Origin of the sequence: Streptomyces sp. NPDC048290, assembly GCF_040652095.1 — a bacterium.
In the GTDB taxonomy this organism is placed as follows: Bacteria; Actinomycetota; Actinomycetes; order Streptomycetales; family Streptomycetaceae; genus Streptomyces.
In genome coordinates, this window is sequence record NZ_JBEZLM010000006.1 from 267,309 (window position 1) to 379,496 (window position 112,188).

The 112,188-nt window shown below is 72.1% G+C and carries 105 protein-coding genes and 3 pseudogenes (1 of these 108 cut by a window edge); 58 read left to right on the top strand and 50 right to left on the bottom strand.

The window, feature by feature from the left end; genetic code table 11:
- The 3 genes from AB0D49_RS12695 to AB0D49_RS12705 all read left to right on the top strand — a co-directional run.
- On the top strand, positions 1 to 233 hold a 233-nt coding region (locus tag AB0D49_RS12695; RefSeq protein ID WP_362755287.1), incomplete at its 5' end, for a hypothetical protein.
- 539 nt (positions 234 to 772) lie between these two features.
- Positions 773 to 1,222, top strand: coding sequence for a DoxX family protein (locus AB0D49_RS12700; RefSeq protein ID WP_362755290.1), 450 nt, complete (start codon positions 773 to 775; stop codon positions 1,220 to 1,222).
- Positions 1,223 to 1,336: 114 nt separating this feature from the next.
- On the top strand, positions 1,337 to 1,735 hold the full coding sequence (locus tag AB0D49_RS12705) for a Zn-ribbon domain-containing OB-fold protein (protein WP_362755293.1): 399 nt from the start codon (positions 1,337 to 1,339) through the stop codon (positions 1,733 to 1,735).
- Between the two features lie 109 nt (positions 1,736 to 1,844).
- On the opposite strand, the gene AB0D49_RS12710 is transcribed toward AB0D49_RS12705, so the two are convergent.
- Positions 1,845 to 3,098, bottom strand: a complete 1,254-nt coding sequence (locus tag AB0D49_RS12710) for an MFS transporter (protein ID WP_362755296.1) — start codon at positions 3,096 to 3,098, stop codon at positions 1,845 to 1,847.
- A 66-nt stretch (positions 3,099 to 3,164) separates the two neighbouring features.
- Here AB0D49_RS12710 and AB0D49_RS12715 point away from each other — a divergent pair, with 66 nt between their 5' ends.
- Positions 3,165 to 3,524, top strand: coding sequence for a MerR family transcriptional regulator (locus AB0D49_RS12715; protein ID WP_362755299.1), 360 nt, complete (start codon positions 3,165 to 3,167; stop codon positions 3,522 to 3,524).
- A 151-nt stretch (positions 3,525 to 3,675) separates the two neighbouring features.
- A complete protein-coding gene (locus AB0D49_RS12720) occupies positions 3,676 to 4,947 on the top strand; it encodes a hypothetical protein (RefSeq protein ID WP_362755302.1) in 1,272 nt (423 codons plus the stop codon).
- A 16-nt stretch (positions 4,948 to 4,963) separates the two neighbouring features.
- On the opposite strand, the gene AB0D49_RS12725 is transcribed toward AB0D49_RS12720, so the two are convergent.
- Positions 4,964 to 5,650, bottom strand: coding sequence for a pyridoxal 5'-phosphate synthase (locus tag AB0D49_RS12725; RefSeq protein WP_362755304.1), 687 nt, complete (start codon positions 5,648 to 5,650; stop codon positions 4,964 to 4,966).
- A gap of 87 nt (positions 5,651 to 5,737) precedes the next feature.
- A complete protein-coding gene (locus AB0D49_RS12730) occupies positions 5,738 to 6,163 on the bottom strand; it encodes a pyridoxamine 5'-phosphate oxidase family protein (protein WP_362755307.1) in 426 nt (141 codons plus the stop codon).
- A 266-nt stretch (positions 6,164 to 6,429) separates the two neighbouring features.
- Here AB0D49_RS12730 and AB0D49_RS12735 point away from each other — a divergent pair.
- A pseudogene (locus AB0D49_RS12735) lies at positions 6,430 to 7,636 on the top strand (helix-turn-helix domain-containing protein).
- A 10-nt stretch (positions 7,637 to 7,646) separates the two neighbouring features.
- Here the strand turns inward: AB0D49_RS12735 and AB0D49_RS12740 are convergent.
- Both AB0D49_RS12740 and AB0D49_RS12745 read right to left on the bottom strand, forming a co-directional pair.
- Positions 7,647 to 8,141, bottom strand: coding sequence for a GNAT family N-acetyltransferase (locus AB0D49_RS12740; RefSeq protein WP_362755309.1), 495 nt, complete (start codon positions 8,139 to 8,141; stop codon positions 7,647 to 7,649).
- Entirely contained in the window at positions 8,138 to 9,418 is a 1,281-nt protein-coding gene (locus AB0D49_RS12745; RefSeq protein ID WP_362755312.1) for a hypothetical protein, read from the bottom strand. The genes AB0D49_RS12740 and AB0D49_RS12745 overlap by 4 nt, the downstream gene beginning before the upstream one ends.
- 200 nt (positions 9,419 to 9,618) lie before the next feature.
- Here AB0D49_RS12745 and AB0D49_RS12750 point away from each other — a divergent pair, with 200 nt between their 5' ends.
- Positions 9,619 to 10,329, top strand: coding sequence for a DUF6415 family natural product biosynthesis protein (locus AB0D49_RS12750; RefSeq protein ID WP_362755314.1), 711 nt, complete (start codon positions 9,619 to 9,621; stop codon positions 10,327 to 10,329).
- On the opposite strand, the gene AB0D49_RS12755 is transcribed toward AB0D49_RS12750, so the two are convergent.
- The 6 genes from AB0D49_RS12755 to AB0D49_RS12780 form a co-directional block, all read right to left on the bottom strand.
- Complete coding sequence (locus AB0D49_RS12755; protein WP_362755316.1) at positions 10,244 to 11,689, bottom strand: aldehyde dehydrogenase family protein; 1,446 nt, start codon at positions 11,687 to 11,689, stop codon at positions 10,244 to 10,246. The genes AB0D49_RS12750 and AB0D49_RS12755 overlap by 86 nt on opposite strands.
- Positions 11,686 to 13,416: a D-aminoacylase gene (locus AB0D49_RS12760; protein WP_362755319.1), complete on the bottom strand. Its 1,731-nt coding sequence runs from the start codon at positions 13,414 to 13,416 to the stop codon at positions 11,686 to 11,688. The genes AB0D49_RS12755 and AB0D49_RS12760 overlap by 4 nt, the downstream gene beginning before the upstream one ends.
- 42 nt (positions 13,417 to 13,458) lie before the next feature.
- Positions 13,459 to 14,577, bottom strand: coding sequence for an LLM class flavin-dependent oxidoreductase (locus AB0D49_RS12765; protein ID WP_362755322.1), 1,119 nt, complete (start codon positions 14,575 to 14,577; stop codon positions 13,459 to 13,461).
- 163 nt (positions 14,578 to 14,740) lie between these two features.
- Positions 14,741 to 15,517: a glucose 1-dehydrogenase gene (locus AB0D49_RS12770; protein WP_362755325.1), complete on the bottom strand. Its 777-nt coding sequence runs from the start codon at positions 15,515 to 15,517 to the stop codon at positions 14,741 to 14,743.
- Positions 15,518 to 15,533: 16 nt separating this feature from the next.
- Positions 15,534 to 16,457: a TIGR03619 family F420-dependent LLM class oxidoreductase gene (locus AB0D49_RS12775; protein ID WP_362755328.1), complete on the bottom strand. Its 924-nt coding sequence runs from the start codon at positions 16,455 to 16,457 to the stop codon at positions 15,534 to 15,536.
- A complete protein-coding gene (locus tag AB0D49_RS12780; protein WP_362755331.1) occupies positions 16,454 to 17,683 on the bottom strand; it encodes an amidohydrolase family protein in 1,230 nt (409 codons plus the stop codon). Before AB0D49_RS12780 ends, AB0D49_RS12775 begins: the two co-directional genes overlap by 4 nt.
- A gap of 344 nt (positions 17,684 to 18,027) precedes the next feature.
- On the opposite strand from AB0D49_RS12780, the gene AB0D49_RS12785 reads away from it, so the two are divergent.
- The 3 genes from AB0D49_RS12785 (at position 18,028) to AB0D49_RS12795 (ending at position 21,817) form a co-directional block, all read left to right on the top strand.
- Positions 18,028 to 21,057: a BTAD domain-containing putative transcriptional regulator gene (locus AB0D49_RS12785; RefSeq protein WP_362755333.1), complete on the top strand. Its 3,030-nt coding sequence runs from the start codon at positions 18,028 to 18,030 to the stop codon at positions 21,055 to 21,057.
- 215 nt (positions 21,058 to 21,272) lie between these two features.
- The gene (locus AB0D49_RS12790; RefSeq protein WP_362755336.1) at positions 21,273 to 21,464 is read left to right on the top strand and encodes a hypothetical protein; all 192 of its coding nucleotides are present in this window, start codon (positions 21,273 to 21,275) and stop codon (positions 21,462 to 21,464) included.
- A gap of 224 nt (positions 21,465 to 21,688) precedes the next feature.
- Complete coding sequence (locus AB0D49_RS12795) at positions 21,689 to 21,817, top strand: hypothetical protein (protein WP_362755338.1); 129 nt, start codon at positions 21,689 to 21,691, stop codon at positions 21,815 to 21,817.
- 332 nt (positions 21,818 to 22,149) lie between these two features.
- Here AB0D49_RS12795 and AB0D49_RS12800 read toward each other — a convergent pair whose 3' ends face one another.
- Positions 22,150 to 23,715: a FadD3 family acyl-CoA ligase gene (locus AB0D49_RS12800; protein WP_362755340.1), complete on the bottom strand. Its 1,566-nt coding sequence runs from the start codon at positions 23,713 to 23,715 to the stop codon at positions 22,150 to 22,152.
- Between the two features lie 93 nt (positions 23,716 to 23,808).
- Here AB0D49_RS12800 and AB0D49_RS12805 point away from each other — a divergent pair, with 93 nt between their 5' ends.
- Genes AB0D49_RS12805 through AB0D49_RS12815 form a run of 3 tightly spaced genes read left to right on the top strand, consistent with a single transcriptional unit; the run spans position 23,809 to position 26,148 of the window.
- A complete protein-coding gene (locus tag AB0D49_RS12805) occupies positions 23,809 to 24,957 on the top strand; it encodes a lipid-transfer protein (protein WP_362755343.1) in 1,149 nt (382 codons plus the stop codon).
- Positions 24,958 to 24,964: 7 nt separating this feature from the next.
- Positions 24,965 to 25,375 (top strand): OB-fold domain-containing protein, encoded by a 411-nt coding sequence (locus AB0D49_RS12810; RefSeq protein WP_362755345.1) that lies wholly within the window; start codon positions 24,965 to 24,967, stop codon positions 25,373 to 25,375.
- Positions 25,372 to 26,148 carry an enoyl-CoA hydratase/isomerase family protein gene (locus AB0D49_RS12815; protein WP_362755348.1) on the top strand — a complete coding sequence of 259 codons (777 nt, stop codon included), beginning with the start codon at positions 25,372 to 25,374 and terminating at the stop codon, positions 26,146 to 26,148. Before AB0D49_RS12810 ends, AB0D49_RS12815 begins: the two co-directional genes overlap by 4 nt.
- A gap of 225 nt (positions 26,149 to 26,373) precedes the next feature.
- On the opposite strand, the gene AB0D49_RS12820 is transcribed toward AB0D49_RS12815, so the two are convergent.
- Positions 26,374 to 28,734 (bottom strand): serine/threonine-protein kinase, encoded by a 2,361-nt coding sequence (locus AB0D49_RS12820; RefSeq protein ID WP_362755351.1) that lies wholly within the window; start codon positions 28,732 to 28,734, stop codon positions 26,374 to 26,376.
- A gap of 234 nt (positions 28,735 to 28,968) precedes the next feature.
- On the bottom strand, positions 28,969 to 29,730 hold the full coding sequence (locus AB0D49_RS12825) for a VOC family protein (protein ID WP_362755354.1): 762 nt from the start codon (positions 29,728 to 29,730) through the stop codon (positions 28,969 to 28,971).
- Positions 29,731 to 29,864: 134 nt separating this feature from the next.
- Between AB0D49_RS12825 and AB0D49_RS12830 the strand changes: the two genes are divergently transcribed.
- The gene (locus AB0D49_RS12830; RefSeq protein ID WP_362755809.1) at positions 29,865 to 30,500 is read left to right on the top strand and encodes a TetR family transcriptional regulator; all 636 of its coding nucleotides are present in this window, start codon (positions 29,865 to 29,867) and stop codon (positions 30,498 to 30,500) included.
- A gap of 145 nt (positions 30,501 to 30,645) precedes the next feature.
- Here AB0D49_RS12830 and AB0D49_RS12835 read toward each other — a convergent pair whose 3' ends face one another.
- Positions 30,646 to 31,158, bottom strand: coding sequence for a nitroreductase/quinone reductase family protein (locus tag AB0D49_RS12835; protein ID WP_362755357.1), 513 nt, complete (start codon positions 31,156 to 31,158; stop codon positions 30,646 to 30,648).
- Positions 31,155 to 32,351, bottom strand: coding sequence for an acyl-CoA dehydrogenase family protein (locus AB0D49_RS12840; protein ID WP_362755812.1), 1,197 nt, complete (start codon positions 32,349 to 32,351; stop codon positions 31,155 to 31,157). Before AB0D49_RS12840 ends, AB0D49_RS12835 begins: the two co-directional genes overlap by 4 nt.
- 150 nt (positions 32,352 to 32,501) lie before the next feature.
- Between AB0D49_RS12840 and AB0D49_RS12845 the strand changes: the two genes are divergently transcribed.
- The 4 genes and pseudogenes from AB0D49_RS12845 to AB0D49_RS12860 form a co-directional block, all read left to right on the top strand.
- On the top strand, positions 32,502 to 33,689 hold the full coding sequence (locus AB0D49_RS12845) for an acetyl-CoA acetyltransferase (protein WP_362755360.1): 1,188 nt from the start codon (positions 32,502 to 32,504) through the stop codon (positions 33,687 to 33,689).
- A 128-nt stretch (positions 33,690 to 33,817) separates the two neighbouring features.
- On the top strand, positions 33,818 to 34,282 hold the full coding sequence (locus AB0D49_RS12850) for a hypothetical protein (RefSeq protein ID WP_362755363.1): 465 nt from the start codon (positions 33,818 to 33,820) through the stop codon (positions 34,280 to 34,282).
- Between the two features lie 37 nt (positions 34,283 to 34,319).
- Positions 34,320 to 34,514: pseudogene (locus tag AB0D49_RS12855) on the top strand (hypothetical protein); the annotation flags it as partial.
- Positions 34,445 to 34,651: pseudogene (locus AB0D49_RS12860) on the top strand (hypothetical protein); the annotation flags it as partial. The pseudogenes AB0D49_RS12855 and AB0D49_RS12860, both read left to right, overlap by 70 nt.
- A gap of 23 nt (positions 34,652 to 34,674) precedes the next feature.
- On the opposite strand, the gene AB0D49_RS12865 reads toward AB0D49_RS12860, so the two are convergent.
- On the bottom strand, positions 34,675 to 35,946 hold the full coding sequence (locus AB0D49_RS12865; RefSeq protein ID WP_362755366.1) for a tetratricopeptide repeat protein: 1,272 nt from the start codon (positions 35,944 to 35,946) through the stop codon (positions 34,675 to 34,677).
- Positions 35,947 to 36,619: 673 nt separating this feature from the next.
- Between AB0D49_RS12865 and AB0D49_RS12870 the strand changes: the two genes are divergently transcribed.
- Together AB0D49_RS12870 and AB0D49_RS12875 are read left to right on the top strand one after the other, a co-directional pair.
- Positions 36,620 to 36,925, top strand: coding sequence for a hypothetical protein (locus AB0D49_RS12870; protein WP_362755369.1), 306 nt, complete (start codon positions 36,620 to 36,622; stop codon positions 36,923 to 36,925).
- Positions 36,913 to 37,410, top strand: coding sequence for a hypothetical protein (locus tag AB0D49_RS12875; RefSeq protein WP_362755372.1), 498 nt, complete (start codon positions 36,913 to 36,915; stop codon positions 37,408 to 37,410). The genes AB0D49_RS12870 and AB0D49_RS12875 overlap by 13 nt, the downstream gene beginning before the upstream one ends.
- Positions 37,411 to 37,771: 361 nt before the next feature.
- On the opposite strand, the gene AB0D49_RS12880 is transcribed toward AB0D49_RS12875, so the two are convergent.
- Entirely contained in the window at positions 37,772 to 38,185 is a 414-nt protein-coding gene (locus AB0D49_RS12880) for a nitroreductase/quinone reductase family protein (protein WP_362755375.1), read from the bottom strand.
- A 147-nt stretch (positions 38,186 to 38,332) separates the two neighbouring features.
- Here AB0D49_RS12880 and AB0D49_RS12885 point away from each other — a divergent pair, with 147 nt between their 5' ends.
- Positions 38,333 to 39,172 carry an endonuclease/exonuclease/phosphatase family protein gene (locus AB0D49_RS12885; RefSeq protein ID WP_362755378.1) on the top strand — a complete coding sequence of 280 codons (840 nt, stop codon included), beginning with the start codon at positions 38,333 to 38,335 and terminating at the stop codon, positions 39,170 to 39,172.
- A gap of 9 nt (positions 39,173 to 39,181) precedes the next feature.
- Here the strand turns inward: AB0D49_RS12885 and AB0D49_RS12890 are convergent, their stop codons facing one another.
- Both AB0D49_RS12890 and AB0D49_RS12895 read right to left on the bottom strand, forming a co-directional pair.
- The gene (locus AB0D49_RS12890) at positions 39,182 to 40,111 is read right to left on the bottom strand and encodes a VOC family protein (protein ID WP_362755381.1); all 930 of its coding nucleotides are present in this window, start codon (positions 40,109 to 40,111) and stop codon (positions 39,182 to 39,184) included.
- 146 nt (positions 40,112 to 40,257) lie between these two features.
- Positions 40,258 to 41,121 carry a fumarylacetoacetate hydrolase family protein gene (locus AB0D49_RS12895; protein ID WP_362755389.1) on the bottom strand — a complete coding sequence of 288 codons (864 nt, stop codon included), beginning with the start codon at positions 41,119 to 41,121 and terminating at the stop codon, positions 40,258 to 40,260.
- Between the two features lie 221 nt (positions 41,122 to 41,342).
- Here AB0D49_RS12895 and AB0D49_RS12900 point away from each other — a divergent pair, with 221 nt between their 5' ends.
- Positions 41,343 to 42,059, top strand: a complete 717-nt coding sequence (locus AB0D49_RS12900; protein WP_362755392.1) for an FCD domain-containing protein — start codon at positions 41,343 to 41,345, stop codon at positions 42,057 to 42,059.
- A gap of 15 nt (positions 42,060 to 42,074) precedes the next feature.
- Here the strand turns inward: AB0D49_RS12900 and AB0D49_RS12905 are convergent, their stop codons facing one another.
- Positions 42,075 to 43,493, bottom strand: coding sequence for a CehA/McbA family metallohydrolase (locus tag AB0D49_RS12905; protein ID WP_362755394.1), 1,419 nt, complete (start codon positions 43,491 to 43,493; stop codon positions 42,075 to 42,077).
- Positions 43,494 to 43,608: 115 nt separating this feature from the next.
- On the opposite strand from AB0D49_RS12905, the gene AB0D49_RS12910 reads away from it, so the two are divergent.
- The 14 genes from AB0D49_RS12910 to AB0D49_RS12975 all read left to right on the top strand — a co-directional run bounded on the left by AB0D49_RS12910 (position 43,609) and on the right by AB0D49_RS12975 (position 60,445).
- Positions 43,609 to 44,454: an LLM class F420-dependent oxidoreductase gene (locus AB0D49_RS12910; protein WP_362755397.1), complete on the top strand. Its 846-nt coding sequence runs from the start codon at positions 43,609 to 43,611 to the stop codon at positions 44,452 to 44,454.
- Between the two features lie 245 nt (positions 44,455 to 44,699).
- Entirely contained in the window at positions 44,700 to 47,288 is a 2,589-nt protein-coding gene (locus tag AB0D49_RS12915; protein WP_362755400.1) for a bifunctional FO biosynthesis protein CofGH, read from the top strand.
- A 165-nt stretch (positions 47,289 to 47,453) separates the two neighbouring features.
- The gene (locus tag AB0D49_RS12920; RefSeq protein ID WP_362755403.1) at positions 47,454 to 48,269 is read left to right on the top strand and encodes an IclR family transcriptional regulator; all 816 of its coding nucleotides are present in this window, start codon (positions 47,454 to 47,456) and stop codon (positions 48,267 to 48,269) included.
- A gap of 274 nt (positions 48,270 to 48,543) precedes the next feature.
- Complete coding sequence (locus AB0D49_RS12925) at positions 48,544 to 49,272, top strand: aspartate/glutamate racemase family protein (RefSeq protein ID WP_362755406.1); 729 nt, start codon at positions 48,544 to 48,546, stop codon at positions 49,270 to 49,272.
- Positions 49,273 to 49,322: 50 nt separating this feature from the next.
- Entirely contained in the window at positions 49,323 to 50,306 is a 984-nt protein-coding gene (locus AB0D49_RS12930) for a membrane dipeptidase (protein ID WP_362755815.1), read from the top strand.
- Between the two features lies 1 nt (position 50,307).
- Positions 50,308 to 51,951: an NAD(P)/FAD-dependent oxidoreductase gene (locus tag AB0D49_RS12935; RefSeq protein ID WP_362755409.1), complete on the top strand. Its 1,644-nt coding sequence runs from the start codon at positions 50,308 to 50,310 to the stop codon at positions 51,949 to 51,951.
- A 91-nt stretch (positions 51,952 to 52,042) separates the two neighbouring features.
- On the top strand, positions 52,043 to 53,686 hold the full coding sequence (locus AB0D49_RS12940) for an ABC transporter substrate-binding protein (protein ID WP_362755412.1): 1,644 nt from the start codon (positions 52,043 to 52,045) through the stop codon (positions 53,684 to 53,686).
- 13 nt (positions 53,687 to 53,699) lie between these two features.
- A complete protein-coding gene (locus AB0D49_RS12945) occupies positions 53,700 to 54,599 on the top strand; it encodes an ABC transporter permease (RefSeq protein WP_362755416.1) in 900 nt (299 codons plus the stop codon).
- 19 nt (positions 54,600 to 54,618) lie between these two features.
- Positions 54,619 to 55,566, top strand: a complete 948-nt coding sequence (locus AB0D49_RS12950; protein WP_362755419.1) for an ABC transporter permease — start codon at positions 54,619 to 54,621, stop codon at positions 55,564 to 55,566.
- 15 nt (positions 55,567 to 55,581) lie between these two features.
- A complete protein-coding gene (locus tag AB0D49_RS12955; protein ID WP_362755422.1) occupies positions 55,582 to 56,808 on the top strand; it encodes an oligopeptide/dipeptide ABC transporter ATP-binding protein in 1,227 nt (408 codons plus the stop codon).
- Entirely contained in the window at positions 56,805 to 57,878 is a 1,074-nt protein-coding gene (locus AB0D49_RS12960) for an oligopeptide/dipeptide ABC transporter ATP-binding protein (RefSeq protein ID WP_362755425.1), read from the top strand. Before AB0D49_RS12955 ends, AB0D49_RS12960 begins: the two co-directional genes overlap by 4 nt.
- The gene (locus tag AB0D49_RS12965) at positions 57,875 to 59,350 is read left to right on the top strand and encodes an aldehyde dehydrogenase family protein (protein WP_362755428.1); all 1,476 of its coding nucleotides are present in this window, start codon (positions 57,875 to 57,877) and stop codon (positions 59,348 to 59,350) included. The genes AB0D49_RS12960 and AB0D49_RS12965 overlap by 4 nt, the downstream gene beginning before the upstream one ends.
- 34 nt (positions 59,351 to 59,384) lie before the next feature.
- Positions 59,385 to 59,690, top strand: a complete 306-nt coding sequence (locus AB0D49_RS12970; RefSeq protein ID WP_362755431.1) for a muconolactone Delta-isomerase family protein — start codon at positions 59,385 to 59,387, stop codon at positions 59,688 to 59,690.
- A 191-nt stretch (positions 59,691 to 59,881) separates the two neighbouring features.
- Positions 59,882 to 60,445, top strand: coding sequence for a hypothetical protein (locus tag AB0D49_RS12975; RefSeq protein WP_362755434.1), 564 nt, complete (start codon positions 59,882 to 59,884; stop codon positions 60,443 to 60,445).
- Positions 60,446 to 60,451: 6 nt separating this feature from the next.
- Here the strand turns inward: AB0D49_RS12975 and AB0D49_RS12980 are convergent, their stop codons facing one another.
- Positions 60,452 to 60,988, bottom strand: coding sequence for a DUF2165 domain-containing protein (locus AB0D49_RS12980; protein ID WP_362755437.1), 537 nt, complete (start codon positions 60,986 to 60,988; stop codon positions 60,452 to 60,454).
- A gap of 157 nt (positions 60,989 to 61,145) precedes the next feature.
- Between AB0D49_RS12980 and AB0D49_RS12985 the strand changes: the two genes are divergently transcribed.
- Positions 61,146 to 62,258 carry an ADP-ribosylglycohydrolase family protein gene (locus tag AB0D49_RS12985; RefSeq protein WP_362755440.1) on the top strand — a complete coding sequence of 371 codons (1,113 nt, stop codon included), beginning with the start codon at positions 61,146 to 61,148 and terminating at the stop codon, positions 62,256 to 62,258.
- 100 nt (positions 62,259 to 62,358) lie between these two features.
- Here AB0D49_RS12985 and tgmC (AB0D49_RS12990) read toward each other — a convergent pair whose 3' ends face one another.
- Both tgmC (AB0D49_RS12990) and AB0D49_RS12995 read right to left on the bottom strand, forming a co-directional pair.
- On the bottom strand, positions 62,359 to 63,495 hold the full coding sequence (gene tgmC, locus AB0D49_RS12990; RefSeq protein WP_362755443.1) for an ATP-grasp peptide maturase system methyltransferase: 1,137 nt from the start codon (positions 63,493 to 63,495) through the stop codon (positions 62,359 to 62,361).
- Positions 63,492 to 64,112 (bottom strand): hypothetical protein, encoded by a 621-nt coding sequence (locus AB0D49_RS12995; protein WP_362755446.1) that lies wholly within the window; start codon positions 64,110 to 64,112, stop codon positions 63,492 to 63,494. The genes tgmC (AB0D49_RS12990) and AB0D49_RS12995 overlap by 4 nt, the downstream gene beginning before the upstream one ends.
- Between AB0D49_RS12995 and AB0D49_RS13000 the strand changes: the two genes are divergently transcribed.
- On the top strand, positions 64,104 to 64,508 hold the full coding sequence (locus tag AB0D49_RS13000; protein WP_362755449.1) for a hypothetical protein: 405 nt from the start codon (positions 64,104 to 64,106) through the stop codon (positions 64,506 to 64,508). The two genes, AB0D49_RS12995 and AB0D49_RS13000, sit on opposite strands and share 9 nt — an antisense overlap.
- Before the next feature lie 86 nt (positions 64,509 to 64,594).
- Here the strand turns inward: AB0D49_RS13000 and AB0D49_RS13005 are convergent, their stop codons facing one another.
- Together AB0D49_RS13005 and AB0D49_RS13010 are read right to left on the bottom strand one after the other, a co-directional pair.
- Positions 64,595 to 64,768: a hypothetical protein gene (locus AB0D49_RS13005; RefSeq protein ID WP_362755452.1), complete on the bottom strand. Its 174-nt coding sequence runs from the start codon at positions 64,766 to 64,768 to the stop codon at positions 64,595 to 64,597.
- The gene (locus tag AB0D49_RS13010; RefSeq protein WP_362755455.1) at positions 64,765 to 65,151 is read right to left on the bottom strand and encodes a hypothetical protein; all 387 of its coding nucleotides are present in this window, start codon (positions 65,149 to 65,151) and stop codon (positions 64,765 to 64,767) included. The genes AB0D49_RS13005 and AB0D49_RS13010 overlap by 4 nt, the downstream gene beginning before the upstream one ends.
- 168 nt (positions 65,152 to 65,319) lie before the next feature.
- Between AB0D49_RS13010 and AB0D49_RS13015 the strand changes: the two genes are divergently transcribed.
- Positions 65,320 to 65,610, top strand: a complete 291-nt coding sequence (locus tag AB0D49_RS13015; protein ID WP_362755458.1) for a GntR family transcriptional regulator — start codon at positions 65,320 to 65,322, stop codon at positions 65,608 to 65,610.
- 70 nt (positions 65,611 to 65,680) lie between these two features.
- Here the strand turns inward: AB0D49_RS13015 and tgmC (AB0D49_RS13020) are convergent, their stop codons facing one another.
- The 6 genes from tgmC (AB0D49_RS13020) to AB0D49_RS13045 all read right to left on the bottom strand — a co-directional run bounded on the left by tgmC (AB0D49_RS13020) (position 65,681) and on the right by AB0D49_RS13045 (position 69,225).
- Entirely contained in the window at positions 65,681 to 66,802 is a 1,122-nt protein-coding gene (gene tgmC / locus AB0D49_RS13020; RefSeq protein WP_362755461.1) for an ATP-grasp peptide maturase system methyltransferase, read from the bottom strand.
- A complete protein-coding gene (gene tgmB, locus AB0D49_RS13025) occupies positions 66,795 to 67,754 on the bottom strand; it encodes an ATP-grasp ribosomal peptide maturase (protein WP_362755464.1) in 960 nt (319 codons plus the stop codon). Before tgmB ends, tgmC (AB0D49_RS13020) begins: the two co-directional genes overlap by 8 nt.
- 11 nt (positions 67,755 to 67,765) lie before the next feature.
- A complete protein-coding gene (gene tgmA, locus AB0D49_RS13030) occupies positions 67,766 to 68,038 on the bottom strand; it encodes a putative ATP-grasp-modified RiPP (protein ID WP_362755466.1) in 273 nt (90 codons plus the stop codon).
- A 271-nt stretch (positions 68,039 to 68,309) separates the two neighbouring features.
- A complete protein-coding gene (locus AB0D49_RS13035; RefSeq protein ID WP_362755469.1) occupies positions 68,310 to 68,627 on the bottom strand; it encodes a hypothetical protein in 318 nt (105 codons plus the stop codon).
- Positions 68,628 to 68,704: 77 nt separating this feature from the next.
- On the bottom strand, positions 68,705 to 68,980 hold the full coding sequence (locus AB0D49_RS13040; RefSeq protein ID WP_362755472.1) for a hypothetical protein: 276 nt from the start codon (positions 68,978 to 68,980) through the stop codon (positions 68,705 to 68,707).
- Complete coding sequence (locus AB0D49_RS13045; protein ID WP_362755475.1) at positions 68,977 to 69,225, bottom strand: hypothetical protein; 249 nt, start codon at positions 69,223 to 69,225, stop codon at positions 68,977 to 68,979. Before AB0D49_RS13045 ends, AB0D49_RS13040 begins: the two co-directional genes overlap by 4 nt.
- 145 nt (positions 69,226 to 69,370) lie before the next feature.
- Here AB0D49_RS13045 and AB0D49_RS13050 point away from each other — a divergent pair, with 145 nt between their 5' ends.
- Positions 69,371 to 70,201, top strand: coding sequence for a helix-turn-helix transcriptional regulator (locus AB0D49_RS13050; protein ID WP_362755478.1), 831 nt, complete (start codon positions 69,371 to 69,373; stop codon positions 70,199 to 70,201).
- On the top strand, positions 70,198 to 70,410 hold the full coding sequence (locus AB0D49_RS13055) for a DUF397 domain-containing protein (RefSeq protein ID WP_362755481.1): 213 nt from the start codon (positions 70,198 to 70,200) through the stop codon (positions 70,408 to 70,410). Before AB0D49_RS13050 ends, AB0D49_RS13055 begins: the two co-directional genes overlap by 4 nt.
- Before the next feature lie 121 nt (positions 70,411 to 70,531).
- Here AB0D49_RS13055 and tgmA (AB0D49_RS13060) read toward each other — a convergent pair whose 3' ends face one another.
- The 5 genes from tgmA (AB0D49_RS13060) to AB0D49_RS13080 all read right to left on the bottom strand — a co-directional run bounded on the left by tgmA (AB0D49_RS13060) (position 70,532) and on the right by AB0D49_RS13080 (position 73,622).
- Positions 70,532 to 70,888 carry a putative ATP-grasp-modified RiPP gene (gene tgmA, locus AB0D49_RS13060; RefSeq protein WP_362755485.1) on the bottom strand — a complete coding sequence of 119 codons (357 nt, stop codon included), beginning with the start codon at positions 70,886 to 70,888 and terminating at the stop codon, positions 70,532 to 70,534.
- 17 nt (positions 70,889 to 70,905) lie between these two features.
- Positions 70,906 to 71,172, bottom strand: coding sequence for a hypothetical protein (locus AB0D49_RS13065; RefSeq protein WP_362755487.1), 267 nt, complete (start codon positions 71,170 to 71,172; stop codon positions 70,906 to 70,908).
- Positions 71,172 to 71,609, bottom strand: coding sequence for an ATP-binding protein (locus AB0D49_RS13070; RefSeq protein WP_362755490.1), 438 nt, complete (start codon positions 71,607 to 71,609; stop codon positions 71,172 to 71,174). Before AB0D49_RS13070 ends, AB0D49_RS13065 begins: the two co-directional genes overlap by 1 nt.
- Before the next feature lie 64 nt (positions 71,610 to 71,673).
- On the bottom strand, positions 71,674 to 72,030 hold the full coding sequence (locus AB0D49_RS13075) for a hypothetical protein (protein WP_362755493.1): 357 nt from the start codon (positions 72,028 to 72,030) through the stop codon (positions 71,674 to 71,676).
- Between the two features lie 347 nt (positions 72,031 to 72,377).
- A complete protein-coding gene (locus AB0D49_RS13080; protein ID WP_362755496.1) occupies positions 72,378 to 73,622 on the bottom strand; it encodes a helix-turn-helix domain-containing protein in 1,245 nt (414 codons plus the stop codon).
- A 340-nt stretch (positions 73,623 to 73,962) separates the two neighbouring features.
- Here AB0D49_RS13080 and AB0D49_RS13085 point away from each other — a divergent pair, with 340 nt between their 5' ends.
- On the top strand, positions 73,963 to 75,327 hold the full coding sequence (locus AB0D49_RS13085) for a transcriptional regulator (protein WP_362755499.1): 1,365 nt from the start codon (positions 73,963 to 73,965) through the stop codon (positions 75,325 to 75,327).
- A 209-nt stretch (positions 75,328 to 75,536) separates the two neighbouring features.
- Here the strand turns inward: AB0D49_RS13085 and AB0D49_RS13090 are convergent, their stop codons facing one another.
- The gene (locus tag AB0D49_RS13090) at positions 75,537 to 76,715 is read right to left on the bottom strand and encodes a helix-turn-helix transcriptional regulator (RefSeq protein WP_362755502.1); all 1,179 of its coding nucleotides are present in this window, start codon (positions 76,713 to 76,715) and stop codon (positions 75,537 to 75,539) included.
- A gap of 109 nt (positions 76,716 to 76,824) precedes the next feature.
- Between AB0D49_RS13090 and AB0D49_RS13095 the strand changes: the two genes are divergently transcribed.
- Complete coding sequence (locus tag AB0D49_RS13095) at positions 76,825 to 77,850, top strand: transcriptional regulator (protein WP_362755505.1); 1,026 nt, start codon at positions 76,825 to 76,827, stop codon at positions 77,848 to 77,850.
- 130 nt (positions 77,851 to 77,980) lie between these two features.
- Here the strand turns inward: AB0D49_RS13095 and AB0D49_RS13100 are convergent, their stop codons facing one another.
- The 3 genes from AB0D49_RS13100 to AB0D49_RS13110 all read right to left on the bottom strand — a co-directional run bounded on the left by AB0D49_RS13100 (position 77,981) and on the right by AB0D49_RS13110 (position 83,806).
- Positions 77,981 to 80,773: a hypothetical protein gene (locus AB0D49_RS13100; RefSeq protein ID WP_362755508.1), complete on the bottom strand. Its 2,793-nt coding sequence runs from the start codon at positions 80,771 to 80,773 to the stop codon at positions 77,981 to 77,983.
- A gap of 472 nt (positions 80,774 to 81,245) precedes the next feature.
- On the bottom strand, positions 81,246 to 82,802 hold the full coding sequence (locus AB0D49_RS13105; protein ID WP_362755511.1) for a sodium:solute symporter family protein: 1,557 nt from the start codon (positions 82,800 to 82,802) through the stop codon (positions 81,246 to 81,248).
- A gap of 215 nt (positions 82,803 to 83,017) precedes the next feature.
- The gene (locus tag AB0D49_RS13110; protein WP_362755514.1) at positions 83,018 to 83,806 is read right to left on the bottom strand and encodes an SDR family oxidoreductase; all 789 of its coding nucleotides are present in this window, start codon (positions 83,804 to 83,806) and stop codon (positions 83,018 to 83,020) included.
- Positions 83,807 to 83,882: 76 nt separating this feature from the next.
- On the opposite strand from AB0D49_RS13110, the gene AB0D49_RS13115 reads away from it, so the two are divergent.
- On the top strand, positions 83,883 to 84,743 hold the full coding sequence (locus AB0D49_RS13115) for a hypothetical protein (protein ID WP_362755517.1): 861 nt from the start codon (positions 83,883 to 83,885) through the stop codon (positions 84,741 to 84,743).
- A gap of 9 nt (positions 84,744 to 84,752) precedes the next feature.
- Here AB0D49_RS13115 and AB0D49_RS13120 read toward each other — a convergent pair whose 3' ends face one another.
- Complete coding sequence (locus AB0D49_RS13120) at positions 84,753 to 86,519, bottom strand: MFS transporter (RefSeq protein WP_362755818.1); 1,767 nt, start codon at positions 86,517 to 86,519, stop codon at positions 84,753 to 84,755.
- A 260-nt stretch (positions 86,520 to 86,779) separates the two neighbouring features.
- Entirely contained in the window at positions 86,780 to 89,275 is a 2,496-nt protein-coding gene (locus AB0D49_RS13125) for a D-alanyl-D-alanine carboxypeptidase (RefSeq protein WP_362755520.1), read from the bottom strand.
- A 191-nt stretch (positions 89,276 to 89,466) separates the two neighbouring features.
- On the opposite strand from AB0D49_RS13125, the gene AB0D49_RS13130 reads away from it, so the two are divergent.
- The 3 genes from AB0D49_RS13130 (at position 89,467) to AB0D49_RS13140 (ending at position 91,874) form a co-directional block, all read left to right on the top strand.
- On the top strand, positions 89,467 to 90,219 hold the full coding sequence (locus tag AB0D49_RS13130) for a GPP34 family phosphoprotein (protein WP_362755522.1): 753 nt from the start codon (positions 89,467 to 89,469) through the stop codon (positions 90,217 to 90,219).
- Between the two features lie 319 nt (positions 90,220 to 90,538).
- Positions 90,539 to 91,399 (top strand): helix-turn-helix transcriptional regulator, encoded by an 861-nt coding sequence (locus AB0D49_RS13135; RefSeq protein WP_362755525.1) that lies wholly within the window; start codon positions 90,539 to 90,541, stop codon positions 91,397 to 91,399.
- 283 nt (positions 91,400 to 91,682) lie between these two features.
- Positions 91,683 to 91,874 carry a DUF397 domain-containing protein gene (locus AB0D49_RS13140; RefSeq protein WP_362755528.1) on the top strand — a complete coding sequence of 64 codons (192 nt, stop codon included), beginning with the start codon at positions 91,683 to 91,685 and terminating at the stop codon, positions 91,872 to 91,874.
- A 154-nt stretch (positions 91,875 to 92,028) separates the two neighbouring features.
- Here the strand turns inward: AB0D49_RS13140 and AB0D49_RS13145 are convergent, their stop codons facing one another.
- The 3 genes from AB0D49_RS13145 to AB0D49_RS13155 form a co-directional block, all read right to left on the bottom strand.
- Positions 92,029 to 92,913 (bottom strand): MerR family transcriptional regulator, encoded by an 885-nt coding sequence (locus tag AB0D49_RS13145; RefSeq protein ID WP_362755531.1) that lies wholly within the window; start codon positions 92,911 to 92,913, stop codon positions 92,029 to 92,031.
- Between the two features lie 112 nt (positions 92,914 to 93,025).
- A complete protein-coding gene (locus AB0D49_RS13150; protein ID WP_362755534.1) occupies positions 93,026 to 93,520 on the bottom strand; it encodes a glutathione peroxidase in 495 nt (164 codons plus the stop codon).
- Entirely contained in the window at positions 93,517 to 94,512 is a 996-nt protein-coding gene (locus tag AB0D49_RS13155) for a winged helix-turn-helix domain-containing protein (RefSeq protein ID WP_362755537.1), read from the bottom strand. Before AB0D49_RS13155 ends, AB0D49_RS13150 begins: the two co-directional genes overlap by 4 nt.
- A gap of 68 nt (positions 94,513 to 94,580) precedes the next feature.
- Here AB0D49_RS13155 and AB0D49_RS13160 point away from each other — a divergent pair, with 68 nt between their 5' ends.
- The 5 genes from AB0D49_RS13160 (at position 94,581) to AB0D49_RS13180 (ending at position 101,996) form a co-directional block, all read left to right on the top strand.
- Entirely contained in the window at positions 94,581 to 95,822 is a 1,242-nt protein-coding gene (locus AB0D49_RS13160) for an MFS transporter (protein WP_362755540.1), read from the top strand.
- A 236-nt stretch (positions 95,823 to 96,058) separates the two neighbouring features.
- On the top strand, positions 96,059 to 98,317 hold the full coding sequence (locus AB0D49_RS13165; protein ID WP_362755542.1) for a hypothetical protein: 2,259 nt from the start codon (positions 96,059 to 96,061) through the stop codon (positions 98,315 to 98,317).
- 61 nt (positions 98,318 to 98,378) lie between these two features.
- Positions 98,379 to 98,780 carry a DUF5955 family protein gene (locus AB0D49_RS13170; protein ID WP_362755545.1) on the top strand — a complete coding sequence of 134 codons (402 nt, stop codon included), beginning with the start codon at positions 98,379 to 98,381 and terminating at the stop codon, positions 98,778 to 98,780.
- Positions 98,781 to 98,960: 180 nt separating this feature from the next.
- The gene (locus AB0D49_RS13175) at positions 98,961 to 100,049 is read left to right on the top strand and encodes a PQQ-dependent sugar dehydrogenase (RefSeq protein ID WP_362755547.1); all 1,089 of its coding nucleotides are present in this window, start codon (positions 98,961 to 98,963) and stop codon (positions 100,047 to 100,049) included.
- A gap of 195 nt (positions 100,050 to 100,244) precedes the next feature.
- Entirely contained in the window at positions 100,245 to 101,996 is a 1,752-nt protein-coding gene (locus AB0D49_RS13180; protein WP_362755821.1) for a SpoIIE family protein phosphatase, read from the top strand.
- Here AB0D49_RS13180 and AB0D49_RS13185 read toward each other — a convergent pair.
- A complete protein-coding gene (locus AB0D49_RS13185; protein ID WP_362755550.1) occupies positions 101,993 to 102,499 on the bottom strand; it encodes an N-acetyltransferase in 507 nt (168 codons plus the stop codon). The two genes, AB0D49_RS13180 and AB0D49_RS13185, sit on opposite strands and share 4 nt — an antisense overlap.
- A 197-nt stretch (positions 102,500 to 102,696) precedes the next feature.
- Here AB0D49_RS13185 and AB0D49_RS13190 point away from each other — a divergent pair, with 197 nt between their 5' ends.
- Together AB0D49_RS13190 and AB0D49_RS13195 are read left to right on the top strand one after the other, a co-directional pair.
- On the top strand, positions 102,697 to 103,815 hold the full coding sequence (locus AB0D49_RS13190; protein WP_362755553.1) for a hypothetical protein: 1,119 nt from the start codon (positions 102,697 to 102,699) through the stop codon (positions 103,813 to 103,815).
- Positions 103,816 to 103,854: 39 nt separating this feature from the next.
- Complete coding sequence (locus tag AB0D49_RS13195; protein WP_362755556.1) at positions 103,855 to 104,766, top strand: DUF3592 domain-containing protein; 912 nt, start codon at positions 103,855 to 103,857, stop codon at positions 104,764 to 104,766.
- A 68-nt stretch (positions 104,767 to 104,834) separates the two neighbouring features.
- Here AB0D49_RS13195 and AB0D49_RS13200 read toward each other — a convergent pair whose 3' ends face one another.
- From AB0D49_RS13200 to AB0D49_RS13210, 3 genes are all read right to left on the bottom strand, one after another.
- Positions 104,835 to 106,421, bottom strand: coding sequence for a DEAD/DEAH box helicase (locus AB0D49_RS13200; protein ID WP_362755559.1), 1,587 nt, complete (start codon positions 106,419 to 106,421; stop codon positions 104,835 to 104,837).
- Between the two features lie 84 nt (positions 106,422 to 106,505).
- On the bottom strand, positions 106,506 to 106,709 hold the full coding sequence (locus AB0D49_RS13205) for a cold-shock protein (RefSeq protein WP_355746708.1): 204 nt from the start codon (positions 106,707 to 106,709) through the stop codon (positions 106,506 to 106,508).
- A gap of 321 nt (positions 106,710 to 107,030) precedes the next feature.
- Positions 107,031 to 107,594 carry an Lrp/AsnC family transcriptional regulator gene (locus AB0D49_RS13210; RefSeq protein WP_362755563.1) on the bottom strand — a complete coding sequence of 188 codons (564 nt, stop codon included), beginning with the start codon at positions 107,592 to 107,594 and terminating at the stop codon, positions 107,031 to 107,033.
- Between the two features lie 323 nt (positions 107,595 to 107,917).
- Between AB0D49_RS13210 and AB0D49_RS13215 the strand changes: the two genes are divergently transcribed.
- The 4 genes in view from AB0D49_RS13215 to AB0D49_RS13230 are tightly spaced (each overlapping or abutting the next) and all read left to right on the top strand, a layout consistent with a single transcriptional unit that may run on beyond the window.
- Positions 107,918 to 108,793, top strand: a complete 876-nt coding sequence (locus AB0D49_RS13215) for a transketolase (protein WP_362755566.1) — start codon at positions 107,918 to 107,920, stop codon at positions 108,791 to 108,793.
- On the top strand, positions 108,790 to 109,806 hold the full coding sequence (locus AB0D49_RS13220; RefSeq protein ID WP_362755570.1) for a transketolase C-terminal domain-containing protein: 1,017 nt from the start codon (positions 108,790 to 108,792) through the stop codon (positions 109,804 to 109,806). Before AB0D49_RS13215 ends, AB0D49_RS13220 begins: the two co-directional genes overlap by 4 nt.
- Positions 109,803 to 111,128, top strand: coding sequence for an aminotransferase class III-fold pyridoxal phosphate-dependent enzyme (locus AB0D49_RS13225; RefSeq protein WP_362755573.1), 1,326 nt, complete (start codon positions 109,803 to 109,805; stop codon positions 111,126 to 111,128). The genes AB0D49_RS13220 and AB0D49_RS13225 overlap by 4 nt, the downstream gene beginning before the upstream one ends.
- Positions 111,125 to 112,188, top strand: the 5' portion of a protein-coding gene (locus AB0D49_RS13230) for an alcohol dehydrogenase catalytic domain-containing protein (RefSeq protein WP_362755576.1). The gene runs 133 nt beyond the window's last position; the window shows 1,064 of its 1,197 coding nt (coding positions 1–1,064); its start codon is at positions 111,125 to 111,127; the stop codon falls past the right edge of the window. Before AB0D49_RS13225 ends, AB0D49_RS13230 begins: the two co-directional genes overlap by 4 nt.

Sequence of the window (112,188 nt, forward strand, 5' to 3'; positions counted from 1 at the left end):
GCGGGGTCTCTGGGCTCGTCCTGGCTTCCGGTCTCACCGTCCGGCCCGGCTGGCGTATCGGCGGGGTCTCTGGGCTCGTCCTGGCTTCCGGTCTCACCGTCCGGCCCGGCTGGCGTATCGGCGGGGTCTCTGGGCTCGTCCTGGCTTCCGGTCTCACCGTCCGGCCCGGCTGGCGTATCGGCGGGGTCTCTGGGCTCGTCCTGGCTTCCGGTCTCACCGCCCGCCCCGACTGACGCACCGGCGGGCCCCCCAAGCTCACCCTCGCTCCCGGCCTCACCGCCGCCCCCGTCCCCGGCAGCGTCACCCCGGTGCCCATCCCCGGCGCTCCCGCCAGGCGCCTCCCCGGCGCCTCCGCCAGGCGCCTCCCCCGCGCTCCCGCCAGACGTCTCCCCCGCGCCCGAAGACGCCTCCCCGGCGCTCCCGCCAGACGCCTCCCGGACCGGCGTTCGGGGCTGGTCCGGAGCCGGGTCCGCCGTCGGGTCCGTCGGGTCGGTGGGCGGGGTAGGGAGAGGCGCGGCGGAGGTCGGCGGCGCTGTGGGGTCGGCCATGGTCGGAGCGTAATCACCCCCGGGGTTGATTGGTCTCGGTCAAGACCGGAATTGGTTGCGGGTTGGTCACGCATGGAGTGGTTTGGGAGGGAGTGAGGCTGGTTTGTTGTCCGGAATTGCCGGTGAACGGAGCGCGGGTCGATGCTGACGCCTTGCGGATGGCCTGCGGATCCGCTGAACTGACGTACCGTCAGATTCATGGGCGGCGGCAGGGGAGTGGGCGTATGGACACGATCTGGCTCAGCGGGGCGGAGTGGCTGGCCGTGCTGCGGATCGGGCTCGGGCTGTGGTGGCTGGAGAGCTGGCGGCACAAGGACCGCAAGACCTGGTGCGAGGGCTCGGGGATCGCCTGGGCGGCCGGGATCGCCGCCAAGCACCGCTGGCAGCCGGTGCGTTCGGGGTTCACGGCGGTGGTGGCGCCCCGGCCGAAGACGATGGCGTACGTCGTGCTGTACGCGGAGCTGGCGCTCGGGCTCGGGCTGATCCTTGGCTTTCTGACGCCGGTCGCCCTGGTCGGTGGACTGCTGCTGAGCGCCCTCTACTTCGTCCTCATGGTGCACGACTGGGCGGAGCAGGGGCAGAACTCGATGATGGCGTTGATCTCGGTGGTGGCGCTGTTCGGGATGTCCTGGCAGACCTGGTCGGTGGACGGGGCGCTGGGGTGGTTCGGGTGACACCGGGACACCGGGTGACGGGGGGATGGTTCGGTGCCCCCCGCATGGATCAGGTGACGCGGGGACGGACCCGATGAGGCCGGGACGGACCGGGTGACGGGGGCGGTGGGCGGGATGGACGTGCGGTACGACCTTCCGGAGCCGGACGGCTTCACGCGGACGTACTGGGACGCGGCGGCCGAGGGGCGGTTGCTGATCCGGCGCTGTGGGGCGTGCGGGCGGGCTCATCACTACCCGCGGGAGTTCTGCCCGTACTGCTGGAGCGAGACGGTCGACTGGTGTCCCGCGTCCGGTCGGGCCGTGCTCTACACCTGGTCGGTCGTGCACCGCAACGATCTGCCTCCGTTCGGCGGGCGGACGCCGTATGTGGCGGCCGTGGTCGATCTCGCCGAGGGGCCCCGGATGATGACGGAGGTCGTGGGGTGCGGGGCGGGGGAGTTGCGGGCGGGGATGGAGCTGGAGGTGGTGTTCCGGGACGGGGTGCCGGTGTTCGGGCCGGTCGCGGGGGAGTGAGGCCACCGGTTCACGGGGCTGACCTCGCTGACGCCGCTCACCTTGCTGACCCCGCCGACCCTGCTGACGCCGCTCACCTCGCTGACCCCGCCGACCCCGCTGACCCCGCTCACCTCGCCGACGGCGATGACGGCTCGGTCGCCCCAGGGCGGCTCGGCGGGAAGCCATGGCGGCGGGCGGCGGTCACGATCGCGAGGACCGGGGCGAGCAGGGCGAGGACGGACCACGGGAACGCGCCGGGCCCGAGGGCGTCCAGGAGGACGCCGCCGACGATGCCGCCCCCGGCGATGGCGGCGTTCCACAGGGTGACCAGGAGGGACTGCGCGGTGTCGGCGGCGTCCCCGGCGGCGTCGGCGACGGCGGTCTGGAACAGGGACGCGGCGCCGCCGAAGCCGAGCCCCCACAGCGCGGCGGCGGCATGGACGGTGAGGGCGTTGCCGGAGGGCAGGGCGAGGACGGTGGCGGAGACGGCGAACAGGACCGTACCGGCGAGGGTGAGCAGCCGTAGCCGCCGGTCGATCCGGGCGCCGACGACCACGATCCCGGCGACGGACGCGACCCCGAAGGCGAACAGCACGGTGTCGACGGAGCCGCCGAGCCCGAGCCGGTCGAGGAAGGTCGCGATGTACGTGTAGAGGATGTTGTGGGCCAGCACGAAGGCCAGGGTGACGCACAGGACGGGCAGGACGCCGGGCACGCGCAGGGTCCGGGCGACACCGGCCCGGTGGCCGCGCGGCTGTCCGGGGAAGTCCGGGACGGCGACGGCGATCCACAGGGCGAGCGCGGCGGCGAGCGCGGTCATCGTCCAGAAGGCGACCCGCCAGCCGAGCGACTGGCCCAGCAGGGTGCCCGCGGGCACGCCGAGCGAGAGCGCGAGCGGGGCGCCCGCCATGGCGATGGTCAGTGCCCTGCCCTGGAGCGGGCCGGGGACCAGGCGGCGGGCGTATCCGGCCAGCATCGCCCAGACGAGTCCGGCCGCGACCCCGGCGACGAACCGGGCGGCCAGGGTGAGCGGGTAGTGGGCGGACACGGCGGTGACCGCGTTGGCGACGGCGAATCCGGCCATGGTGATCAGCAGCAGCCGTCTGCGGCGCCAGGTGGAGGTGGCGGCGGACAGCGGGATCGCGGCGGCGGCGGAACCGATCGCGTAGACGGTCACGGTCTGTCCCGCGGCGGACTCGCCGACCCCGAGGTCCGTGCTCAGGGCGGGCAGCACACCGGCCGGGAGCGCCTCGGTCAGGAGGGTGATGAAGGCGGCGGCGGCCAGCGCGGTGAGGGCCGCCAGGGTGGGGGCGGAGAGGCGGTCGGGGACGGAGGGAGCGAGGGGCGGCGTCACGCCGGTCCCGCTGGTGTCGGAGCGCATACGCGTATGCTCGAACCTTGACATCGATGTGAAGGTCAAGCGCGTGGGAACGGACGGTGGGCCCGGATGCGGATCGGTGAACTGGCGGCGCGTACGGACACGTCCCCGCGGCTGCTGCGCTACTACGAGGAGCAGGGCCTGATCGTCCCGGACCGGGCGGCGAACGGCTACCGGGAGTACGACGACCGGCTGGTCGACCGGGTGATGCAGATCCGGGGCCTGCTGGACGCGGGCCTGCCGACCCGGATCATCCGGCAGATCCTGCCCTGTCTCGACCAGCCGCGGGCGATCCATTTCTCCGACGCGACCCCCGAGATGATCAGCACGCTGGAACACGAGCTGGACCGGATGACGGCCCGTATCCGCTGTCTCACCCGCAACCGCGACGCGATCTCGGGCTATCTGGCGGCGGTACGGGGCCGCTGAGCCGGATGGCCGGAATGGGCCCCTGTCGCCGATTTCCCTCCGACTTCCCTCCGTCTTTCCTCCATCTTTCCTCCATTTCGCCTGAACTGACCGCGTGCCCGGAGACGTTGTGCCGCATGTCCTGACGCGTGCATCGGAAGGCGGACGACCTGTGAGTGACACCAGCTACAACTCCGACCTGGCCTACAAATCGCCGTCGTCCGACTCCTCGGACGACACCTTTCGCCACCAGGTCGGCCCGATCGTCTTCGAGGCCACCTCGGACACCCGGAAGATGAAGAAGATCGCCGAAGCCGTCGAGGCGTTGGCCGCGGAGAGTTCCGCCTTCCAGGCCGCTCTCTCCGCGGCGGGTGAACACGGCCTCCTCACCGTACGGTTCGGGACTCCGCATACGAGGACGGGTGCCGCGGAGTGGAAGCCGGAGGACCGGGTGATCCTGCTCGATCCGAATTTCCGGGCGGGACTGGAGGGCCGGGACAACACCAGCCGGCTGATCGGGGCCTGTGCGTTCGAGACCCTCAATGCCGCCTCCGAGTCGGAGCGGCTCGGCTGGGAGGAGTGGGCGGGCCAGGGATGGGTCGACTACTGGGCTGAGCAGCAGGGATGGACGGGAGGCCAGTACTTCGGCCTCCAGATGGAGCACATCGAGTTCAACAACACCCTGACCCACCGGCAGATCATGGAGGAGGTCGGAAAGTCGAATTCGAGTGCGAACCTCTTCAAGAATCAGCCGCGGGATTTCAACTCCCACTACCTACTCCAGAGCCAGCCGGGCCCCAGGGGCGAGGCGCCGCACGTGGAGACCAGTGAGGCCCGCTACAACGTCGTCATGAGCGACTACCGCCGGGCGCATGGCATCACGATCCCGCCCACGCCCCTGCCGGTAGGGCCGCAGTACGGGCCCGTGCGATGGAATCCGGATGTGCCGAGTTCGCACACGGCACCGTCCGTGGCGGTGTCGAGCTGGAGGGAGTCTCCCGTGGGCCCGACCTGGGGCCAGCCCGAGGAGACGGAGGCGCAGCAGTGGGACCAGTCCGCGGAGCAGCCGCAATGGGACCCGTCCATGGCGGCGTCGTACCAGGACCAGTACGCGACGGGGCAGGAATGGCCGTCGAACGTGGCCGTGTCGCAGTGGCAGCGGACCCCGCAGTACTCGCAGTACGGCACGCAGCCGTCGCAGTACTCCGACCCTGGACCTTCCGGGGATCAGAACGCCGCGCTCGCGAGTGCGATCGGGAACCTCTCTCTCGGGAGCGGTGGCGGCCACTCACACCACTCCGGCCACAAGGCCGACCGTTCCGCCAAGTCCCACACATCGGGCAAGCCTTCGAAGTCGTCGTCCAAGTCGTCGTCCGCCAAGCCGCCCAAGTCGTCGTCCTCCTCCAAGAAGGACAGCAAGGGCAAGGGCAAGGGCAAGGGCTAGTGACGGCGCGGGGCGGTTACGGCCACAGCAGTTCCGTGCGCCAGCCGCCCGCCCCCGCCTCCTCCCCCTGGTCCCTCCGATACCGCAGCCGTACATGTCGGCGCGCCGCGTCGCCCTGGAAGAACTCCACCTCGTCGGGCTGGAGCCGGTAGAGGGTCCAGGTCGGCGCGGGCGTGTCCGGCGCGGACCGCGCCCGTTCCCACGACCGCGCCGAGCGCCGGGCCAGTTCGTCCAGCGACCCGAGGACCTCGCTCTGCCCGCCGGTCAGCGCCGCGGCGAGGGCGCCGGTCGAGCGGGCGTGCAGATCGGCCTGGCTCTCGTCGGCCGGAGCGGCGTGCACCGCGCCCCGCACCCGCACCTGGCGGCCCAGCGCCGACCAGTAGAAACCGAGGGCGGCGTACGGGGTCGCGGCGAGCTGCCGTCCCTTGCGGCTGGTGGCGTGCGTGGCGAACGACCAGCCGTCCGCGTCCGCGCCGTGCAGCATCACCGTACGGACGTCGGGGTGGCCGTCGTCGTCCGCCGTGGCCAGCGACATGGTGTGCGGCTCCGGCTGCCCCGCCGCCACCGCCTCCGCGAACCAGTCCGCGAAGAGGGGGAGCGGGGACGCCGGTGCCGTGTCCGGGGCGAGCGGGGGGAGCGTGGTGCGCTCGGGGTCCCATACCCGCAGGGACGTCAGCAGTGCGGGGAGGTCGTCGGGGTGCATGGGGGGAGTATGACCCGGGGGCCCGAGGCGGCCCCGACGACCCGGTGACGACTCATGACATACGACGGCCCGGTCGCGAGCCCCCTGCTACAGCGACCCGAGGTCGGACGACACCCACCGCTCGGGACGCATGGTCAGGACGACCATGTCCCCGTTGTTCTTCCAGGAGAAGTCGACGTACGCCTCCAGCTTCCCGGCCGGGAGGTAGCGGGCGGACACCTCCCGGAGCTGCTCGATGGTGGCCGGGGTCTCGTCCACGACCGGGCCCTCCACGGAGACATAGCGGACGGTGGGCTCGACCCGGTCGACCAGCAGGGTGAAGCGTCCGGCGGCCTTGATCAGCCGGTGCTTGCGGGAGTTCAGGCCGGTCATGACCCAGGCGTCGCCGCCGGGCGTGTAGCTGTACCAGATGGGCACGGCGAGCGGGGCGCGACCCGCGCCCCCGTCGACGGCCAGCGCTGCAATGTGGGGCTCTGCGAGGAACTGCTCACGCTGTTCGTGGCTCAGGGCCATGTACGGATCGCCTCCAACGGCTCATCGCTCGTCACCGGTCATGGTGCTGAAGGCGACAACAGCGATTCACGTCCGTGTGTTTCGTCCTGGCGCCCCGGATGTGGTCCAGCCGGGTGAGCCGGACGGCGGGCGAGGGCGAGCAGATGGGAACGGGCGGCTCCGCCGGTCGGGCGGCGGTGAGCGCGGATTCGAAGAGGGGTGTGTCGGAGATCGCCGGATAGTTCCACCCGCGCCCGCCCGCAGTGCCACCCGCGTACCGTGGCCCCGTGGCGACCGAAGACCTGGGGCGGGCCCTGCGGCGGCTGCGCCGACTCGCCTCCTTGACGCAGGAGGAGCTGGCCGGGCGGTCCGGTGTGTCCGTGGAGGTGATCCGGCAGCTCGAACAGCACCGGAAGCACTCCGCGCGGCTGCCCACCCTGCATGCGCTGGCGAACGGGCTCGGCGTGGAGCTGACGACCTTGCTGGGCGACCCGCCCGCGCTCGCCTCGACCGGCGAGAACGACGGACCCCGGTTCGTGGCCGTACGGCGGGCCGTCATGCCGGTGCTCTGGGGACCGGCGCCGGAGCAGCCGGGTCCCGGCTTCTCGCTCACCGCGCTGCGCGAGCGGATCGCGGACGGCTGGACGCGGTACCACTCCGCCGAGTTCGACACGGTGATGCAGGCGCTGCCCGACCTGATCGCGGACGCGCGCACGGCTGCGGCCTCGGCGGACGGCGACGACCGGACCGCCGGGTTCGTGGCGCTCGGCAAGGCGCTCCAGCTCGCCGGTCATGTCGCCGTACGGATGGGGAAGACGGACCTCGCGCTGATCGGCCTGGAGCGGGCCCATAGAGGCGGCCGGACATGCCGCCGACCCGCTGCTGGCGCCGATGATCGTCAACTCGGTGGCCTGGACGTACCAACGGCAGGGACGGCTGGACGACGCCCTGAGTATCGCCCTGCACAGCGCGGACGGCCTCCGGGACGGCGGGCACACGGCCACCGCCGACGGTCTGAAGGTCTGGGGCGCGCTGACCATGTCCGCCGCCACGTCGGCCGCGCGCGGGGGCGACTACGACCGGGCCGCCGCGCTGATGACGCACGCCGAGACCGAGGCGGGCCGGGTGGCCAAGCTGCCGGATGCGGGGGACAAACGCATGGTCAGCGTGTTCAGCCCGGCGTCCGTTCGGATCGAGCGGGTCCGGCTGGCCGTGCAGTACGGCCGTCCACAGGACGCCCTCGCCCTCGCGCAGGGCATACGGCTGGGCAAGGATGTGCCCCCGTCCTGGCGGACCTGGTTCCTGCTCGACATGGCCCGCGCCCACACGGACCTCGGTGACGCGGTGAAGGCCCTCGAATCGCTGCGCAAGGTGGCGCCTGCGTGGCTGCGGCACCACACCCTGGCCGTGGCGATCGTCCGCGATCTGCGGGCGCTGCCCGATCACCCGCCGGGGCTGGACGCGTTGGCGGAGTTCCTGGGCATCGACCTCTGACGCCTTGCGGCTACTCCGGGCGCAGGTCCAGGACCATCACGTCGTACAGCGGGGAGTCGGGGAACGGCAGCTTCTCACCGGCCCGCTGGTAGTCCCAGCGCTCGTACAGGGCGCGGAGCCGCGGGCGTTCGCGGCGGACCAGGAGTTCGGCGCGGTCCTCGCGGCGGTGGCTCATCAGTTCGTCGTGCATCACACGCGAGATGCCGCGCTTGCGCCACCTCGCGCGCAGCATGTTCTCGCAGAGTTTGAACGTGGTGGCGTCCTGGCGGGAGGTGAAACCGTAGGTGAAGCCCACCACCTCCGCGCCGACCTCGGCGACGACACAGCCCCAGCCTCCGGCGCCGACATGGCCGTCCAACCGCTCCTCGAAGCGCTCCAGGGAGAAGAACGGGTTGGTGGCGATCTCGTCCGCGTACACATCGGAGTACACGTCGAGGATCGTGCTGCGGATCTCTGCGAGTCGGGGGCTGGTGTAGTAGCTGGTCGTCAGGAGATCCACGGTCATGGGGTCACCGCCTTGTATCGTTCCGAGAATGCCGTGGCGCCGGGCGCACCACGGTTCAGCAGTATGTCGCGCAGTTGATCCAGGCGGGCGGCGATCCGTGCACTGCGCACGCCGGGCAGGAGTTTGAGGGCGTCGTCGGCGGCTGAAACTGCCTCCTCCAGTTCCCCGGCGTCGCCCAAGGCACGGGCGAGCCGTACCCGTGCGGCGAACTTGTTGCGCTGGAAGGGAGTCGCCTCTACGGAGTGCAGGGCGGCGCGGGCCGAGTCGACCGCCCGCGCACCGTCGCGCAGATCGAGGAAGCAGAGGGTCGTCGTCGCCGCGATTTCCCCGGCGTTGAAGAAGCCAAGCCACTGCTGCGGCACGTCGGCCTCTTTGTCGAACTCGATCTCGGCGTGCAGCAGAGAGCGGGCGCACCAGCCCGCCTCACGCTGGATGGCGTGCCCCTGGGCGACACGGGTGTGCAGCAGTGCGGACAACTGGCCGTCCCGGCGACCGCGTGTCCGGTCCAGCGCGGCGCGCGCGATGGCGACCGCCTCGCCTCCGTACCCCAACTGCCAGGCTTGGTGCGACATAGACGACCACACCCGGGCCTGGAGGAGGGCATTGCCCGCGAGCAGGGCGTAGCGCAGCGCCGTGTCCCAGTGACGGCGTGCGTCCTCCTGGCGGCGTGCGTCGAACGCGAACCAGCCCGCGCTCGTGGCCATCTCGCCCAGCGCTGTGTAGAGCTGCTCCTGAGCTCGGCCGCTGATGGTGCAGCGCCGGGCAGCAGCCTCCACGTACTCGATGTACTGAGCCGCGACGTCTGCGACTCTCACGCCGCCGTGGAGATCGTCGATCCGATGCAGCCCCGCCGCCGCGGCCTTGATCCGTCCGATGTCGGACATTCCGAGGCGGCCCGAATCGGGCAGCGGCGGCAGAGTGAGCAGACTGCCGGTGATGCCGAGGACGAAAGTGCGGCGAATCACGGGCGCTTCCTGTGGGCGGGGCTGTTCTGACGCCCGCACGGTAACCCCGTCGGCACCGGCGGCGGGAGACCTGAATCCCAGTTCGTCCACCGGACATCCGAATACGGCTTCGAGTGACTCCCGCCCCCGCGTGCGCGGCCAGTCGACCTCCCCGTTCAGCCAACGGCCCACGAGTCGGGCGGTGCAGTTGCCAAGGGCACCGGTGCGCCGTTCGGTCGCCTGGTTGACCGCCGTCGCGAGTCCTTCCCGGGTGAAGCCGTACTCGGCCATCAGCCGACGAAGCGTCTGGTTTCCCTGGGGTTCGTCGCGCATCACCTCTCCTCACCACGGGCGGCTCAACCGTAACCGAGCGATGACGCTGCGTGCAGGGAAACGATGGGCGCGGGAGAACTGTCCCTGTGGCGTGAAGCAGGTCCGGGGCGAAGTTTCCTTTCCGGCCCAGCAGCCGGGGCCCGAGGGTGGTCTCCCATCGCAGTACGACCCTGACCGTCGACGCCAGGAGCCCCCCCCACATGCCGAACCCCACCCCCCACCCACCCGCCGCCAAAATGACCATCGAGGTCTACACCGTCACCCGCGACGGCGCGGTCACCTCCCCCCGCACCACCGTCGTCGTCCCCCACACCTACGAACCACCACCCGACCAGCGCGGCCCTCAGCTACCACCCTGCGCCTGTCCCCTTCACCACCCCGCGCCCACGGCCCCCGCGCCCCTTCCGTCCTCCACCGGCATCATGCGGGCCTACGCCTCCTGGCTCCTCGATCAGACGGCCGTTCCCCGGGTCGCCACCACCCAGCGGTTCGGGCGGGACTTCCATGCCTACGTCACCGCACTCGTCCCGGCCACCGAGCATCTCGCCCGCGCCCTGGCCCCGGACGACATTCCCGCCGCCCTCGCCCTCGTCAGTGCCGACACCGCCCGGCGGCGGCTCGCCGAGCGCCCGGATGCCGTCGCCGCCCGCGACCTCGCCCGTGTCCGGCGGCTCGCCCAGTCCGTCGTCGCTCTCTGCGATCACCACGACGCCCTCACCGGGGTCCTCATGTGTCTGATCTGCGACCGGCCCATCGAGCCCGGTGACTGTCATGTCGCCTATGACACGCCCAGTCGGCGCATCCACCGCCGGTGCGCCCCGGCCCTCACCCCGGCCACACGATCGCCTGTACCTCGCTGTACGCGTGCAGTGCGTAACTCCCCACATCCCGCCCCACCCCGCTCGACTTGAACCCCCCGAACGGCGCCTCCATGTTGCGGCCGACCGTGTTCACGCCCACCCCGCCCGCGCGTAGCCGCCGGGCCACGCGGAACGCGCGGGCCGTGTCCGCCGACCAGACGTAGTCGATCAGGCCGTACTCCGAGTCGTCGGCCAGGGCGACGGCCTCCTCCTCGTCGTCGAAGGGGAGCACGCACACCACCGGGCCGAAGATCTCCTCCCGCACCACCCGCATCCCGCTGGTGCAGTCCGCCAACAGCGTCGGCTGGACGTAGAAGCCGTGCGGCAGGGACGGGCGTTCGCCGCCGGCCCGCAGCACCGCGCCCTCCTCGCGGCCCAGTTCCACATACGCCTCCACCCGGTCGCGGTGGGCCGCCGAGATCACCGGGCCCACCACCGTCGCCCGGTCGCGCGGGTCGCCCACCTGGAGGCGGGCAGCGTAGGCCGCCAGGCGGTCCACCAGGTGGTCGTACACGGCACGCTGGGCCAGCACCCGTGTCGGTGCCGTGCAGATCTGGCCGCTGTAGAAGGAGAACGCCGTGCCGATGCCGGACACCGCCGCGTCCAGGTCCGCGTCCTCGAAGACGAGTGCCGCGCCCTTGCCGCCCAGCTCCATGAGCTGGCGTTTCATGCCGCGTCCGCAGACTTCCGCGATGCGTCTGCCGACCGCCGTCGAGCCGGTGAAGCTGACCATGTCGACATCCGGGGAGTCGACCGCCGCCTCCCCGACCTCCACCGCCCGCCCCGACACCACGTTCACCACACCCGGCGGCACCCCGGCCGCCTCCAGCGCCTCCGCCATCCGGTACACCGACAGCGGGTCCTGCGGCGCCGGTTTCACCACCACCGTGTTGCCCATCGCCAGCGCCGGGGCGATCTTTCCCGCCGGGTTGGCCCAGGGGTTGTTGTACGAGGTGATGCAGGTGACCACGCCCACCGGCTGGCGGACGGCCAAGGCGCCCAGGACTCCGCCCCGGCCCATCACACCCGCCTCCGTCACCTGCGGCGCGATCGCCCACTCCGCCGGTTCCATCCGCGCGTACCGGCGGAACCGCGCCGCCGCCACCCCGACCTGCATCGCCCGTGCCGTCGCCGTCGTCGCGCCGGTCTCCGCCTGGGCCAGCTCCGCGTACGGCACCAGACGCTCCCGGATGATGTCCGCCGCCCGGCCCAGCAGCGCCGTACGGGTCTCGGCGGGCGTGCGCGACCACGGGCCCAGCGCCTCCCGTGCCGCCGCGCAGGCCGCGTACACCTGGGCCCGGGACGCCTCCGGCGCGAGGCCCACGACCTCCTCGGTCGCCGGGTCCACCACCTCGTAGTGGCCGCCCTCCGGGGGCACCCACGCGCCGCCCACGTACAGCGACTGCGTCATCGGGTGCTCACCGTCGCCGTGTCGCGGCCCGAACGCAGGACCCGGCCCGGTACCGCGCCCGTCACCACGTCGTCGCGGATCGCCGCCACGCCGTTCACCCACACCGCCTTCACGCCGAGGGCCCTGGAGTCCAGGCGGGGGCTGTCGCCGGGGAGGTCGTGGACCAGGGTCGCCGGGCCCGCCTCGACGCGCTCCGGGTCGAACAGGACCAGGTCGGCGTGGTAGCCCCGCTGTATCCGGCCCCGGTCGCGCAGGCCGAACAGGCGGGCCGGGTCGTCGGTCAGCATCCGTACCGCCTGTTCCAGCCCGACCAGCTTCCGGCCGCGCAGGCAGTCGCCCAGGAAGCGGGTCGTGTACGGGGCGCCGCACATCCGGTCCAGGTGCGCGCCCGCGTCGGAGCCGCCCAGCAGGACGTCCTCGTGGCGCCAGGTCTCGGCGCGCAGCGCCCAGGACGCCGGGTCGTTGTCGGTCGGCATCGGCCACAGGACCGTCCGCAGGTCGTCCCGCGCGCAGATCTCCACCAGGCAGGTGAAGGGGTCCTCGCCGCGTTCGGCGGCGATGTCCGCCACGATCCGGCCGGTGAGGCCCTCGTTGGCGGTGCTGTAGGTGTCGCCGATGACATACCGGGCGAAGTTCGTGAGGCGGCGGAAGACGCCCGCCTCCTTCGACTGGGCCCGGCGCAGCAGTTCCGCGCGGACCTCCGGGTCGCGGAGCCGTTCGATCCGCTCGGGCACGGGGAGCGCCAGCGTCTCGCCCCAGCCGGGGATCAGGTTCAGCGCGCAGAACGTGCCCAGGGACATGTTCATCGGCGTGAGGATCGGCATGGTCAGCGCGACGATCCGGCCGCCCGCCCGCCGCGCCCGCTCGCTGGCCAGCAACTGGCGCGGCACCCGCTCGGGCACGGCCGCGTCGATCGTCAGCACGTTCCAGTTCAGCGGGCGTCCAGCCGCCGCGCTCATCTCCACCAGCAGATCGATCTCCGCGTCGCTGAACTGGTCCAGACAGCCCGCGACGATCGCCTCGATCTGCGTGCCCTCGTGCTCCCCCACCGCCCGGGACAGCGCCAGCAGTTCGGCGGGGTCCGCGTGCCGGGACGCCACGGGCTGTCCGTCGCCGTCGGCGTGCGTGCCGGACTGGGTGGTGGACAGGCCCCACGCCCCGGCCGCCATCGCGTCCCGCAGCAGCGCCACCATCGCGTCCAGTTGCGCGGGGGTCGGTCGGCCGCCCACCGCATCCGGTCCCATCACGTGGCGGCGCAGCGCGCAGTGGCCCACCATGAAACCGGCGTTGACCGCGATCCGGCCCTCCAGCGCGTCCAGGTACTCGCCGAAGCCGTGCCAGGTCCAGGGCGCCCCCTCCTCCAGCGCCACCAGCGCCATGCCCTCCACCCGGGCCATCATCCGCCGGGTGTAGTCGGCGTCCTCGGGGCGGTCGGGGTGCAGAGGGGCCAGCGTGAAGCCGCAGTTCCCGGCGGCGACCGTGGTCACCCCGTGGTTCAGCGACGGGGTGGCGTACGGGTCCCAGAACAGCTGGGCGTCGTAGTGGGTGTGCGGGTCGACGAAGCCGGGCGCCAGCACCAGGCCCGTCGCGTCCTCCGACGTCCGGGCCGGTTCCGTCACCGTCCCCACGGCGGCGATCCGGCCGTCCCTGATGCCGACATCCGCCGTCCGCGCCGCCGCTCCGGTGCCGTCCACCACCAGCGCGCCCTTGATGACATGGTCAAGCACGGGCCATCGCCCCGCTCTCGCGCGGTCGCCGCTCCACAGCCCTCACGCCCCCGCCCGGAAGCGGGACGTCCGGTGCACCGGATCGGTGTCGATCTTCGGGATGACATGCTCGCCGATCAGCCGGATCGTGCGCAGGGTGTCCTCCTTCGGCACCCCCACCGGCAGCCCGAACGAGATCTGGTCCGCCCCGGCCCGCTCCCACCGCTCGCACTGCCGCAGCACCTCGTCCGGGTCGCCGCAGACCAGCAGCTCCTCCTCGATCATCAGCTCCACGAACTCGGCGGTGTACTCGGGCAGGGTCTCCGGCCAGACCGGGAAGCCCTCGGGGCGGGGGAAGGTGTCGTGGTAGCGGAAGACCAGCGACGGGAGGTAGTGCAGTCCGCCGTTCACGGCCACCTGGATCGCCTCGTCATGGGTGGGCGCGCAGATCGCCGTCGTCGTCACCATCACGTTGTCGTTGACGAAGTCCCCGACCGGCTCGGCGTCCACCACCGCCGTCTTGTACTGCTCCAGCACCCACTCCATGTCGGAGACCTTCTGCACACTGAAGCCCAGCACCCCGAGGCCCTTCTTCGCCGCCATCGCGTACGACGGGGGCGAACCGGCCGCGTACCACATCGCCGGGTGGGACTTGCCGTACGGCTTGGGGAGGATCTTGCGCGGTGGGAGGGACCAGTGCTTGCCCTGGAAGCCCGGGTACTCGTCCTGGAGCCACATCTTCGGGAACTCCGCGATGGTCTCCTCCCAGATCTCCTTGGTGTAGTTCATGTCGGTGATGCCGGGCAGGAAGCCGAGGATCTCGTGCGACCCGGCGCCGCGTCCGCTGCCGAACTCGAACCGGCCCTCGCTGAGGTGGTCGAGCATGGCGACCTTCTCGGCGACCTTCACCGGGTGGTTCACCTGGGCCAGCGGGTTGAAGATCCCGGAGCCCAGGTGGATGCGGTCGGTGGCGTGGGCGAGATAGCCGAGGAAGACGTCGTTGGCGGAGAGATGCGAGTACTCCTCCAGGAAGTGGTGCTCGGAGGCCCACGCGTACTTGAACCCGGCCCGGTCCGCCGCGATGACGTACTCGGTCTCCTCCATCAGCGCCTTGTGCTCGGCCAGCGGGTCGGTCTCGGCGCGCTTGCCCACATATCCCTGTACAAAGAGCCCGAATTCCAAGGCCGGTCACCCCTCCAAGAGATCCTTCACCGTTGTTCCGCGTGCTGTCGTTTCTGACGTTGTGTCAGATTCGAGTCCCGCCGACTGTGGCACCGCGCGCATGTAGCGTCAATAGCTGATGGGCCGTCAGAAACGGCGCTCAGGTGCTCCGCCCGGCGGCCGGTCACACCACCGACACCCCCGCCAGCCACCCCCCGTCGATCACGAACGGCTGCCCGGTGATGTACGACGAGTCCGCCGACGTCAGGAACAGCGCCAGCCGCGCCACCTCCTCCGGGCGCCCGATCCGGCCGAGCGGCACCAGCCTGCGGTACAGCCCGTCCAGTGACCGCCGCACCGCCTCCGGGTCCGCGTCCGGGTCCAGCGCGGTCGGGTCGGCCATCGCCGTGTCGATCACACCGGGGCACACCGCGTTGACCCTGATCCCGGCCCCGGCCAGCTCCAGCGCCGCGACCCGGGTCAAGCCCAGCACCGCGTGCTTGGACGCGGCGTACGCGCCGACCGCCGCCATCCCGGTGAGCCCGGTGTAGGACGCGGTGTTGACGATGGTCCCGCCCCCGGCCTCGGCGATCGGACCCGCGACGGCCTTGATCCCCAGGAAACAGCCGACCTGGTTCACCTTCACGACCTGCATGAACTCGTCCAGCGGCGTGTCGGCGAGGGCGTGGAAGCGCAGGATCCCGGCGTTGTTCACCAGCCCGTCGAGCCGTCCGTACGCGCCCAGCGCCGCCGCCACCGCCGTCCGCCACTGGGACTCCTCGCCCACGTCCAGATGGACGTACAGCGCGCCGATCTCCTTGGCGAGCGCCTCGCCCTGGTCGTCCAGCACATCGGCGACGACCACCTCGGCGCCCTCCGCCCGGAACAGCCGGGCCTCCTGTTCGCCCTGTCCGCGTGCCGCGCCGGTGACGATGACGACCCGGTCGTCCAGCTTGCCCATACGGTGCTCCCGTCGGTCAGTCGAGGTGCGGGGCGACCTCCGCCCCGAACGCGGTGATCTGGTCGATGAGTTCGGCCCGGTCCCGGCAGCGGAAGCGGACCTGGATCTGGTGCACGCCCATCGCCGGATAGGCGTTCAGGGACGCGGCGATGGACCGGGGGGCGCCGGTGAGCGTGCGGCGGCCCACATGCCAACCCGGAGTGCCCAGGTAGAGGGGCTCGGTGAGCGCGCCGACCGTGAGCGGGGCGGTGACGCCCGCCTCGGCGCGCAGCCGCAGCAGGGTCGCGATCCGCTCGGGCAACTGGTCGCGCGGGTCGCCCTGCGGCAGCCAGCCGTCGCCCTTGACGGCGGCCCGGCGCACGGCGGCGGGCGAGGAGCCGCCCACCCAGACGGGGATGTGCGGCTGCGCGGGGCGGGGGCGCTGGCCGAGCCCGGCGAAGTCGTACACCTTCCCGTGGTGCTCGGGGTACTCCTCGGGGCCGAGGGCCGCGCGCAGGGCGTCGATCACCTCGTCCAGGACGGCTCCGCGCCGCGCGAAGTCCTGGCCGAGCGCCTCGAACTCCTCACGGACATGTCCGGCGCCCACCCCGAGGATCAGCCGTCCCCCGGAGAGCTGGTCGACGGTGGCGTACTGCTTGGCGGTCGCCAGCGGATGGCGCAGACCGACCACGGCGACATGGCTGAGCAGCTTGATCCGGGTGGTGACGGCGGCGAGATGGGCGAGCGTGGCGACCGGGTCGTACCAGACGGTGCCCATGGCGTCCGCGAGACGGCGGGGGACGCCCACGTGGTCGCAGGTGGCGAGGTAGGCGAAGCCCGCCCGCTCGGCGGCGACCGCCACCGCCCGCAGATCCTCGGGCCCGGCGTCCGCCTCCCAGGGCTCGGCGTAGAGCGTGCTCTGCGACTGCACCGGGAGCTGGATGCCGTACGCGACGCTCACCGGACGCCGCCGGGCCAGCGTCCGTCGGGGGTGAGACCGAGCAGGTCGATGGCGTTGCCCCGGACGATCCGTTCCACGGTCGGGCCGTCCAGATGGCCCATCTGCGCCTCGCCGACCTCGCGGGACTTGGGCCAGGTGGAGTCGGAGTGCGGGTAGTCGGTCTCGTAGAGGACGTTGCCGACGCCGATCGCGTCCAGGTTGCGCAGTCCGAAGGCGTCGTCGAAGAAGCAGCCGTAGACATGCTCCGCGAAGAGTTCCGAGGGCGGCCGGGTGACCTTCCCGGCGACCCCGCCCCAGCCCCGGTTCTCCTCCCACACCACGTCCGCGCGTTCCAGGATGTACGGAATCCAGCCGATCTGGCCCTCCGCGTACATCACCTTGAGGTGCGGGAAGCGCTCGAACTTGCCGCTCATCAGCCAGTCGACCATCGAGAAGCAGCAGTTGGCGAAGGTGATGGTGGAGCCCACGGCGGGCGGGGCGTCGGCGGAGGTGGACGGCATCCGGCTGCTGGAGCCGATGTGCATGGCGATGACCGTGCCGGTCTCGTCGCAGGCGGCGAGGAACGGGTCCCAGTCGTCGGTGTGCACGGACGGCAGCCCCAGGTGCGGGGGTATCTCGGAGAAGGCGACGGCCCGCACCCCGCGCGCCGCGTTGCGCCGGACCTCGGCGGCGGCGAGTTCGGCGTCCCACAGCGGGATCAGGGTGAGCGGGATCAGCCGCCCGTCCGCCTGCGGGCCGCACCACTCCTCCACCATCCAGTCGTTGTACGCGCGCACGCACAGCAGCCCGAGGTCGCGGTCGGCGGCCTCGGTGAAGGTCTGGCCGCAGAAGCGCGGGAAGGTCGGGAAGCACAGCGCGGACTGGACGTGGTTGACGTCCATGTCGGCCAGCCGGGCGGGCACGTCGTAGGAGCCGGGGCGCATCTGCTCGTAGGTGATCACTTCGAGTTTGATCTCGTCGCGGTCGTAGCCGACGGCGGTGTCCAGGCGGGTGAGCGGGCGGTGCAGGTCCTCGTAGATCCACCAGTCGCCGATCGGGCCGTCGTCGCCGGGGGCGCCCATGACCGGCTTGAACCGGCCGCCCAGGAAGGACATGTCCTTCAGCGGGGCGCGGACCACGCGGGGGCCGGTCTCGGCGTACTTCTTGGGCAGTCGGTCCTGCCAGACGGTCGCGGGTTCGACGGTGTGGTCGTCGACGGAGATGATCCTCGGGAAGTCGCTGTCCATGAAGGGCACGGTAGCGCCGATCTGACGGACCGTCAGCTCCCCGGACCCGGCGGGATGCGGCGGACGGTGGGGGGCGGGAGTGAGGGGATGGTGGTGGGACCGCGGTGGGGCGGTGGTGGGACGGGGGCGCGACGGGGGCCGGGGTGTATCTGGATCAGGTGTCCGGGATCACATCTTTGAGGGCGGCGCCGCGCGGGAAGAGGGGCGAAGACGATGTGAGGGACCTGTGTTGTAGCGCGTGCCGGGTTGTGAGCGCCGTCTCGCACAGCTGACGCATTCGCCCCGCGCGAGGCAGACTGACGGGGGCTTCAGGATGTCTAGGGCAGGTCCTAGGGGGACGGACGATGGACGACGGGGGACCGCCGCGGGTGCCGGCACAGCGGCGTCCGGACGCGGGGGCCGCGGCGTACGGGGGCGGCACGGCGGCCGACGGTTCTCCGGCCGAGGGCCGGGACGGCGGCGGCACGGGCGGGACCGGACACGCGCCGGGGCTGCGCTTCGGGGTGCTCGGACCGGTGCGGGCCTGGCGCGGCGGGGAACCCCTGCCCACCGGGTCCCCGCAGCAGCGCGCCCTGCTCGCGGCCCTGCTGCTGCGTGAGGGCCGCACCGCCACCGCCGCCGAACTGATCGACGCGCTGTGGGGCGAGGAACCGCCGTCGCAGGCGCTCGCCGCGGTGCGCACCTACGCCTCCCGGCTGCGCAAGGTGCTCGACGCGGGCGTCCTGGTCAGCGAGTCCGGTGGATACGCGCTCCGGCCGCCCGGCGGCGCCCTCGATCTGGCACACGCCCAGGACCTCGCCGCCGGGGCGGAGAAGGCGCGCGGCGCGGGCGACCTGTGCCGCGCCCGGGAGACGCTCGGCCGGGCGCTGGCGCTGTGGGACGGCGAACCGCTGGCCGGAGTGCCCGGCCCGTACGCCGAGGCGCAGCGGGTCCGGCTGGAGGAATGGCGGCTGCAACTCCTCGAAACCCGCCTCGACATGGACCTGGAGCAGGGCTGCCACGCCGAGGCGGTGTCCGAGCTGACCGCGCTGACCGCCGCCCAGCCGCTGCGCGAACGCCCCCGCGAACTGCTGATGCTGGCCCTGTACCGCAGCGGCCGGCAGGCCGAGGCGCTCGCCGTGTACGCCGACACCCGGCGGCTGCTGCGCGAGGAACTCGGCGTCGACCCCCGGGCCGGACTGCGTGACCTCCAGGAGCGCATCCTGCGCGCCGACCCGGCCCTCGCGGAGCCCGCCGCGCCCGCCGCCTCCCCGGCGATGGCGACCGTGCGCCCCGCCCAGCTCCCCGCCACGGTCCCGGACTTCACCGGGCGGACCGGATTCGTGGACGAGCTGAGCGAGGTGCTGCGCCAGGCCGAGGGCCGGGTGATGGCGCTCTCCGCGGTCGCCGGGATCGGCGGCGTCGGCAAGACCACCCTCGCGGTGCATGTGGCCCACCGCGCGCGGGCCGCCTTCCCCGACGGCCAGCTCTACGTCGACCTCCAGGGCACCGGCCCGCGCTGCGCCGAACCGGAGGCGGTACTCGGCGCGTTCCTGCGCGCGCTGGGCACGGCGGACGCGGCGATACCGGACACCCTCCAGGAGCGCGCCGCGCTGTACCGCTCGCTGCTGGACGGGCGCCGGGTGCTGGTCCTGCTGGACAACGCGCGCGACGCCGCCCAGGTCAGACCGCTGCTGCCGGGCACCGAGGGCTGCGCGGCGCTGGTCACCTCCCGGATCCGGATGGTGGACCTGGCGGGCGCGCACCTGGTGGACCTGGATGTGATGTCCCCGGACGAGGCGCTGGCGCTGTTCACGAAGATCGTCGGTGCGGAGCGGGTGCGCGCGGAGCGGGAGGCTGCCCTCGACGTGGTCGCCGCCTGCGGGTTCCTGCCGCTGGCCATCCGGATCGCCGCGTCCCGGCTCGCCGCCCGCCGCACCTGGACGGTGTCGGTGCTGGCCGCCAAGCTCGCCGACGAACGCCGCAGACTGGACGAGTTGCAGGCCGGTGACCTGGCGGTGGCGGCCACCTTCGAACTCGGCTACGGCCAGCTCGAACCCGCCCAGGCCCGCGCCTTCCGGCTGCTCGGCCTCGCCGACGGCCCCGACATCTCGCTGGCCGCCGCGGCGGCGATGCTGAACCTGCCCGCCGGGGAGACGGAAGACCTGCTGGAGTCCCTGGTGGACACCTCCCTGCTGGAGTCCGCCGCCCCCGGCCGCTACCGCTTCCACGACCTGGTCCGGCTCTACGCCCGCGCCTGCGCGGAGCGCGACGAACAGCCCCCGGCCGAACGTGAGGCAGCGCTCTCCCGGCTGCTGGACTTCTATCTCGCCACCGCCGCCCGGGTGTACGCCATCGAGCGGCCCGGCGACCGGCTGGTCGACCACCTCGAACCCACCGACCACCAGGGCCTGCGCTTCGAGTCCGGCGCGGCTGCCCTCGACTGGCTCTACGCCGAGGGCGAGTGCCTGCTCGCCTGTGTCCGCCAGTCGGTCGCCGGTGCCCGGCTGCGGCGCGCGGTCGATCTGCTGTGGGCGGCCAAGGACCTCACCGAGTCGGGCGCCAACGCCCGCCAGTACGAGGCGACGGCCGTCGCCGCCTGCGAGGCCGCGCGGGGCGCCGGGGACGTCCGCGCCGAGGGCCGGGCCCGCACCACGCTCACCAACGCGCTGCTGGTCGCGGGGCGTATCCAGCAGGCCGCCGAGGAGGCCCGGGTCGCCATGGAGCGGGCGGAGCGGGCGGACGACCTCGCCGCGGTCAGCTGGGCGGCCAACGACCGCGGGCTGATCGCCCTGCACCAGCACCGCTACCAGGACGGCGAACTGCTCTTCGAGCGGGCCATCCGCGGCTACAGCGAGGCGGGCAACCGGGCCGGTGAGGCCACGACCCTGTTCAACCTGTCCCGGGCCCATCTGTCGATGGGGGACATCACCAAGGCCGTGGAGATCGCCCAGTACGGGCTGGCCCTGCTGGCGGAGCTGGGCCGGACCATGCGGCTCGCCAACGGGCACTACGCGCTGGGGATGGCCCTCACCAAGGCGGGCCGCCCGGCCGACGCGCTGGGCCAGTTCGGGGACGCCCTGACCGTCTTCGTCCACCACCGCCAGCGGCTGTGGGAGGGCACGACCCACTTCCGGATCGCGGAGGCGCACATCGCCGCCCGCCGCCCGGCCCAGGCCGCCCAGCACGCCGAACAGTCCCTGGCGATCGGCTGCATCGGCGGCGACCGGATGCGCGGCCATGTCCTGACCCTCCTCGGGCGGGCCCTCGCGGCGCTCGGCCAACTGGACCGGGCCCAGGTCTGCTGGCGTGAGGCGCTGCGGCTGTTCGAGGAGAACGGAGCCGTCGAGGCCGCCGAGGTGCGCGCCCTGCTGACCCCGGCCGCGGCGGCCTGAGCAGGGCTTGTTCCCGGCCGCGCGGGACGTTCAGCGTTCGTTTATCGCCATCCGACATCCTCGTATCAGTCAGGCCGTCGCGTCGGGGGGCAAACGGCCTGATGGGGAGCTGCGTGGGTAGTGTGCGGCTCCGGGCGTCCGTCCGGCGGTCCATCGGGGGAATCGCCGGGCGGGCGTTCGTCACGACCCCCTCGTTCTTGCAGAGGAGTACAACGATGAGCGAGCAGCAGGCCATACCCACCAAGCCGTTGGACAACCAGCTTCCCGTCCCGCCCGCGGGGGACGACACCATCGTCACCAAGGACAACCAGATGCCGTCGCCGCCCAAGGGCGACGGGCCGCTGGACACCAAGGACAACCAGATGCCGCTTCCGCCGGCGCTCGACCTGACCCGCGACGGCAAGTAGCGGCCCGGGGGCACGGGACCACCACCCCGACGGGGACGGCCGCGGCGGCAGGGAGGGGGCGCCGCCGCGGCCGGGGTCCGCTCCGGTCGTCCGGCCGGGACCGGGCGTTGTCAAGAACTGCGTCCCGGCCGAATCATGGCGCGACCGCCACGTGTCACCACGAGCGCCCGCCCCGCCGCACTAGCGTCGACCCCGTCCGCATCCTCTTCTCCCAAGGAGCCGCAGTGACCCGCGCCAAGAAGATCCTCGCCACGCTCGTCCTGGTGCTGGGTGTCAGCGCCGTCGCCGCGGCCCCGGCCCTCGCGGACAACAGCATGCCGACACCGCCGCGGCACGGCGCCGCACACCGGTAGCCGGCCGAGCGGGCACCGGAACGGGCACATGAGCGGGCACATGAGCGGACGGGGCCGAACCCGGGATCGGCCCCGTTCTCGCGCGCGCCCTTGCGGGCGCCGACTTGGCGACCACCGTTTCCGTTCTCGGCTGCCGCGCCCCGCGCGCCAGGGACCGTCCACGGCGGCCACGTTCCGCGCCAGGTGGCCGGGGGCCGCGCCGCGCGCGAGCGGACGTCGGTCGGGCGGCCGACGCGCAGGAGGGCCGGGGCGTCCGCGCACCGCGCGAGGGACCGACGAAGCTGATCGCGGCCCCGGCGCGCGTACGGCCCTGTCGCGCCCCCGGGGGAACGTCACCCCCGCAGCCGCGCCTTCAGCACCTTCCCGCTCGCGTTGCGCGGCAGTTCGCCCATGAACTCCACCGCCCGCGGCACCTTGTAGTTCGCCATCTCCCGCCGCGCCCAGGCGATCAGGTCCTCCGCCGTGACCAGCGCGCCCGGTCTGCGCACCACGAACGCCTTGCCGACCTCGCCGAGCCGGGCGTCCGGCATCCCCACCACCGCCACATCGGCCACCTCCGGGTGCAGCCCGAGGATCCGCTCGATCTCCGCCGGGTAGGCGTTGAAGCCGCCGACGATGAACATGTCCTTGAGCCGGTCGGTGATCCGCAGCCGCCCGGCCGCGTCCAGCACGCCCACATCCCCGGTGCGCAGCCAGCCGTCCGGGCCGAGCACCTCGGCGGTGGCCGCCGGGTCCCGGTAGTAGCCGCGCATGACGTGGAAGCCGCGGACCAGGATCTCGCCGGGCTCGCCGGGCGGGGCCTCGACCCTGACCTCGGTGCCGGGGATGGCCCGGCCGCTGGTGGCGGCGACGGCCTCCGGATCGTCGCCCCGGCGGCACATGGTGACGATGCCGCTCGCCTCGGACAGCCCGTACGCGGTCAGCACGGTCTCCACGCCGAGTTCGCCGCGCAGCCGCTCCACCAGCCGCAGCGGGACGACGGCCGCGCCGGTCACCACCAGCCGCAGCGCGGACAGGTCGTGGGCGTCCCGGGCGGGGTGGTCCAGCAGCGACTGGAGGAGGGTGGGCGGGCCGGGCAGGACGGAGACCCGTTCCTCGCCGATGTTCGCCAGTGCCGTACCGGCGTTGAAGACCGGCTGCGGGATCATCGTCGCCCCGCGCATCAGACAGGCCAGGACGCCCGCCTTGTAGCCGAAGGTGTGGAAGAAGGGGTTGACGATCAGATAGCGGTCGCCGTGGCGCAGGCCCGCCAGTTCGGCCCAGATGTCGTAGGCGCGCAGGCTCTGGGCGTGGGTGATGACCGCGCCCTTGGGGCGGCCGGTGGTGCCGGAGGTGAAGACGATGTCGGAGGGGGCCGAGGGGTCGAGGGCGGCGGCGCGGGCCGCGACCGCCCCGGCGTCCACGCTGTCGCCGCCCGCGAGGAACTCCTTCCAGGTGTGGAAGTCGGCGGGCGCGTCGTCGGAGAGCACCACCACCCGCTCCAGGTCCGGCAGCCCCGGCCCGGCGGCCAGCGCCCGGCGCAGCGAGGCCACGTAGGAGGTGCCGAGGAAGGTGCCGGTGACGAAGAGCAGCCGGGCTCCGCTGCGGCGCAGTACGTCCGCCGCCTCACCGCCCTTGAAGCGGGTGTTCAGCGGCACCAGCACCGCCCCGGCGGACACCGCGCCCAGCGCCGCGGTGATCCACTCCAGGCTGTTGGGCGCCCAGATGCCCACCCGGTCGCCGGGCTCGATCCCGTGCGCGACGCAGGCCGCCGCGGAACGCTCGACGCGGGCCCCGAGTTCGGCGTAGGTGACCCGGGTCCGCCCGTCCACCACCGCCTCGGTACCGGCGTACCGTCCGGCCGCGTCCCGGACGAGCCCGGCGACGGTCCCCCACTGCGCCACATCCCCACCCTGCACGGCAGCCTCCCCGAACCACTAGCTGACTACCCGTCAGATTAGCGATAACCTGACGAACTGTCAGCCACCTGGTCGCCGCCCGGAGGTACGCACATGGCCGGACTCAAGGACGCCACCGCGATCGTCGGCATCGGCAGCACGCCTTTCGCCAAACGCCTCCCGGAGGACGAACGGACCCTCGCCTGCCGGGCCGTGCTCGCCGCGCTGGACGACGCCGGGATCGACCCCGGCGAGGTCGACGCGCTCGCCTCGTACACCATGGAGGAGACCGACGAGGTGGAGCTGGCCAAGGCCGTCGGCCTCGGCGACCTCACCTGGTTCTCCCGCACCGGCTACGGCGGCGGCGGTTCCTGCGCCACCGTCGCCCAGCTCGCCGCCGCCATCGCCGCCGGACAGGCGAGCGTGGGTGTGGCCTGGCGGTCCCGTAAACGCGGCAGCGGCCCCCGCCCCTGGACCGACACCACCCGCCAACTCCCCACGCCCGCCCAGTGGACCCGCCCCTACGGACTGCTCCGCCCGGTCGACGAGATAGCCATGCTGGCCCGCCGCCACATGCACGAGTACGGCACCACCCGCGACCACCTCTTCAATGTCGCCCTCGCCTGCCGCAACCGCGCCAACCAGAACCCGGCCGCCCTGATGTACGACCGCCCGCTGACCCGCGAGATGTACATGACCTCCCGCTGGATCAGCGAACCGCTCTGCCTCTACGACAACTGCCTGGAGACCGACGGGGCGCTGGCCTGCGTGATCGTCGGCGCCGGACGCGCCCGCGACTGCCGCCAGGCCCCCGTCTACGTCCACTCCGCCGCCCAGGGCCTGCCCGCCCAGCACCACGGCATGGTCAACTACTGGAACGACGACCCGCTGACCGGCCCCGCCTGGAGCGCCGCCCGCCATCTGTGGAAGCACAGCGACCTCACCCCCGAGGACGTCGACGTCGCCCAGATCTACGACGCGTTCACCGCGCTGATCCCGCTCTCCCTGGAGGGCTACGGCTTCTGCGGACGCGGCGAGGGCGGCGCGTTCACCGAGGGCGGCGCCCTGGAGATCGGCGGCCGGCTCCCCCTGAACACCAGCGGCGGCGGCCTCAGCGAGGCGTACGTCCATGGCTTCAACCTGATCACCGAGGGCGTACGGCAGTTGCGCGGCACCAGCACCGCCCAGGTGCCCGGCGCCGCCACCTGTCTCGTCACCGCCGGGGAGGGCGTCCCCACCTCGGCCCTGCTGCTGAGGAGCTGACCCCGCCATGCTGCACCCGGTCACCGACACCGACGGCGCCCCCTTCTGGGAGTACGCCGCCCGGGGCGAACTCCGCGTCCAGGGCTGCGCCGACTGCGGCGAACTCCGCTTCCCGCCCCGCCCCTGCTGCCCGCACTGCCAGTCCTTCGCCACCGACTGGCGCCTGATGTCGGGCCACGGCCGCGTCTGGTCCTACGCCGTCCCGCACCCCCCGCTGCTGCCCGACTACGCCGCACTCGCCCCCTACAACGTGATCCTGGTCGAACTCGCCGACGCCCCCCGTATCCGCCTGGTCGGCAACCTGGTCGCCGACCCCGACGCGGCCCTCGACTCCGTACCGCCGGACCGGGTACGGATCGGCGCGAAGGTGCGCGCGGTGTTCTCCGCCGACGGACTGCCGCGCTGGGTGAGCGGATGAGCGTGGACGTGACGGCCGACCCGGACACCGGGGTCGCCGTCGTCACCCTGGACCGCCCGCACCGCCTGAACGCCCTGGACCGCCGGACGGTCGCCGAACTGACCACCGCCTGGCGGGAGTTCCGGTACGACGACACCGTACGGGCGATCGTCCTCACCGGCGCCGGGGAGCGCGCCTTCTGCACCGGCGTCGACCGCGACGACACCGGCGGCCCGCAGCCCGGATCGCCGTACATGATGGACGACCCGCTGCTCACCGTCGGGCCGAAGGCCAACGACCTGTGGAAGCCGGTGATCGCCGCCGTCCGGGGGATGGCCTGCGGCGGCGCCTTCTATCTGCTGGGCGAGGCGGACTTCGTGATCGCCGACGAGACCGCGGAGTTCTTCGACCCGCACACCACCTACGGCATGGTCTGCGCGTACGAGGCGCTGTATCTGGCGCAGCGGATGCCGGTCGGCGAGGTGGCCCGGCTGGCGCTGATGGGCGGCGCCGAACGGATCGGGGCGCACCGGGCGTACCAGACGGGGCTGGTGTCGGAGGTGACCGCGCCCGGCGGGGCGCTGGCGGCGGCGGTCGGCTGCGCGGAGGTGATCGCCGGGTACCCGGAGACGGCCGTGCAGGGCACGGTCCGGGCGCTGTGGGCGGCCCGGGAGGCGGCACTGGCGGGGGCGCTGGCCCAGGCACCGCAGTTCATCGCGCTGGGGAACCTCCCGGCCGACCGGCAGACGGAGCTGTTCACCGGACGGCGGCCCGGCGGGTTCCGGGTGAGGTGAGGCGACCCACACGGCTGACCCACACGGCTGACCCGTACGGCTGACCCGAACGGCTCAGCCGTGGGTGACGAGTACACGCCCCCGGGCGGAGTCGCGCGCACCGGCCGCACATGCGGTGGGTCCGGACCGGGCGTAGCGTCGGCCCTGGGGCGGTGCGCCGCCCCGTCCATGACGGCCGCCGTCCGGCACCCCTTCCGCGCCGGTGCGACGGCCGTCCCGCGGGCGTTACGCCGTACGGGCCGTGCCCGTGCCCTTCTCCGCGTCCAGCGCGTACACACAGCGGTCCTTGCTGCACGCGTACACGATGCCGTCCCGCACCACCGGGGAGCCGGTGATCTCGCCGCCGGTGGCGAGCTTCCAGCGCAGCCGTCCGTCATCCGCCTTGAGGGTGTAGAGCAGCCGGTCGACGGAGCCGAAGTGGATCCGGCCCTCCGCGACCGAGGGGGCGCCGACGATGTCGCCGCCCGCCTGGAACCGCCACTTGGGCGTGCCGGTGACCGCGTCCAGCGTGTAGAGACCGGTGCCGCTGCCGACGTGCACATGGCCACCGGCCACCAGGACCGGTTCGGTCGAGGCGCGGGACTCGGTGGCGATCCGCCAGCGGTCGCGGCCGTCGGCGCCGTCCAGCGCGTACACCGTGCCGAGGTAGTCGGCGAGGTAGACCCCGCCGCCGGTGACGGCCGGGCCCGGGGCGAAGGCGGGCGGCGAGAGGAACACGGCGGGCGCCTCGAAGTGCCACTTCACATGGCCCCCGGCCACATCGATGGCGAGGACCCGGGTCCCGGCGGAGAGATACACGAACCCGTCGTCCGCCCGGGTGATCCGGACCGGCACGCCACCGCAGGAGGCCGCGTCGCCGATGGGGTACGACCAGCGCTCGTCGCCGGTCCGGGCGTCCAGGGCGCGCAGCCGGGCGTCCTGCCAGACATAGGCGGTGCCGTCGTACAGGGCGGGTCCGGCCTCCGGGGACTCGAAGTCGCTCTGGGCGCCGCTCAGCTCCCACAGCTTGTGGCCGGTCGCCGCCTCCCACGCCTGGACGCCGCCGCCCCGGGTGCCGGTCAGGACGGTGCCCCGGTCGGCCTTCAGGGAGTACACCCAGCCCTCGGTCTGGAGCCGCCACAGATCGGTGCCGCCACGGGCGTCGAGGGCGAACAGGGTGGGCCCGTCGGAGGCGTGCACCCGGCCCTCGGAGACCGCCATGGACCAGGCCACGTCCCGGGTCTTGAAGCGCCGCCGCCCGGTCGCCACGTCCAGCGCGTGCACCTCGAAGGAGGTGACGTACACCAGGTCGCCGTCGACGGTCGGGGTGCCCCAGACGTCGTTGGACATCCGGAACCGCCAGGGCCGCCAGCCGGTGGTGGCGGGGTCGGCGGAGGGCACGGCGGGGGCGGTGGCGGGGGCGGGCTGGGCGCCGTTGGCGGCGGGGCGGGCCCAGGAGGCGACCAGTCCGGCCGAGGGGTGCGGCGCCTGGACGGCGGCGGCGCGGGCGTCGGCGACGCGGGGGCCCGGCCCGATCGCCACGGGGGCGCCGGCCAGCCGGACCGGGGCGGTGTCGGGGGCGGCGGCCGGACCGGGCACCGGGGCGTGTCCCGGGGGGTGGGCGGGGACCGCGGGGGCGTGGGCGGGCGGGGGCGGTACCGGGGGGCGGCCCCCGGCGCTGCGTCCGGTGTGCGGGGCGGGCCGCGGGGGACGGCCGCCGCGGCGGGACTCGATCAGCGAGACCGCCTTCTCGGGCAGCCAGGCGGACGCCGTACCGCTGTCGTCGGTGCCGGAGCCGAAGAGATGCGGGGCGAGCTGGGACTGGAGGTCGGCCGGGCTGGGGCGGGCGGTGGCCTCCATCCGCATGAGCGCCTCGATCAGCGGGCGCAGCTCCTCGGGCAGACCCTCCAGGTCGGGTCCCTCGCGCAGCAGCATGAAGACCGTCTCGACCGGGTTGGCGCCATGGAACGGCGGATGTCCGGTGGCGGCGAAGACGAGCGTGGAGCCGAGCGAGAACACATCGCTGGCGCCGGTCACCGACCGGGAGTCCTTGGCCTGCTCGGGAGACATGTAGGCGGGGGTGCCGACGGCGACGTTCGTCATGGTCAGCCGGGTGTTGGAGACACCGGAGGCGATCCCGAAGTCGATGACCCGGGGCCCGTCCTCCACGACCAGCACATTGGACGGCTTGAGATCCCGGTGGACCAGTCCGGCGCCATGGATCGACTGGAGCGCCTCGGCGACCCCGGCGGCCAGCCAGCGCACCGCCTGCGCGGGCATCGGCCCGCAGTCGTTCACTATCTCTTCCAGGGACGGGGCGGGCACGTACGCGGTCGCCAGCCACGGCACGGCGGCCCGGGGATCGGCGTCGACCACGGCGGCCGTGTAGAAGCCGGACACCGCGCGGGCCGCCTCGACCTCCCGGGTGAACCGGACCCGGAACAGCTGGTCCTCGGCGAGTTCGGTGCGCACGGTCTTGATCGCCACCCGGCGTCCGGACGCCGAGCGCGCCAGATAGACCAGCCCCATGCCGCCCGCGCCCAGCCGTCCCAGCACCTCGAACGGACCGATCCGCCGCGGATCGTGCTGCGTCAGCTGATCCACCACTGTGCCTGCCACCTCCCCGTACGAGCCGCGTCCCCAGACATGGACGCGACCGAAGTGCAGCGTCTCACCACCGCACCGCCAAGGCGGCACGCACCCTGATTGTTCCTGTCCAGCGCTCAGGTTGCGAACCCGGTGACATATCGGGGTGTCTCCGGCCTTTTGCTCATATGAGAGGAGCGCCCCCGCCTGTCCGCCCGCCACCTTCCCGCCCCCCTGACACGCTAAACCAAGAGGTCAGAGCCCTTCTCCCGCCCCCTCCGGCGCACGCTCCAGCAACGCGAAGGACGCCCCCTGGTCATCGCTGACGACGCCGACCGTCCCGTACGACGTGACGAACGGCTCGGCCTGCACCCGGCCGCCGAGCCGCGTCACCCGCTCCAGGCCCGCCGCGCAGTCCGGCACCCGGAAGTGGACCAGGAAGTGCGGCGGCATCCCCGCGGCGAAGACCTCGGTGACCGGCGCCCGACCGAACGCCGGAGCGGCGTCCTCGCCGAACAGGGCGTCGGTGAACAGTCCGCCGTAGAACGCGTTCGCCGCCTCGGTGTCACGGGCGTACAGCTCCACCCAGGCGAAGGTGCCCGGGGCGGGCGGTCCGCCGAAGCCCTGATGGGAGCCCGCCTGCCAGAGCCCGAAGACGGCCCCCTCCGGGTCGGCCACCAGCGCCCCGGTGCCCAGCCGCCCGGCGCTCAGCGGCGCCGACACCAGTTGCCCGCCCGCGTCCCGGACGCGTCGGCCAAGCGCGGTCACGTCCGGGGTGGCGAAGTACACCGTCCACACGGTGGGCAGCCGCCCGTCCGCCTTCCGGGCCAGCCCGGCGACCGGCTCCCCGTCCAGCCGGGCCCAGAGCCCCGAGCCGTCCGCCCGCTCCTCGAAGGACCACCCGAAGAGCGCACCGTAGAAGCGCCTGCCCGCCGCCACGTCCGGGAGCTGGGCGTCCACCCAGCACGGGACGCCCTCCGGGTACTCCCGGTCCGCAGATTCGCTGTTTTCGGCCATACCGCCAAACTAACGGCGACCCAGACACCCCGCCCACCTGGGACAGCCCGTCCCATACCCGGGTGCACCCCATTTGCAGTCGGCCGAATCGCGCTCCGATCACCCGTCGGTAAGCTGACGGCATGACAGGACAAGTGCGTACCGTCGACGGCCGCGTGGCCGGCCGGCGTGGGCAGGCGACCCGGCAGAAGCTGCTCGACTGCCTCAGCGAGATGCTCAGCTCCTCCCCGTACCGGGACGTCAAAGTCATCGATGTCGCCCGGAAGGCGGGCACTTCGCCCGCGACGTTCTACCAGTACTTCCCGGACGTCGAAGGCGCCGTCCTGGAGATCGCGGAGCAAATGGCCGCCGAGGGCGCCGGTTTGACCGAGCTGCTCGACGGCCGCTCCTGGGTCGGCAAGGCGGGCTGGCAGACCGCCCAGGAACTGGTGGACGGCTTCCTGGACTTCTGGCGCCGCAACGACGCGATCCTGCGGGTCGTCGACCTGGGCGCGGCGGAGGGCGACAAACGCTTCTACAAGCTCCGGATGAAGATCCTCAACTCGGTGAACAACTCCCTCGCGGACGCGGTCGCCGAACTCCAGTCCAAGGGCCGCGTCGACAAGGACGTCAACCCGGCCGCCATCGCCGGTTCACTCGTCGCGATGCTGGCGGCGGTCGCCTCCCACCAGAAGGGCTTCCAGTCCTGGGGAGTGAAACAGGCCGAACTCAAGCCAAACCTGGCCCTGTTGGTCCACCTGGGCATCACCGGAAAGAAACCGACGAGGTAGACAGTCACCGAGAACGCCGGGGACTGCCACGTCCCTCAGCGGCCCTGAGAACGCCGGGGACTGCCACGTCCCCAAGGGGCGCGGGGAACTGCGCGACCAGCCACAACCCACCCGCACCCACCCACTCACCCCCACCCCCCACGACCTACCCCTGGTCAACACCCCTCCGCACGACCCGAAACACCCGAAGCTCCCGCCCCACCCGCCCCTGATACACCGCATACGGCGGCCAGAAGGCAACCAGCACCCCCCAAGCCGCCGCCCGCTCCTCCCCCCGCAGCAGCCGCGCGGCGACCGGCACATCCACCCCCCGCCAGTTGATCACCGCATCCGGATGCGCCCGCAGATTCACCGTCCACGCGGGATGGCTCTCACGCCCGAAGTTCGACCCCACGAGCAGCCAGGACTCCGGCGAGGGCACCCCCGTAGAAGACGACCACTCCGGCACACACGCGAGCGGCGTCCGCCGCACCACCCCGCTGCGCGCCCCCCGCACACTGAGCACCACACTCGGCAGCAGCAGCCCGCTCAGCATGACCCGCCCCCGGGTGAGCCGGTGCACCCCCCGGTCCACGGCGGGCACCACATACGGCGCGACCCGCGCGAACCCCCTGGTGGCCGACACCTTCTGCACGGCCCGTGCCACGCGCCCCGTCATACCGCGACCTCCCGTCCCTCGAAGAGCCCCGCCCGCTCGGCGGCGTGCGCCCGCAGCCGGTGCACCGGCCCGAGGAGCAGCTCGTCCCCGGCGGCCCGCTTGAAGAGCAGATGGGCGTCGTGCTCCCAGGTGAACCCGATCCCGCCGTGCAACTGGATCGCCTCGCCGGTCGCGGCGCGGGCCGCCTCCAGCGCCTGGGCGAGCGCCAGCGCCCCCACGTCCTCCCCGTGCGCGGTGGCCCAGGCGGCGTAGTAGGCGGCCGAGCGGGCGGCCTGGACCCGGACGTAGACATCGGCGAGCCGGTGCTGCACGGCCTGGAACGCGGCGATGGGCCGCCCGAACTGCTCCCGCCGCCCGGTGTGCCCGACGGTCAGCTCCAACGCGCGGTCGGCGGTGCCGACGGCCTCGCAGGCGAGGAACGCGGCGGCACGGTTGCCGACGGCGGCGAGCACGGACAGCACGTCCGGACCGGGCGGCCCCCCGTCATCCCCGATCAACTCGCCCGGCACCTCCCGCAGTTGCACCCGTGCCCGGGGCCGGGTGGCGTCGAGGGCGGTCTGCCGGACCCGGACGAGACCGGGGGCGTCGGCGTCGACCCGGAAGAGCAGCGTCCGGGAGCGGGCGAAGCCACCGGTGTGGGCGGGGACCAGCAGCAGCCCCGCGCTGTGCCCGTCGAGGACCTGATCGGCCTCCCCGTACAGCCGCCACTGCCCGCCGGTCCGCCGGGCCTGGACGCCACCGGCCCGGCCGCCGCCCGCCCAGTCGCCGTCGTTGGCGCCGGTGAGGGCGAGGGCGGTGGAGAGCAGCCTGCCGGGCACGACGAGCGCGGCGGTGAGCCGCCCGGCGGCGATCCGGGGCAGCAGCGCGTCCCGCTGTCCGGCGCTGCCGAGCGCCAGCAGGAGCGGCGCGACGAGTACGGAGGTGGCGAACAGCGGGGAGGGCGTGGGGGCGCGTCCGGTCTCCTCGCCGACGAGGGCGAGTTCGGTGGCCGTACCGCCGACACCGCCGTGCCGTTCGGGGAGGGCGAGGGCGGGCAGGCCGAGCTGTTCGGCGAGGGCGGTCCACAGGGCGGGGTCGTGGCCGGTGGGGGAGTCGACGGCGGCCCGGACCCGCAGGCTGCCGCAGCGCCGCCGCAGCAGCTCCCGCACGCTGCGCCGGATCTCGTCCTGTTCGGCGGTGAAGGCGGCGTCCATCGATCCATCCCCCTCGCTGACCACGCGCCAGGTTCCTGACGGCCCGTCATATTAGAGCGCGGGATCGGGATTGCCCAGAGCGATGACCCGACCCCCGCCGGGCAGCCGCCGCCCTGCCGCAGCCCCGTATATCTGATGTACCGTCAGAAAATGCGGACGACGACGGGCACGACGACGGACACGAGGGGTCGCCGCCGCCCCGGGGTGGCGATAGCCGGAGCGGCACTGTCGGACACCACAGCAAGCCCCGCAACCGCCTACTCCCTGCACGCCCAGGCCGCCCGGCGGGCACTGGCCGACGCCGGTCTCGACCGCTCGGTCGTGGACGGCTTCGCGTCGGCGGGCACGGGCGTGCTGGCGCCGGTGGAGGTCGCCGAGTATCTGGGCCTGCGTCCCACCTGGGTGGACTCCACCTCGGTCGGCGGCTCCACCTGGGAGGTGATGGCGGCGCACGCGGCGGACGCGATCACCGCCGGGCACGCGCGGGCGGTCCTCCTGGTCTACGGCTCGACGGCCCGCTCGGACGTCAAGGCCGGCCGCCGCACCGGGAACCTCTCCTTCGGCGCGCGCGGCCCGCTCCAGTTCGAGGCGCCGTACGGCCACACGCTCATCGCGAAGTACGCGATGGCGGCCCGCCGCCACATGATCGAGTACGGCACGACGATCGAGCAGCTCGCGGAGGTGGCGGTGCAGGCGCGGGCGAACGCGTCCCTGAACCCGGAGGCGATGTACCGCACGCCGATCACGGTGGACGACGTACTGTCCGGCCCGATGATCGCGGACCCCTTCACCAAGCTGCACTGCTGTCTGCGCTCGGACGGCGGCGCGGCGGTCCTGCTGGTGGCGGAGGACCTGCTGCCGGACTGCCGTACCCGACCGGTGTGGGTCCTCGGCACCGGTGAGCACGTCTCGCACTCCACGATGTCCGAGTGGCCCGACTTCACGGTGTCCCCGGCGGCGGTGAGCGGCCGTCTCGCCTTCGAACGGGCCGGCCTGACCCCGGCGGAGATGGACTTCGCCCAGCTCTACGACGCCTTCACGTACATGACCTTGGTGACCCTGGAGGATCTGGGCTTCTGCGCGAAGGGCGAGGGCGGCGCGTTCGTGGAAGGGGGGCGCCTCCAGGTGGGCGGCGGCGGCCTCCCGGTGAACACGGACGGCGGCGGCCTCTCCGCCCAGCACCCCGGGATGCGGGGCCTGTTCCTGCTGGTGGAGGCGGTACGGCAGTTGCGGGGCGAGGCAGGTGAACGCCAGGTGTCCGACGCGCGGCTGGGGGTGGTGTCGGGGACCGGGGGGTGGTTCTGCTCCTCGGGGACGGTGGTGTTGGGACGAGGGTGAGGCGGGCCCTCGGGCCCTGTCATGGAGGAGCCGTTGGCTGGGCATGGTGACGACTACGACCCGTCCACCTCCCCGGATCGCACTCTCCGCCACTTCGCTCTGCGTGATCGATCCGGCACGATGGGCGCATGGTCAGGGAACAGCTTGAGCAGGTCCAGCCGTGCGGACAAGTCCGCCGGACCGAGGGGCAGTCGAGGCGCCGCAGGGCGCTCGCGGACGCGGCGGCCGGGATCGCCCCCGGCGCATCGGGTCTCCACACCGGCACCACGCGGATCGGACGGTTCCGTTGTGTCATCTACCTGTGCGGAGCGTCCCGTACGGACATCGACGCGCCGCGCCAGGCGTGCGCGGAGTACGCGCGGACGTTCGGCTGGGTGGTCACCCAGGTCATCGAGGAGCGCGCCGGGTTACTGCCGCCGCAGGGCCGGGAGGGCTTGCGCGAGGCCGTCGAACACGTCCGGCAGGGCTCCGCCGGGGCGGTCCTCACGGCGTGGCGGGCGATGATCTCGCCGGTGGCCCGGGAGTACGACGAGGTGGCCCGGGAGATCGAGAGGGCCGGAGGCTTCCTGCACGTCAAGGACGCGACCCGGTGACGGTACCGGCGTCCCGCCCTCTCAGCCCTCCAGGTCGGGCCGCTGGCACCAGGGCACGGCACACCTCCTCCCGGACGACGACCCGGTGGCCCGGCTGCGGACGCTCCCCCGGGGGAACAGCGCGGCGGTACGGGCGGTGGGGATGTCCCTGCTCACGGTCCCGCCGGCATCCCCGAGTCCCTTCCGTGGGTGGCCGGTGCCCTCGCCGTCGCGGCCGGCCTCGCCCGCGTGATGGCGCTCCCCGCCATCGCAGCACTCACAGGCGTCTGCGGACTGATCATGTCCGTGTGGCAGTTCGCCCGCCAACTCAGCTCCACAAGGCGCGGTGCCTCCGTCCGGGCGTCCGGGCGGTCGGGTACTCGCCCGTGAACTCCGCACTCACACGGGACGAGCTACTTCTTTCCAGATGCAAGACGACGTTGCAGCATTTCGCGCGCTCGCTCATAAAGATCTCGGGCAACAGAATTCTTTAGAAACGGCCTGAGGGACTGAGTCATAGAAATTACCCTCTGGTCGGCGCGACCTGATTGCACAAATGGATAGTCACTCACTACTCGATTCCATGTGGCGCACGCAGCTTCCAAATGCCCGATTTCCATCTGTCGCTCTGCGAGTGTCGAACCATCCAGGACCGCCCGGCGGCGATGCTTTCGATTTTGCAAGGCGGCATATCGCTTTAGGGATTGCACCGAGCCCGTCGTATCACCTAGCCCGTATTTTACTTGAGCGAGGTCATATTCTAGAACAGCTTCTCGATAATGCCCCATTACAACCCTGCTCGCAGAGTCCGTTTTTCCGATCTCCATTTCCGCCTCTCGAAGGAAAGTTCGCGCCGACCTTTGATCGCCCGTCAAAGCGCTAGCGTAGGCGCGCTGCCCAGCAAGAAACGCGCGCATGTTGGATTCGATTGACCCTTGATCCTCCATTGCCGCAGAGGTCAATCTAAGCGCGGTTTGACTATGCCCCAATTGGAGCGCCTGAGAACTCATACCGTGCAGTGCAAGGGAATATGCATCCCTATCACCTGCGGCCCTTGCCAACTCCATGGCCTTTAGGTAGTACTGCTGCCCTAGTCCCTGATGCCCCTCATCTACCGCCATATAGCCAGTCAGGTAGCAGAGGTCAGATGCAGCAGACAGCATCTTGTTACGAACGGATTCAGAGCCTGCCGCTGCCAGGCAGGGCGCAACGGTATTCACGAGGAAAGCCGCTGCCACGGGCCGGGTGTCTCGCCCGCCGAATTGATAGTCGAGATCGGAAAAATGCTGCGTCGCAGCAATGACCATCGCAATTTCACCCTCACCGATTCGGCGCACACTGCCGGACTCGGCAAACGTGATCCTTTCCGCCGCATCACGCCAGCCGGGAATCATCATAGCGGCCGAAAATAGACCGGTACTGAGCACACTACGTCGCGCTGGGTCCATATCAAGCCTCCCAAGCTCGATAAGCTCTTGAACTATTCCCATTTCGGAGGTTGCGGGGGCGACAGGTGCAGGGAATCCGGCATCAGCATAAGAAACCGACCGATGGAGCCTACGAGATAACGCCTCCAGGATGATGGGGCGAACTGCTTCACGAGGCATGTGCCCCTTAAGCCATTGATTAACAGATGGCTCCCTATATTTAAGATGCATACCGCGTTCCGCGCCGATGCGATTCACCGACTGTGTGAATTGACGCTGCGTCCACCCCGCCTCCCGAAGCAGCATTTCCAAACACAGATTCGGACTCGTCACTGGCTCTCGCCCCCTGGCGTCGGTGCGGATCTTAAGTTCTTAGGTCCTGTTGCTGACTCAACGGTACCGCCGTGCGTGATGGGCCGGTTGCCTAGAGCGAGGAGAGCGGTACGGCCGAGTGCGTGGGGAGCGACAGCAGTCATGGCCGAAGTAGGCAGCTTGCTAAGGGTGTTGGGGCTTTGGGGACTCTCGGGGTGGAAGCCGCTTCAACGGAACGGCGAGTAGCCCGTGTGGTCTGGCTCCGGATTCGAGCCGGTTCCGGTGCCTGGGTGCCGGATCTGCGATGCGGCTGCGAAAGGGCGGGAGCGGTGCCGGGGGAATCCGGGGGCGTTCCGGAACTTCAACGTGATCATCAGTCAGCATCCGCACCGCCGGGCGACCGACGCGACGGGGGCACCCCCGGAATCGTGGCTCTCAGGTCACCACCCGACAGCACTCAAATGGCCCCCTGCGGACGGGAGTTGAGGACGCAATGAAGCGGTTAGGTGTGTTCTTCGGGTGGCTGTTACGGCTGTTGCTGCCCCCTGGTGGGCGTCGGCGGGCGGACCGGCCGCAGGTGTCCGGTCGGCACGGCGCGAGGGTGCCCGGGGCCGCTCCGGTGACTGTTCTCCTGCCGGTGAGGGAGCGGGCGTGGTCGCCCGGGGAGGCGTGCCCCGAGGGGGACGAGATCGCCTGCGACGCGGGTACGGCGGTGCTGGTGCGGCCGTACTACCCGGCGGGTGAGGACGACCGTGCCCGGGAGCGGGAACGGGTCCGTGACTGGCAGGACAGCGAGCGGGAACGGTGGCGTCGGCGAGCGCTGGCGTTCACGCTGCGGCGGGCCGCTGAGGACTCGGTGCGTGCCGTGTGCGCGGACGCGTCGACCCCGCAGACGATGCCGGGGGGTGGCCGGTGGTCTCGCTGATCAAGACGGGCCGGTCCGTGTCCCCGCCCCGGGTGTGCGGCGCGCAAGCCGTGATGCCGGTCGACCTTGTCGCGATCATGTTCGTGTCGGTCATGGACACCGCCCCGGACACCGTTGCCCGCTCCCTGCGCTGCTGTCTCCAGGAGCACTCCGGAGGCCGTCACCACGACCTGGTGTGGGAACTGAACGATCCGGGCGACGGAGAGGTGTGGGCCCAGTGGGCGGACGACTGCCCGCCCGACACGTTCCGGACCGTACCCGACTGCAACACCCCCTCCACGCCCACGGCTGACGACGAGGTGTGCACCCTGTTCGCCGGTCATCCGGGCTGCCATACCTTCGAGTACACCGACCCCGTATATGACGCCCTCAGGTCCGGTCCGGAGTTCCAGGACGAAGTGCGGCGGCTGCGGAATCTGATCGACCGGTACCTTCCCCGGCAACCGTCCGGGGACAGCGACGCCGGAGAGGCGGGGGCGCGGTGAATGCGGGTACGCCTCCCGCTCCGGGTGCCTCGCATCTGACGATCGAGACGTACCGGGTGCGTCCGGACGGTGAGCGTGTGGACCGTACCCCGGTGATCGTGTATCGGCCCGGCGAGGTGGTCCCCCTCGGGATCGGCTCACAGCGTTGGCCAGCGTGCCGTTGCCCGCGCTGCCGGACCGGTAAAGGTCCGCGCGGGGGTCTGGTAGCGGCCCTGTGATCGCCCCTCCGCCCGGTGGACAGGAAGGACCCGGACGGAGGGTGCACCAACCGGCCGTCCGCCCCATGCCCCATCGGCTCCCCCCGATGGGGCGGACGGCCCCCATGACCTCGACCCGGTGACGGTACCGGCGCCCCGCCCCCTCAGTCCTCCAGATCCACCCGCACCGTGAGCAGGGACATCCCCACCGCCCGGACCGCCGCGCTGTTGCCCCGGGGGAGCGTCCGCAGCCGGGCCACCGGGTCGTCGTCCGGGAGGAGGTGGGCCGTGCCCTCGTGCCAGCGGCCCCGCAGGCGGACCCGGACACGGGGGTCGGCCTGGATGTTGCGGACGTACTGGGAACGCTCCCCGAACTCCGACACCAGCCAGAACGCGTCCCCGATCCGGCGTCCCCCCACCGGCGTCCGGCGGGGCTCGCCCGACACCCGGCCCGTGGTCTCCAGCAGGATCTGACCCGGCATCCGGCGCGCCAGCGGATTCACCACCCGGCGCTGGAGGGTCGTCGTCGCCCGGAAGCGGAGGTCGGCGAGGCGGCCGGCGGTGGGCGGTGGCGGCATGACGGGCTCCTGTCGTGGGGCGAAGACGTGGTCGTACATGAACGCTAGGCCACGCGGAGATAGACGTACCCTTGCCCGCCCGGCTGCCACCCGTCCGCCTTGCTTCAATGGGGCCCGGTGCACCGGGCGAGAGCGGGAGCTGCGCGTATGAGGGTCGTGACCTGGAATCTGTGGTGGCGGTTCGGGCCCTGGGAGGCCCGTCAGAAAGCCATCCTCACCACACTCCGGGCGCTGCGGCCCGATGTGGTCGGACTCCAGGAGGTCTGGTCCGGCGACGGCGGCAACCTCGCCGACTGGCTGGCCGGGGAACTCGGACTGCACGCCGTCTTCGCCCCCTCCCACGCCCCCGAACGCTGGCAGCGGCGGATAGGCGACCCCACGGTCGGCGTCGGTGTCGCCGTCCTCAGCCGGTGGCCCGTCGTCGCCCACGCCACGCTCCCGCTCGACGCGCCCGACGAACTGGACGACGGACGGCTCGCCCTCTACACCCGGCTCGCCGCCCCCGGCCACGAGGTGCCGTTCTTCACCACCCACCTCACCTCCGTGCCGTACGCCTCCGCCGTCCGGGTCCAGCAGGTCACCGCGCTCGCCGGGTTCGTCGCCGCCCACAAGGGCGGTACGGCGTTCCCGCCCGTCGTCACCGGGGACTTCAACGCCGCCCCCGACTCCGACGAGATGCGGCTCTTCGGCGGCCACCGCACCGCCCCGACCGTCCCCGGCCAGACCTTCGTCGACGCCTGGCAGTACGCCGACCCGTCCGCCCCCTGGGCCACCTGGGACCCCGCCAACCCGTATGTCGCGCTAAGCGGGGAGCCGCCCGCCCGCGTCGACTACATCCACGTCGGCGCGCCCGGACCCGACGCCCTGGGCCGGGTCCGCGCGGTACGGCGGGCCGCCGACGGCCCCGAGGACGGCATCTGGCCCTCCGATCACGCGGCGGTCGTCGCCGATCTCACCGACCCCGGGGCCACCGTCGCGGAGGGCTGACGGCCCGCCTCACCCGCCCTTCGCGCTGTGCGCTCCGGTCATCCGGGCCGCCAGGTCCTCCGGCCGGACGAACGACGGGGGCGGCGGCGGACCCCAGGCGAACAGCCCCTTGCCGTCCTCCAGATCCTCCGGGGTCCAGAGCTGGTCCTCGGGGACGCAGTCCATGTCGGAGTAGTACTCGCTGAAGTTCCCGGCGGGGTCCTTCAGATACCAGAAGAAGTTGGACCCGAGGTAGTGCCTGCCCAGCCCCCAGACATGGCGTTCGGGGCGGCCCTCCAGCATCGCCTGCGCGCCCCGTCCCACCTCGTCCACATCGTCCACCTGCCATGCCGTGTGATGCAGGAAGGCGACCGGCGAGCGCAGCACCAGCAGATTGTGGTGGTCCTCCGAGCAGCGCAGGAACGCGCCCTGGCCCTTGATGTGGTCGCTGACCCGGAACCCCAGCCCGTCCGCGAAGAACGCGTGGGTGAGCGCGTAGTCGGGCGAGCCGACGACCGCGTGCCCGAGCAGCCGGGGCCGCACCGATCCCGTCCGCAGCACCCCGGGCGCCCGCACGCCCGGACGCTCCACCCGCCCCGGGCCGTTGTACGGGGTCGGCGGCACCGCGGCCTGCCGGAGCCGGGGCGCTACGGTCAGCACCGCCCGCACCCCGGTCGCCGGTTCGACGGCCTCCAGGTCGTCGGGTCCCCGCCGGGACTCGAACCCGAGGCGGCCCAGCGCCGCAGCGGCCCGGTCCAGGTCGTCGGGGCTGTCCACACCGACGTGCAGGGCGAGCAGTGTACGGGTGGGGGCGTGCACGATCCTCAGCTGACGGCCGCCGTCCTCGGTGGCGAACCAGCCGTCGCCGTCCGGACGCAGTCCGAACTCGGTGTAGTAGTCGGCCGTCTCCTTGACCTGCGGGACGCCCATCACGATGGAGAGCAGACGGTGCAGCGCCATTGCGGACCATCTCCTTTTATGGGGGGGGGGAGTCGTACGGGGCAGTTGTGCGTGGGGAGTTGTGCGTTTGGAGTTCTACGGGGGGAGTTCTACGGAGGGTGGGGGGAGAGGAGCGGAACGGGAGTCGGGCAAGGGCGGCCTGACGGTCACGCCGTCACGAACCGCTGCCGCAGCTCGCCGATCCCCTCGATCGAGCTGACCAGTTCGTCGCCGTCCACCAGCCAGCGCTGCGGGGTGCGGGCCAGGCCCACGCCTGCGGGCGTCCCGGTGAACACCAGGTCCCCGGGGTACATCGGGGTGATCTGCGAGACCCGGTGCACCAGCTCGGGGACGTCGAAGACCAGATCCCGGGTGCGGCCCTTCTGGACCTCCTCGCCGTTGACCGCGCAGGCGAGTTCCAGGTCGCCGGGGTCGATCCCGTGCCCGAACGCGTCGACCGGCACGACCCATGGGCCGATCGGACCGAAGCCGGGGAAGGACTTGCCCAGGGAGAACTGCGGGGGTGTGCCCGCCAGTTGAGTGATCCGCTCCGAGATGTCCTGGCCGACCGTCAGCCCGGCCACGTACGACCACGCGTCCGCGCGAGCCACCTGGTACGCCTCGCGCCCGATGACGGCGACGAGTTCCACCTCCCAGTCCACGTTCCCGCCCGGCGGCAGTACGACCGTGCCGCGCGGACCGGCGAGACAGGCCGGGAACTTGGTGAACACCATCGGCTCGGACGGGATCTCCGCGCCCCCCTCGGCGGCGTGGTCGCGGTAGTTCAGCCCGATCGCGAAGACCTGGCGGGGGGCGGGCACGGGCGGGCCCAGCCGGTCCTGGTCCAGCGGCACGGCGGGCGCGGCCCCGATGTCGGCGGTGGCGACGAACGCCCGGAAGGCGTCCCAGTCGGCGTACGCGGTCATCGGGTCGGGGCCGAAACGACCGCCGCTCAGCCGCTCCACGTCGACGGCCCGCAAAGTGTCGGGGGAGACCAGGACGAGACGTCCGTCCAGATGGGCGAGATACATGAGGATCGCCTTCCTCGAAGGGGAAAGGGGGGGTTCCGGATACCGGATGTCGGCCTTCGTCCCAGTTGTAACCCCGCCACATTCGTCAGGTCAATGAATATTCGAAAGTTGGCTGAGAAGTCGTAAGTCGATAGAGTGGTCGGAGTATGGGGCGCCCGGCGGACTGGCGACCCGACGGACTGGTGGACTGGTGGACGTACCGAGGAGGGCCGGGAGTGGTCATGGCGGAGCGAGCGAACCGGCCCGGTGAGGGCACCGGCACCCGCACGGACGGGCTGTACGACGTGCTGCGCGCCGACATCCTCGGCGGCCGTCTGACACCCGGCTCCCGGCTCAAGTTCCCCGAGCTGGTGGCGCGTTACGGCACCAGCGTGGGCGCCGCCCGGGAGGTGCTGGCCCGGCTCGCCGGGGAAGGGCTGGTCCGCAACCAGCCGCGCAAGGGGTTCACCGTCACGCCGCTGTCCCACGCGGATCTGCTGGAGCTGACCCAGGCCAGGGCGGAGATGGAGTCACTGGTGCTGCGGCTGTCGATCCGTGAGGGCGACATGCGGTTCGAGGCCGACGCCGTGGCCGCCCACCATCTGCTGGAACGCACCCCGCTGCTCGACCCCGCCGACCCCAGCCACCCCACCGACGCCTGGGTGGCCGCGCACGCCGCGTTCCATCAGGCGCTGCTCGCCGGGTGCGGCAACCGCAGGCTGCGGGAGACCGCGCTGGCCCTGCGCGACGAGGCCGAGCTGTACCGGGCCTGGTCGGTCGCCTTCGGCGGCGCCCCGCGCCGGGATGTGACCGCGGAACACCGGCAGTTGCTGGAGTACACGGTGGCCCGGGACGAGGGGCGGGCCTGCGAGCTGCTGCGCACCCATATCTCCCACACCGCGAACGTACTGATCACCTGCGCCACGGACGAACCCCCCATGGCACCTCCGGCCGCCTGACGCGCCCACCTGGCGTCAGGCGGCCTCCCCCAGGAACACCGGATTGGTGAACGCCGCCATCACTCCGGGTCGCGGCCCGAACGCCGTCTCGTGCCGCACCTCCGCCCGTACATAGGCCGCGTACCGGGCAGTCGTACGCCACTCCACCTCCCCCGCGCCGGTCACCGGCAGTGGACCGGTGCTGAACACCGTCCCCTGGTCGGTCACCAGGCGGGGGACGCAGCGCGGGGCGCCGGAGACCTCCAGCCGGACGGTGACCGGGGTGTCGGGGGCGACGGTGAGGCGCTCGCCGATCCCGGCGCGGGAGCCGTCCGCGCCGGACGCGGTGAGGGAGAGCGTGAGGTGCCGGGACTCGGCGACATAGCAGCGGCCCGCGCGCAGGGCGGACAGCAGGGCCCGCCGGGTCAGGTCGTCGGCGTGCACGACGGTCTGCGGACGGCCCACCAGGTCCGGGGCGCGATGGGCGTCGCTGCCGCCGATCGCCGGAAGCCAGCCGGTGCCGTGGACGCCGGTCACCAGCGCCGCGTCCCACGCGGCGAGGGCGATCTCGTCGTCCGGTGTCCAGGGCCCGTTCCACACCTCCACCGCGTCCGCCGCCGCGAACCCGAACTTCCAGGCGCAGCCCAGGCACTCGGCGTACGGATGCGCCGGGACGACCAGCCCTCCGGCGCCCCGGATCTCCCGCGCGAACCAGCCGAACTCCCCGTCCCGCGCCCGGTAGCGCCAGTCCACGAACGTCCCCGGATCGACCCCGATGGCCAGCGCGTGTCCGTTGCGGGTGGTGACCTCCTCGCCGAGCAGTACCAGCAGATCGTCCCCGGCCACCTCAGCCCAGTGCGGGTGCCCGGCGTGGGTGTTGTGCTCGGAGGAGTTGAGGAAGTCCAGCCCGGCGGCCCGCGCCAGCGCCCCGATCTCGGCGGGCGTGCGGCGCCCGTCGGAGTGCCAGGAGTGCAGATGGCAGTCCCCGCGGTACCAGTCCCGGCCCCGCCCCCGGGCCCGCTCCGCCGGATACCGGGGCACCGGAACGGCCCCGCCCGGCTCCCCGTGCACCAGCGTCACCTCGATCTCGTACGGCAGTCCGCCCGGCGCCACGGTGTAGGGCCCGAGGGCGAGCTGCCAGGTGCCGGGGCGCAGCGGGCCGGGGACGTAACCGGGCGTGGCCTCGTCCGCGCGCAGGAAGAACTCGCTTCGCGCCCCGCCCGACCAGCCGCGGAACCCGGCGCCGCCCAGGGCGGTGCCGCGCGCGTCGAAGACGCCGATGTCCAGCGCGTTGCCCGGGGTTCCGGGCGGCACCGGGGGCCGCTCGTAGCGGTACGCCACCCGCAGCTCCCGCACACCCGGCGGGACCTCCACCGGCAGATAGACATAATCCGGCGAGCCTGGCGGCAGGGTGCCGCGCAGGGTCCGGGTCTCCTGAGCGTGCTCGGGGCTCATGCCTCCAACGTAGGCCGCCGGGGTCCGCCCGTCCTGGCCGGAGCGTACGGATCCAGCCATTGTGCCGACCGGTCGGTATGGACAATCCGGGGGGCGGCCCGGTAGAGATGGGGACATGCGTATCGCCGTCACGATCTTCCTCACCGACGAGACGATCACCCCGGTCCGGCTCGCCCGAGAGCTGGAACAGCGGGGGTTCGCCGGGCTGTATCTGCCGGAACACACCCATATCCCGGTCGAGCGGACCACTCCGTACCCGGCGGGCGGCGAGCTGCCCCGGGAGTACGGCCGCACGCTCGACCCGTTCGTCGCGCTCGGCCAGGTCGCCGCCGTCACCGAGCGGCTCGGTCTCGGCACCGGCATCACGCTGGTCGCCCAGCACGATCCGATCGCCCTGGCCAAGCAGATCGCGACCCTCGACCATCTGTCCGGGGGCCGCTTCACGCTCGGCCTCGGCTTCGGCTGGAACGTGGAGGAGTCCGCCGACCACGGGGTCGCCTGGCGCACCCGACGGGACCTGGTACGGGACCGGATGGGGCTGATGCAGGCGCTGTGGAGCGAGGAACCGACGGGCTACGAGGGCGAGTTCGGGTCGGTCCGGGCGAGTGAGGCGCACCCCAAGCCGGCGCAGAAGCCGCGCGGGCCGGTGACGGGGCCGCGGACGCTGGTGGGTGGGGCGGCGGGGCCGAAGCTCTTCGAGCACATCTGCGGGTACGCGGACGGTTGGATGCCGATCGGCGGCGCGGGCCTGACGGACACCCTGCCTGCGCTGCGCGCCCGCTGGGCGGAGGCGGGCCGCGCCCCGGACGCCCTCCAGGTGGTCCCGTACGCGGTCCACCCGACCCCCGGCAAACTGTCCCACTACGAGTCCCTGGGCCTGGAGGAAGTCGTCCTCCAACTCCCCCCGCAGGGCGAGACGGAGGTCCTGCGAGCGCTGGACGGGTACGCGCCGTACGTATAGCTGAGGCGGGGGGCGAGACGCGAACCCGCGCGGACGGGTGGCTGTGGGGGGCGTACGCGAACCCGCGCTAGCGGGGAGCCGCCGCGCCCACCCGTGCCGCCCTGCGGCACGACTGCCCGCAGTTGGGGGCACGTAGGGGCGCGGGGAACCGCGCAGGGTTGGGATGCCGACGCTCACCTCTCAAGCCACCTCACCCCACCGTCCCGTCCCGCCGAACCGACGGAGTCGCTACGTATGCTCGAAGGATGACGACATCCGCGACCTCCGGACCCGGCCGCCCCACCGAGAACTCCCTGCGTCGCGCCCTCAAACGTGCCCGTGACGGCGTCGCCCTGGACGTCACGGAGGCCGCCGTCCTCCTCCAGGCCCGAGGCCCCGCGCTGGACGACCTCACCGCGTCCGCGGCCCGCGTGAGGGACGCCGGTCTGGAGCAGCACGGCCGCCCCGGCGTGATCACCTACTCCAAGAGCGTCTTCATCCCCCTCACCCGGCTCTGCCGTGACAAATGCCACTACTGCACCTTCGTCACCGTCCCCGGCAAACTCCGCCGCGCGGGACACGGGATGTTCATGTCCCCCGACGAGGTGCTGGACATCGCCCGCAAGGGCGCCGCGCTCGGCTGCAAGGAAGCCCTCATCACCCTCGGCGACAAGCCCGAGGACCGCTGGCCCGAGGCCCGCGAGTGGCTCGACGCGCACGGCTACGACGACACCATCGCCTACGTCCGCGCCATCTCCATCCGCATCCTGGAGGAGACCGGCCTGCTGCCCCACCTCAACCCGGGCGTCATGAGCTGGACCGACTTCCAGCGCCTCAAGCCCGTCGCCCCCTCCATGGGCATGATGCTGGAGACCACCGCGACCCGCCTGTGGTCCGAGCCCGGCGGCCCGCACCACGGCTCCCCGGACAAGGAACCCGCCGTACGCCTCAGGGTCCTGGAGGACGCCGGCCGCTCCTCCGTCCCGTTCACCTCGGGCCTGCTCATCGGCATCGGCGAGACCTACGAGGAGCGCGCCGAATCCCTCTTCGCGCTCCGCAGGATCTCCCGCACCTACCACGGCATCCAGGAACTGATCATCCAGAACTTCCGCGCCAAGCCGGACACCGCGATGCGCGGAATGCCGGACGCGGAACTGGACGAACTCGTCGCCACCATCGCCGTCGCCCGGCACATCATGGGCCCGAGCGCCTGTCTCCAGGCCCCGCCCAACCTGGTGGACAGCGAGTACGAGCGGCTGATCGGCGCCGGGATCGACGACTGGGGCGGGGTCTCCCCGCTCACCATCGACCATGTCAACCCGGAACGCCCCTGGCCGCAGATCGAGGAACTCGCCACCCGCTCCGAGGCCGCCGGATTCACCCTGAGGGAACGTCTCTGCGTCTACCCCGAGTTCGTCCGCCGGGGCGAGCCCTGGCTGGACCCCCGGCTGCGTCCGCACGTGGCCGCGCTCGCCGACCCGGAGACCGGCCTCGCCCGCCCGGACGCCCCCGTCGTGGGCCGCCCCTGGCAGGAGCCCGACGAGGCGTTCACCGCGTCCGGCCGCACCGATCTGCACACCACCATCGACACCGAGGGCCGCACCACCGACCGCCGCGAGGACTTCGACGAGGTGTACGGCGACTGGGGCGCCCTGCGCGAGGCCGCCGCCCCCGGCATGGTCCCGTCCCGGATCGACACCGACGTACGCGCCGCCCTCGCCACCGCCGCCGACGACCCCACCCGGCTCACCGACGACGAGGCCCTTGCTCTGCTGCACGCGGACGGCCCGGCGCTGGACGCGCTCTGCCGGATCGCCGACGACGTACGGAAAGCGGCCGTCGGCGACGAGGTGACGTACATCGTCACCCGCAACATCAACTTCACCAATGTCTGCTACACCGGCTGCCGCTTCTGCGCCTTCGCCCAGCGCCGCACCGACGCCGACGCCTACACCCTCTCCCTGGACCAGGTCGCCGACCGGGCCCAGCAGGCGTGGGAGGTCGGCGCCGTCGAGGTGTGTATGCAGGGCGGTATCCACCCCGACCTGCCGGGCACGGCGTACTTCGACATCGCGCGGGCGGTGAAGGAGCGCGTGCCCGGGATGCACGTCCACGCCTTCTCGCCGATGGAGGTCGTCAACGGCGCCACCCGCACCGGGATGTCGATCCGCGACTGGCTGACCGCCGCCAAGGAGGCCGGACTCGACTCGATCCCGGGCACCGCCGCCGAGATCCTGGACGACGAGGTCCGCTGGATCCTCACCAAGGGCAAACTGCCCGCCGCCACCTGGATCGAGGTCGTCACCACCGCCCATGAACTGGGCCTGCGCTCCTCGTCCACGATGATGTACGGCCATGTCGACCAGCCCCGCCACTGGCTCGGCCATCTGCGCACCCTGGCCGGCATCCAGCAGCGCACCGGCGGCTTCACCGAGTTCGTCACGCTGCCCTTCATCCACACCAACGCCCCGGTCTACCTGGCCGGGATCGCCCGTCCCGGCCCGACCGTCCGGGACAACCGCGCGGTGACCGCGATGGCCCGGCTGCTGCTGCACCCCTGGATTCCCAACATCCAGACAAGCTGGGTCAAACTGGGCACCGAGGGCGCCGCCGAGATGCTCCGCTCCGGCGCCAACGACCTGGGCGGCACGCTGATGGAGGAGACCATCTCCCGGATGGCGGGCTCCTCCTACGGCTCCTACAAGTCGGTCAAGGACCTGATCGCCGTCGCCGAGGCGGCCGGCCGCCCGTCCCGCCCGCGCACCACGCTCTACGGCGAGGTCCCGGAGGAGCGGCAGCAGGCCGCCCGCGCATCGGACGGCCAGCTCCCGGCGCTGCTGCCGCTGCTCGACTGACCCCGTGGGGCCCCGGCCGCCGGGCGCGTTGTGGGACGCCGTACCACCTGTGTGATACTGCCCGTTCCGGTGCATCACGGGACCGGCGTCCCCTCCGCGTCCGGCGCCGCCGGTGACGCACCCGGTCGTGTTCCAGCCCGCTGATGAGGGAGAGTGCCGCGTCCCATGGCGACCGCACCTGATTCCGCCGCCCCCGCCGGTCCCGGTGACGACGACCGGACCGGCGCCGCGCCGCGTTCCGTGGCCACCGTGCAGATCGTGGACCACGCCCTCCAGGTGCTCAAGGCCATCGCCGACGCCGACCGGCCGCGCGGGGTCCGGGAACTCAGCCGGGACCTGGACATCAGCAAGAGTTCGGTGCAGCGCATCCTGGTCTCCCTGGAGCGCGAGGGGCTGGCCGTCGCGGACGGGACCACCCGCAAGTACGTCATCGGGCCCGCCGCCCTCACCCTGGCCTGGAAGCACACCGCCAACAGCGATCTGGTCGGCGCCGCCTCGGACACCGCGTCCCGGATCGCGGCCCTGACCGGCGAGACCGCCTGTGTCTCCACGGTCGTCGACGGCCACCGGGTCACCGTCTACGAGGCCGAGAGCCCCCAGCCGCTGCGGCTGATCACCGGCGTCGGCCGCCCGTACTCGCTCTTCTCCGGCGCCACCGGACGGGTCCTGCTGTCGATGCTGCCGCCCGAGCGGCTCGGCCCGCTGGTGCGCGAGCACACCGCCGGTGACCCCGGTGCCGAGTCCGCCGTCCTCGGTCGGATCGACCTGGCCCGCGAGCAGGGGTACGCCATCAGCCGCGAGGAGTGGATTCCGGGCGGCTGCGGGGTGGCCGTACCGATCGGCTCCCAGGGCCGGATCGTCGCCGCGCTCAGCATCTACGGGCCGCAGGCCCGGCTGACCGACGAGCGCACCGCCGAACTCGTCCCCCTGCTGCGGGCCGCCGCCGCGGAGATCACCGTCCGCTGGCGTCAGCCCGTCTGACGGCTCCTGCCCCCGGCTCTGGGGGCGCCTCCCGCACTCCCTGACGCCATCGCCTTCGTGTCGAGTGGCCGGATCGTGCTGCCTGAGGGCTGACTCGCCACCGTTCCGGCCTGTTCTTTTCTGATCCTTCTTGCTTCCCTCTATTCCTTTTGCGGCTCGGTATGCCCATTGACCTGTCTCCGAGACGGTAGGTACGTTGTCCCAACCGATCTGGACCACTGTCCCAGATGAAGGACGGCGGCCGGAAAGTGCCTATCGGAAAAGAGGATTTCGTATGCTACTCGGCTGGCGTGCCCGTATTGGTCAGATACGTCCCGCAACGGCCATCGAGGGCGCCGAGGAATGGCGCTCCGTCGCGCCCACGGGCGTGGCCTTCGCCGACGCGCGGACCATCGTCCCGAGAGTCGACGCGGACGGACTGCGCACGATGATGGCGCAGGTCCTGGAGGCGTCCCGGCAGCTCGCCACCGCCAAGGTCGATCTGATCGTGCAGTGCGGAGCGCCCGGCACCTTCATCCCGGGCCCCGGCACCGACGAGAAGGTGACCGCCGAGATCACCGCCGAGACCGGCGTCCCGGCCATCACGATGATGCAGGCCCATGTCGACGCGCTGCGGGCGCTCGGCGCCACCTCCGTCGCCGTCGGCAGCATCTACACCGACGAGGTCAACGAGGCCCTGCGCGCCTATCTCACCGCCGTCGGCTTCGAGGTCCCGGTGATCGAGGGCCTCCAGATCACCGACCCGTACGACGCCAGCGTCCATGACGCCGACAGCGCCTACCGGCTGGGGCGGCGGCTGCACCGGGCCGCCCCGGACGCGGACGCCCTGCTGATCTCCTGCGGCACCTTCCGCACCTTCGAGGTGCTGCCCTATCTGGAGCTGGACACCGGGCTCCCGGTCGTCACCAGCAACCAGGCGTCCCTGTGGCGGGCCCTGCGCCACCTCGGGCTGCGCGACGAGATCCCGGCGCTCGGGCGGCTCGGCAGCATCGCGGAGCTATGAGCGCCGCCGCCGGTCCCGCCCCCCGCCCCCACCGCAAGGAGAACGCCCCCGTGCTCGTCGACGCCCTCCAGTTCGTCAAGCCCTCCCGCGACCGCTTCGAGGAGTGGCACGCGGCCGGTATCACCGCCATCCACGCCACCGTCGCCATCTGGGAGGACTCCACCGAGACCCTGCGCGAGGTCGGCCGCTGGCAGCGGCTGATGGCCGAGCACGCCGATCTGCTGTGCGAGGGCCGCACCGCCGACGACATCCGCGCGGCCGGACGCGACGGCCGTACCGCCGTCGTCCTCGGGTTCCAGAACAGCTCGCCGTTCGAGGACGACCTCGATCTCGTCGGCGCCTTCCACCAGGCCGGGGTGCGGATCGCCCAGCTCACCTACAACACCCAGAACTCGGCGGGCGCCGGCTGCTGGGAGGGCGCGGACGCCGGGCTGTCCCGGACCTACGGCCGCAATCTGATCCGGGAGATGAACCAGGTCGGCATGGTCGTCGACCTCTCGCACTGCAACGAGCGGACCACGCTGGAGGCCATCGAGGCGTCCGAGCGGCCGGTCGCCGTCACCCACGCCAATCCGCGCGCGTTCGTCGGCGAGGACGTCGAACTGGCGCTGCGCAACAAGTCCGACACCGTGCTCAAGCAGACCGCCGCGTCCGGCGGGGTGGTCGGGCTGAGCATGTACCCGAGGATCGCGCCGGACGGCGCCGACTGCACCGTCGACCGCTTCTGCGACATGGTCGCCTACACCGCCGACCTCATCGGCGTGGACCATGTCGGCCTCGGCTCCGACTACTACGCCGGGCACGGCGACGAGGAACTGCACTGGTGGCGCCAGGGCCGCTGGAGCCGCAGCCCGATGGTGCCGATCTCCGGCCCGGTCGAGTTCCCGGACTGGTTCGCCGCCGGGCGAGGCTACGCCACGGTCCGGCAGCGGCTGCTGGAACGGGGCTTCAGTGCCGCCGAGGTCGACCGGATCAGCGGCGGCAACTGGGTGGACCTGTTCGCGACCGGCTTCACCGCCACGGCCCCCGTCTGACATGCGCCACTCCCCGGCTCCACCGACGCCGCCCTCGTCCGACCTGCGCCGCTACGACGCCGTGATCGTGGGCGGCGGCCACAACGGACTGGTCACCGCCGCCTATCTGGGCCGCGCCGGACTGCGGGTCGCGCTCCTCGAAGCCCGCCCGGTGCTGGGCGGCCCCTGCGGGGGCTACGAGTTCCTGCCCGGCCGCCGCCTCGCCTTCACCAACTCGCCCGGCTCGCTCAACCCGGCCGTCGTCAGCGAGCTGGAACTCGCCCGGCACGGACTGCGCTTCACCCGGGTCGACCCGACCGTCGTCCACCACTTCGCCGAGGGCTGTTTCATCGGCTGGCGCGACCAGACGCGGGTCGACGCCCAGTTGGAGGGCTTCGCCCCCGGCGAGGCGGCCCGCTACCGGGGGCTCATCGACGGTCTGGAGCGGCTCGGCGCCCGGCTCGGGGTCCGGCTGGACGCCCCGCCGCCCGCACTCGACGTACTGAAGAAGCGCCTGTCCGACCCGGACGACCTCCGGTTGTTCGAGCTGGTCTTCGAGCATGGACTCACCGACCTGCTCGACGCCCATCTGCGCTCCGACCGGGCCAAGGCGCTGCTCACGCTGCTCGCGCTCAACGCCCAGCTCGTGCCGCCGTCCACCCCGGGCAGCGGGGCCGGACTGCTGATGCGGCCGTTCGCCCTCGCCGCCGCCGCACCCGGCGCGGACGGCGCCGAACGGGTCGCCCTGCGCGGCTCCACCGGACTCCCCGTCGGCTCGATGAGCGCCATCGCCGACGCGCTCGCCGACGCCTGCCGCGCCCACGGGGTCGACCTGCGCACCGCGACCCCCGTCGCCCGGGTCCTGCACGGCCCGGACGGCGTGCGGGGCGTGGTCACGGCGGCCGGTGAGGAGTTCACCACCGCCCGGGTGATCTCCACCGTCGACCCCCATCACCTCTTCCGCGACCTGCTCCCCCCGGACGCCATGGACCCCGCCATCGGTGCCGCCGTCCTCGCCGCCCCGATGCGCGGCTCCGCCTTCAAGGTGGTGCTGGAGGTCGACGCGCTGCCGCCCTACGCCGGGCTGCCGGACGGCACCGACCCGGCGGCGGTCCGCGCCTGCCAGTTCCGGTTCGGGTCCTCGCCCGCCCGGATCGAGGAGGCGATCACCGCCGCGCTGGACGGCCGCACCGGCGAGGAGATCCTCATGTGGGGACTGACCCCCACCCTCACCTCGCCCGGCCTCACCCCCGGCCCCACCCATCTGATCAGCGTCAACGCCTGGCACGCCCCGTACCGTCCGCACGACGGCCCCTGGGACACCGAGCGCACCGAACGCTTCGGCCGCCGCTGCGTCGCCCAGCTCGAACGGCTGATGCCGGGCCTCGCCGACCGGATCGTCGACCACCGCTTCATGAACCCGGTCGAGATGGAACGCGAACTCGGCCTCACCGGCGCCAACATCACCCACGGCGACATGCTCCCCACCGCCCTCTTCGGCACCCGCCCCCACCCCGCCCTCGCCACCCACCGCACCCCCCTGCCCGGCTTCTACGTCGGCGGCAGCGGCACCTGGCCCGGCGGCTACGTCACCGGCAACCCCGGCCGCAACACGGCGGCGGCGGTCCTGGACGACCTGGCCGGGGAACGGGGGCGCCGCCCATGACCCCCCGAGAGCCGGACCCCACCCCCACGGCCACGCCCTCCCCCCGCACCCGCAGACCGCACCCATGAGACTCCCGAACAAAGGCCCGTCCATGAGGCTCACCCATCCACCCGGACCACCCCGTCCCCCGCGCGCCACCCTCCGCCGGGCCCTCCTCGCCCTGGCCGCCGGAGCCCTGCTGCTCACCGCCTGCGCCTCACCGCCCAGCTTCGGGCGCGACCCGGACACCCTGGTCATCGGCGCCGAGGGCGAGATCCCCGTCCTCGATCCGCAGCGGCTGTCCGGGACCGTCGGACTGCGGGTCGTGGACGCGCTGTTCGACCCGCTCATCCGTGAGGACCTCGGGACACGGACCGACCGGGCGCCCGCGCTGCGCCCCGCGCTGGCCACCTCCTGGGACGCCTCCCCCGACGCCCGGACCTACACCCTGCGGCTGCGCACCGGGGTCGCCTTCGCCGACGGCACGCCCTTCGACGCCGACGCCGTGAAACTGAACTTCGACCGGATCACCGACGAGAAGTCCCCCGTGCACGACGCCACCGCCGCCGGGAACATGAAGTTCCTGACCCGCTGGATCGAACGCGTCGAGGTGCGCGACCCGCACACCGTCGTCCTGCGCCTGACCACGCCGTACGCCGGGCTGCCCCGGGTGCTCACCGACCGGCGGATGTCGCTGATCAGCCCGAAGGTGCTGCGCGAGCACCGGCCCGACGAGGTGGGGCTGCACCCGGTCGGCACCGGACCCTTCCGCCAGCACGCCGCCGACCACGGCAAACGGGTCGAGCTGATCCGCAACAGCGGCTACTGGGGCGGCACCCCGAAGACGGAGTCCATCATCGTGGAGTCGGTCAGCGACCCCACCACGCTGGCCATCGCCGCCCAGACCGGCGAGGTCGACGCGATCCTCAGCGCGGGCGCCCAGCAGGTACGCCAGCTCGCCGGGCAGGGCACCATGACGGTCCAGTACCCGGAGCCCGCCAACCAGTACTTCCTGCGCCTCAACACCCGCACCGCGCCCACCGACAACGCCCAGTTCCGGCGCGCCCTCAACCACGCCGTGGACCGGCGGGCCCTCGCCACCCTCACCGCCGACCAGGTCACCCCGTCGTACGGCCCGCTGCCCCGGGGCAACGAGGCATACCGGCAGGAACCGGCCGGTACGGGCGACGAGCGGTACGCCTACGACCCGGCCCTCGCCAAGCGGCTGATCGCCGAGAGCGGCGTCCCCACCCCGGTACGGCTGCGGATGCTCGCGCCGGACAGCGGCCCCGGGTTCTCCCAGGCCACCGAGATCATGTCGCTGATCCAGCAGGACCTGAAGGCGGTCGGGGTCCGGCTGGACGTCCAGTACATGGAGTTCGCTTCGCTGGTCGCCGAGGAGGGCGGCGGCTACAAGGACGGCGTCCACGGCTCGTTCAACGGCTGGACCACCGGCGCCGACGCGGGCGACTTCCTGGAGCGGATGTTCAGCGGCGCCCTGCACCCGCCGGACGGCGTCAACCGCGGCTGGTACCGCGACCCGGCCGTCGACACCCTCCTCGACCGGGCCCGCGCCGAGTCCGACGACCGCGCCCGCACCGACCTCTACCGCCGCGCCGCCGACGCCATCGCCGAGGACGCCCCCTGGGTCTTCCTCTACCAGGACCGGCTGCCCCGGCTGCTCAGCAACAAGGTCGACGGCGTCGTCGCCGCGCCGTCCGTCTACATCGACTACACCACCGTCCGCCGCGGGTGAGGAGGTCCCCGTCATGAGTGCCACCAAGGCCACCGCCGCCCCCGCCGCCACGGTCCCCCCGAGAGCCCGACCGCGGCTGCGGCTCGGCGGCGACACCACCGCCGTCGTCGGCGGCGCGATCGTCGCCGGGACCGTGCTGATCGCCCTGCTCGCCCCCTGGATCGCCCCCGCCGACCCGCTCGCCACCGACCCGTCCGCCATCGGCCTCGGCCCGTTCAGCGGCGGCCATCTCCTCGGCACCGACGAGGTCGGCCGGGACATCCTCAGCAGGCTGATGCACGGCAGCCGGCTCGCCCTGCTGGTCGCCGTCGTCCCCACGCTGCTCGCACTGCTCATCGGGGGCGCGCTCGGCCTGGTCTCCGGCTATGTCGGCGGCTGGCTGGACAGCGTCCTGATGCGGCTGTTCGACGTGATGTTCTCCTTCCCCGGCATCCTGCTCGCGCTCGGCATCGGGGTCGCCCTCGGACCGGGACTGACCTCCATGGTGATCGCCATGGTGGTGGTCACCGTCCCCGAGTTCGGCCGGATCGTCCGCGGCAGCGTGGTCTCGCTGCGCCAGGAGCAGTACGTGGAGGCCGCCGCCGTCCTCGGCTACCGGCACCGCCGGATCGCCCTGCGCCACATCGTGCCCAACCTGCTCGGCCCGCTGGTCGTCTTCGCCACCCTCCAGACCGGCCGCAACGTCATCCTCGGCGCCAGCCTCGCCTTCCTCGGCCTCGGCGCCCAGCCGCCCGCCCCCGACTGGGGCCAGATGCTCAGCGGCGGCCGGGCCCTGCTGGTCACCTCGCCCCATGTGGCCACCATCCCCGGCCTGGTGATCGTCGTCCTGGCCATCGGGTTCAACCTGCTCGGCGACGGCGTACGCGACCGACTCGACCCCCGCTCCCGCACCGCCCGGCGCGGCCGGTCATGAACAGCCCAGGAGCCACCTCATGCTGACCTTCACCCTGCGCCGGGCGCTCCAGATGATCCCCGTCGTCCTCGGGGTGACCATCGCCACCTTCGGCCTCGGCCAGATCATCCCCGGCGACCAGGCCACCGCCCTGCTCGGCCCCACCTCCACCGAGGAGGACCGCCAGGCCCTGCGCGCCGACCTCGGACTCGACGAGCCCGCCCTCGCCCGCTACTTCACCTACCTCGGCCATCTCCTCGACGGCGACCTCGGCCGCTCCCTCTCCTTCGGCCGCCCCGTCTCCGAGGTGCTCTCGGAGCGGCTCCTGAACACCTTCCTGCTGTCCGGCACCGCCATCGTGGTCGCCGCCCTCGCCGGGGTCGCGATCGGCACCTGGGCCGCCATGAAGCCGGGCTCGCTGCGGGACCGGGGACTGACGGTCGGCGTGCTGTTCCTCAACTCCGTACCGTCGTTCTGGTTCGGGCTGGTGCTGATCGTCGTCTTCTCGCTCCAACTGCGGATGCTGCCCGCCACCGGGATGACCTCCATCGGCGGGGGAGGGGCGCTCGACGTCGCCGCCCACATGGTGCTGCCGGTGCTCACCCTGTCCGCCTGGTCCCTCGCGGTGATCGCCCGGATGACCCGGTCGGCGGTGCTGGAGGTGATCGGCAACGACTATGTCCGCACCGCCCGTTCCCGGGGGCTCGGCGAACTGCGGGTCGTGGTGCGCCATGTGCTGCCCAACGCCATGCCGTCGGTGATCACCGTCATCGGCCTCCAGGCCGGGTTCCTGCTCAGCGGGGCGGTGCTCACCGAGACCGTCTTCTCCTGGCCCGGTATCGGACTCGCCCTCCACCAGGCCATCTCCACCCGGGACATCCCCCTGGTCCAGGGCGGAATCCTGATGATCGCCGTCGCCTTCGTCCTCATCAACTTCCTGGTGGACGTCCTCCAGGCGTACTTCAACCCCAAGATCAAGCTCGCGTAGGCGGGAGCCGCCCTCATGTCCGTTCCCTCAGCCCCCGTGGCCCCAGATCCCGTTCCGCCGGTCCTCGAAGTGGACCACCTCCGGGTCGCGTACCCGGACCACCGCTCCGGGCACGCCCCGGGCACCCCGGTCCAGACCGTCAGGGACGTCTCCTTCACCGTCGCGGAGGGCGAGGCCCTGGGCGTCGTCGGCGAGTCGGGGTGCGGCAAGAGCCAGACCATGCTGGCCGTGCTCGGGCTCCTCGGACCCGAGGGCGCCGAGATCACCGGCAAGATCACCTTCGACGGCCGGGACCTCACCGCCCTCGGCCGGCGGCAGTGGCGCGAGGTACGCGGCAGCGGCATCGCCCTGATCTCCCAGGACGCCCTGTCCGCGCTCAACCCCGCCATGACCATCGGCGCCCAGATGGCCGAGCCCCTGGTCCGCTACGACGGACACGGCCGCCGCGCCGCCCGCGCCCGTTGCGAGGAACTCCTCGACCTGGTCGGCATCCCCGCCCCCCGCGACCGGCTCGGCAGCCATCCGCACGAACTGTCCGGCGGGATGCGCCAGCGCGTCCTGATCGCCATGGCCGTCAGCCGTGAACCCCGGCTGCTGATCGCCGACGAACCCACCACCGCCCTGGACGTCACCCTCCAGTCCCAGGTCCTCGGCCTGATCGACCGGCTCCGCCGCGAACTGGGCACCGCCCTCGTCCTGATCACCCATGACCTCGGAGTCGTCGCCCAGGTCACCGACCGCATCGCGGTGATGTACGGCGGCCGGATCGTCGAGACCGCCCCCACCACCGCCCTCTTCGACGCCCCCGGCCACCCCTACACCCGCGCCCTGATGGCCGCCGTCCCCCGCCTCGACCGCCAGGTCGACCGGCTCCCCGCCATCCCCGGCTTCCCGCCGCACCCCGCCGACCCGCCCCCCGGCTGCGCCTTCCAGCCCCGCTGCGCCACCGCCCGCGCCGACTGTGCCGACGCCGTCCCCGCGCTGCTCCCGCTGCCCGGCACGGCCCGCCCGGACCACACCGGGCACGACGCCGGGCACGAGGCCGGGCATGACACCGGGCACGACACCGGGCATGACGCCGGGCACGACACCGGGCATGACGCCGGGCACGACACCGGGCATGACGCCGGGCACGACACCGGGCACCACACCGGGCAGCACGTCCACACCGTCCGCTGCCCCTACCCCGCTCTCACCGCTCTCACCGACGACGAGCCGCACCCCGCAGGAGCCCCCGTATGAGCACGTCCACAGCCCGGGACGATCGGGCGGAGCCGGCCGTCACCGTCGAGGACCTCCAGGTCCACTTCCCGGTCCGCACCGGCGTCCTGCGCCGGGTGACCGGCCGGGCCCGCGCGGTGGACGGCGTCTCCTTCACCGTCCCCGCCCGCAGCATCGTCACCGTCGTCGGGGAGAGCGGCAGCGGCAAGACCACCACCGGACGCGCCCTGGTGGGCCTGTCCCCGGTGGCCGCCGGACGCGTCCTGATCGAGGGCCGCCCGCTGGCCGACCTGCGCGCCGACCGCAGCCTGCCCCGCCTCGTCCAGATCGTCCACCAGGACCCGTACGCCAGTCTCAACCCGCGGATGACCATCGGCCAGATGATCCGCGAGGTCGTCCAGGTGCACCGCACGGTCCCGCGCGAGCGCGCCGCCGACCGGGCCGCCGAACTCCTCGCCCAGGTCGGCCTCGCCCCCGCTCTCGCCGACCGCCATCCGCATGAACTCTCCGGCGGACAGCGCCAGCGCGCCGCCATCGCCCGCGCGCTGGCCGTCGAGCCCCGCTTCATCGTCTGCGACGAGATCGTCTCCGCCCTCGATGTCAGTGTGCAGGGACAGATCGTCAATCTGCTGAAGGACCTGTGCCGGGACAGCGGGGTCAGCTTCCTGTTCATCTCGCACGACATGAGCGTGGTCCGGCACATCGCCGACCGGGTCGTCGTCCTGTACGGCGGCCGGGTCATGGAGAGCGGCCCCTGCGCCGAGGTGTTCGCCGCGCCCCGGCACCCGTACACCCAGGCCCTGCTCGCCGCCGTCCCGGTGCCCGACCCGAGGGCCCCGCTGCCCGCCGCGGGGACCCGCGCCGAGCCCCCCGACCCGGCGTCCCCGCCGCCCGGCTGCCGCTTCCAACGGGCCTGCCCCTACGCCACCGACCTGTGCCGCACCGAGCCCCCGCCCACCACGGACGTCACCACCGACGTCACGGGTGACGACACGGGCGACGGCACCCACACCGTCGCCTGCCACCACCACGACGAGCCCGCCGTACGCGCCGGACTCGGCACCAACGACGTAAGGACCGCACAGCCATGACCGCCCCCACCACCTCACCGGTGTGGACCTCCTTCACCGGGGTCCGCCGCAGCGCCCCCGGCGGCACCGAGGTCCCCCTCCTCGACCCCGCCACCGGCGCCCAGTGGGCCACCGCCCACCAGGACCCCGACGCGGTACGGGAGGCGGTCGCCGCCGCCCGGGACGCCTCGGGCCCCTGGGCCGCCCTGCCCCAGCACGCCCGCGCCGACCTGCTGCACCGGCTCGGTGACGTGCTGGCCGCGCACGGCGACGAACTCGCCGCCCTGGAGACCCGCGCCAACGGAAAGCCCCTCGCAGCGACCCGTGCCGAGGTGGCGGTCCTGGTCCGCTGGTACCGCTACTTCGCGGCCGTCGCCGAGACCCTGGACGACCGCTCCCGCACCCTGAGCCCGACCGCCACCGCCCAGATCCGGCAGGAGCCGCTCGGTGTGGTCGCCGCGCTGACCCCCTTCAACGGGGCGCTCTCCCTCGGCTCCTGGAAGCTGGCCCCGGCCCTCGCCGCCGGGAACACCGTCGTCCTCAAGCCCCCGCCGCAGGCCCCGGCGTCCTCGGTGCGGCTCGCCGAACTCGCCCTGGAGGCGGGGTTCCCGCCCGGGGTCGTCACCACCGTCATCGGCGGCGCGGCGGAGGCCCGGCTGCTCACCGAGCACCCCGACGTGGCCATGGTCACCTTCACCGGCTCCACCGCCGTCGCCCGGGAGCTGGGCGCGCTGGCCGCGTCCTGGATGAAGCCCTTCGTGTGCGAGGCGGGCGGCAAGTCCGCCCATCTCGTCTTCGCCGACGCCGATCTCGACGCGGCCGTGGCCGCCGCCCGCCAGGGCGCCTTCTCCGCCGCGGGCCAGACCTGCGTCGCCGGTTCCCGGCTGCTGGTCCAGGACGAGGTGTACGACACCTTCCTCACCCGGTTCGCGGCGGCCGTCGACCGGCTGCGGGTCGGCGACCCCCGCGACCCGCGCACCCAGATCGGCCCTCTCGCCTCCCGGGCCGCGCTCACCCGGGTCGCGTCCTACGTGGACGACGCCGTACGCTCCGGCGCCAAGCTGCTGACCGGGGGCCACGCGCCCGCCCTCACCGGCGGCGCGGAGGGCGGCTTCTGGTACCTGCCGACGGTCCTGGCCGACGTCCGGCCCGAGATGCCGGTGTGCCGGGAGGAGATCTTCGGCCCCGTCGTCACCGTCCAGCGCTTCGGCACCGAGGACGAGGCGGTGACCGCCGCCAACTCCCTGGAGTACGGCCTCGCCGCCGGGCTGTGGAGCAGGGACGCGTCCCGCGCCCACCGGCTCACCGCCCGCCTGGACGCCGGGGTCGTCTGGGTCAACACGTACCGCCTGCTGCACTGGTCCGTCCCCTTCGGCGGCCACAAGCAGTCCGGCCTGGGCCGGGAGAACGGCGTCGAGGCGGTACGCGAGTTCCTGCGCACCAAGTCGGTCGTCACCGAGTACGGCACCGCCCCGGACCCCTTCGCCGACTGACCCGTCCACCTCTCCAAGGAGCCGAGAGCCCACCATGGAATTCCTCGTCCACATCCGCATCACCTGGCCCCACGACATGGACCCCGCCCACAAGGACGCGGTCTCCGCCGCCGAACGCGACCGCGCCGCCGAACTGGCCGCCGCCGGGCATCTCGTCCGCATGTGGCGGGTCCCCGGCCGCACCGAGAACTGGGGCCTGTGGCAGGCCGCCGACCCCACCGAACTGCACGCGATCATCTCCTCGCTGCCGGTGTGGCCGTGGATGACGGTGACCGTCCACCCGCTCGCCGTCCACCCCGTCGACCCCCGCCCACCGGTACGGGTGAGCGCGCCCGCCTGAGCGGCCGGCGGGGGCGGCGGAACGGGGCGCGGGCGGAGCCCCAGGGCCGCGTGCGGGGCCGTCCGCCGGACCGTCGCCGGGCCGTCCGGGGGGTGGTCCCCGCACAGTACGATGATCCGACGCCGACACCGCTGGCCGAGCGCCGGTGACGGTCGGCGCCGAGTCCGCCGGAGACTGAGGAGTTGGGTGCCGTGGCTGCTCGTCGGCTGCCCTCGTGGATCTGGGTCGGCTCACTGACCGCGGGCGCCGTCGTCGCCGTCGGCGCGCTCGCCGTCCAGGCCGCCGAGGGCCCGCGCCCCGTCGCCGCCGCGAGCGACCCCAAGCCCTCCGCCTCCGCGAGCGCCAAGCCCGCGCCCAGCGAACCGGCCTCCGTCCGGGTCCCGGACGGCTCCGGCAGCGGACGCCGGATCGTGTACTCGCTGTCCGAACGCCGCGTCTGGCTGGTCGACGCCAGCGACGCGGCCCGCCGCACCTTCACCGTCTGGCCGGGGACGGTCGACCCCGACCCCGGCAGCTATCCGGTCGGCGAACGCGCGGAGTCCACCACGGGCTCCGACGGCGTGGAGATCGAGAACATCGTGTACTTCGCCGCCAAGTCCGGGGTGAGCGTGGCCTTCTCCAGCGCCCTGGACGGCTCCTCGCCCCCGCCGCCCGCCGCCGGGACCGACACGGGCGGCATCCGGATGAAGTCGGCGGACAGCGCGGCACTGTGGAAGTTCGGCACGACGGGAACGACGGTCACGGTCGTCGAGTAGCAACCGTTAGGACCTCTTGCCGAGCGCGGGCAACTGATTCACCAGCAGCACCACCCCGCTCATCAGAAAGATCCGGGTCGCCGCGTCAAGCCCGTTCCAGTCCGAGGACTGCCACATCGCGAACCACTCACCCCCGATCGCGATGAACCCGCCCCCGAACAGCAGCATCAGCATCAGCAGCCCGTACGTCGACCAGCTCCGCGCCCGGTCCACGTCCCGCCGCGCCCAGAACCAGGTACCGGCGATCAACACCAGCGCGGCGACGGTCTCCCAGACGATGATCGCCACATAGGCGGCGTCCTGCACCCCCGTACTGGTGATGGCCCGCCACATCAGGTCCTCGTCCTTGAACGTGGTGTCCATGGCCAGAACGTGATGGACGAACTGCTGATTCGACCCGAAGTCGGTGATGTTGCCCAGGGCCACGAGCGCGATGTAGAGCGCGAGGATGCCGGTGAGGACGAGCGCGGCCAGCGCCAAGGTACGGGAGGTGGGGGACGAGGTGGGGGAGGTGGGAGGGACGGACTGGCTGGAAGTGGTCATGACATGGATCTTTCCAGGGGCGGACTGGGACACACCCGCCGTGGCTCTTTCACGGGACGCCCGGTGGCGCGTTCCGGCCCCTGATCGGACGCTTCCCCGTCGAATACAGTGCTGAGCTGTCGTAGCGCGGGACGGGAGTGCCGAAGGGGGAACACGGGTGGAGACGACGTCCGGAGCCGTGTGGGGCCGTGCCGAGCAGCAGGATTTCCGCAGCCGGGTACGCGGCACGCTGCTCGGCGTGGCCGTCGGCGACGCGCTCGGCGCCCCCGTGGACGGACTCGGACTGGAGGAGATCCGTGGCACGTACGGTGCGGAGGGTGTGGTCGACCTGCTGCCGGCGCACGGCCGCCGGGGTGCGATCAGCCATCTCACCCAGCTGACCCTGTTCAGCGTGGACGGACTGATACGCGCCCAGGTCCGCCGGGACACCGGCGCCTGGCATCCGCCGACGGATCTGCACCGGGCGTATCTGCGCTGGGCGGCGACCCAGCGGGACTGGGGACCGGACGAGCGGCGCAAGGACGACGGCTGGCTGGCCCGCGAGGAGTGGCTGTACGCCCGCCGCGACCCGGGCCGGGCGCTGCTGCTGGGGCTCGGCGACGAGACGATGGGCACGCTGGAGGCGCCGAAGAACCCCGGGGCGACCGGGCCCGAGGCGGCGGCCCGCTCGGCGCCGTTCGGACTGCTGGTCGGCTGGGAGCCGCAGTTGGTGGTCCAGCTCGCGGTGGAGTGCGCCACGCAGACCCACGGCGACCCGGTGGCGTATCTGGCGGCGGGCGCCTACGCGGTGGTCGTGCACGCGCTCGCCCGGGGCGACAGCCTGGACGCGGCGGTCCAGCGGGCGCTGTCCCTGCTGTCCGCCCGCCCCGGCCACGAGCCGGTCTCCGGCGCGCTGCAACGGGCCCTAGGCGCGGTCCGCCAGGGCATCCCGACACCGGACCGGGTCGGCGAGCTGACCTCGGGCGGTACGGCGGCGTCCGCGCTGTCGGCGGCCGTGTACTGCGCGCTGGTGGGCGAGGACGTCCGGCAGAGCCTGCGGCTGGCCACGAACCAGGAGGGGGCGTCGGGGGTGACGGCCGCGCTGACCGGGGGTCTGCTGGGGGCGCTGCACGGGGAGACCGCCCTGCCCCCGGCCTGGCTGGCCGAACTGGAAGGCCGGGCCACGATCCTTGAACTGGCGGACGACTTCGCCATGGAGATGACACAGGGGGCCGCCCTGCACACGCCTGCGGCGGCTTCACCGGGGTGGTTGGCTCGGTATCCGCGGTGAGTGCGGTGCCGGGTGCGGGTGAGTGTGGCTTTCCCGTCGGGGGCGACGGCCGCCCAGGCGCCGGTCACCCGCCCGTTCACCGTCCCGGTCACCGTCCCGGTTAGAGGGGGAGCCGCCACTGTGGCCCGCCCGGGTCGCCCAGCCAGACGACTTGCTCCCCGTCGGTCACGGTCATGCCGAACGCCGTCTGATCGGGGGCGCCCGCCTGCTGCCATGCGTCGAGCGCGGCCTCGACCTGGTCCCACAGGCGTAGGGGGCCGTCCTGGTGGACGGTCCAGGCGTCGCCGTCGGGCTCGGTCCATGCCTGGGAGCCGGTGGCGGTGTCGATCAGCGCGATGCCTCCGCTGAGGGTGAGGAGTTCGGCGGAGGGGGCGGCGAGCTGGGCGACGAGCAGCCCGGTCCAGTCGTCCAGGAGGGTCGGGGACAGCTGGGTGGTGCGGGCGGTGCCGGGACGCCGGTAGAGCTTGGGCCTGGGCGGGCGCTCGTGCGGCCGGGCGAGCATGTAGGCGATCCGGTCCCCGGTGAACCGCCCGTGGGCCACGCCGTCGTCGTCGAGGGTGAGGCGGATGAGACCGGAGCCGGTCATCCAGCCGCTGAGGGTGGTGACGACGCTGCCGCCGTTCTGGAGCTGCCACAGCCAGGGCGGCGGGATGGAGCGGACGGCACAGGTCGCGATGACGGTGCCGTACTCGCCGCCTTCGTGGTGTCCCTCCAGCCCATCGCCGACGACGAGGTGAGGGGAGCGACCTGCGGCGGCGAGGTGCTGGGCGGCGGCCGTGGCGACGTCCTTGTCGTACTCGACCGAGTACACGCAGGAGTCGCCGAGACGATGGGACAGGATCGCGGTGGAGTACCCGGTTCCGGTGCCGATCTCCAGCACCTTGCTGCCGTCGTGCAGGTCGGCGAGTTCCAGCATGAGCACGACCCCGGAGGGCAGCGTGCTGGACGATGTGGGATTCCCGGGGAGGACGCCCGTGGCACGGGAGGCGCTGAGGCCGTCGACCTGGGTGACCCATGTGGTGTCGTCGTACACCATGTGCAGCCATGCGTCGTCGCCGACGTCCGCGCGGCTGACGGGCTGCCAGTGGGAACCGCCGGGGCGGAACACGGCGTCGCCGAGGAACAGCTCGCGGGGGACGTCTTCGACGGCGGTGCGCAGGGCCGGGTCGGTCAGGTGTCCCTTGGCGGCCAAGGTGTCGGCGAGGTGGTGGCGGAGGGCGGTGCTGGTCGCTGTCATCGGGGACCTCGGGGCGGTTGCTGGAGGTGGTCGGTGATCGTGTCAACGATGCGGCGGGTGACGGGGTCGGGGAACCAGGCGAACTGTCCGTTCGGGTTGCACTCGTAGAAGTGCCGGCCTCCGCCCCGGTCGAGTCCGAAGTCGAAGGCCCCGAAGGTCAGCCGGAAACGGGCGAGGTAGGAGCGGACGCCCTTCGCGATGTCCGGCGGCGTCTCGATCAGGGTGTAGCGGAGATCGTCGTAGTGGCGGCGCCAGTCGAGGCCGGGCGATCCGTCGATCCGGACGGCGAACAGGCGGTCGCCGACGGCGGTCAGCCGGATGTCGGCGGTCTTGTCCAGGCGCTGCTGGAAGAGGTGGCCGGTGGCGGCGACACCGGCGTCCAGTTCCTCCGGAACGACCTCCTCGACCCACACGGTCAGAGCTTTGCCCCCCTCATCGGCATAGTCGCTGTTGTAGAGCGGTTTGTTCACGACGGGTCCGTGCTCACGGGCGAAACCGCGCGCCGCGACGGGATCGTTCGTCAGCAGGGTCGGGGGTACGCGGAACCCGCAGTGGGCCGCCGCAGCGAGCTGGGCGGGCTTGTACTCCGCGGCCCGGTTCGCCCAGGGATGGTTCACGTAACACGACTCCTGGAGAAGGGCCGTGAGAACGCCACCGAGACCGTACCGGGCCTGTTCCTCACACCACCGGCTGTCCGGGCCGTCCAGCCCTGGCGGGCCCCCGTACGGCCGGGGGCGGCGCCAGTACACGGAGCGGACGTGGTCCAGGTCGAGAGTCCTGGTGGTGGTCTCGATCGTGCCGCCGAGTCCGGACCCGTCCAGGGCGGCCTTCACCGTGACCTCGCTGGGGAAGTCGCCCGCCTCAACCTCGACGCCATCGAGCCCGGCCTACGCGAAACCCTCGCCGGACTGCGCCGCGAGGTCGACGGCACCGCCGACGCAGGCAACGCCCTGCGCTCCGCCGTCGCCGCCCGCATCGCCGACCAGCAGGCCGCACCGCTCTCCGCCGCGTAGGCGACCGGCAGCGCGCCCCGCCGCGCCCCGGAGACGACGAAGCCCCGCCCGGAAGCGATCCGGACGGGGCAGGGGTCGGCAGAGGGTCAGCCGCGCCGTGGCGGGGCGGTCTCCGCGGGCAGGGGACCGGGGGCGAGGTGGGGCGCGCAGTCGGGGCAGGCGTACAGCGTCCACCCGGGACCGCTCGCCCGCTCGACGTAGCGCACCGCGACAGGGGCGAGGGTCAGCCGCTTGCAACGGCAGCAGACAGCGGCGCTCACGCTCCCACCGCCACCCGGACCGTACGGGTACCGGTGCCGACGTGCACGCCGTGAATCACGCTGGGGCCCACGTCGATACCGCGCGCCGCCATGTCCAGCGCCCACAGCCGTTCGGCCTGCGCCCGCCGCTTCGGGTCGTCCGGCCGCTTGCGAGGCTCTGCGAGCACGTACGGGCGTACGGGGCTGACGGTGTCCACGAAGGGGCGCCGTTCGGCCGCCTCGCGGGCGTACCGGCTCTTGTGCTCCGGCAGCGAACGCCGGGGCCGCGGAGACGGGGCGGGCGCCGCGTCCGGCGCGGGGGCGGGGGTGGCGCGGTGCTTCCCCCGAGAGGGCAGCAGCAGCGAGCACAGGCACGCGAGGGCGCGCGCGATAAGGTCGGCCACGTTCGTCAGCTCCTTACAGCTGATGGGCTCCGCCCCGGTGACGACCTAGCCCGTCGTTGCCGGGGCTTTCTTGTGGGCCGACCCTAGACCCACCTGTAAAAGCCTGTAAAGGGCTGCATGAGCCTGTCAGGGGGTGTCAGGGGGCGGTCGGCCGGATACCGTCGGCCCATGGAGTACGGGCCGGATGACCAGGTGGAGCGCGACGCGCCAGAGGCGCCGTTTCAGCAGCTCGCGGGGATCTTGCGCGCACGCGTGCAGCGAGGCGACTGGAAACCCAACCGCGCCATGCCCAGCGAGAACGCCCTCGCCGACGAGTACGGCCTATCCCGCCCGACCGTCCGCCGGGCGATTGCCGTGCTCACCGAGGAAGCGCTCGTGTACGCGGTGTCGGGGCGCGGTACGTACGTGGCCAAACAGAAGCCCGAGCAGGCGCCCGAAGAGTCCACCCCGAGCGCGTAAGGAAGCCCCGCCCGTCCGCCACGGGGGAACGACGGACGGACGGGGCGGCATCGAGGCTGTCAGCCCGCGGTCACGCCCAGGTGAGGCGTTGCCCGTCGGGGCCGACGTGCAGCCGCATACGGTCGGCGGGCGGGCGCCCGTCCGCCTGCCAATGCGTGACACGCTCGGTGATCTCGTCCCACAGTCGAGCCGTGCCGCCTTGCCGGACCATCCACCGTCCGCCGTCTTGGAAGACGACCGCCCACGCCTCGGCGTCCACGTCGATCACGACGTGTTCCGTTCGGCCGTCCCGTTCCAGTGTGAGCCGCTGTGCGCGCGGCGCGGCGAACTGCGCGACGAACCGGGCCGTCCAGTCGTCGAGCACATCCGCGCCCAGTTCGGCGGGCACCGCGTCGCCCTCGCTGAGGTTCGGCAGGATGCCCAGCGGGGGCGGACAGTGGGGGCGGGCCAGCATGAACGAGACCTGTCCGCCGAGAACCGGGCCGCTGGCCGTGCCGTCGTCGGCGACCGTGAGCCGTACGAGTTCGGATGCGTGCATCCATCCGCCGACCGTGGCCAGGACCTCACCGCCGGGGCGTGTCTGCGCGAGCCAGTCGGCCGGCACCGTGTGCACGCCGCACGTGGCGATCACGCGGTCATACGGACTGCCCTCCTTGTAGCCCGCCAGTCCGTCACCGACCACGCGGGCAGGCCAGTACCCGGCGCCCGCGAGCGCGATCCCTGCACGGGCGGACACCTCGGCGTCGACCTCGACCGTGGTCACGTTGTCCTCGCCGACGACATGGCACAGCAGCGCGGTTGAGTAGCCCGTACCCGTGCCGATCTCCAGAACGCGCGTTCCCTCGGTCGCCCGGAGGTCTTCGAGCATCCGCACGACCAGACTCGGCAGGGTGGACGACGACGAGGGGGCCGCGGCGATGCGCCCCTCGACCTGGTCGGGGAAGACGCCCCCGGCCACCTGCGTCACGAGGGTGTCGTCTTCGTAGATCCGCGCGAGTCCTTCTGCGGAGTCTCCGACCGAGGGCCGGTACCAGCCGCCCTCTTCGTACTCGAACCAGCCGCGCGAGAGGAACGCCTCACGGGGCACGGACAACACGGCCGCTTCCCATTCCGGGCTACGCAAAGCACCGGTCTTGGACAGGCGCCGCGCGAGGTCGGCCCGTAGGTGTTCCGACGGCATGGGGTCACTCATGCTGACTCGCTCCGTTCTCCAACAGGTCTGCGATTGCGGTTGTGATCGGTAGTCCGGCCGCGTCTTCCAGCCACGCCCATTGGCCGTTGGGGTTGCACTCCAGAAACCACCATGCGCCGTCCGCGGTCACGGCGAAGTCGAAGGCACCGAAGTTCAGGCCGAAAGCGGCGAGGAACCGCACCAACGCCCCGCGTATCCCGTCCGGGCAGGCAACCGGCTCGTAGGTGAGGCTCTGGTACTCGGCTCTCCAGTCCACGACCCCGGGCGGCGCGGTAATCCGGGCGCTGAACACCTGCTCGCCGACGACGACCGCGCGCACGTCCGCCACCTTGAACACCTGCGCTTGGAACAGGTGCGCACTGTGGCTCACCGCGCCGTCGACCTCGCCCGCCTCGACCGGAGCGGCCCAGATTCCGGCAGGCTCGCCCTCGACCTCGTACGCCCCCGCGTGCAACGGCTTGTAGATGGTCGGCTGTGCGGCGCAGAACGCCTTGGCCTCCATCGGATCGTTCGTGATCAGCGTGGCCGAGACCGTGAGCCCGGCCCGGAGCGCCGCGGACAACTGCGCGGGCTTGTACTCCGCCCGCGCGATGGCCTGCGGGTGGCTCAGGTACAGGCACCCCGGCAGCGCGCCCAGCACGCCGCCCAGGCCGCGCCGGTTCTCCTGCGCGGCGAACCGGGCCACCTGCTCGCCGCCACCCGTCGGGTAGGCACTCGGCCGACGGTGGTACAGGGCGCGTACGGCGGACAGGTCGGCCGTCCGTTCTCCGACCGTCAGCCGCCCGCCCCATCCGCCCGCCCCGACGTGCGCGGCGAGCACCACGGGCGCCGGGAAGTCACGCCCCGGGTCGAACCGGAGGACGGGCACCCGGCGCCGGTTCAGTTCCGCGATGACCAGATCAGCGGTTGCGTCCTCGAACTCCGTGCAGACCAGCACCGGGCGTCCGTCCATGGCGCTACCCCCTAGTCCTGTGTCGCGTCGTGGCCGGAGTCGCTGTCTACCTTGCCGTCCTTGCCGACCTGTGTGGGCGGGTAGGTGTTCACGCTCGTGCCGTGCTTGCCGAGTTCGGCCGGCGTCATCGCTCCGTCCTCCCCGACCCATCGGCCGGTCTGCGTAGCCGGGTCGATGCCCGCGTACCGCCAGAGCGAGGGGGAACCGTTGCGCAGCGGAGCCATACGGCGCAGCCCCCACGGGGCCGGTGCGGTGGTCTCCGTTCCTGCGAGGCTCGTTTGCAAGTCTCCTCCTTGGTCGCTTCGTACGGTGGCTGTGGTGCAGGACCCGCCCCGGTAGGCGCTCGACCTGTCCGAGGGTTGCGGGTGGATGATCCAACCGGGGTGGGGGTGGTTCCCGCTCCCCTGCCGGGGGTTCGGTGTGGGAGAACCGGTTGACAGGTCATCCCCGGCAGGGGGCGGAGTCTTCACAGGTAGAGCTGTCGTTTGCAGTCCCGGCAGTAGGTCTTGCCGTCGCGCTGCTCGGTCTGCCGGTGCTCACACGTCTTGGTCTTGGTCATCGCGCCACCCCTGCGGGCAGGGCCGCGGACAGGTCGCGGCCCCGGCGGGGTGCGCGGTGACGGCCGCCGGAACCCTCTGCGGGCAGGGGGCGCGGCGGGGGCACGTGGGCGGGTACGGCGAGGGTGGCGGACTGCGCGGCGCGGTCGCCTTGCCCGTCGCGGTCGTACGCCTGGACGCGCACCATGTGGTCAAGCTCCGCGAGGCAGGGGCCACAGGCGTACACGTCGCCGGTCGCGCCGGGTGTGGTCACCGAGCCGACCCACAGCACGGCGACGCCCTCACGGCGGCAGAACAGCCAACACGCCCCCGTCACCCATGCGTTACCGTCGCCGACTTGCGCAACCAGGGGCCACGCATCGCGCCACGGACGCTCAACGGACGGGGCGAACATCACGCCGTACCCCCGTTCGCTCTCGCCGGTTCGGCCAGTTCCGCCGGGGGACGCATCACCGCGTAGTCGCCGAAGTTCCGGCGGTAGCGACGGTGCCCGGTCTCCTGCGTGTGCCTGCGCTGCCACTCCTCGACCGGCCCCGGGTCGCTGTGCGTGCCGGACTGGGCGCCGCACTCGGATTCGTCGCCGGACACGCAGTGCGCTTCGTACTCTGGCTCTGCCGTCGCGTCCTGCTCGATGGTGAACGGGACGTAGCGGAACACGCGCCGACTCACCGCGCCGCCCCCTGCTTGCCCTCGTTCGACCGGAGCGCGGCGGTAAGCGCGCGGGCCGTGGCCACGTTGCAGCGCCCCAAGTCGATCAGCGCGAGCGGGGCAGGCCCGGCGCAGGAAGCAGCGTCGAGCCCGAGGGAGGGCAGTTGCACCCCCGCCGCCTTGAGCGCGTCGCGCAGTTCGTCGCGCGCCCGCTCAGCGTCTCTGACCTTGTCCGTGGCCGTCTGCTGCCTGCCTGCCGTCGCCATGCCTGCCACTCCGTACGCCGTTGGTCGTTCGTCCCTCATGCGGGGCGGGTACTTACGTTGTGTACTCCCAGCATCACCAGCGAGACATACGCTCAACAGGTCGGAGGGCTTTCCAAGCCACCTGGAAACAATGGGAGTTGAACGTATGGCCGAACCATCACCCGAACTGAATGGTGAGCCCGCGAATGGCCTTGAGTGGTTCGGGCGTGAGGTAGAAGCGGCTCTAGCCCACAAGGGAGCCACCCAGCGGGAGCTAGCCGACTTCACGGGCTACAAGGAGCCGTACGTATCCAAGGTCAAGAACGGCAAGGCACTGCCGTCGATGCACTTTGCCGAAGGGTGTGACCGGTTCTTCAACACGTCCGGCTACTTTGTCCGGTTGCTGGTCCGGGTGAGCGAGCGCGGGCACCCTGGTTGGTTCGTGCCGTACATCAACTTGGAGAAGCAGGCCAGCCGGGTTGAGGACTACTCCAACGCGCTGATCATGGGCATGTTGCAGACTCCGGCCTACGCGGAAGCCACGTTCCGGGCCACGCACCCGCGCGAAGCTGACGACCAGATCAAGACCCGAGTTGAAGCCCGGTTGGCCCGTCGAGAGGTCATGGAGCGTGACGCCCCGCCCCTGCTTTGGGTGATCTTGCACGAATCGACGCTGCGAACAGAGGTAGGCGGCCGGGCAGTCATGGCTGACCAGCTCCGCCACCTTGCCTCAGACGCAGGAAACCCCCACGTCACGCTTCAAGTTCTTCGCTTCAACGCGGGCGCCCCCGCGTCGTCCCTACCGTTTACCCTGCTTACACCAGACGACGGGGCAACAGTCCTGTACTCGGAGAGCAGGGGGCAGGGGCACGTGACGGACTCCGCGACGGCGGTAGACAACGCGCGCACGACGTATGAGCGTCTGCGGGCTTCCGCTCGCGCCCCCGAAGAGTCCTTGGCTCTGATTCGAGAAATCGCGGAGGAGTACGCCAGATGAGCAGCACGCACGGCCCCCGACCCCTGCGGTGGGTCAAGAGCACGTACAGCGGTGGCGAAGGTGGCCAGTGCATCGAGTGGGCGCCGGAGCACGCGGCTGCCACTGGTGAGTTCCTGGTCCGTGACAGCAAGGACCCGAATGGCCCGCGCCTGGCCCTGACCCGTGAGGGGTTCGCCGGTCTCGTGGAGTTCGCCAAGCGCCACGGGTGACCCGCGCCCCCACCGGCCCCCGAGTGACCGGCCCCCGCCACACGGCGGGGGCCGATGTCATGTCGGCACGGGGCACCGCCCTGGCTCGTGCCTGCCGGTCAGGATGAGGATGGATTGCATGTCAGTACAGGTCGGTTCCGGAGTCCGAGCCGGGGCCCGAGCCGTCCCCGTTGCTGGTCTCGGTCTGCGTCTCGGGCATCTCGGCCGTGATCGCGTGCCACGGGTTGCCCTCGGCCCAGACGTTGAGCTGAAGCCCCTCGCTGTAGGTGATGACGGGCGCTTCGTCCGTCGATGGGGGTGGGGACACTAAGTACCGGACTCCGAACGGGACAGTCGTTGCGGTGCTCATGCTGTGAACCTCCTGCGTTGTCGATTCGTCTGTGCGTGGTGCTGATGGTGCTCTTGCAGCCGGTCGGTTGCCGACCGTCACGCAGACAGCCGACCGGGGTAGGGCCGCCCCCGCAACAGAGCGGGTCATGAGGCGGGGGTGGAGTGTCAGCGCGGCTGGGCTGCGGATCTGCGTACGGCCACGGCGGCGTTCTGATCCCGGACGGGTACGCCCCACGCCGCCAACTGCCCCGCGAGCCAATGCGGGTCGACCCGGTACTCACGGGCAAGGCGCGCGGCGGACGTGCCGGTCGCATAGGGGTCGAGGAACGGCATCCAGTCCTCAGAGGTCCTCGTCCTCACCGAGTACACCCGCGCGCCGCCGACCGTGACGACGGGTGGTGGAAGCGCGGCCGTGAGCGAAGCCGGCACCATCACCCGGCTGCCCCTTCCTCGGGCACGGCGAGTCGGCACCAGGTCCGGGCTCCGCCGTCGCTGGTTCCCCATGCGCCGTGGCGCTCCGCGGCGGTGGCTTGGACCAGCAGCAGGCCCCGCCCGGACTCCGGGATCTCGTCCGACGGCGTCACGGGCGTCACGGGCGTCGCGTCGCCGGGTATGCCGTCGATGACTTCCACCACGAGAAAGCCGTTCCGGACCGTCAGCACGACCTGGATCTGACGGGTGCCGCTGTGGCACAGCGAGTTCGTGACCAACTCGGACAGCACGAGGGTTACGTCGTCCATCAGCTCGGACAGACCGGCGTACCGCAGCTTCGCGGCAGCGATCCGGCGCAGCACACCGACGAGACGGCGGTCTTCCTGGCGGGGCGGAGCACCGCGGTCCCGCGGTGTGACCTCGATCCGCTGGTCCATCACCAGCCGTCACCGCGCGGGTTCGCGCGGGACGCTCGTACCGCCGGTTTCGTCGTCATGGCGGTCATCGCCCCGGCTCGCGAGCCGGAGCGGCCATCGACATCGTGATGATGTCGCGCAGTTGGCGGCCGACGGCCCCGCCGTGGATGAGCGTGCGCGGGGCGCGGGTCGCGTCCAGCCAGGGCGGGGTGTCCCATCGGGTGCCGTGGCTGGGTGGCAGAGCGATCCAGCCGTACTCGCCGGTGCGGACCTCGACACAGTCGTCCACATCGGCGTCCTGGCCTGTAGTCGGCAGGACCAGCAGCGTCGCGGTACGCGAGTCCGTCACCAGGCAGGGCACGGAATGGCTGTGGTCGAGCCGTGTCATGGCCGCCATGCCGATCTGGTGCGGAACAAGGACGGCGTCGAACCGCTGTGTCATCGCGATCAGGGCGGCGCCGGGAGCTGCCTGGAGGACACCGTCCGCAGTGTCTTCGGTCAGTGGCTGCCCAGCCGGAAGGACGGGATGCGCGCCGGGCGCAGGGCAGCGGTCGTTTCCGCAAGTGCAGCCCTGACGAGGGCGCCATCGATGCCCCAGGATGACGGTCCATCCCAGCCGGGCATAGGCGCGTAAGGCATCTGCCGGTACGCGGGTATTGGTCGGCTCCACCACCGAGACCCCCAGTGTGATCACCCAGGCACAGAACGTGACGCCTTTGATCGTGGAGGACGCCGGGGGCTCCGCCCCCTAGTTTTTCTAGGGGGCGTTGCAGGCGGGAGTCGGAGGGGTCAGTGCACGAGTTCCATGTGCCGGATCAGGCCCGACAGGGCACTCGACTGCGACGGCACTCCTTTGCGGGCCATGTCGCTCACCAGGGCCCGCGCCATCGGATCGGCGTACACGTAGTACGGGGCGTCGACGGCCGCTTCCCGGAGTTTCAGGACGGCGGAAGCGCTCTTTCCCAGCCGGTGCAGGGCCCGCGCCTTGTCAATGGCGTAGTGGGTACGCCGCTCCCGGCTGGGCACCTCCTCGACGGTCGCCGCCGGTACCTTCTTCAGCCCGGCGTCCGGCTGGTCGACCTCGACGCCCACCTCGGCGGCGTGCACCGCCACGGTGCCGCGGCCGAACACCGTGTGGCTGTCGACGTCGTACCAGTTCACGCTCAGCCTGCCCACATCGGCAAGGGCCTGGTCGATGCGCGCCCACGCATCGCTCGCCTGGCTGCTGCGCGCGTGCGCGATGGCACACCTCAGGTGGAGGGCACCGCGGAGGGAGACCGCCTTGTCGAGGCTGCCCGGTCCTGACGCGTGGGGTTCAAGGTCCCTGAGGGCCGCGTCGGCGACGGCGACTGTCTCCCTCAGCGACGCCTGGTGCAGCAGGGCACCACACCGGTCCCACGCGACCGCCGCCTTGACCACCGGGTCATCGAGCTGCGTGGCTGCGCCAGCCGCGACCTCTGCGGCAATCCATGCGAGGTCGGGGTATCCGAGCTGGTTGAGAGCCATCCGCGCGGTCCGGGCAGAGTCGACCAGCAGCCGCAGAACATCGGCACGGTTGCTGCCCTGTGCGAACAGCAGCATCGTGTTCAGATCCTCGACTATCGGGGGCAGCAGTCCGGCGACCTGCGGCAGGTTCGCCGCCTGGCGGGCGACGTTCGCCTCGCGGGAGCGGCGGCGCACGTCCGCGAGGCTGGCCTGAGGGCCTTGCGGAATGAGGCCGGGATGACCGGAAAGGATCAGGCCGGTCCGACGAAGGCCCGTGCGCAGGGCCGGGATGTAGGTGTGCGCGAGGCTTCCGTTGCCGCGCTGGAGCCGGTACGGCTGGCCGAGCAGCCACACCACGTCCACGTCGCAGCGGTCAGCGATTGCGGTGATGACGGAGAAGCGATCGAGTACTTGGCGACCCGCCTCGACGTTCGCCATCCAGGACTCGGCCCGGCCGAGAAAGTCGGCCAGCTCGACCTGGGTAAGCCCGGCGGCGTTTCTGGCGATTCGCACTCGCGTGCCGATGTGCTCGTCATGGGAGAAAGGCATGATTACTCCGTTCTGACTCGACATCGGAACCGTACGCCGAACGATGACGATGCCGCTCCACTCCGGAGAGGCTCACATCGTTCGGCGTACGCGCGTTCCCGTAGCCACGGACCGGGGGGCTGCTCAGCGTCCTGCATGGCGAGACGGCCCTCCCGCCCGCCTGGCTCTCGGAGCTGGAGGGCCGGGCGACGGTGAGGCCGCCGCTGGGTGGAGGCGGGTGGGGGGGGCTGGTCGCGCGGTTCCTCCTGGAGGAGTACCTCCGCTAGAGGGCGCGCGGGTCTGCCTCGGCCGGGCCCGCGAGGAGCGGCACTTGGACCAGGCGCGACGAAGGGACGTGACGATGAGCGATGGTGAAACACCAATGAACCAGAAATTAGCCGACGCCTTCGGCCGCTCGGGACTGTCGCAAGGGGACTTGGCTCGCCGAGTGGCGGCCAGGGCCCGCCTCTACGGGCATCGGCACGTGAACCCCGACGCGTCCAACGTGCGCCGATGGTTGCAGGGAGGTATGCCGCGCGACCCCCTGCCCAAGATCATCGCTGATGTGTTCTCAGACGTGTTCAAGCGTCGTGTGACCACATATGACCTTGGGCTTGGAGAGTCGCCCGACCTTGACCGGCCCCTGACCTACAGCCCATCGTTCCAAGAGACGGTTGAGTCAGTGACCGAGTTAGGGAGAGCGGACATGGATCGCAGGAAGTTTCTCGCCGCGTCGCCGTTCGTGACAGCGGCAGGAGTCGGCCCGTCGCGTGACTGGCTGCTGAGCACCCTTGACCAGGAACCTGAGCCCGGACCCCGTGTCAGGTTGGAGGACGTGACGAGCGTCCGAAACATGTTCGCCACGTTTCAGGAAATGGACGTGATGCAGGGGGGCGGGTCCGGGCGTCTCGTACTCACCGAGTACATGAACCAGCACGTCTACCCACTTCTGCGCCGCACGCACTCGGAAGACGTCCGCCGGGCGCTGTGCAGTGCAGCCGCGGAGCAGACGTACCTGCTCGGCTGGATGGCTTATGACAGCGGTGAACACGGCACCGCTCAGCGCTACTTGATCCAGGCGCTGCGGCTGGCCGAGGAGTCGGGGGATGTCGCGCTGGGTGCACACGTCCTTGCCGGGATGGCAGACCAAGCAACGTTGCTCGGTAGCCCGAGCGAGGGCCGACGACTCGCGCAAGCGGGACGACAGGGGCTCCGCAGTGCCCACTCGCCCGCCTGCCTCGCCGATCTCTGGGCACTCGAAGCACGGGCACTCGCCCTACTCGGCGACAAGGCTGCCACGGCCAAGGCGGTCGCAGAGTCCGAAGCCGCGTTCACCCGCGTTGTTCGCGACGACGAACCCGAATGGGCAAAGTTCATCGATGGCGCCTATCTCCACGGCGAATACGCGAACGCATTCCGTGATCTCAACCAGGCAGACCAAAGCGCGGAACATGCGCGGCAATCCATCGAATACGCCCGGGAGCAAAAGCGTGCTCGGCGCGGAGCCATGTCTCATGCCGCACTTGCCGTTTCTCATCTCCAGAAACAAGACCTCGAAGCAGCACATGCAACGGGGGTTCGAACGTTGGACCTCGCCCGGCAGGTCAAGTCCTCCCGCTGCGTCGAAGCTGCCCAGGATATTCAGCACCGGATGGTTCCATTCGGTCGCCACCCTCTTGTGGCGGACTTCAACGAGCGCGTCCGACAGTTCGTGACCGCTGCATAGTGGCAGGCACAACGCCCCGTCACGCCCAAGTCTGGAGCAAGGCGGGGCGCGTGGTCACACTGCCCAGGATGAGGCAAACCCCCACCTTCCGTCGCCGTGGGACGTGGGTATCCGGCTCGGCGTGTTCAGTTCCGCTTCACGCCTCTCTTGCTTCATCAATGAATGCCGTCTGTGATGCTTCCGCTACTCATAGCAGCGAACTGCCCCTCTCAAACAAGGAGTTGCAGCGTGCCCGCCATGGTTCGCATCTCGGGTGTCAGCTTCCGGCGCCCGTCGACAACCGAACGCAGCACGTCCCGGGCGAGGGTCTGGTTGGGGAACCACTCGGGCGACGACGCTTGCACCGCGGACAACTTGCCGAACGCTTCGGTGTACTGCCCGAGACGGGCATACGCGCTCGCGACGGAGAGCCCATGACGTGCCCGCACGCTTGCCGAGGGCAGTACGGCCGATCGCGGCGCAGTCTTGCCCAGCGTCCTCGCGAGCCGAAGTGCGCGGTCGGGTCTGTCACGCACCAAGACATCTTCGACCGTCTTCATGCGGACCAAGATGGGGCCGAACGTCCGCATCTGTTCTTGTGTGGGACGTACATCCCTGGCAAGTGCGGTCGCCGCGCTGGAAGCGAACTTCAGCGCGTCCGACGCGACCCCCGGTTGGTTGTTGCGGACAGCGGCAGCCGAGACGTTCAGCAGCAGCAACCCCCACGCCGACAGTTCGTCGGAGGTGGCTCGACTGATGCGCGGCTCAAGCTCGTCCGCCCAGTGTGAGGCGGTCTTCAGAGCCTCGTCCAAGCGCCCCTGCCGCATCAGCAACCAGCACAGGCTGTTGACGGTCGCTGACGTGGTCATCCGGTCCGCCGCGTCATCCATGGCCCGCCGCAATACGATCTCGGCAAGGTCGAATTGGCGGGTGTGCGTCAGAGCACCGGCCGCCAATTGCAGCACCCGCAGCCGCTCGGAACGCCCCTTGCTTCCGAGCGCTTCCGCATCGTTGATCAGACCGGGTAGCACTGCCGCCAGGTCCGTGAACCGAAGCGCGTGGTAGTAGGGGACGGCCGCCGCCACGGCGTCGGACACGCCACGTGCGGTGGGTGGTTCATCGTCGCCGTCTACGTGGGGAGGCCGAAGCAGCGCCGCGCGTACCGGGCCCCACAGTTCGGAAGTTCCTGGTGTGGGGCCGTCCTCGGAGGGTTCCGCGACAAGGGACATGGTGGGGATGCGCAGCACCAGGGCAAGGGCCCGGAGCGTCTCCATCCGTGCCCCGTCCCGCTCCCCCTGCTCCAACTTCCGGATGGTGGAGAGGGAGACACCGGACGATTCGGCCAGCTCGGTCTGAGTGAGCCCACTAAGTTTGCGGGCTGCCTTGACTTTCTTGCCCACTTCAGTCATGGGGCCAGAGTACGACTACTGCAAGCAGTGCGTCACGGAGAGCGAGAACGGGCATGGGGAGTTGAGGGCCGGGCGAGGATGCCCGATCGCTGATCTCGGAAGGCTGGACATGGACCCTTCCCGCCGTGGCGTGTTGAGCGTCGCCCTGTTCTCCGTCGCTGTGACTGTCCCCGACTGGCCGGATGTAGTCGGGCGCATAGAGGCCGCCCAGAAGGGCGCGCGGACCCGCATCGGTATGTCCGACGTCCATACAGTCACCGCCATGACGGAGCAGCTCTCCACCATGGACGATCAGTTCGGCGGCCGTACGGCTCGACCCCTCGCCGCGGCCTTCCTCGTGAACACCGTCGCTCCGTTTCTGCGGACGGACGGCCCCGAGGACGTACGTAAGGCGATGATGTCCGCCGCTTCCGATCTCTGCTACCTCACCGGGTACATGGCGGTCGACGAGGGGCTGCATGGGCTTGCCCAGCGCTATTACCTCAAAGCACTGGAGTTTGCCGGAGCCTCGGAAGACCATCTGACGTACTGCACCACACTCCGCGGGATGAGTGTGCAAGCCGTGAACCTGGGCCAAGGTCCCACGGCCAAGCGGCTTGCCGATGCCGCGGCGGCAGCCTCGCCGCAAGCCGGTCCCCGGATGCGCGCTTTCCTCGTCGGCCAGCAAGCGCACGCAGCCGCACAGATCGGGGACCGGCGATCCGCGCTGCTGTACCTGCACGCGGCGGAAGTAGCCATGGACAAGGCGGAGTCTCGCGGGAAGGTCTTCGGTTCCTACGACCCCGCCGCGCTCAACTACCACACCAGTCGAGTGCGCTTCGAAATGGGCGATGTGCACGGAGCCATCGCGGCCATGGAGGAGTCGGACCGGCTTCGGGACGACATCTACCGACGCACGCGCGCCCACCACAGGGCGATCCTTGCCGAGCAGCAGCTGTCCGTGGGGTACCTCGAAGCGGCGTGCCATACGTGGGGCCTCGCGCTCGATGACTACCCTCTGGTCAACTCAGGCCGTATCGACCAGCGCATGACCGACATGTTCCACCTGATTCGCCCCCACCTCCGCAACCACGAGGCGCAGGCCCTGTACGAGCGAGCCCGTGCCGTCGTCCGGCCCGAGCTGATCCCGGTATAGCGACACGCCCCGCGTGCCCCCGGGAGGGGAGCACGCGGGGCGCCTGGTCACACTGTTCAGGATCGGGGCTCGCTCCGTGCGGGACTCTCGGACCGCGCCCCCGCGCCCCTGAAAGGCGCCACCGGTGTTTCTAGTTCCGGTCCGCCACCTTCCCCTCGACCGCCGGACCCGTCGGGTTGCCCTCGTCGTCGATCGGCTGGAGGCGGACGTACTCCGTGGGCTCCTGGGTCGCGTCGGTGATCGTGGGGATCGTGAGGTCGGCGGACGGGGCGCCCGCCGGGATCGTGGTCCACAGGGTCGCGTAGTCCAGCTTCGACAGCGGGACCGGCGGGTTCGGGATCTCCCAGATCACTTCGGACAGCCACTCCTGGTCGACGTCGGCCGTGGAGAGTTCCGGGCGGTCACCGGTGACGGGGAGCAGTGCGAGCCGGGTCCAGATGTCGTCGTCCGCCCGCTCGGAGAGGGACAGCCGCCAGGTCAGCGGGGCGCCCTCGGTGATGTCGTCGGCGACCGGCGTGACGCTCACCGTCGGCATCGGGTCGTCGTTCTCGGCGGTGATCCCGCCGCCGTCCGCGCCGACGACCGTGCCGCTGACCGCCTTGACCAGGATGTCGTGCTGCTTGTCCCGGCTGTAGCGGGTGTTGCCGTCGACCTTCACACTCACCTTGATCCCGGCGGTGCCGGGGCCGACCTCGACCAGTCGGCCGGTGGCCTGGCCGGTCTCCGGGTCGATCACGTACACACGGACCTTCCCGGCCTTCTGGCCGGTGGTGCGGACCGGGACCTGGTAGGTGCGGGAGCCGGAGTCGCCCTCCTTGACGGTGAGGCGGCCGATGTCGACCCGGGTGAGCGGCGCGGCCTGGGCCGCGGGCGTGCCCGGCTGCCACGACCAGGCGTCCATCAGCCACGCCTTGCCCGCACCCGAGGTCGGGGTCAGCTCCAGAGAGGCGATCTTGCTGAGGTCCAGTCCGGCGCGGGTCGCGGCGGTCAGCGGGACGCGGACCTCCTGCGCCCAGTAGGAGGAGGTGCGGTCGGTGCCGGGCAGTCCGTCGATCCGGACGCCGCCCAGCTTGGCCCGCTTGCCGTTGGCGTCCTTGACGCCGATGTCGAACCGGGTGCCGCTGCTGTTCGGCGGCACGGTGATCCGCAGGGCGACGCTCTGCGCGCCCTTGACCGAGATCGGCTTCTTCGGGGTGACGCGGGCGGTGGTGCCCGGCGTCCGCCAGTTCAGGGCGACCGCGCGGCGGCCCGTCTCGTGCTCCGGGCGCCAGGTCGCGAAGTGCGGTGAGGTGCCAGGGTCGTTGTTCCGGTCCATGCAGGCGGAGGCGCCGGGCGCGATCGCGTCGCACAGCCGGGCCCCGGTGACCCGGACCGGACCGCGCGGGTCGTCCGGGAGGAACCCGGCGCCCCGGTTGCCACCGACGGCGTGGGTCAGTACCCGGGCCGGATCGGCGGAGGGCGCGCGGCGGCCGGTGCCGTCGATCAGCGGGCGCACCCGGTCGTCACCGGCCACGAACAGCCGGGCGGCGGCGGCGATATAGGTCGCGCCCGCCCGGTGCTGCTGGTCGGCGGTGAGGCGTCCGGCGGTGCCGGGGGAGCAGAGCGGGTCGGGGGCGTCGGGGTCGTGCCAGAAGTCGTCGTCGGACGGGGCCACGGCCTGGCCCGGGGTCCACTCGGTGTTGAAGAAGTTGTGGTTGGCGCCGACCATGTAGACCGAGCTGTGCAGGGCCTTGCCCTGGCTCACCGCGCGGGTGCCGTCGGTGACGATCTGGCCCTGGAGGTCGGAGACATCCCCGTCGCAGCCCGGCAGGATCGTGAGCGAGGGCACGTCCGGCACCGGGTTCTGGCCGAAGAGGGTGGGGCCGATGTGGACCGTGCCGCGGATCTTCCAGCGGGCCGCGGGACGGTAGCCGTCCTGGGCGGCCGGCGGCTTGTACAGACTGTCCATCACCGCCCGGTTGACGCCTTCGCCGCCGCGCGAGTGGCCCACGAGCAGCACCCGGGACAGGTCGGTCTTCGGCGCCTTGCGCACGGCGTCCGGCGCGGAGCCGGGGCGGGCGGCCCAGTCGGCCCAGCGGCCGAGGTGGTTGCGGATCAGGGAGGAGCGGGCCTGGGCGCCGCCGTCCTCGGCGGCCCAGTCCTGGCCGTTGATGCCGTTCGCCGAGATCGAGACGGTGACGTATCCCTGGGAGGCCAGCAGGCGCTGGTCGCGCAGATAGCCGCGGTGGCTGGGGATCGGCTTGGAGCCCGCGGCGCAGGGCCAGTCCCCGGTGATCTCGTCGGGGTTGCCCGGGATGTAGCAGGTGGAGTGGCGGCCGTGCAGGAAGAGGACGACGGGCCGCTTGCCGGGCGCCTTCTTCGGGGCGACGACGACGCCCTGCATCTCCACCGGCTCGGGGAAGCCCGGGAGCTTGACGGAGGGGACGGTGTACTCGCCCGTGGTGGTGGCGTACCGGCCGGGCTTGCCCGGGTCGACCCCGCCCGCGGGCAGGACCGGCGGCAACTGCGGGTCGGCCGGTGCTGCCCGGCGGTCCGCGCCCGCGTCCGGGGCGGCGTCGAGACGGCGCCCCGCCGCCTGCACCTGAAGGTCCTTCAGGTCGTCGGTGCGGACCTCGTCCAGGGGGAGCCGGAAGGTCCGGCCGTCGTCCAGCGGCCTGGGTACGCCCATGAGTTCGCCGTTCGCGTGGAACTCCACCCGGGCGTCACCCATGGGGACCGGCTCGTCCGCGCGCCACTCCAGGTGGTCGCGGCCCTTCTCGTCGGTGATGCTCCAGCCGGGCGGCAACTCGCTCCCGGCGTCGGGTGTCCCGGTGGCGGTGCGTATCTCCGGCGGCGCGGGGACGGCGTACGCCCCCGCAGGCGCCACCCCCGCCACTGTCAGCACCGCTATCGCGGTGGCCCATGATCTGCGGGCGCGTATCACAGTTTCTCCTCGCGCTGGTTCGTCCGCGCGGCCGTTCGATGGTCGTGCGCACGACCGCGCTCTTGTCCACCGAGAGGGAGAAGAGCAGCCGACGGTTGCGTCCCCGGGCCGGATGATCGGCGGCGTCCGGAACCGGGGACGGCCGGGCGTACGACGATGGGGCCCCGGACTCCGGGAACCCGTCGCCCGTCCCCGGGGCGACCGGACGTACGAGAAGGGGTCCCGCACCCGGTGAACTCCTGGCCTGGCGTACGACGAAGGGGGCGCACCCGGGCAACCCCTGGCCGGGCGTACGACGAAGGGGTCCCGCACCCGGGGAACTCCTGGTCGGGCGTACGGCGAAGGGGGCGCACCCGGGGAACCCCTGGCCGGGCGTACGACGAAGGGCCCGCACCCGGGGAACCCCCGGCCGGGCGTACGGCGAGGGGTCCCCCAGACCCGGGGAACCCCTCGCCGTACCGCGCCCGCCCGGTCAGTCCTTCACCGGCGCCGCTCCGGACGCCTGGGCCGGGATCGCCGCGGCGGCGGAGTCGTCCCCGTCCGTGTTGATCCGCTCGATGATCGCGTCCCGCTCCGGGGTGTCCTCCGGCTTGACCAGCCCGATCACGATGTACAGCACCAGCGAGACGGCCAGCGGCACCGACACCTGGTACTGCAACGGCACCCCGCCCTCCACACTCCAGTTGATCGGGTAGTTGACCAGCCAGAAGGCCAGCAGACCCGCGCCCCAGGAGGTGAGCGCCGCCGTCGGGCCCGAGCGCCGGAACTGCCGCAGCAGCCCCAGCATCATCGGGATCGCGATCGGCCCCATCAGCCCGGCGACCCACTTGATGACGACGGTGATGATGTCCTTGAACGCCGGCGAGTTGACCTGTGTCGCCACCGCCATCGACAGCGCCAGGAACACCACCGTGGTCAGCCGCGCGGCGATCAGCCCCGACCGGTCCGACCACGTCCGCGCCTTCGCCGACAGCACCGGCGCCACATCCCGGGTGAAGACCGCGGCGATGGCGTTGGCGTCGGAGGAGCACATCGCCATCGTGTGGGAGAAGAACCCGACGATCACCAGCCCCAGCAGCCCGTGCGGCAGCAACTGCTCGGTCATCAGCGCATACGAGTCCGACCCGTCCGGTTTCTGGGACTCCACCAGCAGCGGTGACATCCACATCGGGAAGAACAGCACCAGCGGCCAGACGAGCCACAGCGCCGCGCTCAGCCGCGCCGACCGCTCCGCCTCCTTCGGCGTGGGCGTCGCCATGTACCGCTGCGCCTGGTTGAGCATCCCGCCGTTGTACTCGAACAGCTTGATGAACAGGAACGCCAGCAGGAAGACCGTCCCGTACGGTCCCACCAGCGGCTTCTCATGGCCGTCCAGCTCCGGGCGGTCCCAGACGCCGAAGAACCCGCCGTAGTCGCCGAGTTCCACCAGCACCGCGACGAACATCGCGAGCCCGGCCAGCAGTTGGATCACGAACTGCCCCAGCTCGGTCAGCGCGTCCGCCCACAGCCCGCCGATCGTGCAGTAGATGCCGGTCACCACACCGGTGATGAGGATGCCCTGGTTCAGGGACACACCCGTGAACACGGAGAGCAGGGTCGCGATCGCCGCCCACTTCGCCGCCACGTCCACGATCTTCAGCAGCATCCCGGACCAGGCCAGCGCCTGCTGGGTGGGCAGGTTGTACCGGTTCTTCAGATACTCCAGCGGCGAGGCCACATGCAGCCGGCCGCGCAGCCGGTTGATCCGCGGCGCGAACAGCTTGGACCCGATGGCGATCCCGAGCGCGATGGGAAAGGACCAGGTCACGAAGGAGGTGACCCCATAGGTGTAGGCGATGCCCGCATAGCCGGTGAACATGACCGCGCTGTAGCCCGACATGTGGTGCGAGATGCCGGACAGCCACCACGGCATCTTGCCCCCGGCGGTGAAGAAGTCGCTGACGTTGTCCACCCGCTTGTGGGACCAGACACCGATCGCGACCATGACGCCGAAGTAGCCGATGAGCACGGCCCAGTCGAGACCGTTCATGAGCCCCCTTCCACAGTTCCGTCCAGAAATACGCCTGTTGTTCCGCCTTGTGAACGCCTCGTGACAGCCCGCTCATCGTCCGGGCGGCGGCGCGGACACGACAAGGAAGCTGAGGGTCAAGAGAACGTAAAATCGTTCTGCTTGATGACCTCAGTTCACGGATCTGAACAGAACCGACAGAGAAAGACCCTTCGGTAGACGCCCCCCGACCCCCCTCAGCGCATCAACTCCCCCGCGTTGACCAGCAGCGACTGCCCCGTGATGGCCCGCGCCCGGTCCGACGCCAGGAATGCCGCCATGTCTGCCACGTCCCCGTCCGTGGCCAGCTCCGGCAGCGCCATCCGCTCCGTCAGCCGGGCCAGCACCACCTCCTCCGCCACTCCCTCCGACCGCGCGGTGAACGTCACGAACGCCCGCACCGCGGGCCCGTACATCCACCCCGGGACCACCGTGTTCACCCGGATGCGGTCCGGCCCCACCTCCCGCGCCAGCGAGTACATCGCGCTGGTCAGCGCCCCCTTGGACGCCGAGTACGCCGTCTGCCGCACCTCCGAGGCCGCCGCCACCGCCGACTGCGTACCGATGAACACCACCGACCCGCCGCCCCGCTCCCGCATCCCCGGCAGACAGGCCCGGGTCATCCGCAGGGTGCCCAGCAGATTGATGTCCACGATCTGTTGCCAGGTGGCGAAGTCGGCGTCCTCGACGCCCCCGAAGTAGCTGTCCCACGCGGCCACCTGCACCAGCGCGTCCACCCCGCCGAACCGCTCCCGCGCCAGCGCCACCAGCGCCGCGCACTGCCCCTCGTCGGTGATGTCGGTCGCCCGGTACGCGGTCCGGGTGCCGTCCGGGTCGACCTCCGCCGCGCACTGCCTCAGCCGGTCCTCGGTCCGCGCCCCCAGCACGGCGTTCCCGCCGTCCCGGACCACGGCCGCCGCCACCTGATGGCCGAGCCCCGCCCCGACCCCGGTGACGACGACGGTCTTGCCTGCGAGCAGTGACATGGGGGCCTCCCCGACCCTGGCGGATTGTCTGACGGGGCGTCAGAGTATGGGCGACCGCAGAAGGAGGGAAGCTCCCATGTCGGACGCGAGCGACGAGACGGCCGGAACCCGAGGCGCGGCGGACTATGCCGAACTGGCCGCCACCGGACCCTATGGAGTGCGGCCCGGCCACGCCCTGATCACCATGGTCGAGCCGCACCCGGGCCACGAGTACGCCTACAACCGCTGGTACGAGGACGACCACTACTACGCGGGCGCCATGGCCATGCCCTGGATGTTCGCGGGCCGCCGCTGGGTCGCCACCCGCGATCTGCAACTGCTGCGCGTCCCCGAGAAGTCGGCGGTCGCCCAGCCCGTCACCACCGGCTGCTACCTCTCCACGTACTGGATCACCGAGGGCCGCCACGGCGACCATATGAAGTGGACCGTCGCCATCAACCAGCGGCTCAATCGGGACGCCCGCGTCTACCGCGACCGCACCCATGTGTTCACCGCGTTCCAGGACCACGTCACCACCGTCTACCGCGACGGCGCCGCCGGCCCCCGCGACCTGCACGCCCTGGACCACCCCTACACCGGCCTCGTCCTCCAGGTCGTCGACGCCCCCGACGCCGCCGGGCGCGACGCCCTCACCGAGTGGCTCACCGCCCGCCATCTCCCGAAGCGCCTCGCGGGCTCCCCGGCCGCCCTCGTCACCGTCTTCCGCCCGGTCCCGCTGCCCGGCGACCGCATGAGCTACGTCCGCCAGGTCGAGGGCGTCGACACCCGGCTCACCCTGCTGTGGTTCCTCCAGAGCGACCCGCGCGCCTGCTGGGACCCGCTGTTCACCGGCCTGGACGAGGCGATCACCGCGTCCGGCCTCGGCCGCCTGGAACTCCTCGCCCCGTTCGTCCCGACGATCCCCGGCACGGACACCTACGTGGACAAGCTGCGCTGAGACGCCGCTCTACGGCTCCACCCCGGTCACGCCCTCCCGCAGCTCCCGGGGACAGGGCGTCCCGCGCGGCAGCTGATAGGGCGCCCCCAGCCGGTACGTCCCGGCCTGCGGCGCCAGCAGCACCGTCCACTTGTCGCCCCGCGCGTCCTCGGCCGCCTCCATCACACAGCCGTTGACGTTGTCGTACGTCTTCGGTGTGCCCTCGGGCCGGTCCTTGGACGCCGCCGACTCCTGCGGCGGCTCCACGCCCTTGCCCTCCGCGTCGACCAGCCCCAGCCACGGCGAGTACGGCACCCGGACCAGCACCTCGCCCGGCCGGCTCACCCGGATCGTCCAGCCCTCCTGCCCGGCCCGCTCCACCGTGGCCGGCGGATCGGCCAGCGGCGCCGGATCGGTCACCTCGAACAGCTGCCAGTTGGCGTCGCCCCAGATCTGCGTCAGATACGGCAGCCCGCGCTGCACCAGCTCCCGTTCCCGCTCCCCGCCGTCCCCGTCCGGCGCGCCCTTCGGCAGCACCACGAAGTGCACCGCCCAGCGCTTGAGCCACTCGTGGTAGTTCGCCGAGTTCAGGGTGTCGTCGTAGAAGAGCGGATTGCGCTCCATGTCGGCCTGCCGGTTCCAGCCCCGGGCCAGATTCACATACGGGGCCAGCGCGGACGCCTCCCGGTGCGACCGCGCCGGGACCACCTCCACCCGGCCCTGGTCGGCACCGACCACCTGCAACTCATTGACCAGCGGCGCCAGCTCCCGCGCCCAGGACGCGGCCGGAGTGGTGTGCACGACATCGTCCACCGACTTGTAGCCGATCCACCCCACGAACCCGACGATCGCCGTCACCAGCGCGTACCAGCGGCGCGAGCGGGCCACCGTGAACGGCAGCGCCGCCACCAGCGCCACCCCCGCGAACAGCATCGGCAGCCGGGTGATGTTCGACCCGATCTGCGAACTGACCAGCCACACCAGCAGCACCGCCAGCGCGTACACCGCCGACGTGATCCGTACGGTCTTCCAGGCGGGCGGCACGGCCAGGAACACGAACACCGCGTACAGCAGCGGCAGCGCCGCGGAGCCGAACGACATCGGCTGCGTCCCGGAGAACGGGAACGCCCACGCCGACACCGCGACCACCGCGACCGGCGGCAGCCCCAGCACCCAGGCGCCCGGCCGCCGCTTCTGGAGGAACAGCGCCGCCGCGACCAGCCCCACGAACAGCCCCGCCACCGGCGACGCCATGGTCGCCAGCGCCGCCAGCGGCGCCGCCACCAGCGCCTTCGCCACCCGCCGGTACCGCCACTTGTACGGCCAGCAGAACACCGCCGCGACCGCGCCCAGCGCGAACAGCACCCCGAGCCCGAACGTCACCCGCCCCGAGGCCGCGTTGCACAGCAGCGCGAACACCCCGGCCAGCGACGCCCACAACGGATTGCGCACCGCCCTGATCCGCACCAGCATCAGCGCCAGCAGCGCCGCCGACACCGTCCCGGCGATCATCATGGTCGTCCGCACCCCGAGCACGGACATCAGATACGGCGACACCGCGCTGTACGACACCGGGTGCATCCCGCCGTACCAGGCCAGGTTGTACGCCGAGTCCGGATGCCGCCCCGCGAACTCCGCCCAGGCGTCCTGCGCCGCCAGATCCCCACCGCTGTTGGCGAACGTGAAGAACCAGACCAGATGCAGGACCGCCGCCAGCACGGTGGCGAACAGCACCGGATGGGTCAGCGCCCGGCGGCGCCGCGGTACGCCCGCCCGCCCACCGGAACCTTCCCCTATTCGCGGCCCGCTTCCCGCTCCCGCCGCTCCCGGCTGCGTACCCCTGTTCCCGGCGCGTGTCGGCTCCGCAGTGGCCACCTCAAGGCACTCCCCGTGTCCCGTCTTCTCCCGGCGGTTCCGCTGTCGGCCGTGTCTCGTTCGTCCCGGCTCCACCGCGCGGTCGTCACGACCGCCGACCTGTCCGTTTCGTGACGCTAGCAGACACCCCGCCGACGGGCTCCGGGGTGGGTGCCCGCCGACGGGGTGCTACGCGTCCGGGTTCAGCCGATACGGGTGAGCCGGTCCGTCCAGCTCGGCTCCGCCAGATCCCGCTGGAGCGCCACCGGCACCGAGACCGCGCCGCCGCTGCCGTCGCCCACGGTCAGCGAACCGACCTGGGTGCCCGCCTTCGCCGTGCGCGGCAGGTCGTTCCCCTTGAACGACAGCTCCACTTCCAGGCCCGCCCAGCCGACCGCGTTCACGTCCCGGGTCGCCACCACCGGCGTCCGCCCGCCGAGCCCGTCGTCCACATACCCGACGACATCGCCCTTCTTCAGCAGCGTCTGCGCGGTCAGCGCCTGCTGCGCGGCCCGGATGAGCTGGTCACCGGCCGACAGCGCGCCCTGGAGGATGGTGTTGTCCGAGCCGCCGGCCGGCTGCCGCACCACCGCGCCGACCACGGTCCGGGTCGCCCCGCCGACCTCCTTCTTCGCCGCGAACAGCAGATTCCCGAGCGCGGAGGTGGTGGTCCCGGTCTTGATCCCGACGACGTCGTTGTGCCCGACCAACTGGTTCCAGTTGGAGTGATTGGTCCCCTGGTAGTCGTCGTACGACATCATCGCCGCGACCTCACGGAACACCGGCTGCTCCATGGCGGCCTTGCCCAGCTTCACCTGGTCCACGGCCGTCGACACCGTCGAGTCGTTCAGCCCGGAGGGGTCGGTGTACGTCGTGTTGGTCATGCCGAGGTCCTCGGCGGCGGCGTTCATCTTGTCCACGAACGCCTCGTCGGACCCGGCGTCCCAGCGGGCCAGCAGCCGGGCCACATTGTTCGCCGAAGCGATCAGGATGCTCTCCAGCGCCTCCCGCTGGGAGATCTGGTCCCCGGCGGTGACATCCACCGTGGACTCCTGACCGGCGTCCGACTCGTCCTCGGCGCGCTGGTCGATGTCGATCATCGGACCCTCCGCGCCACTCTTGAGCGGATGGTCACGCAGAATCAGATAGGCCGTCATGACCTTGGCGACGCTCGCGATCGGCACCGGCTTCTGCTCACCGGAGGAGCCGAAGGAGCCGATGCCCTGGACGTCCAGCGCGGCCTGTCCGTCCGACGGCCACGGGATGTCGACCTTCCCGCCCTCGAAGGTGTGGTTCTCCTGCGCGGTCAGCGCGAGGGACGGCGCCGGGAGCGGACGGACGGTCTGTACGACCGCAAACACGATGAGCAGCAGCAGGACCAGCGGGGTCCAGATCTTGACCCGCCGGACCACCGTCCGCAGCGGGGTCGCCGGGGGCGGCGGCGTGTTCGTCAGCTCGGCGAGCAGATCGAGCGGCGGCCTCGGCGGCAGCGGCTGCTGCGTGGTGAACTCCGGCCCGACCTGGGGAATCGCGGTGGTACGGGTCTGGCTGGCGACCGGCGGCGCGGGCTCCTCGGGCGCGGGCGGCGCGCTGGGCCGCTCCAGGGGCTTGAGGGCGACGAACTTGCTGGTCCGCTCGGCCTCACGCTCCGGGGTGGTGGCCGGGGGGAGCTTCAGCATGGTCGTCGGCTGATCGACGGTCCCGGTGTCTGTCCCGGTGTCTGTCCCGGTGTCGGTCCCGGTGTCTGTGTCGGCGTCCGTGGCGTCCTGGGCGGCGGGTGCCGCGGGCTCTTCGGGTGCCTTGTCCGGGGCTTCCCGGTCGGCGGCTCCGGAGGCGGTGTCGTCGCCGGTGTCGCCGTCGGTGTCCTGGTCGGCGCCCTTGCCGTCGACGCCCTCGGTGTCGCCCTCGCCCTCGGTGTCGGCGTCCGTGTCCGGGGTCGCGCCCGCCTTCAGCGCCTCCGCCGTGAGCATCAGCGTGGCGTCGGCGGGCTTGGGCGCCGGCTCGGCCCCGGTGTCGGCCTCGGCTTCGTCGCCGTCCCGCGCGGAATCCCGGGCGCTACCGGCACCCTCCGCGGTCACCTCGTCCGCGTTGTCCGCGTTGTCCGCGTCGTCCGCCTCGTCCGCGTCCCGCGGCTGCCGCGGAGTCCCCGGCTCCGGTGAGGCGTCCTCGGCGTCCCCGGCGGCTTCCGGGGCCTCCCGGGCGTCCTCGGGGCCGCCCTGGGCGTCCTCGGGGCCCTTCCCGGCGTCCTCGGGGGCGTCCTCCGGGGTCGCTATCGAAGCCTGCGCCCCCTCGCCGCCCTCGCCGGGACCGCCGTCACCCTCGCCGTCGCCCCGGTCGTCGTGCCGGTCGGCCTCGTCGTCCGCCGTCACCCACCCGGCCACCGCCTCCCGCAACCGGTCGCCGTCAGCCGCAGCCGCAGCCTCAGCCCCGGCATCGGTGTCAGTACCGGCATCCGCGCCACCGTCACCGTCGCCGTCCCCGCCCCCCGGCCCGGTCGTCGGCGGGATCGTCAGTACCCGGGTCGCGGAGTCCGGTGCCCGGTCCGGCGCGGAGTCGGTCGACGCTCCGTCCGGACGGGACGGCTCGCGGGTGACGGCGACGCGGGGGTCACGGGGATCGGGAACCGGTGTCCCGTTCCCCGACGTCGGTTCTGCCGACGACTCGCGCTGCTTCGACCTGTCGGGGGACTCGCCCGCCACCGATGCCTCCTCTGCGCCGCACGCTTCCCGCGCGCTGTCCGAACCATGTACCAGTGTCCTGTGTGGGGGCTTGGCCCCTGCGGTAGACGAGAACGACATACCTACCGGTTCCACTACGAACCGGTCACGCACCCTCGACAGACCAATGTGAGAGGGGTCACCCTGTCATTCATCCACGCGGGGAGGCATGGATGGGCAGGAGCCGCAGAACAATTCCGGAGGAGCTTCTGCTGCTGGCACTGGACCCGACCACGGGTACCACTGCACAGCCGCAGTCGCTCGACCTCGGTCTGGCCGGAGCACAGCTAGTGGAGCTGGCGCTGGCCGGACGGATAGCCCCAGACGGGGATCGTATCGCCGTGGTGGTACCACGGCCGACAGGAGATCCGACTCTGGACTGTGCGTTGGAGCTGCTGCGCAGGCGCGGCGCTCCGGTGCGCGCGGTCCACTGGATCGGCGGGCCACGACTCGGGCTGCGCCAGACCTATCTCTCGCATCTGGAGCGGTGCGGCATGGTGCATGCCGTGGCGGGCCAGATGTGCGGGGTGCTGCCGACGACGCGCTATCAGGCGACGGACACGGCGATCAGCCGGGAGATCAGGTCCCGGCTGGATTCGGCGATCCGTACCGGCGTGCCACCGGACCCGCGGACCGCGGCGCTCGCCGCGCTCGCCCACGCGGTCGGGCTCGGCAAGCATCTCTACCCGGGCAACGAGGGCCGTTCCTCGCGCTCCCGGCTGAGGGATCTGATCCGGCACGACCCGATGGGCGGGCTCGTCGCGCACGCCGTGATGGACGTCCAGAACGGTGTGGCGGCACAGCCGCGCCGCAACCCGGCGACGGCCGCCCGACCGGCACCGGCGGGCAGGCCCGTAGCGGAACCCGCCCGCGGGGTCCCGGCGCAGCCACGCCGGGGTTCCATGGTCCGCGCCGTGGCTCACTGAGCCGCAGTCACGGCGCGGCACGCACACCCCAGACCCGGTACGGGAGCCGCTGGTCCGAGCGGGGTGGTGGGACCGTCATGGTCCCGCCGCCCCGCTCGGTGGCATGTTCCGCGCCGGTACGCGCGCGTCGCGGTGCGGGCCGCGGGGCGCGCCGGGCATGTCAAGGGGCGTGAAGGAGGAGTGAGGGCGTGAACTGGCGTGTCCCCGCTGCATATCCGCCGTTTCCCAGCGGTAGTAAGCACCTTGGTGGCAGTCTGCTGAACAGCAGATACGCATAGTTGCAGGTTTTTTCAGGCACGCAGCCGGAGGTGCACGTCCCGTGGCGTCGAATGTCAATCCCACCGTCAGGCGACGCCGGCTGGGCCAGGAGTTGCGCCGGCTCCGCGAACTGAAGGGCATGACCGCCGAGGAGGTCGCCGAGCGGCTGCTGGTCTCCCAGTCGAAGATCAGCCGGCTGGAGAACGGACGGCGCAGCATCAGCCAGCGCGACGTCCGCGATCTGTGCGGGGTGTATGAGGTCGAGGACGTCCGGATCGTCGACTCGCTGATGCAGATGGCCAAGGACTCCCGCCAGCAGGGCTGGTGGCACTCCTTCGGCGACATCCCGTACAGCGTCTACATCGGTCTGGAGACGGACGCCGCAAGCCTCAGGGTGTACGACCCGCAGGTGATCCCGGGGCTGCTCCAGACCCGGGGCTACGCCGAGTCGCTCATCATGGGCGCGCTGCCGGAGGCGGCCCAGACGGACATCGACAAGCGCGTACAGGTGCGGATGCGGCGGCAGGAACGTATTTCTGCCGCCGAGAACCCGCTCAGGCTGTGGGCGGTGCTGGACGAGGCGGCGCTCCGCCGCGAGGTGGGCAACCAGCAGGTGATGATCGAGCAGTTGGAGCATCTGCTGGAGATGTCCCAGCTGCCGCATGTCACCGTGCAGGTGATCCCGTTCTCCATGGGCGCCCACCCGGGAGTGAGCGGTCAGTACGCGATCCTGGAGTTCCCGGACGCGGCCGACTCCAGCGTGGTCTACATCGAGGGTGTGACCAGCGATCTGTATCTGGAGAAGCCGCAGGACGTGGGCAAGTACAGCGTGATGTACGAGCATCTGCGGGCGCAGGCGCTGAATGTGGAGCAGACCCGGCAGTTCGTCTCCGGCGTGGCGAAGGACTACGCCCGCGCCTGAGCCCCGCCCCGCGGTGTCCCGTCCGTCGAGCCCGCCCGCTGCCTTCACCCAGAGTGACCGAAGAGTGCTCGGATCATGCCTCTGGAATGTGCGGCGGGGCATGTTACAGGGTGGCGCGGTCCGGAGAGAAGGGTCTCCCGGAATATGCCCCCCGGACGGGTGAATGCCTCCTCCGCTTTTGAGGGTTGGCGAGTAGCGTCGATCACGCCATCAAGCAACAACGTTGGCGCAAACCGTGTGCAGCACGGTGACAGCAACTCAGCAACTGCTTACCGGAGCGAAAATGGCAATCACACAGGGCGCGACGGACACCTGGATCAAGTCGTCCTACTCCCAGGGCAATGGCGCGTGCGTCGAGATCAAGTCCCCTGTCCGGTCGGCCATGGCCGTCCGCGACTCCAAGGTCCACGAGGGCCCCGTCCTGGCCTTCCCCGCCGACGCGTGGAACGCGTTCGTGGCCTCGGTCGCGTCGTAAGGGGAGATCTTCCTGACCCTCCGTAACCTACGACCACAACTCAACAAGCAGCACCCACGAGCCCTCTCGACCAGCCCGCCGTCCTAGCCGAGAGGGCTCGGCTTGTGCCCGGACCCTCGGCGCACCTCCGGGACGCCGCTACCCCGCTACCCCGTTACTCCACGGGGAACGCGATGTCGCACACCGGGTCCCCCGGTCCCGCCGCGTCCCAGTCGGCGAAGTACACCTCCCGTGGCGGCCCGGTCCGCCGCAGCCCCTGTCCGGCGATCCACTGCTCCACCGCCTCGTAGGCGGCCAGGATCTGCGGATACGCCACCTGCGCCTTGGTGATCCGGGTGAACGCCAGCCGCCGGGCCGGTTCCACCCGCACCGCCGTGTCCCAGGCCCGGCCGTGCTCCGCCGCCCAGGTCCGCGCCGCCGCCTCGTCGGCCACCGGCACACAGGACTCGACGGGGCCGTCGCTCTCCTGCGACACCTCGGCCTGGTAGACCACGAAGGGCGGCGCGACCGGGCCGCCGCAGTCGCGGGCCGCGCCCACCAGACGGCCGAGGGACGCGCCGATCCAGGCGGGCAGTTCGTCCGCCAGGGTGTGCCTGGTCTCGGTGATCACCACCTGACGTGCCGTGTCCACCGTCTCGACCTCGAACATCCCGTCCATCGCGGAGTCCTCTCCCGACAGTCGTCCACGGAGGTACCCGGCGAGCGTCCGCTGTCCGGCGACCCTGGTCTCCACCTCGGCCCAGTACCCGGCGAGCAGCCGGGCCGCCTCCGGACCGTCCGCCGCGACCACCCCGGCGATCCGCGCCAGCGGCATGTCCAGCCGCCGCAGCAGCGCCACCAGCCGGGCCCGCTCGACCTGTTCGGCGCGGTAGTAGCGGTAGCCGCTGGCCGGGTCGACATGGTCCGGGCCGAGCAGCCCGAGCCGGTCGTACAGGCGCAGTGCCTTGGCGGAGAGCCGGGAGCGGGCGGCGAAGGCCCCGATGGTCAGAAAGCCCCCGGGGTCCCCCGCGCCGCTGTCGCCGTCGCGTTCGTGGTGCACGTGGTCATCCTCCGTCACCGGGCGCTGGGGGCCCGGTGACGAGGACGCTCGTGTCTGACCCAGGGGCAGGGTCAAGCGCGGGAGCCCGCGAGACAGGCAGACCGGCCGGCGGTCAGCCGAGCTGGGCCTCGACGGCCGTGGTGATCTCGTCCGACTCGGGGTCGGTCTGCGGCGCGAACCGGGCGACGACGGTGCCGTCCCGGCCGATCAGGAACTTCTCGAAGTTCCAGCGGATGTCGCCGCTGTGCCCCTCGGCGTCGGCGAAGCCGGTGAGCCGGGCGTACAGCGGATGCCGGGACTCCCCGTTGACGTCGATCTTCTCGGTCAGCGGGAAGGTGACGCCGTAGGTCGCGGAGCAGAACTCGGCGATCTCCTCGGCGCTGCCGGGCTCCTGCCCGGCGAACTGGTTGCAGGGCACCCCGAGCACGGTCAGCCCGCGCTCGGCGTACCGCTGCTGGAGCCGCTCGAGGCCCGTGTACTGCGGGGTGAGGCCGCACTTGGAGGCCACATTGACGATGAGGACCGGGCGCCCGGCGTACTGGGCCAGGTCGGCGGGCGTGCCGTCGAGGGAGTGGAGGTCGACGTCGAGTACGGAGTGTGCCGTCATACCGGAGAGCGTAGGCGGTGCGGCGCGGTGCCGTCGGCGGCGTCCAGCAGGACCTGGCCCGCCGCCGTGCGTTCGTAGTAGACGGACCGGCCCGCCGGGCGGCGCTCGACCAGCCCGGCGTCGAGCAGCACCCGCAGATGGCGGCCGACGGACCCGAGCGGCTGCCCGGTGACGGCCACCAGCTGGGTCGTGGTCATCGGCGCGGCCAGCAGGGCGAGGACCCGGGCGCGGGCCGCGCCGAGCAGGGCACCGAGGGCGGCCGGTGCGGGGGCCCGCCCGGACGGGTCGGTGAGGGCCCCGGCGCACGGGTACACCAGGGCGTAGGAGTCCGGCTCCTCCCAGGCGACCCAGCCGGTCTGCGGGGTGACCGGGACCAGCAGGAGCTGGGCGCCGGAGATCTCGCGGGGCGGGTACTCGTGGTGGTTGACCTGGAGGCGGCTCTCGCCCAGCCAGCGGGTGCCGGGCCGCAGGGCGTCCAGGACGGCCGCCCAGCCGCCCCGGCTCACCTGCGCGGTCCGGGCGACGACATCGGCCTCCAGCACCCGGCGGCGGCGCGGCCAGTAGGGCCGTACGGCGTCGTCCCAGAGGTCGGCGAGGAGGCGGGCCGCGCGGTCCGGGAGGTCGTCGCGGTCGAGGGCGGGCGGCAGCGGACCGGCGAGGGAGACCCGTACCTGGGCGCGGGCGGCGGCGGGATCGGTGCCGCGCACCCGGGCGAGCGCGTCCTCGAACCCCTCGCCGTCGCGGGGCGTCGGCGTCAGGAAGTCGGCGATCCAGTCCCGGCCGAGTCCCGAGCGGACCAGCAGCGCGGTGACCGGGTCGGCGGCCAGCCGCGCCCGGTGGCCCGGCAGATGCCGGTTCAGCCACTCCCGCTCGCCCGGGTGCGCCCCGGCGCCGGAGTGCAGCAGCTTCAGCGAGGCGAAGGTCTCGGCGTACGGCGAGAGCAGGAAACGGCTGCGGGCCAGTGTGTCGGCGTTGACCTGCCACCACCCCATGGACCGGCTCCTTTCGCGTACCGGCGAAACATTACCGGCCCGCCGGGCGGGCGCCCCAGACTCCGCACATGCGTAGTTACCGGGAGTTGTTCCGTACGCCGGAGTTCGGGCCGCTGTTCCTCGCCACGGGCGCCGGGACCGCCGCGCAGACCGTGGCCGGGCTGGCGCTGGCCACCCAGGTCCACCGGGCCACCGGGTCCCCGCTGCTGGCGGCGGTCAGCATGTTCGGCCCGTCGCTGGCGCAGGTGGTGGGCGCGACCTTCTTCCTCTCGGCCGCCGACCGGGTACCGCCCCGGGCGGCCCTGACCGTCCTCTCCCTGACCTTCGCGGCGGGCACCGCGCTGCTCGCCGTACCCGGGCTGCCGCTGGGGAGCCTGTTCGCGGTGATCCTGCTCATGGGCCTGGTCGCCTCGGTGGGCGGCGGCATCCGCTGGGGACTGCTGAACGAGATCCTGCCGAAGGACGGCTATCTCCTCGGCCGCTCGGTCTTCAACATGATGAACGGCCTGACCCAGATCACCGGCTTCGCGACGGCCGGTGTGCTGACCACGGTCCTGTCCCCCCGGCTGACCCTGACCCTGGCCGCCGCCCTCCACCTCGCCTCGGCCCTCGTCACGGCCCGGGGCCTGGCCGCCCGCCGCCCCCGTGGCTCCGGCCGCCCCTCGATCGCCGCGACCTGGCGCACCAACGCCGTCCTGTGGTCCTCCCGCCCCCGCCGCCTCACCTATCTCGGGCTGTGGCTCCCCAACGGTCTGGTGGTCGGCTGCGAGTCGCTCTTCGTGCCGTACGACCCCGGCTCGGCGGGCGTCCTGCTGGCCTGCGCGGCGCTGGGCATGTTCGTCGGTGACGTGGGCGTGGGCCGCTTCCTCAGCCCGGCGCGCCGGGCCGGGCTCGCCCACCCCCTGCTCCTGCTGCTGGCCGCCCCGTACCTCCTCTTCCCCCTGCACCCCTCCCTGCCGCTGGCCGCGTTCCTGGCGGCCCTCGCGTCGACCGGCTTCGCCGCCAGCCTGATCCAGCAGGAACGGCTGATGTCCCTCACCCCGCCCGCCCTCTCGGGCCACGCCCTGGGCCTCCACTCGGCGGGCATGCTCACGATGCAGGGCACCGCGGCGACCCTCGCGGGCACGATCGCCCAGTTCACCTCACCGGCGGCGGCGATGGGCACGATGGCGGCGCTGTCGCTGACGGTCACCGGGGGGTTGGCGATGGCGGGGAGACGGGGTGGGGTACGGCGGGTACGGCGGGTACGGCCCTCGGCACCGGCGGCCACTGCCCTGAACGGCGACAGTCCTGAACAGCGACCGTCTTGACCGGCGGCCGTGCCGACCGGCGACCGTCTTGACCGGTGGCCGTGCCGACCGGCGACCGTCCTGACCGGCGGCCGTGCCGACCGGCGGCCGTCCTGACCAGCGACCCTCCCGACCGGCGGTCATCCGGTGCCGCAACTGGCCGAAACCGTACGGGAGTTCAGTGGATGCCCGTTCACAGTGGCGGGCATGGGCCTAGAGTGACCCCGCCCTTGACCGGGCGGTGAGAGGGGGCTCCGGTGTCCGTGCGCGCGAGGATCGCCCTGCTGTGCGCCCTCTTCGCGGTGCTCGGCAGCCCCTCGGCGCAGGAGCCGCTGCGCGAGGTGTACGCCGACCACTACGACAGCGCGCTCGTCCGCTGGCCCCTGGACGCCCTCTTCGTCGTGCACTGGGACGCCTCCGCCGAGATGTATCCCGGCGCGGTCCCGCTGTCCGTGGTCTATGCCAGCGCGGGGCTCACCCTGCTGCTGTTCGCGGGCCTCGCGGTCGCGTTCACCGGACGCGGTACGACCGGCTGGTTCCGGAGCCTGGCCGCCGGGCTGCTCGCCGCCCAGCTCGCCGGGGTGCTGCGCTGGGCGCTGTACACCCGGTACGGCCACGACCCGGCCCTTGAGTACGACTTCGCGCTGCGGACCCTGCTGCGCGGCGCGTCCCTCGACTTCGGGGTGCTCTCCGGGGTGCTGCTCGCCCTGCTCACCGCCGGGCTGCCCCGCCTCACCCGGGGCGCCGGGCCGGTCGCCGTCCCGCGCCGCCCGGCCCGCCAGACGAAGGGAAGCGTCGGCATGACCTCCGCCGCACAGCCGCACATGCCGGTCGGGCGGGAACCGGGCGATGTCACCCGGTATCTGTGCACCGCCGCCTATGTCGACGAGGCCTTCGCCGACCGGGTGGTCGAGGAGGTCGTCGCCGACGAGGCCAGCGCCGCGGCGCCCTCGCCCGAGGTCGACCTCGTGGCCGTCGCCCACCACAGCCTGGCCGCCAAGGAACTCCGCTACGCCCGGGACCTGCGGCTCACCGCCGCGCTCGGCGTGGTGCTGGTGGCCGCCCCGCTGTGGGTGCTGATGCCCGTCGTGTCCGTCCCGCTGGCCGCCGGGGGCGCCCGGCCGAGCCTCGCCACCCGGGGCGTCCACGAGCCCGCCCGCCAGGCCGTGACCGCCGCCGCCCTGCGGGCCGCGGCGCTGGTGCTCGCTGCCTTCCTGGTCGGCTTCGGCCTCAGCGCCCTGGGCCTGTCCGGCGTCTCCGCCTGGCTGTTCGGCGGCTACGGCGGTGGCGTCCCCGCGGCGCTGATCTCCCTGGCGGCGTCGGCCTACGCGTACGCCACCGTCGTACGGCACCGGATCGAGACCGACCGGCTGCTGCGCTCGACCCTGGCCCGGGACCGCTTCTACCGGCAGCCGCTGCCGCCGCTGCCGCCCCGTCCCTGGATCGCCGCCCGGATGGCCGCGCTGTCGGACGCCCGCTACGGCAATGTCACCGTCTACAGCGGCCACTCCCCGTTCCAGGGCTACGCGGAGACCACGTCCGGCTGGTCGATCGCGGTGCCCCTGCTGCCCGCGGACGAGCCGGCGTTCGGCGCGACGGCCGGGGCCCGCCCCAGGACCGGCGGCACCGGTGACGGCCCGGTGCCCTTCACCGTCGCCGAACTCGTCGGCCATGTACGGGAGCGGCTGCGCGAAGTCGCCCACCCCGATGCCGATGCCGAGGCCGGGGCCGTGGGGGACGGGCTCGGCTCGCTTCTCGTCGAGGACCGGGTCTTCGCCAGTGGCACCGGCATAGGTGAGGACAGCAGGTTCACGGTGGAGGGCCGGATCTCCCCGGCGGCCCGGCTCACCCCCGAGCAGGTCGAGGAGATCATGCTCCACCCGACCGGCGCGGTCCGGCACTGTCTGGCGGTCCATGTGCCGCTGTGGGGCGGGGACGTCGTCCCCAATGTCTTCCTGCACTTCTCCACCGCCGGGCGCACCTTGCATCTGCACTGCGAGAACCATGTCCTCGGCCCGGTCGCCGCCGCGTACCACGTCGTGGACCGGCTGCAAGGACCGCTCACGCCGGACGCGCGGCGCGGACTCGCGCTCACCGCCGCCGCCCGCTGCGCCCCCCTCCTCTACGGCGCCCCCCTCGCGGCCCTGCGCCACCACCGCTTCGAGCACCGGCACCAACGGCGGATGCTGGATGAGCTGACCGCCATGCAGCAGGACCCGGTCTTCGACTACGGGGCCCGGATCAGCATCCGGGAGATCGGGCTCAGCCCCAGCTACCAGAACTACTTCCAGGTGGTGGACGCCGGACGGATCGTCTCCGCCGTCCAGCGCCACACGCTCGCCGCGATCCGGGAATTCCTGGACACCCGCGGCTACGACGTCGGCGACTTCCGCGCCCAGCAGCAGACCATCCTCAACCACGGGCTCATCCAGCAGGGCGGCATGAGCGTCGTCGGCAGCCAGGCCATCGGCACCGGGGCCAGCGCCACCCAGAACGTGGGCCAGGGAGCGGCCTGAGCGCATGACAGCGCATCACTCACCCGGCATCGCAGACAACTCTCACCGAGGGAGGCCCGGCATGGGCGACGACCACGGCCGTATCGAACCGCCCGTCAACAACGGCGTGGTGATCCAGGGCGGCACCCACTACGTCGGCAACCAGGCCGTCGGCCACCGCGCGCAGGCGTTCTCCGGCTCGGTGAGCTTCCAGCGGCAGGACGGCGACGGGGCCGCCCGTACCGCCGAACTCCTCGCCCTGGTGGAACGGTTGCTGGAGGAGCACCGGGACGCCCTCGCCGACCCGGACGCCACGACCCGCGAACTGCGGCGGCTGCGTGAGGAACTGGACGAGGAGGAGCCCCAGCCCACGGTCCTGCGCCGGGCCCTGGACCGGCTGACCGCCTTCACCGAGCCGATCGCCCCGCTGGCGGTGGCGGTGGGGGAGCTGTCGACGATGGTCCGGGGAGTGCTGGGGGCCTGACGGGGACGGTGAGGGGGGTCGGTGAGGGGGTCGGCGATGGGGTCCGGCGGGGCAGCACCCGGCGGGGGAGTACCCCAGGGGGCGCACCCGGCGGGATTGACCGCGTTCAGTCAATTGACGACTCTGGGGCCAGTATCCGCACCTCCACCCCCACCCCCCACGCACCACCCTGGAGGACCGATGAGACTGACCACCACGTCCGGGCTGCTCACGACCGCCGCGCTGCTCGCGGGCGCGCTGACCGGCGCGACCGGCCCGGCCTCGGCCGCCCCGCCCGCCCCCGCCGCCGTACCGACCTCCGTCACCCCCCTCACCACCGGCCTGAGCGTGCCCTGGGGACTGGCCTGGCTGCCGGACGGCACCCACGCCCTGGTCACCGAACGGGACGACTTCCGGGTCTGGAAGGTCACCCCCGGCGGCCAGAAGACCCAGGTCGGGACCGTCCCCGAGAGCCAGACCACGGGCGGTGAGGGCGGACTGATGGGCATCGCCGTCGCTCCCGACTGGGCGACCACCCGGCATGTCTACGTGATGCACACGGCGGCCGAGGGCAACCGCATCGCCCGGATGACGTACGACGGGACGACACTCGGCAACTACACGGTGATCCTCCAGGGCATCCAGAAGGCCCGCTACCACAACGGCGGACGCCTCGCCTTCGGCCCCGACGGCTATCTCTACGCCGCCACCGGCGACGCCCAGAACACCGCGCTGGCCCAGGACCGCAACTCCCTCAACGGCAAGATCCTGCGGCTGACCAGGACGGGCGCCCCGGCACCGGGCAACCCCTTCGGCACCCGGGTCTACAGCCTCGGCCACCGCAACCCGCAGGGCCTGGCCTTCGACCGCAACGGGCGGCTGTGGGAGGCGGAGTTCGGCAACAGCCGCTTCGACGAACTCAACCTGATCAAGCCGGGCGCCAACTACGGCTGGCCCACCTGCGAGGGAACCTGCTCCACGGCCGGGATGACCAACCCGAAGAAGACCTGGACCACCGGAGAGGCGTCCCCCAGCGGTATCGCCATCGCCGACAACGTCGTCTACATGGCGGCCCTGCGCGGCCAGCGCCTGTGGCGCATCCCCATCGACGGCGACACCGAGAACGTCGGCACGGCGACCGCGTACTACGTCGGCACCTACGGCCGGCTCCGCACGGTCGTCACATCCCCCGGCACGGAACAGCAGCTCTGGCTGACCACCACCAACGCCGACGCCAACGGCGGCCAGCCGGACGGAGCCGACCGGATACTGCGGGTGACTCTGAGCTAGAGCCCGCCGTACGGATCAGCCCGTACCACCACGCCTCTGCCCACGCCTCTGCCCACGCCTCTGCCCGTGCCCGGACCCCGTCGGACGACGGTACGCTGCCGTGCGCGCGGGGATCGGGCCGACCGGCGATCCTGACGCCCGGTGCGCCCGGGGTCCCATGGACGAGGAGGCAGGGGCGTGGCAGGCTCGGAGAGCATGGGCGTCGTCCGCGAGGCATCCGGACCCGAGCCCGGACCCGGACCTCCCGGACCCGGTGTGTTCCCCGGCGTCCAGGACGCCCTGGAGGCGATCGGCACCGGCGCCTATGTGGTCGACGACCAGGGCTGCATCCTCGTCGTCAACCGCCGTGCCGAGCGGCTGCTGCGCCGCCCCGCCGCCGAACTGACCGGCCATGACGCCCATGACCTGCTGCACCGCGGACCGCACGGCCGGCCGCTGCCCCGCACCCAGTGCGCGATGCGGCAGGCGTTCCACACCGCCGGTACCGCGCAGGCCGACGAGGACTGGTTCGCCCGCGGCGACGGCTCGCTGCTGCGGATCTCCTGGCTGGTCACCCCGTACGCGCTGGGCGGCGGACGGCACGGCACGCTGGTCGTGTTCCATGTGCCCGAGCACGACCCGGCGGACGGTCCCGCCGAGGGCGCGCCGCTCCCCGCGCTGGAGCGGCTGGCGCTGCTCGCCGAGACGACCACCCAGCTCAGCGCCACCCTCGATGTCGAGGAGGCGCTGCGCCGGATGGTGGCGCTGATCGCGCCGCGGCTCGCCGACTGGGTGATCGTGGATCTGATCACCGAGCGGGACGAGGTGTGGCGCAGCGTGGTGGCGCACGCCGACGGCGACACCGTGACCCGCCGGGAGGAGCTTCAGGGCCCGATGCCCCCGGTCCCCGAGGACTCGCCGATGCCGCTGTCCCGGGCGCTGCGCGGGGTCGCCTCCACCCTGACCGGCCCGGGGACCTACCAGGCCGCCCCGGACTCGGGCATCGCGGTCGAGCAGCGCCATCTCTTCGAGGCCACCGGCATCCACTCGGCGGCGATCGTGCCGCTGCGCAGCACCCGGGAGGTGCTGGGCGCGGTGACGCTGGGGCGGTCCCGGAACCCGGTGGCGTTCACCCCGACCGACCTGTCCCTGCTGGAGGACATCGCGCGGCGCGCCGGGCTCGCGCTGGACAACGCCCGTCTGTACCAGCGTCAGCGGGCGGTCGCCGAGACCATGCAGAAGCATCTGCTGCCGCAGATGCCCCGGGTGCCCGACCTCAGGATGGCCGTCCGCTATCAGGCCGCCCCGGACGCCTCCCAGGTGGGCGGCGACTGGTACGACGCGTTCCGGCTCACCGACGGCTCCACCGCGCTGGCGGTCGGCGATGTGGTCGGCCACGACCTGGAGGCCGCGGCGGGCATGGCGCAGATACGGAACATGCTGCGCGCCTACGCCTGGTCGGCGCACGAGCCGCCCAGCCGGATCGTGGCCCGCCTGGACGAGGCGCTCCAGCACATCACGGACGTCACCATGGCGACCATGATCTTCGCCCGCGTCGACCGCGCGGACGGTACGGGGGAGGGCTCGGCGGCCCCGGGCGACTGGCGGCTGTCCTGGACCAACGCGGGCCATCCGCCACCCCTGTTGATCACCCATGACGGAGTCGCCGACTACCTCACCGACGGCCACGGCATCCTGCTGGGCGCGGGCGCCGATCTGCCCCGCACCGACGCCACGGCGACGCTCCCGCCCGGCGCCACCCTCGTCCTCTACACCGACGGCCTGGTCGAGGCCCCCGGCCACGCGCTGGACGAGGGTCTGGACCGCCTGCGCCGCCACGCCGCCGCCCTCGCCCACCGCCCGCTGGGCCCGTTCACGGACCAACTCCTGCGCCGGGTCCGCTTCCCGGAGAACGACGACGACGTGGCACTGCTGGCCCTGCGGACCCCGGGCCGGGACCGGGGCTAGATCCCGAAGGGCGCGGCGTACCGGATCGTCCCGCCCGGCAGCGGGTGGGACGGGTCCAGGGTCAGCGCCATCAGGGCCTCGTCCGGCACGTCGATGCTCAGCCCGATGCCGTGCGTGGAGGCACGGGTGAACCCGAACCGCGGGTAGTACGCGGGATGCCCGAGGACCGTGACGTAGTACTCGCCCCGCTCCTTCGCCGCCGCGAGCGCGGCCCGTACGGCGGCGGACCCGGCGCCGGTCCGCTGGTGCGCGGGGAGCACGGCACAGGGCGCCAGACACAGGGCGGGGGTCTCCCCGATATGACACCGCGTCAGCAGCGCCTGTCCGACGACCTCGCCCCCCGCGTCGACGGAGACGAAGGAGAGCCCGTCGATCCAGGCGGGGTCCGCGCGCAGCGCGTCGACGAGATCGGCCTCGGCGGGTCGGCCGAAGGCGGCGAGGACGACCTCATGGATCGCGGGGATGTCGTCCGGGGTCTCGGGACGGGTGGTCCAGTGGGTCATACGGCGGTCGGTTCCGTTCCGTGGAGGGGAGGCGTGTGACGGTGAATGTAGCCGCTGCGAGGCACAGCCCGACGCGCCCTGCGCACGAAGCCCGGCCCGCTGCACGGGTGGTGTGTCCGGATCGCGCCGCCGGACCCCGCCGTGCCGTCCCCTGAACGGCCTACCGCCCGCCCCCGAACCCCGGCACAATCACCGGTATGACGATCACCACGGGTGCCCCGCCCCGGCGCAGCCGCCCCGTCGCCGTCGCCCTCGCCGTCGTCCGTGGTCTGCTGACCGGCGCGGTGGCCGGGGGGTCCTTGGCCGCGCTGGTCGTCGGCCCGATCGCGGACAGCGTCCCGCTGTTCGGCACGGGCCTGGTCCTCCCCGTGTTCTACGGGCTGCTCCTCCTGCTCCCCGGCGCCCGGCGCCGCGCCCGGGAGGCCGCCGAGCCGCCCCGTACCGCCCTCGCGCAGATCGAGGACCTCCAGGCGCAGGACCAGGACGGCGTCGACGTCCCCGTCCGCTTCGACCTGACCGTCGCCCCCGACGACGCCCCCGCCCACCGCGTGCAGATCACCCAGAACATCAATGCCGTCGATCTGCCCGACCACCGCCCCGGTGGTGTGCTGGTGGTCCGGTACCCGCCGTCCCGCCCCTGGCAGGTGCGGATCGTCCGGCGTCCGACACCCGAGTGGGAGGAGCGGGCCGCCGGGGCGCGCATCGACTCGGCGCCCGGTCCCGCGGTGCCGGGCGACGAACCGTCGCTGGGCACGGCCGGCTGCTACGCGTTCCTGCTCACGGCCCTCCTCGGCGCGGCACTGGTCGTGTTCCTGTTCCGCGCGGACCTGTTCGAGGAGACCGCCCCGCCCACGGGGAGAACCCCGTCGGGGACCTCCACCTCCTCCTCCACCACCACGGTCGTGACATCGGCGACGGGCACGCTCACCCTGGGCGAGGGCCAGTCGATGCTGGACGAGGGTCAGGCGCGCCGCGCCATGGACTCCCTGACCGAGGAGCAGCCCGGACGCGAGGCGCTCAGCGTGGTCGTCCAGGAGCGGATGCTGACGGTGGTGTTCGTCCCGACCGGCGACACGGCCAGTGGGCCGGCCCTGGGCTTCGACCCCGGGTCCCTCCCGTACGGACGGCTCCCGGCGCTGGTCGCGCAGGCGCGGAGCACGCTCGGCGCGGGCACCCCGGCGACCTGGCAGCTCACCGCCGACCGGACCGCGGGCGCCCTGACCCTCAGGATCGCCGTGACCGGCCCCAAGGGCACGGGCGTGCTGGAGGCCGACGCGCGGGGCGAGGTACAGCGGCGCACACCGGCGACGGGCTGAGCGACGGCGCAAGCCGCGGCGGATGAGAGAGAGACACGCATGAACGGGCACGGCTGGCAGGACTGGCCCGACTGGCAGGACTGGCACATGTATCTCGCGCTGTGGTGCGCGCTGTGCGCCGCCGTCGCGCTGATCGGCTACGTCCGCTCCCTCGCCGGGGTGACCCGGCCCCAGCGGATGGTCCGCACCACGGGCCGGATCGAGCGGGTGACCGAACCCCGGCACGGCGGCTCCGCCCAGGACGGGATACCGGTGGTCGTCACCTTCCGCGACCCGGCCACCGGGCAGGAGCACACCGTCACCAACGACCGGGACCACGGCGACACGGTCACCGAGGCATGGACCGGACGGCAGTTCCATCTGCGCTACCCGCCCGGCAGACCGCACGACTACCGCTTCCAGATCCGCTTCGTCGGTGTGGAACCGGAGAAGGAATGGGGCCTGGGCGTCCCGAACTTCGCGGTCTTCCTGATCTACGCCGCCGCGGTGACGGCCGCCGCGATCGAGTGGGCCTGGCCCTGGGCACTGGTCGCGACCTGCGGCCCGCTGGCGCTGATCATCGCCGCGAACCTGCCCGGCACGGTGCGGAACATCGACCGCCGCGTGGAGCGCAAGACCGCGATGGCCGCCGTACCGGGCCGGGTCGTGGCGGTCCTCAAGGACATCTCCACCGACGGCGAGGGCACTCCGTACACGACCTGGACCCCGGTCGTCACCTTCACCACCCAGGACGGCAAGGACGTCACCGCGTACGGGAAGGAGATCCCCGACCCCGAGACATCCCGGGGCCGGGACCTCACCATCCACTACACGCCCACCGACCCGGCCGACTTCGTCGCCGGGCCCCTGGTCCCGGCCCGCCACCGCACGCTGGACATCACCCTCAGCGTCCTGTCCCTGCTGGTGACGGCGGCGGCAGCGGTGACCGGGGCGATCCTGCTCAAGACCTAGCCGGTGATCCCGCTCATGATCTGGCCGGCGATCCCGCTCAGGATCTGGCCGGCGATCCCGCTCAAGACCTAGCTTCCGGCGCCCTGCCGCCCACGCCCGTTGCCGCCACCGCTGGCGCTGCCGCCGCGTCCGCCCCGGCGGCGGGGCCGACGGCCGGGCTGCTCGCCCCCGCCGGGGCCGCCCGTCTGCTCGGCGCCGGGCTGTCCGCCACGGGCCGCGTGCGGGCTGCGGCCACGGCCACCGCCACGGGCCTCCCTGGGGTTCTGGGAGGTCCGGGACCCCCGGGACCGCCGGGAGCCGCCGGACTTGCCCCCCGCGGCTGCCGCTCCCGCAGCCACCGGGGGAGCCGTCTGCGGAACCTCGATGACGACCGGCACCCCCGACGGCTCGCGTGCCCCGGTGATCGTGGCCAGCTCGGCGTCGGCGGAGGTGAGCCGGGTGGTGCGGGGCCGGATACCGGCGTCCGACATGAGCCGGCTGACGTCCCGCTTCTGCTCGGGCAGCACGAGGGTGACGACACTCCCCGAGTCCCCGGCGCGGGCCGTACGGCCGCCCCGGTGCAGGTAGTCCTTGTGATCGGTGGGCGGATCGACGTTCACGACGAGATCGAGATCGTCGATGTGTATGCCACGGGCCGCGACGTTCGTCGCCACCAACGCGGTGACCTGCCCGTTCTTGAACTGCTCCAGCGTCCGGTTGCGCTGCGGCTGGGAGCGTCCGCCGTGCAGCGCGGCGGCCCGGACCCCGGAGGCCAGCAGCCGCTTGGCGAGCCGGTCGGCGGACCGCTTGGTGTCGAGGAAGAGGATGACCCGCCCGTCACGGGCGGCGATCCGCGTGGTGACGGCCTTCTTGTCGGTCTCGTCCTGGAGGTGGAGCACATGGTGCTCCATGGTGGTGACGGCCCCCGCGGACGGGTCGACCGAGTGCACGACGGGATCGGTCAGGAACTGCTGCACCAGCCGGTCGATGTTCCGGTCCAGGGTCGCCGAGAACAGCAGTCGCTGCCCGTCCGCGCGCACCTGCCGGATCAGCTTCACGATCTGCGGCAGGAACCCCATGTCGGTCATCTGGTCGGCCTCGTCCAGCACGGTGATCCGGACGTCACCGAGGACGCAGTCCCCCCGCTCGACCAGATCGTTGAGCCGCCCGGGACTGGCGACGACCACCTCGGCACCGCGCCTGAGCGCGGCGGCCTGCTTGGTGATCGACAGCCCGCCGACGACGGTCGCGATCCGCAGATTCACGGCGCCCGCGTAGGGCGTGAGGGCGTCCGTGACCTGCTGGGCCAGCTCACGGGTGGGGACCAGCACCAGCGCCAGCGGCGCCTTCGGCGCGGCCCGCAGCCCGGCGGTCCGGGCGAGCAGCGCCAGCCCGAAGGCCAGGGTCTTGCCGGACCCGGTGCGCCCCCGGCCGAGGACATCCCGCCCGGCGATCGAGTTGGGCAGGGTGGCGGCCTGGATCGGGAAAGGAGTGGTGACCCCTTGCTCACCGAGCGTCTTCAGCAGCCCCGCGGGCATCTCCAGCGCCGCGAAGTCCTCGACGGCGGGAAGCGCGGGCGTGGTGTTCTCGGGCAGCCGGAACTCCTGCGGCGCCGACGCGGCGGGACGGGACGACGGGGCACGCCGTTTCGACGACTGCGGGGACCTGCGGGACATACGGCTCTCTGCCTTCCTGGAAACACACAACCGGGGCCGCACCATGACAGTGCAAGCCCCGGTGAGCGAAAATGCGCCCGGCGATCAGGCGGGGAGGATGTTCTCCGCCTGCGGACCCTTCTGGCCCTGCGTGACGTCGAAGGAGACCCGCTGGCCCTCCTGGAGCTCACGGAAGCCCCGCGTCGCGATGTTCGAGTAGTGGGCGAAGACGTCGGGGCCGCCACCGTCCTGCTCGATGAAGCCGAAGCCCTTTTCAGAGTTGAACCACTTGACGGTTCCCTGTGCCATGATCTTTTCCTTCTGTAGGCAGAGGCCCCATCCGGAGAAGCCGGAAACAAATAATGCGCCTGAGGAGAAACATTCCCGTCAGGCGCACATAGGTTCATGGGTACCACAACTGCAACGTCGAGACCTTAGCACAGCCGCTGACCGGGGCCGTAGCGGGGCACGCCCGCACCGGGGCCCGGGGAGGCGGGGGCGCGCCCCCGCGCCGGGCGGCGGGGGACGGTCGGCCGACCGGGCGGCGGCCCCGCGCGGGCCGTATCGACGCCGGTCTACGCGGTGGACGTGGTCGCTGCGATCGATGTGGTCGACGTGGTCGACGTGGCATCAGTCACGGTGTGGACCCGCCGGGCCGGTGGCGTCGCGGGACGGGATGGGGCGGCGCATCTCCTCGTAGCCGCTCACATACTCCGTGTGCTGGACGCCGATGAAATGGTCGAAGACGATGCTGGTGGTGGTCGCGGCCACCGGGCCCGTGCTGAGCCGGGTGGCGACGAAATCGCGGAGTTGCGCGCTCGATGTGCACGCCACATGGATCAGGAAATCGTCCGGGCCGCCCATGAAGAACACATTGAGCACCTGCGGGAATCGGATGACCCGGCCCGCATAGGCCCGCACCTGATCCCGGGCCTGGGCCTGGAGCCGTACGAACACGATGGCCTGGATCGGGAATCCGAGCGCCTCGTAGTCCACGAAGGTATTGATCGACCTGATGACGCCGAGTTTCTCCAGCCGTTTGATCCGGGCGTGGCAGGTCGACGGGGCGATACCGGCCTTGCGCGACAGATCGTTGTTGGATATCCGGCCATCCGTGGTCAGTTCCCAGAGCAGGATCTCGTCGATCTCATCGATCTTGATCTCCCTGGGGCGCTCGTTTCCGTAGCGCTGCATCGGCGACCTCCTCGGGCAGGGCCTGGGGCGGCGCGGCGCGTCCCTCCGCGAGACAGCAGGACTTTCGGAGGCGCCCAGGCGTTTTCGACCATGAGTGAAGAATCTGCCTGAGTCAAGCGTGTTTCCGCAGGAAATTCAGGCTTGGCGGCGCTCCGGCGAAGGGTCTCCCACCATGGGCGTCAGACCACCCCGGGGATGAGTCGGCAGGACACCCGCCACGCCCCCGTGTCATACGCCCTACGTCGTTCGCCGCGCCGTGAACGCGGCGGGCGCGCCTCTCCCACCCTGACACCGTCACGACCCCGTGAAGGAGCGGTAATCCAGTGATTCCAGCCAAGGACACGCCTGAGCGGAAGGCGCGGATCGACCAGTTGGCGGACCGCGCGAAGTTCATCCGGCTCGAAACGGTGCGGCTTTCCAAGATCGCCGGAGCGGGCCACTACACCTCCTCGTTCTCGGCCGCGGAGCTGTTCGCCGCCCTGTACTACGCGGTACTCGACTACCGCCCCACGGAACCGGCGTGGCCGGACCGGGACCGGTTCGTGCTCAGCAAGGGGCACGCCGCGATCGGGCTGTACCCGGTCCTGGCCGACGTGGGCTTCTTCGCCCCGTCCGCGCTCGACACCTACACGCGCCTCGGCAGCCCGTTCGGCGACCACCCCGACATGAAGAAGATCCCCGGCATCGACTTCAGCTCGGGTTCGCTCGGCCATGGGCTGTCGATCGCCGTCGGCATGGCGCTGGGCGGGCGCGTCGGCGACCGGCCGTACCGGACCTTCTGCATGCTCGGCGACGGTGAGCTGCACGAGGGGCAGGTATGGGAGGCGGCCAACGCCGCGGGCCACTACCGGCTGGGCCGGCTCGTCGCGATCGTCGACCGCAACCAGCTGTGCATCGACGGCTTCACCGACGACGTGATGAGCGTCGAGCCGATCGAGGACCGGTTCCGTGCGTTCGGCTGGGAGACCCACCGGGTCGACGGCCATGACCTCGGCGACGTACTCGATGTGTTCGAGGCGCTGCCCGATGCCCAGGACGGCCCGCCGCAGCTCATCGTGGCGGACACGGTGAAGGGCCGCGGTGTGCGGCTCATGGAGTACAACCCCGACTGGCATGTCGGAAATCTCGTCGGCGCCGACTACGACGCCGTGATCGCGGAACTGCAGGCGGGCCTGCGACCGCTGGAGGAGGCGAAATGACCGCGACCCAGGACCAGGCGGAGATCTTCGGCGGTGGCGCGACCGAGCTGCGCGACAAGCGCTCCTTCGACGGCAGCGACGTCAGCTCCATCCCGGCGTTCGTGTTCGGTGAGGAACTCGCCGACCTCGCCGACAGCGACCCCCGTGTCATCGTGCTCACCGCCGACCTCGCCAGCGCCAACCGGGCCACCGACTTCGCCGCCCGCCACCCCGGGCGCTTCTTCAACATGGGGATCGCGGAGAAGGGGATGATCACCACCGCGGCGGGCATCGCGTCGTGCGGCTATGTGCCGTTCGCCGCGACCTTCGCGTCGTTCTCGGCGCTGCTGTGCGCGGAGCAGATCCGCACCGACTGCGCCTATCCCCGGATGCCGGTGCGGATCGTCGGCCATCACTCCGGCATGTCGATGGGCTTCTACGGCACCAGCCACCACGCCCTGGAAGACCTCGGCGTGCTGCGCACCTTCGCGGAGCTGACGGTGGTGTGCGCGACCGACGAGAACCATCTGCGCGCGGTGCTGCGGGCGTCGGTGGACCATCCCGGCGCGATGTACATCCGGCTCGGGCGCGGTCGCGATCCCGAGGTGTACGCCGAGGTCCCCGACCTCACGCTGGGCAAGGCGATCCGGCTGCGCGAGGGCACGGACCTGACGATCGTGGCCACGGGCAGCGAGGTACGACCCGCGCTGGACGCCGCGGAGTCCCTGGCCGCGCAGGGCATCAGCACCCGTGTCGTCGACATGCACACGGTGGCCCCGCTGGACGTCGACGAGGTGCTGGCCGCGGCGCGCGACACCGGCGCCATCCTGACCGTCGAGGAGCACAACGTCACCAACGGGCTCGGCACGGCCGTCGCGGAGGCGCTGTTCGCGGGCGGGGCCCGCACGGTGCCGTTCCGCAAGCACGGAGTGCCCGACGAGTACATCCCCGTCGGCCCGCCCGCCGCGCTGTACGCGACCTACCGACTCGACGCGCCTGGCATCACGGAGGTCGCCAAGGAGCTGCTGCGATGAGCGAGATGAGCGAGATGAGCGAGATAGGCGAGATAGGCGAGATAGGTGAGGTGAGCGAGGTGAGCGAGGCGAACGCGATGAACACGGTCAACACGGTGAACGCGGTGAACAACAAGAACGACCTCCGTCTCGCCGAGCGGTCCCGGGTCGTGATCCCCGGCGGGATCTACGGGCACATGGCCGTGCCGGGCTTCTCCGGGACGCTGCCGCAGTACATGGCGTACGGCGACGGCTGCCGTGTCACCGACACCGACGGCAACACGTTCATCGACTTCCTCTGCGGCTGGGGCCCGGTCGTGCTCGGCCACCGCCATCCCGCGGTGCAGCGGGCGGTGGACGAGCAGCTCGCGCGGGGCGACTGCCTCAACGGCGCACCGCCGGTGATGGTGGAACTCGCCGAACTGCTGGTCGACACGGTCGCGCACGCCGACTGGGCGCTGCTGGCCAAGAACGGCACCGACGCCACCACCGCGTCGGTGACCATCGCGAGGGCCGCGACCGGACGGCGCAAGGTGCTGATGGCCAGGGGCTCCTACCACGGTGCGGCGCCGTGGTGCACGCCCGTCACCGAGGGCGTCACCCCGGAGGACCGCGCCCACCTCGACTACTTCGAGTTCAACGACCTGGAGTCGGTGCGTGCCGCCGCGGCGCGGGCCGGGGACGACCTGGCCGCCGTCGTCGTCTGCCCGCACCGCCAGGACGTGCACCGCGACCAGGAGCTGACGGACCAGGGGTTCGCCCGCGGGCTGCGGGAGCTGTGCGACCGGACGGGCGCCGCCCTGATCCTCGACGACGTCCGGTGCGGCTTCCGGCTCGACCTCGCGGGCAGCTGGGAGCCGCTGGGTGTGCGGCCCGACCTGTCGGCCTGGTCGAAGGCGATCGCCAACGGGTACGCGCTGGCGGCGGTGACCGGCACCGACGCCCTGCGGGACGCGGCGAAGCGGATCTATACGACGGGCTCGTTCTGGTTCTCCGCGGCGTCGATGGCGGCGGCCGTCGCCACCCTCACCGAGCTGCGCGAGACCGACGCACTGGAGCGCATCGCGCGGGCGGGCCGACGCCTGCGGGAGGGCCTCGCCGCACAGGCGTCGGCCCACGGCTTCGAGGTGATCCAGTCGGGCCCGGTGCAGATGCCGCTGCTGCGGTTCGCCGGTGACGACGACTTCAGCCTGACCCGGCGCTGGACCGACGAGGCGGGCGCACGCGGGGTGTATGTGCACCCGTACCACAACTGGTTCCTCGGGGCCTCGCACACCGACGCCGACATCGACGAGGCCCTGGAGCGCACCGACGGGGCGTTCGCGGCGCTCACCCGCCGATGAGGATCACCGGAGCGGTGCTGGAGGAGTCCGGGCGCACACGGCCCTTCGCGGCATCCCGCCCGATCACGGTGGGCGAGCTGGAGCTGGGCGACCCGGGCCCGACCGAACTCCTGGTCAAGGTCGAGGCGGCCGGTGTCTGCCACTCGGATCTGAGCGTGGTCGACGGCAATCGGCTCCGCCCCACACCGATGCTGCTCGGCCATGAGGCCGCCGGGATCGTGGTGGCCGTGGGCGCGGCGGTCACCGACCTCGCACCGGGGCAGCGGGTGGTGATGTCGTTCATGCCGCGGTGCGAGCGGTGCGCGGCGTGCGCGGAGGACGGCCGCCTGCCGTGTCCGGCGGGCACGGCCGCGAACGACGCGGGCACGCTGCTGCACCGGTCGGGCCCTCTGCCGCACCGGTCACGCACCTCGCTGCACCGGTCGGGCCCTTCGGGCCGGGGTAGCGAGACCGTCCACCACCACCTCGGTGTGTCCGGTTTCGCCACCCACGCCGTGATCGACCGCGCGTCGGCCGTAGCCGTCGGTTCCGACGTCCCGCCCGATGTCGCGGCGGTGCTCGGATGCGCGGTCCTCACCGGCGGCGGCGCCGTCCTCAATGTCGCGAGACCGGCGCCCTCGGACGCGGTGATGGTCGTCGGACTCGGCGGCGTCGGCATGGCCGCGATCATCACGGCGACGGCACAGGGCGTGGAGCGGATCATCGCCGTCGACACCATCGAGGCGAAACTCGACCGGGCGACCGACCTGGGCGCGACCGAGACCTACACACCCGCGCAGGTGGAACGGCTGGGCATCAAGGCCCGGTACGTCATCGAATGCGCGGGACACCCCAGCGCCTTCGAAACGGCCTTCACCGCCACGGAGCCGGGCGGTACGACGATCACCGTCGGCCTGCCGTCCCCCGCCGCGCGTACGTCCCTCTCCCCCCTGACCGTCACCGCCGAAGCCAGAACGGTGGTCGGAAGCTATCTCGGCTCCGCCGTGCCGTCCCGTGACATCCCCCGCTACGCACAGTTGTGGCGGGACGGGAAGCTGCCGGTGGAGAAACTCATCTCGTC

Coding starts and splice junctions, on each gene's coding strand:
- AB0D49_RS12900 (WP_362755392.1), top strand. CDS start 41,343: ATGGCGGAGCGAGCGAACCGGCCCGGTGAGGGCACCGGCACCCGCACG.
- AB0D49_RS12715 (WP_362755299.1), top strand. CDS start 3,165: ATGCGGATCGGTGAACTGGCGGCGCGTACGGACACGTCCCCGCGGCTG.
- AB0D49_RS12950 (WP_362755419.1), top strand. CDS start 54,619: ATGCTGACCTTCACCCTGCGCCGGGCGCTCCAGATGATCCCCGTCGTC.
- AB0D49_RS12935 (WP_362755409.1), top strand. CDS start 50,308: ATGCGCCACTCCCCGGCTCCACCGACGCCGCCCTCGTCCGACCTGCGC.
- AB0D49_RS13090 (WP_362755502.1), bottom strand. CDS start 76,715: ATGACTGAAGTGGGCAAGAAAGTCAAGGCAGCCCGCAAACTTAGTGGG.
- AB0D49_RS12845 (WP_362755360.1), top strand. CDS start 32,502: ATGCGGACGACGACGGGCACGACGACGGACACGAGGGGTCGCCGCCGC.
- tgmC (WP_362755461.1), bottom strand. CDS start 66,802: ATGAGTGACCCCATGCCGTCGGAACACCTACGGGCCGACCTCGCGCGG.
- AB0D49_RS12915 (WP_362755400.1), top strand. CDS start 44,700: ATGACGACATCCGCGACCTCCGGACCCGGCCGCCCCACCGAGAACTCC.
- AB0D49_RS13110 (WP_362755514.1), bottom strand. CDS start 83,806: ATGTCACTGCTCGCAGGCAAGACCGTCGTCGTCACCGGGGTCGGGGCG.
- AB0D49_RS12840 (WP_362755812.1), bottom strand. CDS start 32,351: ATGGACGCCGCCTTCACCGCCGAACAGGACGAGATCCGGCGCAGCGTG.
- AB0D49_RS13220 (WP_362755570.1), top strand. CDS start 108,790: ATGACCGCGACCCAGGACCAGGCGGAGATCTTCGGCGGTGGCGCGACC.
- AB0D49_RS13205 (WP_355746708.1), bottom strand. CDS start 106,709: ATGGCACAGGGAACCGTCAAGTGGTTCAACTCTGAAAAGGGCTTCGGC.
- AB0D49_RS12940 (WP_362755412.1), top strand. CDS start 52,043: ATGAGGCTCACCCATCCACCCGGACCACCCCGTCCCCCGCGCGCCACC.
- AB0D49_RS13015 (WP_362755458.1), top strand. CDS start 65,320: ATGGAGTACGGGCCGGATGACCAGGTGGAGCGCGACGCGCCAGAGGCG.
- AB0D49_RS12965 (WP_362755428.1), top strand. CDS start 57,875: ATGACCGCCCCCACCACCTCACCGGTGTGGACCTCCTTCACCGGGGTC.
- AB0D49_RS12815 (WP_362755348.1), top strand. CDS start 25,372: ATGAGCGTGGACGTGACGGCCGACCCGGACACCGGGGTCGCCGTCGTC.
- AB0D49_RS13105 (WP_362755511.1), bottom strand. CDS start 82,802: ATGAACGGTCTCGACTGGGCCGTGCTCATCGGCTACTTCGGCGTCATG.
- AB0D49_RS13095 (WP_362755505.1), top strand. CDS start 76,825: ATGGACCCTTCCCGCCGTGGCGTGTTGAGCGTCGCCCTGTTCTCCGTC.
- AB0D49_RS12880 (WP_362755375.1), bottom strand. CDS start 38,185: ATGCCGCCACCGCCCACCGCCGGCCGCCTCGCCGACCTCCGCTTCCGG.
- tgmC (WP_362755443.1), bottom strand. CDS start 63,495: ATGACAGCGACCAGCACCGCCCTCCGCCACCACCTCGCCGACACCTTG.
- AB0D49_RS13180 (WP_362755821.1), top strand. CDS start 100,245: ATGGGCGTCGTCCGCGAGGCATCCGGACCCGAGCCCGGACCCGGACCT.
- AB0D49_RS13065 (WP_362755487.1), bottom strand. CDS start 71,172: ATGGTGCCGGCTTCGCTCACGGCCGCGCTTCCACCACCCGTCGTCACG.
- AB0D49_RS13140 (WP_362755528.1), top strand. CDS start 91,683: ATGGCAATCACACAGGGCGCGACGGACACCTGGATCAAGTCGTCCTAC.
- AB0D49_RS13155 (WP_362755537.1), bottom strand. CDS start 94,512: ATGGGGTGGTGGCAGGTCAACGCCGACACACTGGCCCGCAGCCGTTTC.
- AB0D49_RS12850 (WP_362755363.1), top strand. CDS start 33,818: ATGGTCAGGGAACAGCTTGAGCAGGTCCAGCCGTGCGGACAAGTCCGC.
- AB0D49_RS12890 (WP_362755381.1), bottom strand. CDS start 40,111: ATGGCGCTGCACCGTCTGCTCTCCATCGTGATGGGCGTCCCGCAGGTC.
- AB0D49_RS12960 (WP_362755425.1), top strand. CDS start 56,805: ATGAGCACGTCCACAGCCCGGGACGATCGGGCGGAGCCGGCCGTCACC.
- AB0D49_RS12970 (WP_362755431.1), top strand. CDS start 59,385: ATGGAATTCCTCGTCCACATCCGCATCACCTGGCCCCACGACATGGAC.
- AB0D49_RS13085 (WP_362755499.1), top strand. CDS start 73,963: ATGAGCGATGGTGAAACACCAATGAACCAGAAATTAGCCGACGCCTTC.
- AB0D49_RS12905 (WP_362755394.1), bottom strand. CDS start 43,493: ATGAGCCCCGAGCACGCTCAGGAGACCCGGACCCTGCGCGGCACCCTG.
- AB0D49_RS12745 (WP_362755312.1), bottom strand. CDS start 9,418: ATGCGCGACGAACCCCAGGGAAACCAGACGCTTCGTCGGCTGATGGCC.
- AB0D49_RS12925 (WP_362755406.1), top strand. CDS start 48,544: ATGCTACTCGGCTGGCGTGCCCGTATTGGTCAGATACGTCCCGCAACG.
- AB0D49_RS12770 (WP_362755325.1), bottom strand. CDS start 15,517: ATGGGCAAGCTGGACGACCGGGTCGTCATCGTCACCGGCGCGGCACGC.
- AB0D49_RS12725 (WP_362755304.1), bottom strand. CDS start 5,650: ATGCACCCCGACGACCTCCCCGCACTGCTGACGTCCCTGCGGGTATGG.
- AB0D49_RS12780 (WP_362755331.1), bottom strand. CDS start 17,683: ATGGACAGCGACTTCCCGAGGATCATCTCCGTCGACGACCACACCGTC.
- AB0D49_RS13080 (WP_362755496.1), bottom strand. CDS start 73,622: ATGCCTTTCTCCCATGACGAGCACATCGGCACGCGAGTGCGAATCGCC.
- AB0D49_RS13160 (WP_362755540.1), top strand. CDS start 94,581: ATGCGTAGTTACCGGGAGTTGTTCCGTACGCCGGAGTTCGGGCCGCTG.
- AB0D49_RS13150 (WP_362755534.1), bottom strand. CDS start 93,520: ATGACGGCACACTCCGTACTCGACGTCGACCTCCACTCCCTCGACGGC.
- AB0D49_RS12790 (WP_362755336.1), top strand. CDS start 21,273: ATGAGCGAGCAGCAGGCCATACCCACCAAGCCGTTGGACAACCAGCTT.
- AB0D49_RS13070 (WP_362755490.1), bottom strand. CDS start 71,609: ATGGACCAGCGGATCGAGGTCACACCGCGGGACCGCGGTGCTCCGCCC.
- AB0D49_RS13195 (WP_362755556.1), top strand. CDS start 103,855: ATGAACGGGCACGGCTGGCAGGACTGGCCCGACTGGCAGGACTGGCAC.
- AB0D49_RS12700 (WP_362755290.1), top strand. CDS start 773: ATGGACACGATCTGGCTCAGCGGGGCGGAGTGGCTGGCCGTGCTGCGG.
- AB0D49_RS13055 (WP_362755481.1), top strand. CDS start 70,198: ATGAGCAGCACGCACGGCCCCCGACCCCTGCGGTGGGTCAAGAGCACG.
- AB0D49_RS13045 (WP_362755475.1), bottom strand. CDS start 69,225: ATGGCGACGGCAGGCAGGCAGCAGACGGCCACGGACAAGGTCAGAGAC.
- AB0D49_RS12895 (WP_362755389.1), bottom strand. CDS start 41,121: ATGTATCTCGCCCATCTGGACGGACGTCTCGTCCTGGTCTCCCCCGAC.
- AB0D49_RS12755 (WP_362755316.1), bottom strand. CDS start 11,689: ATGACGCAGTCGCTGTACGTGGGCGGCGCGTGGGTGCCCCCGGAGGGC.
- AB0D49_RS12945 (WP_362755416.1), top strand. CDS start 53,700: ATGAGTGCCACCAAGGCCACCGCCGCCCCCGCCGCCACGGTCCCCCCG.
- AB0D49_RS12730 (WP_362755307.1), bottom strand. CDS start 6,163: ATGGCCCTGAGCCACGAACAGCGTGAGCAGTTCCTCGCAGAGCCCCAC.
- AB0D49_RS12785 (WP_362755333.1), top strand. CDS start 18,028: ATGGACGACGGGGGACCGCCGCGGGTGCCGGCACAGCGGCGTCCGGAC.
- AB0D49_RS13190 (WP_362755553.1), top strand. CDS start 102,697: ATGACGATCACCACGGGTGCCCCGCCCCGGCGCAGCCGCCCCGTCGCC.
- tgmB (WP_362755464.1), bottom strand. CDS start 67,754: ATGGACGGACGCCCGGTGCTGGTCTGCACGGAGTTCGAGGACGCAACC.
- AB0D49_RS13170 (WP_362755545.1), top strand. CDS start 98,379: ATGGGCGACGACCACGGCCGTATCGAACCGCCCGTCAACAACGGCGTG.
- AB0D49_RS12740 (WP_362755309.1), bottom strand. CDS start 8,141: ATGACCGTGGATCTCCTGACGACCAGCTACTACACCAGCCCCCGACTC.
- AB0D49_RS12805 (WP_362755343.1), top strand. CDS start 23,809: ATGGCCGGACTCAAGGACGCCACCGCGATCGTCGGCATCGGCAGCACG.
- tgmA (WP_362755485.1), bottom strand. CDS start 70,888: ATGACCCGCTCTGTTGCGGGGGCGGCCCTACCCCGGTCGGCTGTCTGC.
- AB0D49_RS12910 (WP_362755397.1), top strand. CDS start 43,609: ATGCGTATCGCCGTCACGATCTTCCTCACCGACGAGACGATCACCCCG.
- AB0D49_RS12750 (WP_362755314.1), top strand. CDS start 9,619: ATGCCGAACCCCACCCCCCACCCACCCGCCGCCAAAATGACCATCGAG.
- AB0D49_RS12885 (WP_362755378.1), top strand. CDS start 38,333: ATGAGGGTCGTGACCTGGAATCTGTGGTGGCGGTTCGGGCCCTGGGAG.
- AB0D49_RS12705 (WP_362755293.1), top strand. CDS start 1,337: ATGGACGTGCGGTACGACCTTCCGGAGCCGGACGGCTTCACGCGGACG.
- AB0D49_RS13075 (WP_362755493.1), bottom strand. CDS start 72,030: ATGACACAGCGGTTCGACGCCGTCCTTGTTCCGCACCAGATCGGCATG.
- AB0D49_RS12825 (WP_362755354.1), bottom strand. CDS start 29,730: ATGGCCGAAAACAGCGAATCTGCGGACCGGGAGTACCCGGAGGGCGTC.
- AB0D49_RS12835 (WP_362755357.1), bottom strand. CDS start 31,158: ATGACGGGGCGCGTGGCACGGGCCGTGCAGAAGGTGTCGGCCACCAGG.
- AB0D49_RS12710 (WP_362755296.1), bottom strand. CDS start 3,098: ATGCGCTCCGACACCAGCGGGACCGGCGTGACGCCGCCCCTCGCTCCC.
- AB0D49_RS12980 (WP_362755437.1), bottom strand. CDS start 60,988: ATGACCACTTCCAGCCAGTCCGTCCCTCCCACCTCCCCCACCTCGTCC.
- AB0D49_RS13175 (WP_362755547.1), top strand. CDS start 98,961: ATGAGACTGACCACCACGTCCGGGCTGCTCACGACCGCCGCGCTGCTC.
- AB0D49_RS13050 (WP_362755478.1), top strand. CDS start 69,371: ATGGCCGAACCATCACCCGAACTGAATGGTGAGCCCGCGAATGGCCTT.
- AB0D49_RS12955 (WP_362755422.1), top strand. CDS start 55,582: ATGTCCGTTCCCTCAGCCCCCGTGGCCCCAGATCCCGTTCCGCCGGTC.
- AB0D49_RS13210 (WP_362755563.1), bottom strand. CDS start 107,594: ATGCAGCGCTACGGAAACGAGCGCCCCAGGGAGATCAAGATCGATGAG.
- AB0D49_RS12920 (WP_362755403.1), top strand. CDS start 47,454: ATGGCGACCGCACCTGATTCCGCCGCCCCCGCCGGTCCCGGTGACGAC.
- AB0D49_RS13115 (WP_362755517.1), top strand. CDS start 83,883: ATGTCGGACGCGAGCGACGAGACGGCCGGAACCCGAGGCGCGGCGGAC.
- AB0D49_RS12810 (WP_362755345.1), top strand. CDS start 24,965: ATGCTGCACCCGGTCACCGACACCGACGGCGCCCCCTTCTGGGAGTAC.
- AB0D49_RS13185 (WP_362755550.1), bottom strand. CDS start 102,499: ATGACCCACTGGACCACCCGTCCCGAGACCCCGGACGACATCCCCGCG.
- AB0D49_RS13000 (WP_362755449.1), top strand. CDS start 64,104: ATGGTTCACGTAACACGACTCCTGGAGAAGGGCCGTGAGAACGCCACC.
- AB0D49_RS13225 (WP_362755573.1), top strand. CDS start 109,803: ATGAGCGAGATGAGCGAGATGAGCGAGATAGGCGAGATAGGCGAGATA.
- AB0D49_RS13200 (WP_362755559.1), bottom strand. CDS start 106,421: ATGTCCCGCAGGTCCCCGCAGTCGTCGAAACGGCGTGCCCCGTCGTCC.
- AB0D49_RS13130 (WP_362755522.1), top strand. CDS start 89,467: ATGGGCAGGAGCCGCAGAACAATTCCGGAGGAGCTTCTGCTGCTGGCA.